Raw genomic sequence first — 115,343 nt, 5'->3', positions numbered from 1 at the left:
ATTCATCGGCCAGATCGACATAATACAAGTGCAGATGGACACCAATGGTGCGCGAGAAACCTTCATTCAATTGCACTGGGGCGTCAATCAATAACGTCCTTCCTTTAGCACCATATTCTGAAGGCCCATAGCGGAAGAACGGTGCTTCTAACATGCGCGGCGTTGCACTCGGCTGACGCCCTTCGGTATGACCATACAGAAGAAAATGTTCGAACGGGTCCATACCTGATGCAGCAACATCAGGATAGGTTTCCAGATACCACGGAATATCCAGATCCTGCGCGACCAGCCTGGCTAATGAAGAAAATCGTCCTTCCTGACGTCCATGCGTAATGTAATGGTACACCGCAGATATCTGCGCGCGGGCAACGTCGGTGTAGGTATCGAGATACCATTCTGCATCGAAATCTGGCACCTCAGCCTGCAGAAAGGCATTTTGGGTAGGATAGCGACCTTCGTGCTTACCGTAGTTCTGGTAATGTTCTTCTGGCTCGACACCCGACCCCAATACATCTGGATAGGTTTGCAGATACCATTCGCGATCGACCTGAACCTGTTGCTCAGGCATTCCTGAAGCAACAGATTGACGTCGCAGTAGCGTGTTTTTTGTCCGTCGTAATACACGACGCAGCGCGCGTTTCGTAGCACGCACAGGCGCAGTGATACGCCATGAGGAAGAGTTCAGAATGATTCTGATATCCTCATTTTTGAACGCAAGCTCCTGAGTGGCCAGTGCCAGCGATTCAGCCGCCTTTCTGGCTTCAGCGAGTAACATCTCATTTTCTTGTCTGCGCAGCACCAGCTGTTGTGTAGCCCGCGACAGAGAAGCCTCTAATTCCACAATTTGCGCAGCGGTTTTTGCATCTGTCCGTTCTCTGGCGTTGTCATTTTCCATAATCCGCATGCGGAACTGTTCCTTTTGCTGAGATATCGTTACTTCTGCTTCCGCAATTCGCTGGCGGAGTTGCTCCGCTTCCTTAACCGAGCGATCGCGCTCGCTTTGGGCAGCCCCAATCGTTGTTTTTAACGAACGTACACTATATTCATCAAGGCAAGCTTTCCCCAGACGGGCAAACACTTCCTGAACGTTGCGGAGTTGCGTTTCATCGTTATCGGCTGCAAACAAGCGTTGTAATGCTGCGGTTTGCTCAGCCCCCACCCCCACTATCGTTAAACCATGACCGTGGGCAAATTCGAAACAGGGATAGGTGTGTCTTAACTCCTCAACAAAGCGGAAGACGCCAAAGTCCCCCTTACGCTCGTTGCTGTCATGAATAATAACCACCCCACGACTGGAGAGTTTCGGCAGCCAGGTGTCAAAGTCGTGTTTCACGGCTTCGTAAGTATGGTATCCATCGATATGTAGCAGATCGATTTCACCCTCTTTGAAGAAGTTAGCCCCTTCATCAAAGGTGGTGCGCATGAGTGTAGAGAAGCGTGAGTAGAAACGAGTATTGTGAGCATGCACCGAGCCATAGACGTTTTCGCCATAAAAGCCGGCATGCTCATCACCTTTCCAGGCATCGATGGCGTAACTTCGAGTAGGTAAACGCAGCTGTTCAATTGCCTGGCAGAATGCAAAATACGATGAGCCATAATGTGTGCCCAGCTCAACCAGAACGCGCGGTTTGTGGGCATTGGTCAGCCAAAAAGCAAAGGGGATATGTTCAAGCCAGGCTGATTGGGTAAGCTCCGTTGGTTGCATGAACGCAATCGCATTCATGGTCAAATCCGGGTATGCGGAGTTCCCACCAATTCCAATCTTAATTTCTGCAGAGGTATTTGAAGCGTTTTTGAATTCCTTTACTGTATTGAATTCTTTTTCAGTCGAGTTCATTTTTTTTCCCAAAGACACTTACAACGGCTTCAGCATAATCCCATTTCGTATAAGAATCATCTTATATATCCAGCATTACCAAGACTGGGAGCAGACTGATTCTTCGCTAATGTTCCGTCCCGGAACATGGAGACTGACCGGGGACATCGCCAGCGTCGCCTGGCTGGCAGCGCCTGTGTTCACAGTGAATACATCGAGAATGATGATAATGCGGTAGTTAAATAGTATGTTTGCCCAGGTTCTCTAACGCAATAGTGTCATCGGAAATTTAGATTTTTCTCCGAAAAATTGCCGCACATTCGCAGACAAAATGCTGAACTATCAGGCATGGAATTCATCAAGATGAAAAAAAACCGCCTCTCTGAAACAGAGAGGCGGTTTTCTTATTTCCCCGGATATTATCAAATATCCCAGGAAGCAATATTGGTGGGTCGTGCAGGATTCGAACCTGCGACCAATTGATTAAAAGTCAACTGCTCTACCAACTGAGCTAACGACCCGCTCGATGAGGGCTTACAACCAGAGTGACCAGATGGTGGGTCGTGCAGGATTCGAACCTGCGACCAATTGATTAAAAGTCAACTGCTCTACCAACTGAGCTAACGACCCATCGTGGTTGTGAAGCAAACTGAAGAAAACACTGAACCGATTAGAGGTTGAGATGGTGGGTCGTGCAGGATTCGAACCTGCGACCAATTGATTAAAAGTCAACTGCTCTACCAACTGAGCTAACGACCCATCTTCAGCGCTGCCGATACTTGTTAAGATATGTCCCGGCAACGGCGGCATATATTACTGATTTAGCGGGGTAGCGCAACCCTTATTTTCCACCAAATCACTCAATTGCTTACCTTTCATGCGGCCAGACCAGAAATCACACGAAATCCGGTCTGTGCTGCACAAATTACAACCCGGCGAGACGTTTCTGCGCCAGCTTTGCCGATTCGCTGTTTGGGAATTGTTTGATCACTTGCTGGTAGACCGCCTTGGCTTTCGCCGTGTCGTTCTTCTCCTGCATGATCACCCCAACCTTAAACAACGCTTCTGCAGCTTTCGGCGATTTCGGGTAGTTTTTTACCACAGTGGCAAAATAATAGGCCGCATCGTCCTTTTTGCCCTTGTTGTAAAACAACTGCCCCAGCCAGTAATTGGCATTGGGCTGGTAAGTCGAATCAGGATAACGCTTCACCCATGCCTGCAACGCAGTAATGGCCTGATCGTACTGCTTCTTCTCCAGAATCAGCGCTACAGCGGCATTGTAGTCGCTGTTGGCATCACCGCTTTGTGTCGGCGCTGCGGTTGCTGCGCTGTCACTGCTGCCTGCGGCTGCGGTGGCAGCACCAGCATCAGCACCACCGGCGGCTGCCGCTGCATCACCACCACCGCTGGCCTGAGCACCATTATTACCGCTGCTCAAACTGTCAATCTGTTGGTAGATCTGCTTCTGGCGCTCAATCACCTGATTAAGCTGATAGGTGTTCTGCTGAATTTGCCCGCGCAGCGAATCGATATCGCTTTGGTTGTCACTCATCTGCTGCTGCAACTGCTGCAAAAGCTGAGCCTGGGCATTGGAGATTCGTTCAAGAGTGGTGACACGGTCTTCGACCGAGCCTGAGCCAACGCTACTGATTGACGCCTGGGCATTAGCGGCCCAGGGGGCCGCTACACCAACCAGTAACGACAGACTCAAGAGATGAAGTCTGAAGTTACTCATCATGTGATTATCTTAGTAAACCAGAACGGCACGACGGTTTTTAGCGTAAGCCGCTTCGTCGTGACCCAGAACTGCCGGCTTCTCTTTACCGTAAGATACGATAGACATCTGATCAGCTGACACGCCTTTACCCTGCAGGTACATTTTCACTGCGTTAGCACGACGCTCGCCCAGGGCGATGTTGTATTCCGGCGTACCGCGCTCATCCGCATGACCTTCGATGGTCACTTTGTAAGACGGGTTGCTACGCAGGAAAGCAGCGTGCTGATCCAGCATCTGAGCGTACTCAGACTGCACGTCATACTTGTCCAGACCGAAGTAAACGATGTTGTTCTGCTGCAGCTGCTGCATTTGCAGACGTGCCTGCTCGTCAGAAGACATGTTACCGTTCTGGCCAGAACCGTAAGCGCCATCAGCACCCATACCAGTCTGGTCGTTGTTGTTGTTTTTGTGAGAGCTACATGCAGCCACTGCGATAACCGGCAGAGCCAGCATCAAACCCTTCAGCACTTTGTTCAGTTGCATTTCTTTATCCTATTATTTTGTTTGCCATACATATGATCCCCCACCTCAGCAGGGGATTGATGCATCACAGATACGGCGACCAGGCAGGTGATTTTACCTGTCCATCAGTTGCCGGAAGACGCGCTTTGAAACGCCCATCGGTTGAAACCAACTGCAACACGGAACCCATCCCCTGAGTAGAGCTATAGATTACCATCGTGCCGTTAGGAGCCAGACTTGGCGTCTCATCCAGGAACGTGTCCGTTAACGTTTGAACGGCTCCCGTTTCCAGATCCTGTTTGGCGACATGCTGAGCACCACCGGCGCTGCTGATCATCACCATTGTTTTACCGTCGGCAGACACATCCGCATCCTGGTTCTGTGAACCTTCCCAGGTAATACGTTGTGGCGCACCGCCGTTAATGCCAATTTTGTAAATCTGTGGCGCACCGGCCTGATCCGAGGTGTAAGCCAGGGTCTGGCTATCCGGGAACCAGGTGGGTTCGGTGCTGTTGTAACGCCCATCGGTAATCTGACGAATCTGACCTGAACCCAGGTCCATCACGTACAGATTCAAGCTACCGGTTTTAGACAGGGCAAATGCCAGTTTAGAACCATCCGGCGAGAAGGCTGGCGCACCGTTGTGGCGCGGGAAAGAAGCCACCTGGCGAATCGCACCGTTTGCCAGCGTCTGCACTACCAGCGCAGATTTACCGCTTTCAAAGGTCACATAAGCCAGTTTGCTGCCGTCCGGCGACCAGGTCGGTGACATCAGCGGTTCCGGCGAACGATGCACCACAAACTGGTTGTAACCATCGTAATCAGAAACGCGAAGTTCATACGGGAACTGACCACCGTTGGTCTGTACCACGTACGCGATACGGGTACGGAAGGCACCTTTGATACCGGTCAGCTTCTCAAACACTTCGTCACTGGCAGTGTGTGCGGCATAACGCAGCCACTGCTTCGTCACTTTGTAAGAGTTCTGCGCCAGTACCGTGCCCGGTGCACCACCGGTATCCACCAGTTGGTAAGCGATCTGGTAGCTGCCATCGGCATTCGGGGTGACCTGACCTACCACGACAGCGTCGATACCCAGTGCGCTCCAGGCGGCAGGCTGAACCTGCTGTGCGCTGGTCGGCTGCTGCGGCAGACGTGAGCGATCCAGCGGATTGAATTTACCGCTGTTACGCAAGTCTGCTGCGACGATGCCACCAATATCTTCTGGTGCAGCGCCCGGACCGGCCCACTGGAAAGGAACCACACCAATAGGACGTGCTGTATTCACGCCCTGCGTAATTTCAATGCGTACTTCCGCGTGCAGCATGGCCGCCCACAGCAGTACAAAAAAACCTAAGGTTACACGAAGTGCCTGCTTCATCTTTTCTCCCTTATCTGAACCTGAGTTCATGATAATTCGCACTGTTCCTGAAAAAACACGGGTACTCATAGAATACGGCAAGCTAACCTTAGTTCAACCTGCCGTATGTTACTGCATTACTGAGGTTTGAAATCCATTGGTGCGTTTTTGAACACCTCATACACCGCCTGTGAAGGTGGCTTCGGTATGCGTGCCTGTTTCGCCGCCGAGACTGCCGCCTGACACAACGCAGGATCGCCACCCTCCGCCCTCACATCAATCAGCAAGCCATCCGGAGCCAGCTTGATGCGCAGGTTACACTCTTTACCTTTGTACGAATCGGCATCATAGAAACGGCTCTGAATCGCTGCCACAACCTGGCCCATATAGGAGTTAATTTCGGCTCCTGAAGCACCGGCTTTCTTCTGATTACCTTGTCCAGCCGCAGCCCCGCCACCGGAAGCGTTCCCACTTTTCGGTGCATTCTTACCGGATGAAAGACCACCCAGCAGATCATCAACAGCGTTTTCATTCTTCGCCGCTTCAGCAGCGGCTTTCTTCTTCGCGTCAGCTGCCGCTTTGGCTTTCGCCGCAGCATCCGCCTTCGCTTTCGCTGCTGCTTCGGCTTTTTCTTTCGCCTCAGCCGCAGCCTTAGCTTTCGCGTCTTCAGCCGCTTTCTCTTTGGCTTCCTGCGCGGCTTTTGCCTTGGCATCGGCCGCGGCTTGCGCTTTGGCTTCGGCATCCGCTTTGGCTTTCGCCTGAGCCGCTGCTTTCGCTTCCTGCGCCGCTTTCTCTTTCGCCGCTTCGGCTGCTGCCGCCTTCGCCTCTTGCTCAGCCTGTTTTTTCGCTTCAGCCGCTGCCTGCTTCGCTTCAGCAGCGGCTTTCGCCTGAGCTTCTGCCGCCGCTTTTGCCTGTGCATCGGCCTGCGCTTTGGCGTCGGCTTTGGCTTTCGCCGCTGCCGCTTCAGCCGCTTTCTGTTCTTCCTGCGCCTGTTTTGCCGCCGCTTCAGCCGCTTTCTGCTGCTCGGCCTGCTGTTTCGCCTGCTCTTTGGCTTCCTGTTGCGCCTGCAAACGCTCTTTCTCCAGCTCTTTCAGACGCTGTTGTTCGGCGGCCTGCTTCTGTTGCAACTCTTCAGCCTGCTGCTGCGCCTGTTTCTCGCGCTGCTGCTCGGCACGCTTGCTATCGCTTTGTTGATTCTGCTGACGATTGTATTGATCAACCACGGCACCCGGGTCGACCATTACCGCGTCGATATCGCTACCGCCGCCACCGCCGCTGGATTCGATTTTTTCGTTAAACGAGCTCCAAATCAGCAAGGCGATCAACACGATGTGCAGAATCACCGAAATGATTATCGCGCGTTTTAACTTCTCGTTTTGCTCGGTTGCCTTCGACACTCTCGGTTCCCAAAAACGGTTCGCTTTAAATCGGCTGCGTCATCAAACCGACAGATTTCACGCCAGCCTGATGCAGCAGGTTAAGCGCCTTGATGATTTCGTCGTAAGGCACATCTTTCGCACCACCGATCAGAAAAACAGTCTTCGGATTGGCTTCCAGTCGGCGCTGCGCTTCGCTCACCACTTGCTCAGGAGGCAGTTGGTTCATACGATCGTGATCCACCACCAGGCTGTACTGCCCTACCCCGGAAACTTCGACAATCACCGGCGGATTATCATCGCTGGAAACTGTTTTTGAATCAGTCGCATCCGGCAGATCCACTTCCACACTTTGGGTAATGATTGGCGCGGTTGCCATAAAAATCAGCAGCAGCACCAGCAGCACGTCCAGGAGTGGAACGATGTTGATTTCCGACTTAAGGTCGCGGCGTCCGCGACCACGGGTTCTGGCCATCGTTTACCTCGACTTACTTCGTATTGTCGGTGGAGAAAGCCTGACGATGCAGGATAGCCGTGAACTCTTCCATAAAGTTGTCGTAGCCCTGCTCCAGCTTATTCACACGCTGGTTCAGACGGTTGTACGCCATGACCGCCGGAATCGCGGCAAACAGACCGATTGCGGTGGCGATCAGCGCTTCAGCGATACCCGGCGCAACCATTTGCAAGGTAGCCTGCTTCACCGCGCCGAGGGCGATAAAGGCGTGCATAATCCCCCACACCGTACCAAACAGACCGATATAAGGACTGATGGAACCGACGGTGCCAAGGAAAGGAATGTGGTTTTCCAGCGCTTCCAGTTCACGGTTCATCGAGATACGCATGGCACGGCTGGCACCTTCCACCACCGCTTCTGGCGCGTGGCTATTGGCGCGATGCAGGCGCGCGAACTCTTTAAAACCGGAATAGAAAATCTGCTCTGAGCCGTTCAGTTCGTCACGACGTCCCTGGCTCTCCTGATACAGGCGAGACAGCTCGATACCTGACCAGAATTTATCTTCAAACGCTTCGGCTTCGCGCCCGGCAGCATTGAGAATGCGGGTGCGCTGAATAATGATTGCCCAGGAGGCAATGGAAAAGCCGATCAAAATCAACATGATAAGTTTGACCAGAAGGCTTGCCTTCAGGAACAAATCAAGAATATTCATGTCAGTCACTGCTTGAACTCCGCGACAATAGACTTGGGAAGCGCAATCGGCTTCATTAGATGTGGGTTGATGCAGGCAATCAGGACTTCTGCTTCATTGAGCACTTTGCCTTCATTATTCACGATACGCTGCGAGAACGTCATGGTGGCTCGCGTCATTGAGGTCACTTCACTCTGGATTTCCAGAAGATCGTCAAGACGTGCTGCCGCAAGATAGTCCACCGTCATACGCCGTACCACAAAACAGATTTGCTGTTCCAGCAACGTCTGTTGATTGAAATGGTGCTGGCGCAGCATTTCGGTACGTGCTCGTTCATAAAAAGCGATATAGCTGGCATGGTAAACCACACCACCGGCGTCGGTGTCTTCGTAATAGACCCGAACCGGCCAGCGAAACAGCGTTGTACTCACTCTACATCCCGGTATCATTTTAAACGTTGCTACTATACGCAAGTGAGATCAGCTTGGGAATGGCCCGCTGACGCCGCGAGAAAATAATTATCACACGGTAACAATCGGAAGGATTTTTGGCAGGTTTCTTGACCAGGCGCTGACATAACCTCACACCAGCGCCTGAAATTTCTACAAAAAAAGGACAACATTCGTCCTGATCGTTGACTTAACGGTAAAACCAGATGATTCCCGCCGCCAACACGACCATTGCCGGTAACGGTGTGAACAACGCTTGCCAACGCAAGCGCTGAGGACGGAACCCGGTACCATGAATCACGCCAGTACATACCGCCCAAATCAGCACCAGTCCATGCCAGACCGAGAGAGCGCTGGTCTTCGCCGCGAAGCGCGACGGTTCCCAGAACACACACCCCGCCAACCATAGGGCCAGCAATAGTGAAAGGGCCCGTAACGGGCCCTTATCCATCAGACGATACAGTGTCTGAAACAATCCGCGCATCAGGCTTTATCACCCTTTGCTGCGGCTTCTTCCGCACGCTCCAGCGCCAGTGCCGCGATCACACCGAACGAACAAGCCAGCAGGGTGCCAAGTATCCAGGCAAAATACCACATGCTCTTTCTCCTTAATCAGTACAGGGAGTGCGTATTGCTCTCAATGTGTTCTTTGGTGATGCGACCATACATTTTGTAGTAACACCAGGTGGTGTACAGCAGAATGATCGGCACAAACACGATGGCCGCAAAGGTCATAATTTTCAGCGTCAGCGCACTGGAGGTTGCATCCCACATGGTCAGGCTGGTGCCCGGCACGGTGCTGGATGGCATGATGAACGGGAACATCGCAATGCCTACCGTCATGATCACACCCGCCAGAGTCAGTGAAGAGAAGATAAATGCCCAGGCACCCTTCTCAGCACGCGAACACAGGATGGTCAGCAGCGGCATCAGCACACCCAGTAACGGGAAGATCCACAGGATCGGCGTCTGCTCAAAGTTCACCAGCCAGGCTCCGGCTTCACGTACCACATCTTTACCCAGTGGATTAGACGCCGCATGGTGATCGATAACGCTTTTCACCACATAACCATCAATACCGTATTTCACCCACACACCAGCGAGAATGAAGCACACCATCATCACTAAGGCGGAGATCTGCGCAACAGAACGTGAACGGACATGCAGTTCGCCAGTGGTACGCATTTGCAGATAAGTTGCGCCCTGCGCCAGGAACATCGCCACACTGATCACGCCAGCCAGCAGGCCAAACGGATTTAACAGCTGGAAGAAGTTGCCGGTATAGAACAGACGCAGGTATTCGTCAGCGTGGAAGGGTACGCCCTGCAACAGGTTACCGAATGCCACGCCAATCACCAACGGCGGTACGAAGCTACCGATAAAGATGCCCCAGTCCCAGGTGCCACGCCAGCGCACATCTTCAATCTTGGAGCGGTAATCAAAACCGACCGGACGGAAGAACAGTGACGACAGTACCAGGATCATCGCGACATAGAAGCCGGAAAATGCGGCGGCGTACACCATCGGCCAGGCAGCGAAAAGCGCGCCACCTGCGGTGATCAGCCACACCTGGTTCCCATCCCAGTGCGGGGCAATGGTGTTGATCATTACGCGACGTTCGGTATCGGTGCGGCCCATAATACGGACCAGCATCCCTACCCCCATGTCGAAACCTTCAGTGACGGCAAACCCAACCAGCAGAATGCCGATCAGCAGCCACCAGATAAATCGCAACACTTCATAATCAAACATGGTAGCTCTCCTTATCCACGCGCCGGTTGAGTCGATGAGCCAATCTGCTCATGGTGGTAGCGGCCCGTTTTCAGGCTGCTTGGACCAAGGCGGGCAAATTTGAACATCAAATACATCTCCGCCACCAGGAACAGGGTGTACAGACCGCATATCAGAATCATGGAGAACAGCACGTCACCAGTGGTCAGCGAAGAGTTCGCCACTGCCGTCGGCAACACCTCACCGACCGCCCAAGGTTGACGACCATATTCCGCGACAAACCAACCTGATTCGATGGCGATCCACGGCAGTGGGATGCCGTACAGCGCCGCTTTAAGCAGCCACGGCCACTTGCCGATGCGATTGCGGATCACACTCAGGAACGACAACGCAATGATTGCCAGCAGCAGCACGCCGCACAGCACCATGATACGGAAGGCAAAATAGAGCGGTGCGACGCGAGGGATCGAGTCCGCCGTCGCTTTCTGAATCTGCGCTTCGGTAGCGTTAGCCACGTCCGGGGTATAACGCTTCAGCAGCAAGCCATAACCGAGATCCTGTTTGCTTTGCTCAAAAGCGGTACGCACTGCCGGATCCTTGCTACCTGCACGCAATTCGTTGAGTAACGCATAGGCCTTCATACCATTACGGATACGCACTTCATGCTGCGCCAGCAACTCTTTCAGGCCGGTAACCGGCGTATCCACCGAACGAGTGGCTATCAAACCGAGCAGATAAGGAATCTGGATAGCGTATCTGTTTTGCTGCGCGTCCTGATCTGGAATACCGAACAAGGTAAAGGAGGCAGGCGCAGGTTGCGTTTCCCATTCCGCTTCGATGGCAGCCAGTTTGGTTTTCTGCACATCACCCATTTCATAGCCGGATTCATCACCCAGTACGATAACGGAGAGCACCGCAGCCATACCGAAGCTGGCGGCAATCGCGAAGGAGCGCTTAGCGAAAGCAATGTCACGCCCTTTCAACAGATACCATGAGCTGATACCGAGGATAAACATCGCCCCTGCGGTGTAACCGGCTGCAACCGTGTGCACGAATTTCACCTGCGCCACCGGGTTGAGCACCAGTTCGGAGAAGCTCACCATCTCCATACGCATGGTTTCGAAGTTGAACTCAGAGGCAATCGGGTTTTGCATCCAGCCGTTCGCCACGAGGATCCACAGCGCTGACATGTTCGAACCCAGCGCCACCAGCCAGGTTACCGTCAGGTGTTGTACCTTACCGAGGCGATCCCAGCCGAAGAAGAACAGGCCGACAAAGGTAGATTCAAGGAAGAACGCCATCAGGCCTTCGATGGCCAGCGGCGCACCAAAGATATCGCCGACGTAATGTGAGTAATAAGACCAGTTGGTACCGAACTGAAACTCCATGGTCAGACCGGTCGCCACACCCAGGGCAAAGTTGATACCAAACAACTTGCCCCAGAATTTGGTCATATCTTTATAAATTTGTTTCCCCGTCAGGACGTATACGGTTTCCATGATCGCCAACAGAAACGCCATACCCAGCGTTAATGGCACGAACAGGAAATGGTACATCGCCGTCAGAGCAAACTGTAAACGCGACAGCTCGACAATATCTAACATGATGACTCCTTGCTCCTCGCATGAACTCCTTCTGCGGGCGACAACGGTAAAAAGACAGACATTGACGTGCAGAATAAGAGTCAGGAACGACTGATTATTGATTCCAGTTTTGTTTTGTTACCGACAGAACAGAGTAATCTGCTGCCCGAAGTGAGCGAGTAACTGTGATGAAAAAGCCCTGAAAACTCATCGCAACAATCGGTTTTCGACAGTCGAGAGTGCGGTGGCGACAGAATTGATATAACAACGCCTGGCACAAACTCCTGAAAAAACATGGAAATGATTGAATTGATGTAGCGCAATTTATACCGTTTGCGCTGCGCTTTGCCAGCGGTAAAGTTTGTTATATCTCAGCATTTATTGATCTGAGATAACGTACAAAATTTCCAGATATGTATTGTTAGGCAGGTTGTTAATTAGTTGTCATGAGACGATGACGTAATTAAGAAAATAATTACCTTTGCCATAAAAATTTAACGAAGCGGCGGGTAAGACTTTCCTAACTTTCAAACAGAACGCCTTCGAATTTGCCCTTCTTTACCTTTCTGACAAAGTAAGCATAGACGGCAATTTTCACTGCGCAGGATTTTTCCCCACTTTTTCAGTGGCTACGGACATAAAAAAAGCCACCCGCAGGTGGCTTAGATCAAAAACGTAAACTTATTTAGCAGGCAGTACCGCTTTCACCGCATCACCGATGTCAGCCAGGCTGCGCACGGTTTTCACGCCAGCCGCTTCCAGTGCAGCGAATTTCTCATCCGCCGTACCTTTACCACCGGCAATGATTGCACCGGCGTGGCCCATACGTTTACCTTTCGGCGCAGTCACACCGGCGATGTAACCAACAACCGGCTTGGTGACGTGTTCTTTGATATAGGCAGCAGCTTCTTCTTCAGCACTACCGCCGATCTCACCAATCATCACGATCGCTTCGGTCTGCGGGTCTTCCTGGAACATTTTCAGGATGTCGATGAAGTTAGAACCCGGGATCGGGTCACCACCGATGCCGACACAAGTAGACTGACCATAACCAATATCGGTGGTCTGTTTAACCGCTTCATAGGTCAGGGTGCCAGAACGTGACACGATACCTACGCGGCCCGGCAGGTGAATGTGGCCCGGCATGATACCGATTTTACATTCGCCTGGGGTGATCACACCCGGACAGTTCGGGCCGATCATGCGTACACCAGCTTCATCCAGCTTCACTTTGACGGTCAGCATATCCAGTGTCGGGATACCTTCGGTGATGGTGATGATCAGTTTGATACCGGCATCGATCGCTTCCAGGATACCGTCTTTGCAGAACGGAGCCGGAACGTAGATCACGGTGGCGGTTGCGCCTGTTGCTTCTACCGCTTCGCGCACGGTGTTAAACACCGGCAGACCGAGATGAGTGGTGCCGCCTTTGCCCGGCGTCACACCGCCAACCAGCTGCGTACCATAGGCCAGCGCCTGCTCAGAGTGGAAAGTCCCCTGGCCACCGGTGAAACCCTGGCAAATGACTTTGGTGTTTTTGTCGATCAAAATGGACATTATTTACCCTCCGCAGCAGCAACAACACGCTGTGCCGCGTCTGTCAGGCTGGTTGCTGCAATGATGTTCAGACCGCTGTCCGCCAGTTTCTTAGCGCCCAGCTCGGCGTTGTTACCTTCCAGACGTACCACCACCGGTACGTTGACACCCACTTCTGCCACTGCACCGATGATGCCGTCTGCGATCAGGTCGCAACGCACGATGCCGCCGAAGATGTTAACGAATACGGCTTTAACCGCATCGTCAGACAGGATGATTTTGAAGGCTTCGGTTACGCGCTCTTTGGTTGCGCCGCCGCCGACATCAAGGAAGTTTGCAGGCTGACCACCGTGGTGCTTCACGATGTCCATGGTACCCATCGCCAGACCGGCACCGTTGACCATACAGCCAATGTTGCCTTCCAGTGCGACGTAGTTCAGTTCCCACTGCGTTGCATGAGCTTCACGCGGATCTTCCTGGCTCGGGTCACGCATTTCACGCAGTTCCGGCTGACGGAACAGGGCGTTGCCATCGGCACCCAGTTTGCCATCGAGGCACACCAGGTCACCCTGCTTGGTAACGACCAGCGGGTTGATCTCTACCAGCGCCAGATCGCGCTCGAGGAACATGGTCGCCAGACCCATAAAGATTTTGGTGAACTGGCTGACTTGCTTACCGGTCAGGCCCAGTTTGAACGCCAGCTCGCGGCCCTGATACGGCTGAGGACCGGCCAACGGATCGAGTGCCATTTTGTGGATCAGGTGCGGGGTCTCTTCCGCCACTTTCTCGATCTCAACACCACCTTCGGTCGAGGCCATAAAGACCACGCGACGGCTGGCACGGTCAACGACCGCACCCAGGTACAGCTCCTGATCGATGTCAGTCGCGGCTTCAACCAGAATCTGGTTTACCGGCTGGCCTTCGGCGTCAGTTTGATAGGTCACCAGACGTTTGCCCAGCCAGTGTTCTGCAAAGGCGCGGATCTCTTCTTTGCTCTTAACCACTTTCACACCGCCCGCTTTACCGCGGCCACCGGCATGAACCTGACATTTCACTACCCACGGGCCTGCGCCAATTTTAGAGGCGGCTTCTTCTGCTTCGCGTGGCGTAGTACAGGCGTAGCCAGTCGGTGCCGGCATACCATACCGTGCAAACAGCTGTTTCGCCTGGTATTCGTGTAAGTTCATGATGTTCTATCCATTCAGGTCTGAAAAGACTAATGAGTGTTGGGCGCGCCCATAAGAACGCGCCCGGTGAAAATTAGACGTCCAGCAGCAGACGCGCCGGATCTTCCAGCATCTCTTTCACAGCCACCAGATAGCCGACAGACTCGCGGCCATCGATCAGACGGTGATCATAGGAGAGCGCCAGATACATCATTGGCAGCACCACAACCTGACCATTCACTGCCATCGGACGATCTTTGATAGCGTGCATACCCAGGATCGCACTCTGCGGTGGGTTGATGATCGGCGTGGACATCAGCGAACCGAATACCCCACCGTTGGTGATGGTGAAGTTACCGCCGGTCAGTTCTTCAACGGTCAGCTTGCCGTCACGGCCTTTTACCGCCAGCTCTTTAATTTTCTTCTCGATGTCAGCCATGCTCAGCGCATCAACATCTTTCAGCACTGGCGTCACCAGACCACGCGGGGTTGATACCGCGATGCTGACGTCGAAATAGTTGTGATACACCACGTCTTCGCCATCGATAGACGCGTTCACTTCCGGGAAGCGCTTCAGCGCTTCAACCACGGCTTTGATGTAGAAAGACATAAAGCCCAGACGCACGCCGTGACGCTTCTCGAAGGCATCGCCGTACTGCTTACGCAGATCCATGATCGGCTTCATGTTCACTTCGTTGAAGGTCGTCAGCATCGCGGTGCTGTTCTTCGCTTCCAGCAGACGCTCAGCCACGCGCTTACGCAGACGCGTCATCGGTACACGCTTCTCGCTGCGGTTCGCAATCGCCGTCGGCGCAGCAGCGGCAGCAGGCTGCGCAGTCGGTGCGGCTTTAGCTTCCGGTTTCTTCGCCAGATGTTTTTCTACATCTTCACGGGTGATACGACCGCCCACGCCGCTGCCTTTGATCTGGCTGGCGTCAAGGTCGTGCTCCGCGATCAGACGGCGAATCGCCGGGCTGAGCGCGTCATTGCTTTCTTCTTCCAGAGAAGCAGTCTGACGCTGTGCTGGCGTTGACTCCTTGCTCTCCACTTTCGCGGTAGTCTCTTTCCCGCTGCTGTTGCCTTCCTTCAGACGGCCCAGGATCTGACGTGAGGTCACGGTTGCGCCTTCATCTTCAAGCACCGCATCCAGAACACCGTCGGCAGCAGCCGGTACTTCCAGTACCACTTTGTCGGTTTCGATTTCGACAATCACTTCATCGCGACTGACCGCGTCGCCGGGTTTTTTATGCCAGGTGGCTACCGTTGCATCCGCTACGGATTCAGGCAAATCGGGAACGAGAATATCTACACTACTCATTATCTTTCCTTTTTATTAACCAAGGTTCAGCGCGTCGTTAACCAGGTCTTGCTGCTGTTTTTGATGTACAGACATGTAGCCCACGGCCGGTGAAGCCGAAGCCGGACGGCCTGCATAACGCAGTGACGCACCAAACGGAATCACTTCGCGGAAATGATGCTGACTGCAATACCATGCACCCTGATTCAGGGGTTCTTCCTGACACCAGACAAAATCCTGCACATGGGCATAAGCTTTTAATGCTTCCTGTACCGCTTTATGCGGGAACGGGTATAACTGCTCGATACGAATAATCGCGACGTCGTTTTTCTCGTTCTTACGACGTTGCTCCAGCAGGTCGTAATAGACCTTACCAGAACACATCACTACGCGTTTTACCTGTTTCGCATCAAGGGCGTCGATTTCGCCGATAGCCGGCTGGAAGCTGCCGTTCGCCAGTTCGTCGAGTGTGGAAATCGCCAGCGGATGACGCAGCAACGACTTCGGCGACATCACGATCAACGGACGACGCATGCCGCGTAACGCCTGACGACGCAGCATATGGTAAACCTGCGCTGGCGTAGACGGTACACACACCTGCATGTTCTGCTCAGCACAGAGTTGCAGATAGCGTTCCAGACGGGCGGAGGAGTGCTCCGGGCCTTGTCCTTCGTAGCCATGCGGCAGCAGCATCACCAGGCCACACATACGGCCCCACTTCTGCTCGCCGGAACTGATGAACTGGTCGATTACCACCTGAGCACCGTTGGCAAAGTCACCGAACTGCGCTTCCCAGATGGTCAGCACGCGCGGCTCTGCGGTGGCATAACCGTATTCAAACGCCAGCACCGCTTCTTCGGACAGGACGGAGTCCCAAACTTTGAACTGGCCCTGACCATGATGGATATGGTGCAGCGGCGTGTAAGTTGAACCGTTCGCCTGGTTGTGCACTACCGCATGACGATGGAAGAAGGTGCCACGGCCGGAGTCTTCACCAGACAGACGGACCGGGATGCCTTCATCCACCAGCGTAGCGTAAGCGAGGTTCTCCGCGCCGCCCCAGTCAAAGGCTTTGTTGCCTTCGGCCATCTCTTTACGATCGTTGTAAATCTTGGCGACACGCCCCTGGACTTCAACCGCTTCCGGCACCTGGCTGATACGACGCGCCAGTTCCTGCAAACGTTTCATCTCCACAGTTGCCGGGTAGCTCTCATCCCAGTCGTGGTTGAGATACGGTGACCAGGTGAAAGAATGCAGACTCATCGGACGCCATTCCGGCACCACGCATTCACCGGCATCCAGTGCGTCGCGGTACAGGTTGACCATCTCGGTGGCATCTTCCAGTTTGGCAATACCATCCGCTTCCAGACGATCGGCATAGATTTTACGCGGTGTCGGATGCTTTTTGATTTTCTGGTACATCAGCGGCTGGGTTGCACTTGGCTCATCGGCTTCGTTATGGCCATGACGGCGGTAGCACACCAGATCGATAAACACATCACGTTTGAAGGTGTTGCGATAGTCGAGCGCCAGTCGGGTAACAAAGGCAACGGCTTCCGGATCATCCGCGTTAACGTGGAAAATCGGTGCCTGCACCATTTTACCGATATCGGTACAGTACGGCGTAGAACGCGCGTCCAGCGGGTTAGAGGTGGTGAAGCCCACCTGGTTGTTGATCACGATGCGAACGGTACCGCCCACTTCGTAACCACGCGCCTGCGACATGTTCAGGGTTTCCTGCACCACGCCCTGGCCGGTTACCGCAGCATCACCATGAATGGTGATTGGCAGCACTTTATTGCTGCTTGGTTCTGCCAGACGATCCAGACGCGCACGCACCGAACCCATCACCACCGGGCTAACGATTTCGAGGTGCGACGGGTTAAACGCCAGCGCCAGATGCACCAGGCCGCCTTCGGTTTCCACGTCTGACGAGAAGCCCATGTGGTACTTCACGTCACCGGTGCCGAGATGTTCTTTATGCTTACCGGAGAACTCGTCGAACAGATCCTGGGGCTTTTTACCCAGCACGTTGATCAAGACGTTAAGACGACCACGGTGTGCCATACCCAGCACCACTTCACGCGTGCCACTCTTACCGGCATGACGGATCATCTCACGCAGCATTGGAATCAGTGCGTCGCCGCCTTCCAGCGAGAAGCGTTTTGCGCCCGGGAATTTAGCGCCCAGATATTTTTCCAGGCCTTCTGCCGCTGTCAGTTCTTTCAGGAAACCTTTTTTCTCATCCGTGCTGAACGTCGCGTGCCCCACCACCGATTCGATACGCTGTTGAATCCAGCGTTTTTCGTCGGTGTTGGTGATATGCATATACTCGGCACCAATGGAGCCGCAGTAGGTTTGCTTCAGCGCCTCATAGAGATCGGCCAGCTTCATGGTCTCTTTGCCGATAGCAAATGAGCCTACGTTAAAGCTTTCCTGAAAATCGGCGTCGGTCAGGTCGTGATAAACCGGGTCGAGATCCGGTACAGCGTCCTGCTTCCACAAGCCGAGTGGATCAAGGTTAGCGTGCTGGTGTCCGCGAAAGCGGAAGGCGTTGATCAACTGCAACACCTTAACCTGTTTGGAGTTGGTGGCCGGATCAGTGACTGTGGAAGTGTAACGCGCAGCATCTTTCGCCAGGCGGCGGAAGTAATCACGCGTGGTGGAGTGAAACTGCTCAGGTTTCACGCCAGTGCCAGGCAGCTGTTGGAACATGTCGCGCCACACTGCATCAACAGAGTCAGGATCGGTCAGGAAATCCTCATAGAGTTGCTCTATGTAAGATTGGTTCGCGCCGGCCAGCCAGGAGGAGTCCAGCCAGGGCTTCATCGCGCTGTTCTGCATTGTGATCCCTTAAGCATTAGTATGCTTTTTTTGAGGTTTCATTGTTGCCGCTTTCGCGGCTTGCCGTAGTGAGTTCAGCGATACGAGCCCTTGCGCTATCGGCGCCCGACTCGTAAGGGAACCTTTATAAGCGTGGTGTTGACCGCGCTTATAGAGGCTTCCGTAAACTGCCGGGAACCTGAGGTTCCCGGACAGTGGTGGTGATTACGCCCCGCGTTGCAGCAGCATCGACTTAATATGGCCGATGGCGCGCGTCGGGTTTAGTCCTTTCGGGCACACGCTCACACAGTTCATGATGCTGTGACAGCGGAATACACTGAAAGCATCGTTCAGATTATCCAGACGCGCATCGGTTTCCGTATCGCGGCTGTCAATCAGGAAACGGTAAGCCGCCAGCAGACCGGCCGGACCGATGAATTTATCCGGGTTCCACCAGAACGACGGGCATGAGGTTGAGCAGCAGGCGCAGAGAATACACTCGTACAGGCCATCCAGATGCTCACGCTCAGCCGGGCTTTGTAAATGCTCGCGTGCCGGTGGATTTTCCCCGTTATTCAACAGGTAAGGCTTAATCTTCTCATATTGTGCGTAGAATTGCCCCATATCCACAACCAGATCGCGGATCACCGGCAAACCAGGCAATGGACGGATAACAATTTTCTTCGAACCATTACCCAGCGCAGAGACCGGGGTGATGCACGCCAGACCGTTTTTGCCGTTCATGTTCAGGCCATCGGACCCGCACACGCCTTCACGGCAGGAGCGACGAAACGCCAGCGTCGGATCTTTCTCTTTCAGCTTGATCAGCGCATCCAGCAGCATCATATCGCGACCGTCTTCCGCTTCCAGGCTGTACTCCTGCATACGCGGCGCGTCATCCACTTCCGGGTTGTAACGATAGATTGAAAATTCGAGTCTCATGATGATCTCCGCAATTAGTAAGTACGCGCTTTCGGCGGGAAGGCCGCACGCAGTTTCGGTTGCATGTTCACCTCACGGCGCGTCATGCTTTCCGTTTGCGGAACATAGAGGCTGTGGCACAGCCAGTTTTCATCATCGCGATCCGGGTAGTCGAAGCGGCTATGCGCACCACGGCTTTCGGTACGGAAGTTCGCCGCCACTGCCGTGGCATACGCGGTTTCCAGCAGGTTATCCAGTTCAAGACACTCGATACGCTGAGTATTGAAGTCCGGTGAACGGTCATCCAGACGCGCGGATTTCAGACGCTCACGGATCACTTTTAACTCTTCCAGCCCCTGCGCCATCGCTTCACCTTCACGGAACACCGAGAAGTTGTTCTGCATGCAGCGTTGCAGTGCTTTGCGAATCTCAACCGGGTCTTCGCCAGTGGTGTTGTTTTCCCAGCGGTTGAAACGCGCCATTGCCGCGTCGATCTCTTCCTGGCTGGCATCGCGCAGTTCACCCTGCTCTTCGATACATTCCGCCAGATGCAGACCCGCTGCACGGCCAAACACCACCAGGTCAAGCAGGGAGTTACCGCCAAGACGGTTAGCACCGTGTACCGATACGCAGGCGATTTCACCCACCGCGAACAGGCCTGGAATCACTTCATCTTCACCCTGCTCATTGACGCGCAGCGCCTGGCCGGTGACTTTGGTCGGCACGCCACCCATCATGTAGTGACAGGTTGGAATGACCGGAATCGGTTCTTTAATCGGATCGACGTGAGCAAAGGTACGCGACAGCTCGAGAATGCCCGGCAGACGTGATTCCAGTACTTCTGCACCCAGATGGTCGAGTTTCAGTTTGATATGTGGACCCCACGGGCCGTCACAGCCACGACCTTCACGGATCTCCACCATCATGGAACGAGCGACCACATCACGCCCCGCCAGGTCTTTGGCGTTTGGCGCATAGCGCTCCATAAAGCGTTCGCCGTGTTTGTTCAGCAGATAACCGCCTTCACCACGACAACCTTCGGTTACCAGAACACCGGCTCCGGCAATGCCGGTTGGGTGGAACTGCCACATCTCCATATCCTGCATCGGCACGCCAGCACGCAACGCCATGCCAACGCCGTCGCCGGTGTTGATGTGGGCGTTGGTGGTGGACTGATAAATACGTCCCGCACCGCCAGTTGCCAGGATGGTAGCTTTGGCTTTGAAGTAGACGGTTTCACCGGTTTCGATGCAGATAGCGGTACAACCGACAATCGCACCGTCTTCATTTTTCACCAGGTCCAGCGCATACCATTCAGAGAAGATGGTGGTTTTGTTTTTCAGGTTCTGCTGATACAGGGTATGCAGCAGGGCGTGGCCAGTACGGTCAGCGGCCGCAGCGGTACGCGCTGCCTGCTCACCACCGAAGTTTTTTGACTGACCACCAAACGGACGCTGATAGACGCGGCCGTCATCAAGACGGGAGAATGGCAGACCCATATGCTCCAGCTCCAGAATCGCTTCCGGGCCGGTTTTACACATATATTCAATCGCGTCCTGGTCACCGATATAGTCGGAACCTTTGACGGTGTCATACATATGCCATTCCCAGTTATCTTCATGGGAGTTACCCAGCGCTACGGTGATACCGCCTTGCGCCGATACGGTATGGGAACGGGTTGGGAACACTTTGGATAACAGGGCGCAACTCAGGCCCGATTGGGAGATTTGCAGAGCGGCGCGCATACCTGCGCCACCCGCGCCGATCACCACGGCATCAAATTCTCTGACTGGCAAACTCATTTACACACCCCACACTACAACGGTTCCATAAATTGCATAGGACAACAGCGCCACCACAACCACCAGCTGCAACACCAGACGGGTCGCCACCGGTTTCACGTAGTCAGTCAGCACCTGCCACATCCCAATCCAACCGTGGACCAGAATCGAGAACAGCGTCAGCAACGTGAACACTTTGGTAAAGGAGGAAGCGAAGAAGCCGCGCCAGACGTCATACGTCAGCGTGCCTGTCATCACCACAAAACCGAGAATGTAGAGAATGTAGAGCGTAATTAAGATTGCAGCAGCACGCAGCAACAGCCAGTCATGAACACCGTTGCGTCCTAATGCAGAAGCATTGCTTACCATACGAGGACTCCAGCCAAAATTGAAAGCACGACAGTGATACCAAAAGCCGCCTGAGCGGAACGGGTGCCCACCTGCAAGGTTTCTTCCATAAAGCCAAAATCAGCCAACATATGACGAATACCGCCCACGACATGGTAAGCCAGCGCAGTCAGAATGCCCCACATGATGAATTTGACGAAGAAGCTATCCATGATGGATGCGGCTTGCAGGAAACCTTCAGGAGAAGAGAGAGAGAGACCCAGTAACCAGAGCAGAATTCCGAGAGCGACAAAGGTGATCACGCCGGAGACGCGGTGGAGAATGGACGATATTGCAGTAACGGGAAACCGGATCGTCGAGAGATCCAAGTTAACAGGTCTTTGTTTTTTCACGGTTTTGCCCACACAGCTCTTTTTTATTTTGCTTCCTCCGGTCCTGGGTTGCACCAGAGACACAGGACGTGTTCAGAGTGCAACCGTCACCAAAGAAGCAACATCCAGTGTTCAGTGACGCGGGGAAAACGCTGGGTGGCTCCTGGTGTCAGGGTGTTCCGGAGACCTGGCGGCAGTATAGGAGGATCACATTCTGATTACAATTCCCCTACAATCTCTTTGGTCACATTTAAGCTGAACAGTGATCCCCCTCACGGATTTCACATTTCATACATTTTTAATTATCTGATTTGACAAAAGTTCAACAATTCGGTTACAAACAAACGCATTAAAGCCCTATGATGCACAAAAGTTATGGGGATACACTTTCCCCTAAGCTGAAGTTATGTAACATTGCCACTCAGAGCATTACAAAGCATCAGGTTATTGGTTACCAAGAAGTTATGTCGTGACAGGATCTTTAACATCCGCGATTTGCAGCATGTCATGCCCGGACGCCACTGCCCCAAACGTAACGTTCACTCTGTACTCTACCTTGCACGACAAACGTGACCGCAGAGTGATACTGTGAAGATTGTGGTTTTTATGAAACATGAAAGCTGTATTGGTGTCTAAGATCCTTACCTACCAAGGCGCTATGGAGACGAAAAATGACAGATAAAAAAGTGACGCTAACCCTACAAGACAATACGGCAGTTGAACTGGACGTGATGCATGGCACGCTGGGACAGGATGTCGTTGATGTCCGCGCTCTCGGCAATAAAGGCCTGTTTACCTTCGACCCCGGTTTCACCTCTACAGCGTCATGCGAATCTAAAATCACCTTTATTGATGGTGATGAAGGTATTTTGTTACATCGCGGTTTTCCGATTGATCAACTGGCAACGCACTCAAACTACCTGGAAGTCTGTTATATCCTGCTGAACGGCGAAGCGCCAACCCAGGAGCAGTTTGAAGAATTCCGCGTTACCGTTACCCGCCACACCATGATCCACGAGCAAATCACCCGTCTGTTCCACGGCTTCCGCCGTGACTCGCATCCGATGGCGGTCATGTGTGGTGTAACGGGTGCGCTGGCCGCGTTTTATCACGACTCGCTGGACGTCAATATTGAACGTCACCGTGAAATCGCCGCGTTCCGTCTGTTGTCCAAAATGCCAACCATGGCGGCGATGTGCTACAAATACTCCATTGGTCAGCCGTTCGTTTATCCGCGCAACGACCTCTCCTATGCGGGTAACTTCCTGCATATGATGTTTGCCACCCCGTGCGAAGAGTACAAGGTAAACCCGGTACTGGAACGCGCCATGGACCGTATTCTGATTCTGCACGCTGACCACGAACAAAACGCCTCCACCTCCACCGTACGTACTGCTGGTTCTTCCGGTGCTAACCCGTTTGCCTGTATCGCGGCGGGTATCGCGTCCCTGTGGGGACCGGCACACGGTGGTGCGAACGAAGCTACGCTGCGTATGCTGGAAGAGATCAGCACCGTGGATCACATCCCGGAATTCGTCCGTCGTGCTAAAGACAAGAACGATTCGTTCCGTCTGATGGGCTTTGGCCACCGTGTGTATAAAAACTACGACCCGCGCGCTACCGTCATGCGTGAAACCTGCCACGAAGTGCTGAATGAGCTGGGTATGAAAGATGACCTGCTGGAAGTGGCGATGGAGCTGGAACATATCGCGCTGAACGACCCGTACTTCATTGAGCGTAAACTCTATCCAAACGTCGATTTCTACTCTGGCATTATTCTGAAAGCGATGGGCATCCCGTCCTCCATGTTTACCGTGATCTTCGCGATGGCGCGTACCGTGGGCTGGATTGCACACTGGAAAGAGATGCACGACGAAGGCATGAAGATTGCCCGTCCACGTCAGCTGTATACCGGTTATACCGAGCGTCCTTTCACGTCGGCACTGAAGAAATAAGGTTAAGGGCGGGTTATCCCGCCCTCTGCTTTGAAACTGCGCGATAAATCGCGCCGCTACAACTCCAGCACCTGTCGTAGCGGCGTGATTTATCGCGCGTCAGGCCAATCATCATTAGTTCTGACACCCCGGACACCAATATAACGGGCGGGATGACAGCACGCCCTTCTCGATTACCGTCCCACAGCGTCGACACTTTTTCCCCTGCCGATGAAACACCTCAAAACGGAAAGCCGCCTCTTCATGGTATTTCTTCATGCTGCCACGCATCTGATAAGAGTGGCGCGGCACCGCCAGTAGCGCTTCACTCAGCGCCCTGATCTGCAACGCATTCAGATCCTGAGCACGATGCTGCGCCAGCAACTGCGCATGCCATAAAATCTCCACGCGCAGGTAGTTCCCCAGGCCAGCGAGAAACGCCTGATCGAGCAGCAAGCCACTGAATTGACGCCGCCGAAAGCGTGGCGACAACAAGCGCTCCTGCACCGCGTCCACCGTCAGGCTGGCATCCAGCACATCCGGTCCTACGCGTTGTAAAAAAGGATGAGCGGCCAGCGTCTCCGCGTTGAGCAGCTCAATATCGGACGCGCTATATAGCAGGATGGTTTGATCAGCATTAGCCAGCCGTACCCGCAACTGCCGGGCGGTCTGCGGTTGGGTACCGGTCGGCACCACACGCCAGACGCCATACAGCTGGTTATGACTGTAGAGGGTCAGACCATTGGAGAAATGAGTCAGTAGCGCCTTGCCCCGGGTTTCAATTGCCGTAACGGTTGCACCCAGTAGCGCCGGTTCGTAAGTTTTCAGCTGCGGAAAGGCAAACCACACATCAGTGAGCGGTTTACCCGTCATCGCCGCCGCCAGCTGATCCGCCGCGCGGCGGATCTCCGGTCCTTCAGGCATGACGACTCCCGTTAATGGGTCGCGCCCCCCGCGACATGCAAATCTTTATCCACCTTCAGCGTCACGCGGATCGCCATCTCCAGCGCCTGAATGACACTGGCCGCTGCCATGCTCGGCGCACCGGGATGCTTCACCGCTTGCTCCGGCAGATAAGGGATATGAATAAAACCACCGCGCGCGCTGCTCTGATGCGTCGCCAGCCAGTGCAGCAAGCGATACATCACATGATTACAGGTAAAGGTCCCGGCAGTTTGCGATACCGAAGCCGGTATCCCCGCCTCGCGCGTTGCCGCAACTATCGCCTTGATCGGCAGCGTCGAAAAATAAGCCGCCGGCCCGTCCACCACCACTGGCTGATCAATCGGCTGCTGCCCCTCATTATCAGGGATACGTGCATCATCAATGTTGATCGCCACCCGCTCCACGCTGATGTCGCTGCGTCCCCCCGCCTGACCGATACAGAGAATGCGATCGGGTTGCAACGCTTCCAGCGCCTGCGTCAGCACGGCACCGCAACGGCTGTACGCCACCGGTAACTGACGTGCCACCACGCGTGCGCCGTCAATCACCTTTCCATCAAAAGATCGTACCGCTTCCCATGAGGGATTGATGCTTTCGCCTTCAAAAGGCTCAAACGCGGTCATTAATACCGTTTTCATTCTTTCCTCACAAAAACATCATGAACCACAGCAGGAAAATATTGACCACCAACAACATTAAACCGGTCGGGACCTGAGCTTTGATTACCGCATTGCGATCCGGCAGCTCCAGCAGGCGAGCCGGAACAATATTGAAGTTCGCCGCCATCGGGGTCATCAAGGTGCCGCAATAGCCCGAGAACATGCCAATCGCCGCCATCACTGCCGGGTTACCGTGGTGTTGCAGCACCAGAATCGGGATGCCGATACCGGCGGTGACAATCGGGAACGCAGCGAAGGCATTACCCATCACCATGGTCAACAGCGCCATACCAATGGCATACACGGCTACCGCGATAAAACGGTTATCGACAGCCAGATACTGCTCGGTCAGGTGTGAAATCGCGTTACCCACCCCGGCGCTGGTGAACAGCAGGCCCAGCGTGGCAAGGATTTGCGGCAGGATAAACGCCCAGCCAACGGCATCCAGCAAACGTCGCGTTTCCTGCATCGACTGCATCGGCTTTTCACGGGTCATTTTCAGTGCCACCAGCCAGCCAATCAGACAACCCATCATCATTGAGAACAGCGTAATCAGGGTGGAATGGTTCCCTGCGCCAAACACCGCCTGTTGCAGACCAGGCAGATTGTTAAACGCCAGCACGCCAACCACCGTCACCACCGGGATCGCCAGCGCCGGGATAAACAGCTGGTTACCCAGACGTTTGGCGCTGGCCTGCTTCTCTTCATCGCTGCGTTGGTGATACCGGCCCAGGCGCACGCCGCCAAAACCGGCAATCAACGCCATCACCACCACGGCAACACCTACGGCGATATGCAGGGTTCGTGGCGTCATCCATTGATAAACCCCATCACTAATCAGGAAGATCATCCCGTATAGCGCCCAAAACAACCCGGTAGTCAGACGCCGAGGATTGGCAGGATCCCGCCAGGAAAATACGGCGACAATCAGCAGAATGATGCCTGCCAGCCACATCAGATATTGTTGCTGGAACATCATTCTGCTCCTTTGGCTTGTAACGCCTGTTGATTCAGTGCGCCCAGCTCACGCGCCAACTGGCGGTCAAGACGGATCAAACGGGCGGAGTGGATCAGGAAGGCGCAAATCGCGGTGGGAATGCCCCATACCGCGATATGCAGCGGTTCGGTCTGAATGCCAGCCGACTCCTGCATAAAGTTGTGCATAAAGATGATGGCACCGAAGGCAACGAAAATATCCTCACCAAAAAACAGTCCGACGTTATCCGTGGCGGCCGACATGGCGCGCAGACGATGACGGACCTCCGGCGACACTTCACCATAGCGGTTTTCTGTCGCCCCTTCCGCCATCGGCGCCAGCAGCGGGCGCACCATTTGCGGATGGCCGCCGAGGCTGGTCAGCCCCAGCGCTGCGGTAATTTCTCGCACAAATAAATAGACAATCAGCAGACGTCCCGCCGTAGCGGTTTTGATCTGGGCGATCCAGGTTTGCGCCCTTTCTTTCAGGCCATGTCGTTCCAGCAGACCGATCACCGCCAGCGGCAACAGCAGAATCAACGGCAGGTTACGGGTGTTCAGGAACCCGGATCCCAGTTTTTCCAGAATATCGGCCAGCGACATATGGGCCGCTAACCCGGTAACAAAACCCGCCACAATCACCACCAGCACCGGATTAAACCGCAGCACAAAACCGAGCACGATAGTACCAATACCCAGCAACGGCCAGAGATTCACCACGCTTTCCATGTTTTCTCCCCTTATCAGAAATAAAAAGCCCGGCTTGCTTGCACCAGATCGTCGCTGCACGGTTTATCGTGCGGGTTTTGGCAGGCCAGGAAATGCCTGAAAACAGCGCGATAAATCGCGCCGCGACGGAATGTGTAGCCGGGTAATTGTTCGAAACTTATACGCTGGTCACAGTAACGTGCTGGGCCGCAAACGCCGCGCGCAACGCGTGAGCAAATTGCAGCGCATGAGCCCCATCGCCATGCAGACACACGGTTTGCGCATTCACCGCCACCCAGTCGCCAGAGATGCTTTGTACTTTACGCTGTTGCACCATCGTCAGCGTGTGGGCAATTGACTGCGCAGTATCTTCAATCAACGCACCCGGCTGACCGCGCGGCACTAGCGCGCCACTGGACAGATAGCCGCGATCGGCAAACACTTCTTCGCGCGTTTTCAGCCCATGATGGGCCGCTGCCTGAATCGACTCACTGCCCGCCAGCCCCACCAGGATTAAACCGGCATCAACCGCCTTGACGGCACGAGCAATGGTATCCGCCAGTTGTGGATCGGCTGCCGCCTGGTTGTATAACATGCCATGCGGTTTGACGTGCACCAGTCGCGCGCCCTCGCTTTCCGCCAGACTTTTCAGTGCGCCAATCTGGTAAATCATCTGCGCATAGACGATATCCGGCGGCAGCTGCATGGCGGTGCGGCCAAAATTTTCCCGGTCGGGAAAGCTGGGGTGCGCACCAATCGCCACCCCAGCCGCCTGCGCCCAGCGCACCGATTGCAGCATGGTTGCCGCATCCCCTGCATGGAAACCGCAGGCGATGTTGGCGGAACTGACCAGTTGCAACAATTCCTGATCGCTGCCGCTCCCTTCACCGAGATCGGCGTTGAGATCAATTTTCATGTGATAGCCCCCAGTTCATCTGATCAAATACACGCTGTTGCTGCTGCTTCGCCTGCATCGCTTCTTCCAGCGTGCAATGGGTGAAATGAATCGGTTCCCCCAGGCGAATCTGGGCTAAATGATAGAGATCGGCTTCGATAATGCAGGCAATTCGCGGATATCCCCCGGTAGTCTGCGCATCGGCCATCAACACAATCGGCTGTCCGTTTGGCGGCACCTGCACCACGCCCGGTACCAGACCGTGTGACAACAAATCGCGCGTGGCTTTGCGATGCAGCGTGCGCCCCTGCAAGCGATAGCCCATGCGGTTACTTTGCGGACTCAGTTTCCACGCGCTGCGCCAGAATGCTTCCTGCGCTTCACGGGTGAATTCGTTGTATTCCGGTCCGGGCAGCGCGCGGATACGATTGCCCCACAGCAACTGCCGCACCCCGGCTTTCTTGCTGAAGTCACGAGTCGCCTTGCCGAGCGGCAACAGATCACCATCCTGCAACTTACGTCCGGCAAAACCACCAAATCCGGCTTTCAGATCGGTACTGGCGGAGTCCAGCATCTCTGGCACGGCAAAACCGCCGTTAATCGCCAGGTAACTGCGCATGCCGTGCACTGGCATCGACAAACTGAGGACCTGCCCTTTCTTCACCGGCAGACGCCAGCCGGTCCAGACAGCTTTACCGTCCAGGTTAGCATTGCAGCCTGCTCCCGTCAGAGCAAACCAACCGTCACGCTGGAACTGCGCTTTAAACTGCCCCAGCACAATCTCCAGTACCGCGCTGCCTTCATCGTTACCCACCAACATGTTGGCGGTGCGCATGGCCGGTTGATCAAGTGCGCCACTGACGCTGATGCCAAACTGCCGCCAGCCGTTACGGCCCTGATCCTGCAATGAGGTCATCAATCCGGCACGAAGAATCTTTAGCATACGCCCTCCTTTTGCGGCACGAAGCGCACGCTGTCGCCGGGACGCAACAGCGTTGGCGGTTGCTGTTGGGGATCAAACAGGCTGATGGCGGTTTGTCCCAGCAATTGCCAGCCACCTGGGGTTGCCAGCGGGTAAACGCCGGTTTGGCTGCCGCCGATGCCGACTGAACCGGCAGGCACGATCACGCGTGGCTCGGCGCGACGCGGCGTATGTAAGCGGCTATCGAGGCCGCCCAGATAGGGGAATCCTGGCTGAAAGCCAATAAAATAAACCACATAGTCGGTGCTGCTGTGTAGCTCCACCACCTGGCGTGGTGTCATTCCGGCATGCTCGGCGACCACCGATAAATCCGGCCCGGCCTCACCGCCATAAACCACCGGGATCTCCACCAGACGCGATTCCGGTCGCTGCGCTTCACTCTCTTCCCACCAGCGTTGCAGATTCTCGATAGCATCCAATGCATTGCGCTGTGGATCGCGCAGCAGCAGCGTCAGATTGTTCATGCCGGGAATCACTTCCGACACCTTTTCATTACCCTGTAGCCGCTGGCACAATCCCCAAATGCGTTGCTGGCTGGCTAAGGAAACCGGTGGTTCCAGTTCCAGCACTACCGCGCGTTCCCCCAGCAGATAACAACGTGCTCGTTGCAAAACCCACCTCCTGATTCACTTTCTTCCGGGCAGCCAACTGATGTTGCTCCCCGCTGTACGCGTGTCGCTTATGCTTTAAAGGCAACCAGTTATGCGAAAGTGTCAGAGGTGTGTCAACCGATTTGCGCCCCCAGCCGTAGCTTAGGGCGCAATAGCTGAAAAATCAGGCAGGATTGTCGATATCGATAAAGGTCACGTCGAGGCCATAGCTTTGTGCCAGCCATTCCCCCAGTGCCTTGATGCCGCCACGTTCGGTAGCATGGTGTCCGGCGGCAAAGAAGTGCAGTCCCTGCTCGCGGGCGCTGTGAATGGTTTGTTCCGACACTTCGCCAGTGATAAACGCATCGACGCCGAATGCCGCCGCGCTGTCAATAAAGCCCTGACCGCCGCCGCTACACCAGGCGATACGTTTGATTTTCTCCGGCGCATTATCACCGCAATGGAGCGGTGTGCGCCCCAGCGCCTGGGCAATGCGTTGTGCCAGCGCCTCACCGCTCAGCGGCTCCGCCAGCTCACCCCACGGCACCAGCGGCATCACCTCGCCCTTCACCTCAATATTGAACAACCGTGCCAACTGCGCGTTGTTGCCGAGATGAGGATGGGCGTCAAGTGGCAGATGCCAGCCATACAGGTTGATATCATTGGCCAGTAGCGTGCGCAGGCGCTGGCGTTTCATTCCTTTAATCACCGGCGCTTCGCTTTTCCAGAAATAACCGTGATGCACCATCACCGCATCGGCATTGCGTTTTACCGCTTCGTCGAGCAATGCCTGGCAGGCGGTGACACCGGTAATAATGGTTTTCACCTCCGGACGACCTTCGACCTGCAACCCATTGGGGGCGTAGTCACTAAAGGTGCTGCTGTTCAGCTGCTGGTTAACAATGTGTTCTAATTCAACGTGATTCATAATGGCTCCCTGACCTCTCAGGCCGCGCTGCGCGCGCGCTCGAAGGCGTCCAGTGTCTTTTTACGTGCGTCCTTATGTTCCACGATTGGCTCAGGATAATCGAGTGTCTTGTTATTTTTCTGCGCCCAGGCGTGCGGCTGATGGATATGCGCGTCCGGTACTGCCGCCAGTTCCGGTAACCACTGGCGGATAAACTCACCCTGTGGGTCGAAACGCTCGCCCTGAGTCGTCGGATTAAAAATGCGAAAATAGGGAGCCGCATCAGTGCCGGTAGAAGCCGCCCACTGCCAGCCTCCGTTATTGGCTGCCAGATCACCGTCGATCAGCTGCTGCATAAAGTAGCGTTCCCCGTCATGCCAGTCGATCAGCAAATCCTTCACCAGAAAACTGGCGACAATCATCCGTAGCCGGTTATGCATCCAACCCAGGGTATTTAGCTGGCGCATCGCCGCATCCACAATCGGATAACCGGTTTTCCCCTGCTGCCAGGCCACCAGATGGTTTTGATTTTTCTGCCAGCGCACGTTACGCGTCCAGGCGACAAACGGCTGATGTTTGCATAGTGCCGGAAATGCCACCATCAAATGGCGATAAAACTCACGCCAGATCAACTCGTTAAGCCAGACAAATGCGTGACCGCCATCCAGCGCGTCCGGGTGGTGTTTGAGGATACGATGCAGGCACTGGCGTGGCGACAACACGCCCGTCGCCAGATACACCGATAGTCTGCTGGTGCCATCCACTGCGGGTTTGTCGCGTTCAGCGGCATACGCCACCACCGGCTGCTGCGCGAAATGGCGCAACTGTTGCAGCGCCGCCTCTTCGCCGGCGGGAAACAGCGTGGCGTCGAAATCTTCCAGCGGATAGTCAAACGGCGGAATTTCGCGTTCGACCGCGATGGGGCCACCGGCACGGGCGCGAGGGGCCATATGACATTCGGGCAGCCCCTGATGCAGGCGACGGACAAAGGCTTTGCTGAACGGGGTAAACACCTTAAACATGGTGTGATTGCCAGTCTGCACGCTCCCCGGCGGCAACAACAGGCTGTCATCAAAGCCCTGGCAAATCACCCCCTCATCATCGAGACGTTTTTCCGCAGCGGCATCGCGCTGACGTTCATTGATTTCGTATTGATAGTTGTAAAATAGCTGATCGACCTGCTGCTGCTGGCAAAAGTCTGCCAGATACTCCAGCGAGGCAGCAAAATCGTCGCATTGCTGGTAATGCAATGGGATGCCCCGCTCCGCCAGCGCCCCCTGCAACAAACACAGGCTTTGATAAATAAACGCCGCCTGTTTCGGTGCCATATGATGTTGCTGCCACTGGCCGGGCGTGGCGATAAACAGCGCCAGCACGCGCGCGCCCGGATCGCGACAGGCAGCATACAGTGCGCTGTTGTCATTGATGCGTAAATCATTGCGCAGCCAGACAAGATGAGTGGTCATAAAGCTCCTGAGATTATTGGCCATAGCGCAGACGCAGCGCTTCCGGGTAAGGGTCGAAATAACGCTGCTGGGTTAGCCACGGATGCGGGAACTCCGCCATGTAGTGTTTCAGCATGGTGATCGGGGCCAGTAACGGCTGTAGCCCACAGCGATAACGGTCAATCAACAGGGCCAGCTCCTGGCGTTGCGGCGAGGTCAGCTGACGGCGGAAATAACCCTGCACATGCATCAACACATTGGTGTGGTTGCGTCGGGTCGATTTGTGCGCCAGCAAACGCATCAACCGGTTGCGATATTCAAAAGCATAATCATCCAGCGAATCCCACGACTCCATCTTCGCCACAAAACGTCCCAACTCACGGTATTCATCCTGAGAGTGAGACAGCAGCAGCAGTTTGTAGCGACTATGGAACGCCACCAGTTGATGACGTGTCAGGCCATTGCGCCACATCTGATTGAACTCATGCAGGGCGTAAACACGGCCAATGAAATTTTCCCGGATATCCGCATCGTTGAGACGACCATCCTCTTCCAGTGGCAACCACGGCAGTTCACGCTGGAGGAATTCGGTGAAAATGCCGGTCCCCGCTTTACGATTGTTGTTGGTTTGCGGTTCATACACCCGCACCCGCTCCAGACCGCAACTGGGTGATTTGGCGCACAGGATGTAGCCACACAGGTGATGCAACCCTTTCACCCGTTGTGCAGACCACTGCGCCATCTGATCCGTGACCTCATCGCCGCCCGCCTTACTGAAGCACAGATGTACGCGCGCATCGTCCTCTTTTACCAGACGCAGCGCCGGGCGCGGCGTCGGCAAACCAATCGCCATTTCCGGGCATACCGGCTCGAAATGGACAAAGGGGCTGAGTTCGTCTGTCGCAAAGGCAAAACGCTTATGGCCGCCATCAAAGCGAACGCTATCCCCGAGCAGGCAGGCACTGATACCGACAGGAATTTTTTCGCGCATACTTGTACAACCTCCGAAATCTTGTAGAGGTTTTAAGTGTAGCTGAAATGTATGCCGAACACAGCGTCAGCGGGGATGCGCAGTGAAAAATTGGCATAAAAAAACCCGGTGCTTCAGGGAAGACACCGGGCGGAACGACAGCGGAACAGCGTTACCAGAAAATGCCGCCAGCCGCTTCAGATTGCGCCAGCCAAACTGGCTTCGCGCTGGTTTTGCACCACATACGGTGCAGATAGCTGTAAAAGCGTGCGCGATCGGCACGGAACAGCATTACAGGGAGCGCCAGCACCCCCAGCAACACCACCAGCGCGCGGCGCAGCACAACTTTGTAGAACGGATATGCCTGATACATGGTTGCCTCCTGGTGAGTCTGAGAAAATGTGATCTGACACAAATATTACGCCTCGTTGTGTAATTTTACTACTCATCCGACCACTTTTTTGATCTTTTTTTGTCCATTTCATCGCCGCACTGAAATTAAGTTACATGAATGTAAATGTAAGGTTCCCAATGGGTAACAAACTTCAACACGGACGGCGGCGCGATTTATTGCTACAGTGAACCGTTATCCATTTCTGCCGCAGGAGTTCGCGTGACCACCATCTTGATCGTTGAAGATGAAAAGGAGATCCGCCGTTTCGTGCGCCTGGCGCTTGAAGGCGAAGGGCTAAAGATTGTGGAAGCCGAGCAGTTGCAGCGCGGCCTGATTGAAGCCGCCACGCGCAAACCCGATTTGGTGATCCTTGACCTCGGTTTGCCCGACGGCGATGGCAATGACTTTATCCGTGAAGTGCGCCAGTGGAGCAGCATGCCGGTGATTGTGTTATCCGCCCGCACGGACGAACAGGATAAAATCGATGCGCTGGATGCCGGTGCCGATGACTATCTCACCAAGCCTTTTGGCATTGGTGAACTGCTGGCACGGGTGCGTGTGGCGTTGCGACGTCATCAGGGCAGCCAGTCCGAACCGGTATTGCGTTTTGGTGACGTGACGGTCGATCTGGCGGCGCGTCGTGTGCTGCGCGCTGGCGAAGAGGTGCATCTGACGCCGACCGAATTTCGTCTGCTCAGTTTGCTGCTGAATAATGCCGGAAAAGTGCTGACACAACGTCAGTTGCTGAACCAGGTCTGGGGGCCAAATGCGGTGGAGCATAGCCATTATCTGCGCATTTATATGGGGCATCTGCGTCAGAAGCTGGAAACCAACCCCACCCAACCCAACCATCTGCTGACAGAAACCGGCATTGGTTATCGGTTTATGCCATAAAAAAAGGCGCATAACGCGCCTTTTTTCATTTCGCTTTGCTTAAGCGTTTTTCAACACTTCGCTCACGATTTCTACCGCTTCTTTCTCGATCAGCTGGCGATGCTCAGCGCCGAGGAAGCTTTCACAGTAGATTTTATAAGCATCTTCAGTGCCGGACGGACGCGCGGCGAACCAGCCGTTCTCCGTCATCACCTTCAGACCACCAATTGATGCGCCGTTACCCGGTGCCGCCGTCAGACGTGCGGTGATCGGATCACCGGCCAGCGTGTCAGCGCTCACCATTTCCGGTGAAAGCTTCGACAATGCCGCTTTCTGCGCGGAAGTCGCAGCTGCCTGCAAACGGTTGTAGCTTGGTGCGCCAAAACGCGCCGCCAGCTCATCATAATGTTGCTGCGGGTTTTTACCGGTGACAGCGGTGATTTCCGCCGCCAGCAGGCAAAGAATGATGCCATCTTTATCGGTGGACCAGGCCGTGCCGTCGAAACGCAGGAACGACGCCCCGGCGCTCTCTTCGCCACCAAAGCCGAAGCTGCCGTCGAACAGGCCATCAACGAACCATTTGAAGCCCACTGGCACTTCCACCAGCTTGCGGCCAATGTCGTTCACCACGCGGTCAATCATCGCGCTGGACACCAGGGTTTTACCCACGGCGACATCTTTGCCCCACTGTGGACGATGCTGGAACAGGTAGTTGATCGCCACCGCCAGATAGTGGTTCGGGTTCATCAGGCCAGCCGGCGTCACAATGCCGTGGCGGTCGTAATCCGGATCGTTACCGAAAGCCAGGTCGAATTTGTCACGGTACGCTAACAGGCCAGCCATCGCGCACTCTGACGAGCAGTCCATACGCACCACGCCATCTTTATCCAGATGCATAAAGCGGAAGGTCTGATCGATAGCATCGTTAACAATGGTGATATCCAGCTTGTAATGCTCTGCAATACGCTGCCAGTAGGCCATACCAGAGCCACCAAGCGGATCAACACCAATTTTCAGGCCCGCTTTCTGAATCGCCGGGAAGTCGATCACCTGCGCCAGACCCTCAACATAGGGTTGGATCAGATCCTGCTCAACGATATAACCGCTGGCCCACGCCTGATCCAGTGGCAGACGTTTTACATCCTTCAGACCCGCTTTCATCAGCTGGTTAGCACGATCTTCCACCACTTTGGTGACGTTCGTATCGGCCGGGCCACCATTTGGCGGGTTGTATTTGATACCACCATCTTCCGGCGGGTTGTGCGACGGGGTGATGACGATGCCATCAGCCAGTGCGCCACCGCGTTTGTTGTGCTCAAGGATCGCGTTGGAGATAGCAGGCGTCGGCGTGTAGCCGTTGTCCTGCTGCACAATCACATCGACGCCGTTAGCCGCCAGCACTTCCAGCACCGACAAAATCGCCGGTTCAGACAGCGCATGGGTGTCTTTACCGACATAGCACGGACCGGTGATGCCGTTCTTCTTACGATCTTCCGCGATGGCCTGCGCAATCGCCAGAATATGCATTTCGTTGAAGCTGTGACGACCTGCGCTACCACGGTGACCGGAAGTACCAAATTTCACCGCATGTTCAGGGTTATCCACATCCGGCTTCAGGACGTAGTACTGAGAGGTTAATTGTGCAACGTTAATCAAATCGCTCTGCTGGGCGGGCTGCCCGGCACGGGGGTGATTGGCCATTGGCGCTTCTCCCTGACGCTTCGGTTTAAATGGTGCCGCAAACTTTCTCTGTCAGTTCCTGCGGGAACTGCATGGCTAACATGATGTGTTCCACCATGCTGCATTTGCGACCGGTATTGGTATTGGTGATCACCCAGTACGGTGTGCCGGGCACATGCTTCGGCTTAGTATGGGTGCCATTTTGCAGCAGCGTATGCTCATCACCGGCAAAATAGACGCGGGTGCGTCCTTGCAGTGACGCCGTGGCATCCGCAAAGGCTGCGGGATCAAGACGATAGAGCGTTGACAACACCAGCATAAAGCGATTAACCGCCTTTTTCTGCTCTGCATACTCATCGGAAAGTAACAGTTCACGTACCGCACGAACGCGATCCTGCGGACGGGCTTGTGTTGCGACCGGCTGGGCTTCTTTGGCCGCAACGGCGACAACAGCAGAGGTTGCAGGGGCACTCTGACCGGCAGTGAACTTCAGCATGCGGCGCAAAATTTCGGAGGCGCTTTCACCAATGTGCTGGGTGTGGCTGGCAATATAACGGTAGAGTTCTTCGTCAACTTCAATCGTTTTCATCTTTTTCCGTACGATTCTGGCAAATGACAGAACCACGCATTTCTGCAAAGGCCTTAGCAAAATCCTGCCGTGCAAAATGTGAGCGGGCTCTAACATGAGGATTATAAAGTTAAATCCCAGGCGGCCGATAGCGCTGGCATCGTTTCAGGGCAAAAGTCGGAATATGCCCTAATGCCCACCAGGTTGGCTCCTGAGCAGGTGGATTCATGATAACCTAAGCGAAGCTCACAACCGTAAGAACTTTGCCATGATTTTGAATGCCCGTCTGGAAACTGAACAATCTGCCCCTGATGCTCCTCCGATTCTGTTAATTCATGGCCTGTTTGGCAGCCTGGATAACCTTGGCGTGCTGGCACGAGGCCTGCGCGATGCCCGTCCCACCTTGCAGGTGGATGTACGCAATCACGGTCTGTCCCCGCGTAGCGACGAGATGAACTATGCGGCAATGGCGCAAGATATCGTTGACACTCTTGACGCCCACGGCCTCGATCGTGTTGGCGTAATCGGCCATTCGATGGGTGGCAAAATTGCCATGACGTTAAGTGCCATTGCGCCGGACCGCATTGAAAAGCTGGTGATGATTGATATCGCGCCGGTGGATTATCAGACACGCCGCCATGATGAGATTTTTGCTGCTATCCGTGCCGTGAGCGCCGCGGGTGTGACGCGTCGCGGTGAAGCCGCCGAGGTGATGCGCACCCTGTTGACTGAAGAAGGGGTCATTCAGTTCATTCTGAAATCGTTCCAGGATGGCGAATGGCGCTTCAATGTGCCGGTGCTGTGGGATAATTACGCCACCATTTCCGGCTGGAATGAGGTTCCTGCATGGCCACATCCGGCGCTGTTTATTCGCGGGAGCGAATCGCCTTATCTGGACAATCAGCATCGTGATGCATTGCTGCGCCAGTTTCCACAGGCGCATGCGCATGTCATCAGTGGTGCCGGTCACTGGGTCCATGCTGAAAAACCTGAGGCGGTTTTGCGCGCAGTTCGCCGCTTTTTTGTACTGTAAAAGCAAAAGCTTGCCGCAAAACGTTTAAGGTTGGCGTCGCAAGGAGTGCTGGAGTATGATGTCGCGCTAAAAATTTGCCGCGGATGATTTTTTCACCGTGGCTGGGCCGATAATGTATAAATTGCGCAGCGCCTTTCCGCCGTTCGCGCCCACTCAGTTTTACAAAAAATGGCAAAAGAACAAACTGACCGCACCACGCTCGATCTCTTCGCTGATGAGCGACGTCCCGGTCGCCCCAAAACCAGTCCGCTAACGCGTGACGAACAGTTGCGCATTAACAAGCGCAACCAGCTAAAACGCGACAAAGTGCGTGGTTTGCGTCGCGTGGAGCTAAAAATGAGCAGTGAAGCGGTTGACGCGCTTAATACTCTGGCAGAGCAGCAGAACATCAGCCGTAGCGAATTGATTGAACAAATGCTGCTGGCGCAACTCAAACTGTCGTAACACACGCAGACCGCACGCAGGAACACAAAGTCTCGGCTTTACAAGTTCCGCCACTTTGCCCGGTCTGCTATCATTCGCTTAACTGTGCATTCAACCCATATATCAGGATTTAAGAGGTTACTTAACTCATGGCAATCGTAGGCATTTTCTTCGGCAGCGATACCGGCAATACTGAAAACATTGCAAAAATGATCCAGAAACAACTGGGTAAAGATGTGGCCGAAGTGCATGACATTGCCAAGAGCACCAAAGAAGATCTCGAAGCATTCGATATCCTGCTGCTGGGCATTCCGACCTGGTACTACGGCGAAGCGCAATGTGACTGGGATGATTTCTTCCCGACTCTGGAAGAAATTGATTTCAATGGCAAATTAGTCGCGCTCTTTGGCTGCGGTGACCAGGAAGATTACGCTGAATACTTCTGTGATGCGATGGGCACCATCCGCGATATCATCGAGCCAAACGGCGCGGTGATTGTGGGACACTGGCCGACCGAAGGCTACCATTTCGAAGCCTCGAAAGGTCTGGCAGATGACAAACACTTCCTCGGTCTGGCGATCGATGAAGATCGTCAGCCTGAACTGACCAACGAACGTGTTGATAAATGGGTGAAACAGATTTTCGATGAGCTGCAACTGAAAGAGATCATTGAAGCCTGATCCCCTGCCCTCCTCAATGTGGGCGCTGGCTCACATTGAGTTAAAGGAATTTCCTATAAAAATAATAGCTACTGTTTTTTAACTTTTTCCCGCAAATCTGTAGAATACCCGTAACGGTCATCCGCTTATTCCTCTGGCATCAGAATGAGGCTGAGTGAAATGGAAACAAAGACCTGCACGATCCCCGCCGGCGTTAGTGACATTTCTCCTTACAGCCACTGGTGATTTTCAGGACATTGCCTTGGTTTTCATTTCACTGCTTGAGTTCTATAATGAGACGCAAATGAGAATGCGCGTGATCGACATTCAAGGCCCTGCGCCGCAAGTGACTAGCTAAGTAACAGGACAATATCCGCATGACTGACAACAACTCCGCATTGAAGAAGGCTGGCCTGAAAGTCACGCTCCCCAGACTGAAAATTCTGGAAGTGCTTCAGGAACCCGAATGCCATCACGTCAGCGCGGAAGATTTGTACAAACGCCTGATCGACATGGGCGAAGAGATTGGTCTGGCAACGGTTTATCGCGTTCTTAACCAGTTTGATGACGCGGGAATCGTGACCCGCCATAACTTCGAGGGTGGTAAATCCGTCTTTGAACTGACGCAACAGCATCACCATGACCACCTGATCTGCCTGGATTGTGGCAAAGTGATCGAATTCAGCGATGAATCCATTGAAACGCGTCAGCGCGAAATCGCCACACGTCACGGTATCAAGCTGACTAACCACAGTCTGTACTTGTACGGCCACTGTGCGTTGGGAGACTGCCGCGAAGACGAGACGCTCCACGACAAGCAATAAAATGTGCTATGCAGTATAAAAAAACCGGTGCCTGGCACCGGTTTTTTTATGGCTGCATCACTGCACCAGCGTTTCCTGTAAATAACGCCAGCGCGGAATTGAGGTACTGCAATCCAGCACCGCCAGTGAGATGCGGCTCTGGTTGGTGCCGTTCATCATTTGCAATTCACGATACTGAATCGTCACTTCCTTGCTTTGTTGCGAGATGATGGCATGTTCGCTGGTGGCGATACGCATCCCTTCACGCTGACCACGCAGTTGACGGAACAGCACTTCCGTCGCATTGAAATCCAGTTGCTTGCCCTGCGGTGTCACCATTTTGAAATCCGGGTGAAAGTGCGAAAGGAACAATTCAATGCTGTCGTCGGTGCTATCCGACTGATTAAAAATACGTTCGATAAGTTGATGTAATACCACTACGCTGTGTTTGGCTTCCTGAGCGAGACTTGTCATTTTTTTTCCTTTATAACCCGCGGAGCAACGTCTGAGAGCGCATAGCCTACCTGAAAAAAAGTTTTTAACACTCGTAAATGGATTAATTCTGTTAAAGTCAGATTAGTTGCAAATCCCGGTAACAAGCACGTTTCGCAAGCCACAGAATAAAAGATGGCTAAACTCAAATTACAGCCAATAAAAAAGGGCGATTTCTCGCCCTTTTATCAGGATATGGGGAAAACGACAAAAAGGATTAATCGCCGATTTTCGCCCAGGTATCACGCAAACCGACAGTACGGTTGAATACCAGCTTAGAAGGCTGCGAATAAACACTATCCGCGCAAAAATAACCTTCACGTTCAAATTGATACGGCGCAAGCGCTACTGCATCACGCAGACCCGGCTCAACAAAACCTTGTTTGATTTCCAGCGAGTTCGGGTTGATGGTGGTGAGGAAATCCTCTGCCGCACCTGGGTTCGGTACACTGAACAGACGGTCGTACAGACGGAATTCCGCAGGCAGCGCATGGATCGCCGAAACCCAGTGGATCACGCCTTTCACTTTACGGCCATCAGCCGGATCTTTGCTCAGGGTATCGACGTCACAGGTACAATAGATGCAGGTGATATTGCCTTCATCATCTTTCGCTACGCGCTCGGCACGGATCACATAAGCATTACGCAGACGGACCTCTTTACCCAGCACCAGACGTTTGTACTGCTTGTTGGCTTCCTCACGGAAATCAGCGCGATCGATCCACACCTCACGACTGAACGGAACCTCACGCGTGCCCATTTCCGGTTTGTTCGGATGGTTCGGCATGGTGATGATCTCTTCATGACCCGCAGGCAGGTTCTCAATCACCACTTTCAGCGGATCCAGCACCGCCATAGCACGCGGCGCATTCTCGTTGAGATCGTCACGGATACATGACTCCAGCGAGGCCATCTCAACGATGTTGTCCTGTTTCGTCACACCAATACGCAGGCAGAATTCACGAATCGAGGCTGCGCTGTAACCACGACGGCGCAAACCGGACACGGTCAGCATACGCGGGTCATCCCAGCCTTCTACCACCTTTTCACTCACCAGCTGAGTCAGTTTACGCTTCGACATCACCGCGTATTCCAGATTCAGACGTGAGAATTCATACTGACGCGGGTGAACCGGAATGCTGATGTTGTCCAGCACCCAATCGTACAGGCGACGGTTATCCTGGAACTCCAGCGTACACAGCGAATGTGTAATGCCTTCCAGTGCGTCGGAGATGCAGTGGGTAAAATCGTACATCGGGTAGATGCACCATTTGTTACCAGTCTGGTGATGCTCAGCAAATTTGATGCGATACAGCACCGGATCGCGCATCACGATAAAGTTGGATGCCATATCGATTTTGGCACGCAGGCAAGCCTTGCCCTCTTCGAAGCCACCGGCGCGCATTTTTTCAAACAGCGCCAGGTTCTCTTCCGGCGTGCGATCGCGGAACGGGCTGTTTTTACCCGGGGCAGTCAGGGTGCCACGGTATTCGCGAATCTCTTCCGGCGAAAGCTCATCCACATAGGCCAGGCCTTTGTTGATCAGTTCGACCGCATAGTTGTACAGCTGGTCGAAATAGTTCGAGGAGTAACAAACGTCTCCGCTCCATTCAAAGCCCAGCCATTGCACGTCGCGCTTGATGGACTCGACGAACTCCATATCTTCTTTCACCGGGTTGGTGTCGTCGAAGCGCAGATTGCACTGTCCCTGGTAATCTTGTGCGATACCAAAATTCAGACAGATCGATTTCGCATGGCCAATATGCAGGTAACCATTGGGCTCAGGCGGGAAACGGGTATGCACGCTGTTGTGCTTACCGCTCGCCAAATCTTCGTCGATAATCTGACGAATAAAGTTCGTTGGGCGGGCTTCAGCCTCACTCATCTCAAAATCCTCAAATACAATACGGGTGATTTGTCCTGGAAAGTAACGGAGTATGATCCACAAAGCGCAGAAGGGAAACAACCGTTTGTTGGTCGTTTTAAAACAAAAAAGGCAGGAATCGCTTCCTGCCTTTGGGGTTTATCACAAGGGTTTAGCCTTTAACCTCGTACAAACGGGTTTCACCAGCGACCACTGACCCACTTGCCAGCAGATTGAGGCCAGCGAAATCATCGCTGTTGCTGACCACCACCGGGCTGATCATCGAACGGGCATGGGCGTTGAGGAAATCCAGATCCATTTCCAGCACTGGCTGGCCCGCCACCACCGTTGCGCCCTCTTCCACCAGACGCGAGAAGCCTTTGCCTTCCAGCGCGACGGTATCCAGACCCATATGCACCACGATCTCAACACCGTTCTCGCTCTCCAGACAGAAAGCATGGTTGGTATTGAAGATTTTCACGATGGTACCGGCAATCGGTGCCACCACGGTTTTACCTGTAGGCTTAATTGCCAGACCATCACCCACCGCCTTGCTGGCGAAGGCCTCATCCGGCACCGCGTCCAGGGCAACCACTTCACCGCTCACCGGAGCCACCAGCGTGGCGATCACGCCTTTGTCGCTGTTCAGCACGGCCTGCGGCTGTGGTGCGGCGGCCTGCGGAGCAGAGGGTGCGGCAGCCGCAGCGGCGACCGGACCTTTAGTCAGCACAGTTTTCATTGCGCTAGCGATGCTTTCCGCCTGGGTACCGACGATAATCTGCACGCTTTGTTTGTTGAGACGGATAATACCGGATGCACCCAAACGTTTCGCCACGCTGTCGTTCACCTGAGCGGCATCTTTCACGTTCAGACGCAGACGGGTGATACAGGCATCGATGTTGGTCAGGTTTTCTGAACCACCCACGGCACCAATGTAGCGACGCGCCAGCGATTCGGTCTGGCTTTCGCCACTGCCGCTGTGGTCAACATTGACGTCATAGCCGTCAGTTTCATCATCAGCAGCCAGTTCACGGCCCGGTGTCATCAGGTTGAATTTCTGGATAGTGAACCGGAACACCACATAGTAGATAGCGAAGAACACCAGACCTTGTGGGATCAGCATCCACCAATGGACCGCCAGCGGGTTGCGCGTTGACAGCGCCATATCCACCAGGCCGGCGCTGAAACCAAAGCCCGCAATCCAGTGCATGCTCGCCGCGATAAATACCGAAAGCCCGGTCAGCAGCGCATGGATGACATACAGCACCGGTGCCACGAACATAAAGGAGAATTCCAGTGGTTCGGTGATGCCGGTAAAGAAGGCAGCAAAGGCAGCAGCCAACATGATACCGCCCACTTTGGCACGGTTTTCCGGACGCGCGCAGTGGTAAATCGCCAGCGCCGCACCCGGCAGACCGAACATCATGATCGGGAAGAAGCCCGCCTGATAGCGACCGGTGATCCCCGGAATGCCGCTGCCATTAGCGATGGACTGTGCACCACCGAGGAATTTCGGAATATCGTTGATGCCAGCCACATCAAACCAGAACACGGAGTTCAATGCGTGATGCAGACCCACCGGAATCAGCAGACGGTTGAAGAAGGCATAGATACCTGCGCCAACAGAACCCAGTTTCTGAATGCTCTCGCCAAAGCTGACCAGACCATTAAACACCACCGGCCAGATATACATCAGAATGAACGCGACGAGGATCATCAGGAAGGAGACCAGGATGGGAACCAGACGGCGGCCACTGAAGAATGACAGCGCTTTTGGCAGCTCAACGTGGCTGAAGCGGTTATAGACTTCCGCCGAGATAATCCCCACCAGGATACCGACAAACTGGTTCTCGATTTTGCCGAACGCGGCAGGCACTTGATCCAACGGGATTTTCTGAATCATCGACACGGCGGCCGGTGAACACAGGGTAGTGACCACGAGGAAACCAACGAAGCCAGTCAGCGCCGCAGCACCGTCTTTATCTTTTGACATGCCATAGGCAACACCGATGGCAAACAGCACCGACATATGCTCGATGATCGCGGCACCGGATTTGATCAGCAACGCAGCCAGAGCGTTACCCGCCCCCCAGCTGTCAGGATCGATCCAGTACCCCACCCCCATTAAAATTGCCGCTGCCGGCAGGGTCGCCACCGGCACCATAAGCGCTCGGCCGACCTTTTGCAGATATCCTAAAATACTCACCTTATTCTCCCCCTTTGAGACTGGCGTATTGCCGTAGCGCGGGTTGATTTTATTATCCCGGCACCCGGTAGCTTAGATGACACTTTTCACCACGAGGCGAAGTGTAGAGATAAATTAATTCGCCTCGCAAATTAAAACCACAACAACTGTGACTTTTATCACCAAAAATGACGTTTACACCCCCTAACTGCTAGCCATCACCCCAAACTTATTTTATGATGAAAAATATCAGGACGCACTTTTCCCCGTATGGTTGAGCTTAAACGGATTACGCTTAAGAACGGTCTGTAGAGAAAACGGCGACCCCACTTTTCAATCTTTAACTGAGGTGAAGACATGAGACTGATCCCTTTAGCCACACCTACCCAGGTGGGTAAATGGGCCGCGCGCCATATTGTTAACCGCATTAATGCGTTTAATCCTGGCCCAGATCGTCCCTTCGTGCTAGGTCTGCCCACCGGTGGCACACCACTGGAAGCGTACAAGCACCTGATTGAGATGCATAAAGCGGGCCAGGTTAGTTTCAAACATGTGGTCACGTTTAACATGGATGAATACGTTGGCCTGCCAAAAGAGCATCCGGAAAGTTACCACAGCTTTATGTATCGTAATTTTTTCGATCACGTTGATATCCAACCAGAAAACATCAATCTTCTGAATGGCAATGCGGAGGATATTGACGCAGAATGTCGTCAGTACGAAGAGAAGATCCGCGCTCTGGGCAAAATCCATCTGTTTATGGGTGGCGTGGGCAATGATGGTCACATCGCCTTTAACGAACCAGCCTCCTCGCTTGCATCCCGTACCCGTATCAAAACGTTGACACACGAGACTCGCCTCGCCAATTCCCGTTTCTTTAACGGTGATGTGGATCAGGTGCCAAAATATGCCCTGACCGTGGGTGTAGGTACGTTGCTGGATGCCGAAGAGGTGATGATTCTGGTTACCGGTCATGTCAAAGCTCAGGCGTTGCAGGCGGCGGTAGAAGGTAATGTTAACCATATGTGGACCATCAGCTGCTTGCAGCTGCACGCCAAAGGCGTGGTGGTGTGTGATGAACCCGCCACCATGGAACTGAAAGTGAAAACCGTGAAATATTTCCGCGAAATGGAAGCGGAAAATATGAAAGGTGTGTAAGACCACGTTGTAAAAATCCTGCTGCCAGCATGGCGGTGGGCTTAGCCGGGAGAAAGAAACGATGTACGCATTAGTAAACGGCCGGATTTTTACCGGTCATGAAATTCTGGACAATCATGCGGTAGTGATTGCCGATGGCCTGATTGAGCGCGTCTGCCCACGCGATGCGCTCGACGCCACCCTGCCGCAACAGGATGTTGCGGGTGCGTTTATCGCTCCCGGTTTTATCGATTTACAACTTAATGGCTGCGGCGGCGTGCAGTTTAACGATGATATCGATGCACTGACCGTGGAAACGCTGGAAATTATGCAGCGCGCCAATGAGAAATCAGGCTGCACCAGCTACCTGCCAACGCTTATCACCAGCACCGATGCGTTAATGAAACGCGCAATCGAAACCATGCGCGCATATCTGGCTAAACATCAAAACCAGGCGTTGGGTTTACACCTCGAAGGTCCGTGGCTGAATAAAGTCAAAAAAGGCACCCACAACCCGGAACTGATTCGTCTGCCGGATGCACAACTGGTGGATTTTCTTTGCGCTAACGCCGATGTCATCACCAAAGTGACACTCGCCCCGGAGAATGCCGGTAGTGCGGTGATCCGCAAATTAAGCGATGCGGGCATTATTGTTTCAGCAGGCCACTCGAACGCCACTTATGAAGAAGCCAAAAGCGGTTTCGCCGCAGGCGTAAGTTTTGCCACCCACCTCTACAATGCGATGCCGACCTTTGCCGGACGTGAACCCGGTTTGATTGGCGCGCTGTTTGATTCGCCTGATGTATACTGCGGCATCATTGCAGACGGTTTACATGTCCACTACGCTAATGTGCGCAATGCGAAGCGTATCAAGGGCGACAAGTTGGTGCTGGTCACTGATGCCACAGCCCCGGCAGGCGCCTCGATTGATAAATTTATTTTTGCAGGTAAAACAATATACTATCGCGATGGCCTTTGCGTGGATGAGAACGGAACCTTAAGTGGTTCTGCTATCACCATGATTGAAACGGTTCAGAACTGTGTAGAACATTGCGGCATTGCGCTGGATGAGGCGCTGCGCATGGCTACGCTCTATCCGGCAAAGGCGATGGGAGTGGAAAAACAGTTGGGTACGGTCGAAGCTGGAAAAGTCGCCAACCTGACTGTCTTTACCCGCGATTTTCAAATCATTAAGACGTTCGTCAACGGAGAGAACGTCCTCAGCGAGTAAGCACTGAATGACCACTGGCGGCCAGACTCAAATAGGAAATGTCGATCTTGTCAAGCAACTCAATAGCGCAGCCGTTTATCGGTTGATTGATCAACAAGGGCCTATTTCGCGCATTCAGATAGCCGAAGTGAGCCAGCTTGCGCCCGCCAGCGTCACCAAAATTACCCGCCAGTTGATTGAGCGCGGCCTGATCAAAGAGGTGGAACAACAAGCCTCCACCGGTGGTCGCCGCGCCATCTCCATCATCACGGAAACCCGCCATTTTCACACCATTGGGGTGCGTCTCGGACGCAACGATGCCACGCTGACGCTGTTTGATCTCAGTGGCAAATCCCTGGCACAGGAAGATTACCCGCTGCCGGAACGTACCCAGGAAACGCTGGAAAATGCGTTATTCAACGCCATCACCGCGTTTATGGCCGCCCATCAGCGAAAAATTCATGAACTGATTGCCATTGCCGTGATTCTGCCTGGCCTGGTGGACCCGATTAACGGGGTGATTCGCTATATGCCGCATATTGCCGTCAGCCACTGGCCGCTGGTTTCCAGCCTGCAAAAACGCTTCAATGTCACCAGTTTCGTTGGTCACGATATCCGCAGCCTGGCCCTTGCTGAGCACTACTTCGGTGCAAGCCGTGACTGTGCAGACTCCATTCTGGTGCGCCTGCATCGCGGTACCGGGGCTGGCATTATCGCCAATGGTCACATTTTTCTTGGCAGCAATGGCAACGTGGGCGAAATTGGCCATATCCAGGTCGATCCGCTGGGCGAGCGCTGCCATTGTGGCAACTTCGGCTGTCTGGAAACCATCGCCGCCAATGGGGCGATTGAAAACCGGGTGCGCCATCTGTTGAATCAGGGCTATCCCAGCTCGCTGACTCTCAGCGATTGCCAGATGCCGCAAATCTGTCGCGCAGCCAATCAGGGCGATGCGCTGGCATGCGAAGTGATCGAATATGTCGGTCGCTATCTCGGAAAAGCCATCGCGATTGCCATTAACCTGTTTAATCCGCAGAAAGTGGTGCTGGCCGGTGAAATTACCGAGGCCGATAAAGTGCTGTTTCCGGCGATTGAAGGCTGCATTAATACCCAGGCACTGAATGCGTTTCGTAAAAATCTGCCTGTGGTACGCTCAGAACTGGATCATCGCTCCGCCATCGGCGCTTTTGCGTTGGCAAAACGCGCGATGCTGAATGGCATTCTGCTGCAACATCTGCTGGAAGAGTAATCGATGCCTGCCCCAGGCAGGCCATACCGGATGCAATCTATGACAATTAAAAGCGTAATCTGTGACATCGACGGTGTGTTGATGCACGACAACACCGCCGTTCCTGGTGCCCAGGAGTTCCTGCAACGCATCCTTGAAAAAAAGATGCCGCTGGTGGTGCTGACCAACTATCCCTCACAAACAGCGAAGGATTTGGCAAACCGTTTTGCCTCTTCTGGCATTGAAGTGCCGGATTCGGTGTTCTACACCTCGGCAATGGCTACGGCCGATTTTCTGCGCCGTCAGGAAGGGAAAAAAGCCTATGTGATTGGCGAAGGCGCGCTGATTCATGAGCTGTACAAGGCGGGATTCACCATCACCGATATCAATCCGGATTTCGTCATCGTCGGCGAAACGCGCTCCTTTAACTGGGAGATGATGCATAAGGCGGCGTTCTTTGTTGCCAACGGCGCGCGCTTTATCGCTACCAACCCGGATACTCATGCGCGCAATTTCGTCCCGGCCTGTGGCGCGTTGTGTGCCGGCATTGAGAAGATCTCCGGGCGCAAACCGTTTTATGTCGGTAAACCCAGCCCGTATATCATGCGTGCTGCGCTGAATAAGATGCAGGCGCACTCCGAAGAAACAGTGATTGTGGGTGATAATCTGCGCACCGATATTCTCGCCGGTTTCCAGGCCGGTCTGGAAACGGTGCTGGTGTTGTCGGGTGTTTCAACACTCAGCGATATTGATGCCATGCCGTTCCGCCCGGACTGGATTTATCCTTCGGTTGCCGATATCGATCTGTTCTGATTCTCTCCATCAACAAAACTTATGGCCCGGCGCACCAAAAAAGTTCGCCGGGTTTCTTTTTATCGCGCCCTGCCTTGTTCACAAAATAGCCCGAATTGAGATTTCATTAGATACCATCTAATGAAATGGTTATTTAATTGAATAAAATTCAATTTATTTGCGATGACAACATTCTTTTTATCAACCAATCGTGAATTTGCTTGCATTACCACCACCAAATAGCGCATTTTCTTATACATCACGCAGCCGATGCTGCCGGACAAACGTAGAAATAACATCCCCACAGGGTGAGATCAGGAGTCAGTTATGTGTTCGATTTTTGGTGTGCTGGATCTGAAAACCGATCCTGTTGAATTGCGCAAGAAAGCGCTGGAATGTTCCCGTCTGATGCGCCATCGCGGCCCGGACTGGTCAGGCGTCTATGCCGATGACAAAGCCATTCTGGCGCATGAGCGCCTGTCAATTGTTGACGTCAACAACGGCGCACAGCCGCTGTACAACGCCGATCACACCCACGTACTGGCGGTAAACGGTGAAATCTACAACCATCAGGCGCTGCGTGCTGAACTGAGCGATCGCTATCAGTTCCAGACCGGTTCTGACTGTGAAGTGATCCTCGCGCTGTATCAGGAAAAAGGCGTCGATTTCCTCGATGACCTGCAAGGCATGTTTGCCTTTATTCTGTGGGACAGCGTGAAACAACAATATCTGATTGGTCGTGACCATATCGGTATCATCCCGCTGTATATGGGTAACGATGAACACGGCAACTTCTATGTCGCTTCCGAAATGAAAGCGCTGGTGCCGGTGTGCCGCTCCATCAAAGAATTCCCGCCGGGAAGCTACCTCTCCAGCACCGATGGCGAAATCCGTCGTTACTGGCAGCGTGACTGGATGGATTACAAAGCCGTTGAGCACAACGTTACTGATGCCGCCGGTCTGAAAGCCGCGCTGGAAGAGTCAGTCAAAAGCCATCTGATGTCAGACGTCCCCTACGGCGTGCTGCTGTCTGGTGGTCTGGACTCGTCCATTATCTCCGCAGTGACCAAACGTTTTGCGGCAAAACGCGTAGAAGATCATGACAAGAGCGATGCCTGGTGGCCGCAACTGCACTCCTTCGCGGTAGGTCTGGAAGGTTCACCGGACCTGAAAGCGGCAAAATCGGTCGCGGAACATCTCGGCACCGTGCACCATGAAATCCACTTCACCGTGCAGGAAGGTCTGGATGCAATTCGTGATGTGATTTACCACATCGAAACCTACGATGTGACCACTATCCGTGCCTCAACGCCGATGTACCTGATGTCGCGTAAAATCAAAGCGATGGGTATCAAAATGGTGCTGTCTGGCGAAGGTGCTGATGAAGTGTTTGGTGGCTACCTCTACTTCCACAAAGCGCCGAACGCCAAAGAGTTCCACGAGGAGAACGTGCGTAAGCTGCTGGCACTGCATATGTATGACTGTGCCCGTGCTAACAAAGCGATGTCAGCCTGGGGTGTGGAAGCGCGTGTGCCGTTCCTCGACAAGAAATTCCTGGATGTCGCGATGCGCATCAACCCGGAAGATAAAATGTGTGGCAGCAACGGCAAGATGGAAAAACACATCCTGCGTGAATGCTTCTCCTCATATCTGCCGGAAAGCGTGGCATGGCGTCAGAAAGAGCAGTTCTCAGACGGTGTAGGTTACAGCTGGATCGACACACTGAAAGAAGTGGCCGCGAAGCAGGTTAGCGATCAACAACTGGCGACCGCCCACTTCCGCTTCCCGTACAACACGCCGAACTCCAAAGAAGCGTATCTGTACCGTGAGATCTTTGAAGAACTGTTCCCGATCCCGAGTGCCGCTGAATGTGTGCCGGGTGGTCCGTCGGTGGCCTGTTCTTCCGCAAAAGCGATTGAATGGGATGAAGCGTTCAAATCGATGGACGATCCATCAGGTCGTGCGGTAGGCGTGCATCAGTCTGCCTATAAATAAGATTTTTAATATCAAGCAACAGGGGCCAGAAATGGCCCCTTTTTTTATCCGTTGCGTTTGTATTGATCGAAAATTGCCGAATAAATCATCAGCCTGGTTATAAGCCAGACAAACAGGCGCATTAAGGCGAAAAACGGTAAAAAATTTGTTGACGCTACAAAGCTCAATACGCATAATGCGCCCCGCAACGCCGATGAAGGTAGCGCGAAAAAAAGATGGCTACGTAGCTCAGCTGGTTAGAGCACAGCACTCATAATGCTGGGGTCACAGGTTCGATTCCCGTCGTAGCCACCATCTTTTTTTGCGGGAGTGGCGAAATTGGTAGACGCACCAGATTTAGGTTCTGGCGCCGCAAGGTGTGCGAGTTCAAGTCTCGCCTCCCGCACCATTTCCAGTCTTCGGCAGCCGGATGGGGTATCGCCAAGCGGTAAGGCACCGGTTTTTGATACCGGCATTCCCTGGTTCGAATCCAGGTACCCCAGCCAATCCGATGAACTCTCGTGGATATGAGTCGACTATTGGGATATCGCCAAGCGGTAAGGCACCGGTTTTTGATACCGGCATTCCCTGGTTCGAATCCAGGTATCCCAGCCATCGTCGGATGTGATGTAAAGCAGTACAATTTGGCTACGTAGCTCAGCTGGTTAGAGCACAGCACTCATAATGCTGGGGTCACAGGTTCGATTCCCGTCGTAGCCACCATATAAAATTGGGGTGTCGCCAAGCGGTAAGGCAGTGGATTCTGATTCCACCATTCCGGGGTTCGAATCCCTGCACCCCAGCCATACAAAGACAATTTGACCAAACACCTATTGGGGTGTCGCCAAGCGGTAAGGCACCGGATTCTGATTCCGGCATTCCGGGGTTCGAATCCCTGCACCCCAGCCAAATTGCACAATAAAGCCCGCTTTTGCGGGCTTTATTGTTTTCTGGGTTTATGTAAAAACACATCCCCCGTAGCGGCGCGATTTATCGCGCTCTTTTGATTTTAAAACCTGCGCGATAAATCGCGCCGCTACGGAATGTGCAAAAATGCCAGATTAAAGCCCCAACGCGTAACGCAGCACCTGACGTTTTAACGCACCGGCGTGCTCAGCAGCGATCAATCCCAGATTACGGGCGAAACGCAGCGGCGGCAGTTTATTGCTGAAAGCGAAGTAAAACAGATCCATTCCGCCCTGCATCAACAAATTATCTCTGCGGCGCTGGCGCTGATAACGCTGCAACACCGCCGCCGATGACCACGACTCCGCCTGACTACGCGCCTGCACCAGCGTATCCAGCAACGCATCCACATCACGATAGCCAAGATTCACCCCCTGCCCGGCCAACGGATTGATGGTATGCGCCGCATCGCCAACCAATGCCAGCCCGGCGGTGACATAGCGCGTTGCATGGCGTCGCACCAGCGGAAAGGATGCCGCCGCCTGCACCTGAAAACGCCCCACGCGCGCCGGAAAATGCGCGTGGATCTCTTTTTCCAGCTGTGGCAACGGCAAACTCTGCAACTGACGAATACGTGCTGGCGCGTCATACCACACCAGCGAAGCATGCCTGCCGAACAGCGGCAAGAACGCGCGCGGCCCTTCCGGCGTAAACTGTTGCCAGGTGGCATCCCCGGCGTCATGTTCACACTCGACGCTAATCAACATGCAAGATTGCGCGTAGTTCCAGCCATGCACACCAATCCCGGCCAATTGGCGCACGCGAGAATTGGCACCATCAGCCCCCACCACCAGTCTGGCATCCAGCGTGGTGCCATTGTCCAGTTGCACATGCCAACCGCCGCTGTGCGGCAGCACATTATCCAGGCTGGCCGGGGCGCATAAGGTCACCCCATCTTCCTGCATCTTTTCCCACAACGCGCGTTGCAGCACGCTGTTCTCAACCATATAACCCAGTTCAGGCAGACCAAGTGATGCCGCATCAAAGGTGACATGGGCCGTTTGCCATTCCCAGGTTTCCAGCTTGCGGTAAGGTGCACAACGCATCGCCTGCACACGCGGCCAGACGTTAAGCTGTTGCAGCAACGCCACCGATGACGCACCAATGGCGGAAATACGAACATCCGGCGCGCGCGCCGCATCAAAAGGGGCCGGTTCAGCCCGCTCAACCACCGCCACACGGAATTGCTGCTGCGCCAGGCCGCAGGCCAGGGCTGCACCAACCATCCCGCCGCCAATCACCACCACATCAAAATGTGAATCCTGCATTACCGTTATCCCTCATATCTAACGCAGCGCTCATTGTGCGAAGTGTACCGGAAATTCACGTCACGATCAGAAAAGCCCTTACCCTTATACTGGTCACAACAGCAGCAAAGCATTACAATACGCGCCCAGCACTTACCTGCACTGAATTAATGGCTAGTCCAATGACCAAAAAACTGCATATCAAAACCTGGGGCTGTCAGATGAATGAGTATGATTCATCGAAGATGGCTGACCTGCTGAACAGCACCCACGGCTACACCCTGACTGAGGAAGCCGAAGAGGCAGACGTTCTGCTGCTCAACACCTGTTCCATTCGTGAGAAGGCACAGGAGAAGGTTTTCCATCAGTTAGGACGCTGGAAAACGCTGAAAGAGCGTAATCCCGACCTCATCATTGGCGTGGGTGGCTGCGTGGCTTCTCAGGAAGGCGACCATATTCGCCAGCGCGCGCCCTGCGTCGATATCGTGTTTGGTCCACAAACGCTGCATCGCCTGCCGGAGATGATCAACACCGTGCGCGGCAGCAAAAGTCCAATCGTCGATATCAGCTTCCCGGAAATTGAGAAATTTGACCGTCTGCCCGAACCGCGTGCAGAAGGCCCGACAGCGTTTGTTTCCATCATGGAAGGCTGCAACAAATACTGTACTTTCTGCGTGGTGCCTTACACCCGTGGCGAAGAAGTGAGCCGTCCAAGTGACGACATTCTGCTGGAAATCGCCCAGTTGGCGGCCCAGGGTGTGCGCGAAGTTAACCTGCTGGGCCAGAACGTCAACGCGTATCGCGGCGCGACCTTCGACGGTGACTTCTGCACCTTCGCTGAACTGCTGCGTCTGGTGGCGGCGATTGACGGTATCGACCGCATCCGTTTCACCACCAGCCATCCGATTGAGTTCACGGACGATATCATTGAGGTTTACCGTGATACGCCGGAGCTGGTCAGCTTCCTGCATCTGCCGGTACAGAGCGGCGCTGACCGCATTCTGACGCTGATGAAACGCGCGCACACGGCGCTGGAGTACAAAGCGATCATCCGTAAACTGCGCGTGGCGCGTCCGGATATTGAAATCAGCTCCGACTTTATCATCGGCTTCCCCGGTGAAACCCAGCAGGATTTCGAACAGACCATGAAGCTGATTGGCGATATCAATTTCGACATGAGCTTTAGCTTTATCTACTCCGCACGCCCTGGTACGCCAGCGGCCGACCTGCCGGACGATGTGCCGGAAGAGGAGAAGAAGCAACGCCTGTACATCCTGCAAGACCGCATCAACCAGCAGGCGATGGGCATCAGCCGCCGTATGTTGGGTACCGTGCAGCGCATCCTGGTGGAAGGTACCTCACGTAAAAACGTGATGGAGCTGTCAGGTCGTACCGCAAACAACCGCGTGGTGAATTTCGAAGGCTCGGTCGGCATGATTGGTAAGTTCGTTGACGTGGAAATCGTCGATGTTTATACCAACTCATTACGTGGCAAAGTGGTACGTACAGAAGACGAGATGGGCCTGCGTGTGGTAGAAAGCCCGGCGTCGGTGATTGCGCGTACGCGTAAAGAGAACGAAATCGGCGTAGGTCTGTTCCAGCCTTGAAACCCCGACCTTTGAGCGACAGCGCACAAAACGCTGTCGCCTGTTGCCTCAGGCAGCACTTGCATTCTGGCAGTGCTGCCCAAATATCTCCCCTGAAGCTTGCGCCCAGGCGTTGCCCCATAAATAATTCCGTAATGATGCGTCGGGCCTTGCTGCCACGCCTCGGATACACTTTTTCAACTGGCCCTGAGTGACCCAAAGGATTCATTTGAATATCGAAACTCGTGAAATCGCCCTTGAACCGGTAGATAACCGCCGACTGCTCAGCCTGTGCGGTCCATTTGATGACAATGTGAAACAGCTGGAACGGCGTCTGGGGATCGAAATCAACCGCCGTGACAACCAATTTAAACTGGTGGGCCGCACGCTGTGCGTCAACGCCGCAGCAGATATTCTGCGCACCCTGTATGTGGATACGGCACCCGTACGTGGTCAGTTCCAGGATATCGAACCCGAGCAAATCCATTTAGCGATTAAAGAGAGTCGCGTACTGGAACAAAGTGCGGAGAGCGTGCCGGAGTACGGTAAAGCGGTCAATATCAAGACCAAACGCGGCGTGATTAAACCGCGCACGCCCAACCAGGCGCAATACATCGCCAATATTCTCGACCATGACATTACCTTTGGTATCGGTCCTGCCGGTACGGGTAAAACCTATCTGGCGGTCGCTGCCGCAGTCGATGCGCTGGAACGCCAGGAAATTCGCCGTATTCTGCTGACGCGTCCGGCGGTGGAAGCCGGCGAGAAACTTGGTTTCCTGCCAGGCGATCTCAGCCAGAAAGTCGATCCTTATCTGCGCCCACTTTACGATGCGTTGTTCGAGATGCTCGGTTTTGAGCGGGTTGAAAAACTGATGGAACGCAACGTCATCGAAGTGGCACCGCTGGCGTATATGCGTGGCCGTACGCTGAATGATGCCTTTATCATCCTTGATGAGAGCCAGAACACCACCATCGAGCAGATGAAGATGTTCCTGACGCGTATTGGGTTTAACTCCAAAGCAGTGATTACCGGTGACGTGACGCAGATTGACCTGCCGCGCCATACGAAATCCGGCCTGCGCCATGCTATCGAAGTGTTGTCCGAAGTCGATGAACTCAGCTTTAACTTCTTCCACAGCGAAGATGTGGTACGTCACCCGGTGGTGGCGCGCATCGTTATCGCCTATGAAGCCTGGGAAGAAGCAGACCAGAAGCGCCGTGATAAACAGGCCGAAGAGCGTAAACGTGAAGCGCTCGCGGCCACCCAACCCAGCCCGCAGGAGCCTTCATGAGCGCGGTAATTCTTGATCTACAACTGGCTTGTGCTGACAGCCAGGGCTTACCTGACGAAGCGGCTTTCCAGCGTTGGCTGGAAGCTGCCGTCACCCCGTTCCAGCCCGAGAGCGAAGTGACGATACGTCTGGTTGATGAAGCGGAAAGCCATGAGCTAAATCTGACTTATCGTGGGAAAGACAAGCCGACCAACGTGCTCTCTTTCCCCTTTGAAGCCCCACCCGGCATTGAGTTGCCGCTGCTGGGTGACCTGATTATTTGCCGCCAGGTCGTGGAGCAAGAAGCCGTTGAACAAGGGAAAACCCTGGAAGCCCACTGGGCGCACATGGTGGTGCACGGTACACTGCACCTGCTGGGTTACGACCATATCGAAGACGATGAAGCCGAAGAAATGGAAGCGCTGGAGACCGAGATAATGCTTGCCCTTGGTTATCCGGACCCGTACATTTCGGAGAAAGAAGACGCCTGAGCCACTGGCTTCGGTCATTATGCTGCTGGCGTGGACGCCGGCAGTTTCCTTCCCTCACCAGAGAGAACTAAATAAAAACGCCATGAGCGACGACCATTCTCAAAACAGCGATGCACCCAGTAGTAAAAAGGGATTTTTTTCCCTGCTAATCAACCAATTGTTCCACGGCGAACCGAAAAACCGTGACGAACTGCTGGGGCTAATCCGCGATTCTGAGCAAAAAGAACTGATCGACCAGGACACCCGCGACATGCTGGAAGGGGTGCTGGATATTGCCGAACAACGCGTGCGCGACATCATGATCCCACGTTCCCAGATGATCACCCTGAAACGTAACCAGAGCCTCGAAGAGTGCCTGGCGGTGATCATCGAATCGGCCCATTCCCGCTTTCCGGTGATCAGCGAAGATAAAGACCACGTTGAAGGCATTCTGATGGCGAAGGATTTGCTGCCCTTTATGAGCAGCGCCTCAGAACCTTTCAGCATGGAGAAGGTACTGCGTCCGGCAGTCGTGGTGCCGGAAAGCAAGCGTGTGGACCGCATGCTGAAAGAGTTCCGTTCACAGCGCTATCATATGGCGATTGTGATTGATGAGTTTGGCGGCGTGTCCGGTCTGGTGACCATTGAAGACATCCTTGAACTGATCGTCGGAGAGATTGAAGACGAGTATGACGATGAAGAAGATCGTGATATCCGTCAGTTAAACCGCCACACCTACACCGTGCGTGCGTTGACGCCGATTGAAGACTTCAACGAGGTGTTTGGTACCGGCTTCAGTGATGACGAAGTGGATACCATTGGCGGTCTGGTGATGCAGGGATTCGGCCACCTTCCCGCGCGCGGTGAAAGCATTGAAATTGATGGTTACCAATTCAAGGTCGCCATGGCTGACAGCCGCCGTATCATCCAGGTGCATGTAAAAATTCCGGAAGACTCGCCGCTCCCTCAACTGGATGACGAATAACTTTATGGCTTTAGCCTCTCTCTACTCGCGGCAGCGGGTTCGCCTGCTGCTGGCGTTAATTACGGGTGCCATCGGCACCCTTTCCTTTTCCCCGTATGATTTCTGGCCCGCGGCGCTGATTTCGCTGTGTGGCCTGCAACTGTTATTGCTGGACCGTCGTACCGCTCAGGCGGCCGCGATTGGCTTCGCCTGGGCTTTTGGCCTGTTCGGCAGTGGTATCAACTGGGTATACGTCAGCATTGCGACTTTTGGCGGTATGCCGGGACCGGTTAACGTTTTCCTGGTGGTGTTGCTGGCTGCCTACCTGTCGCTCTACCCGATGCTGTTTGCCATCCTGCTTAATCGCCTGTGGCCTCGCGTCACGTTATGGCGTCTGGCAGTGGCGGCCCCGGCATTATGGCAAATCACCGAGTTCCTGCGCGGCTGGATCCTCACCGGTTTTCCGTGGCTCCAGTTTGGTTACAGCCAGATTGATGGCCCGCTGAAAGGCCTGGCTCCGCTGGCCGGAGTGGAAACCATTACCTTCCTGTTGATGGTCATTGCCGGTCTGCTGGCGTATGCGCTGCATCAACGCAACGTCAAAAGCCTGATCGCTGCCGCACTGCTGCTGTTGCTGCCGTGGCCGCTACGCATGTTGCAGTGGTATCAACCGCTGCCGGAGCGCAGTGTCAATGTCGCGATGGTACAGGGCAACATTCCGCAATCGATGAAGTGGGATCCCCAGCAACTGCTGAATACCCTGCGGGTCTACACCTCTTACAGCCAGCCGTGGATGGGCAAAGCGCCGATTATTATCTGGCCGGAATCGGCGATTACCGATCTGGAAAGCAATCAGCAACCGTTCCTGCGTGCGCTGGATGAAGAATTGCGCGCACGCGGTAGCTCACTCATCACTGGCATCGTCGATTCACGTCTGGAAGGCGATAACCGTTACCACGATTACAACTCGGTGATTGTGTTGGGTGGCGAACAACCTTACAGCTATCAAAGCCAAAACCGTTACCAGAAAAACCATCTGGTGCCGTTTGGTGAGTTTGTCCCGCTGGAAGAATTGCTACGACCGCTGGCACCGTTTTTCGATTTGCCAATGTCGTCCTTCAGCCGTGGCGCGTATATCCAGCCTGCGCTGAAAGTGGCGGGTTATAACCTGACCACCGCCATCTGCTATGAAATCGTATTGGGTGAACAGGTTCGCGCCAATTTCCATCAGGACACTAACTTCCTGCTTACCGTCTCGAATGATGCCTGGTTTGGTCACTCCATCGGCCCGTGGCAGCATTTCCAGATGGCGAGAATGCGGGCGCTGGAGCTGGGTCGTCCGTTACTGCGTGATACCAATAATGGCGTCACGGCGGTGGTTAACGCCAACGGAGAGGTTGAGAAGATGCTGCCGCAGTTCACCCGTGATGTGCTGACCGCCAAAGTGACTCCGACTACCGGTGAAACCCCCTATGCCAAAGCCGGTATTTGGCCGGTGTGGGTACTGACATTCCTGGGCGTAGTGCTGGCGCTGTTTCGACGTCGTCACTAACCTCCCACTTTTTACCAAGGCGAAGCTCATCCTTCGCCTTTTTTTATCGCATTTTTCCGCTCCCTTCCCGTGGCTTTACCACATTCTCTGCTGGCTTTTTACACTCATTAATCGCTTTGGCACGATCATTGCTATTTATTTCAGTGTTTTTCGCAAACATCAGCTTTTGTCAGCGTAATGTTCGCCATGAAGCACCGTAATAAGGCAATGATGCGCACCATTGTGGCGCACAGGTCAAATTTTGCTTTTTATTGGTGCGGAGCGGCTCGCAAAAAAGAAACTTTTCTGTTTCATTGCGTTAACAATTCGCTATGTTAAGCACTATCCTGCGCGCGGTTGCGCTACGGGATAATCAGAAAAGCAGCGAAAAATACACACAACATCACAATCTGCGCAGTTTATCTGCTGTGCACCAGCAATACGAAGGAGTTGGAGATGAAATTACGGAAACTGGGCCTTTGCCTGGCTCTGGCTGGCCTCGCCTCCGTGGCTCATGCGGAAGATGCTAAACCGGCAGCCGCAGCACCGGCCGATCAGCAAGTCAGCACGCTGGATAAAATCAGCAAAAATGGCGTGATTGTCGTTGGGCATCGCGAATCGTCTGTTCCCTTCTCTTACTACGACAATGAGCAAAAAGTCGTCGGCTATTCGCAGGATTACTCCAACGCGATTGTTGAAGCCATTAAGAAAAAGCTGAACAAACCGGATTTGCAGGTCAAAATGCTGCCAATCACCTCGCAGAACCGTATTCCGTTGCTGCAAAACGGCACCTTTGATTTCGAATGTGGTTCCACCACCAACAACCTGGAACGTCAGCAACAGGCAGCCTTCTCTGACACCATCTTCGTGGTAGGTACACGTCTGCTGGTGAAAAAAGGCGGCCCGATTAAAGATTTCGCTGATCTGAAAGGTAAAACCGTGGTTGTCACCTCCGGCACCACCTCAGAAATTCTGCTGAACAAGCTGAATGATTCACAAAAAATGGGCATGCGTATTATCAGCGCCAAAGATCACGGTGACTCCTTCCGTACGCTGGAAACCGGTCGTGCCGTGGCCTTTATGATGGATGACGCCCTGCTGGCCGGTGAACGCGCCAAAGCGAAGAAACCGGATAACTGGGAAATCCTCGGCACGCCGCAATCGCATGAAGCTTACGGCTGTATGCTGCGCAAAAACGATCCTGAGTTTAAAAAGCTGATGGATGACACCATTGCCCAGGCGCAGACCTCTGGCGAAGCGGCCAAATGGTTTGATAAGTGGTTCAAAAATCCGATCCCGCCAAAAGGCATGAACATCAATTTTGATCTCTCGGATGATATGAAAGCGCTGTTCAAAGCACCAAACGACAAGGCAATGAACTAACAATCACAATAAGGGCGGCCCTGCTGCCCTCTCGATTGCTGAAAACACGGTGCGGACAGACAGACTCTCACAGGTCGTTCCCCTGAGAAGAGTAAGCAAGACACCGTTCATCAATCTTCCGGGTAACTTGTACCCTACAGGTATAAGTTACCCTTTTTTTACCGGAGCTCGTTATGGGTATCGACTGGAACTGGGGCATCTTTTTACAACCGGCCCCGTTCGGCAACACGACCTACCTCGGCTGGCTGTGGTCCGGATTTCAGGTGACCATTGCCGTCTCCTGCTGCGCCTGGATTATCGCTTTCTTTGTAGGTTCCTTCTTTGGCATTCTGCGTACCGTGCCTAATCGCCTGTTATCAACGATTGGTACTTGTTACGTGGAGTTGTTCCGCAATATTCCACTGATTGTGCAGTTCTTCTTCTGGTATCTGGTCGCGCCGGAACTGGTGGGGGAGAACCTTGGCATGTGGTTTAAATCGGAACTGGACCCGAACATTCAATTCTTCTCTTCATCGGTGATTTGCCTTGGGCTATTCACCGGTGCGCGCGTCAGTGAGCAGGTGCGTGCCGCAATTCAGTCGTTGCCGCGCGGCCAGAAAAATGCGGGGCTGGCGATGGGTCTGACGCTGCCGCAAACTTATCGCTACGTGCTGCTGCCAAATGCGTATCGCGTGATTGTGCCGCCGATGACCTCGGAAATGCTTAACCTGGTGAAGAACTCCGCCATCGCCTCAACCATCGGTTTGGTAGATATGGCCGCGCAGGCGGGTAAGTTGCTGGATTACTCAGCACACGCCTACGAATCTTTCACCGCCATCACCCTGGCTTACATTGGTATTAACCTGGTGATTATGCTGCTGATGAGTCTGGTGGAGCGCAAAGTGCGACTGCCCGGCAATATGGGAGGGAAATAATGTACGATTTTGACTGGAGTTCAATTCCTCCCAGCCTGCCCTACCTGCTGAACGGTATGGTGATTACCCTCAAAATCACGCTGACTGCGGTGGTGTTCGGTATCATTTGGGGCACCATCCTCGCGGTGATGCGCCTGTCGCCCTTCACGCCGGTCCGCTGGTTTGCCAAGTTGTACGTCAACCTGTTCCGCTCCGTACCGCTGGTGATGGTGCTGCTGTGGTTTTATCTGGTGGTGCCGAGTTTCCTGCAACAGGTGCTGGGCTTGTCGCCGAAGACCGATATTCGCCTCATCTCCGCGATGGTAGCCTTTTCGCTGTTTGAAGCCGCTTACTACTCGGAGATTATCCGAGCCGGCATCATCAGTATCGCCCGTGGGCAATCCAGTGCCGCACTGGCGCTGGGCATGACCCACTGGCAATCGATGCAACTGGTGATCCTGCCGCAGGCGTTTCGTGCGATGGTGCCGCTGTTACTGACCCAGGGGATTGTGCTGTTTCAGGATACCTCGCTGGTGTACGTACTCAGCCTGGCAGACTTCTTCCGCACCGCGTCCACCATTGGTGAGCGTGACGGTACCCAGGTAGAAATGATTTTGTTTGCCGGACTGGTCTACTTTGTGATCAGCCTGAGCGCTTCGCTGTTGGTTAGTTATCTGAAAAGAAAAAGGACGGTTTAAATGATTAGCCTGAAAAATGTATCTAAGTGGTATGGGCACTTTCAGGTGCTGACCGACTGCTCCACCGAAGTGAAAACCGGTGAAGTGGTGGTGGTATGCGGTCCGTCCGGCTCTGGCAAATCAACGCTGATCAAAACGGTGAACGGTCTGGAACCTATCCAGCAGGGCAGCATTCAGGTCACCGGCATCGAAGTCAACGACAAGAAAACCAACCTTGCACAGCTACGCAGCAAAGTCGGTATGGTGTTCCAGCACTTCGAACTGTTCCCGCACCTCAGCATCGTCGACAACCTGACGCTGGCGCAGGTCAAAGTGCTGAAGCGCGATAAGAAGGCGGCGCGCGAAAAAGGGCTGAAGCTGTTGGCGCGTGTCGGCTTATCCGCGCATGCTGACAAGTTTCCCGGCCAGCTCTCCGGCGGCCAGCAGCAGCGTGTCGCGATCGCCCGTGCGCTGTGCATGGATCCGGTGGCCATGTTGTTCGATGAGCCAACTTCAGCGCTCGACCCGGAAATGATCAATGAAGTGCTGGACGTGATGGTGGAACTGGCGCAGGAAGGGATGACCATGATGGTGGTTACCCACGAAATGGGCTTTGCCCGCAAAGTCGCCAATCGCGTGATCTTTATGGACGAAGGCAAAATTGTTGAAGACACCAACAAGGATGATTTCTTTAACAATCCGCAATCAGATCGCGCCAAAGACTTCCTGGCGAAGATCCTGCACTAACGCATAACCCGTCGTGGCGCGATAAATCGCGCCGCGACGAAATAGGATCAGGGTTCAAATGGCTGGCGCTGGAACTGATCGTGGCCGCATTCCGGGCAACGGGTTAAGGTCTCCGGGGTATAAATGGCGCGGGTGAAATGACACTTCTCGCATACCAGATTCCCCAGCCCCACCACTTCGCCGCTTTGATAGACGCCATGATGACGCAGATCCTGAAACACTTCGCGCCACTCCAGTTGGCTCTTATCGGTGATATCAGCCAGCTCCTTCCAGATGCTCTCACGGATAACACGCATAAAGACCGAGTCACCCACTGCATCGGATGATTCCTCATAGCTGAGTGCGAACTCCTGGAGATCCCGCCGTACTGCACGCATCACTTCATCGACCTCTGCCGACGTCAAATTCTGCTGCGCCAGCAGGCGCAGACGTGCACTGGCAACCAGCGCCTCGATATCACGCTCGCCACGTTCCAGCCGTTGGGTTAATGCCGCTACCGTCGCACGATAGACCTGCGCCACGTTATTCATTTTGTTCTCCTTTCTGCTGCGAATGCCCTGATTAAGTTTAGTCACTGGCAAGTGCACGCGTTGAGGAAATCACAAAAGGGTGAATGTGGCGGCGCATTCAGTAGAAATCGCGCGGGCAAAGGCGCGAAGTGTTGTTGAGGGGCAGCCTTATGGGTATGCTATGCGGATCTAAAAGTACGCTTAGAGCGATATTCATTAAGGACCACAGGCAGCCATGCAAGAGCAATACCGCCCGGAAGAGATAGAATCCCGCGTCCAGCAGCACTGGGACGAAAATGAAACCTTTAAAGTGACCGAGCAGGAAGGCAAAGAGAAATACTACTGCCTCTCTATGCTGCCCTATCCTTCCGGCCGCCTGCACATGGGCCATGTGCGTAACTACACCATCGGTGATGTGATTGCCCGTTATCAGCGTCTGCTGGGCAAAAACGTGCTGCAACCCATTGGCTGGGATGCATTTGGTCTGCCCGCCGAAGGTGCGGCAGTCAAAAATAACACCGCCCCTGCCCCCTGGACGTACGACAACATCCAGTACATGAAAAACCAGCTCAAACTGCTGGGTTTTGGCTATGACTGGAGCCGTGAACTGGCAACCTGCCAGCCGGAATATTATCGCTGGGAACAATGGTTCTTCACCAAGCTGTACGAAAAAGGCCTGGTTTATAAAAAGACCTCGGCGGTTAACTGGTGCCCAAATGACCAGACCGTTCTGGCGAACGAGCAGGTCATTGACGGCTGCTGCTGGCGTTGTGACACCAAAGTGGAGCGTAAAGAGATTCCACAATGGTTTGTCAAAATCACTGACTATGCTGAAGAACTGCTGAACGACCTCGACAAGCTGGAAGATTGGCCGGAACAGGTCAAAACCATGCAGCGCAACTGGATTGGCCGCTCAGAAGGCGTGGAGATCACTTTCAACGTTGCAAACAGCGACGAAAAAGTGACGGTCTACACCACTCGCCCGGACACCTTTATGGGGGCGACTTACGTAGCCGTTGCCGCAGGCCATCCTTTGGCGCAGCAGGCTGCAACCAGCAACCCGGCACTGGTGGACTTCATTGACGAATGCCGCAACACCAAAGTGGCAGAAGCCGATATGGCGACGATGGAGAAAAAAGGTATGGCCACCGGCCTGCATGCCATCCATCCGCTGACCGGCGAAGAGATCCCGGTGTGGGTCGCCAACTTCGTCCTGATGGAGTATGGCACCGGTGCGGTGATGGCAGTTCCGGGCCATGACCAGCGCGACTGGGAATTCGCCACCAAATACGACCTGTCAATCAAGCCGGTTATTCTGAACCTCGATGGTACGGCACCCGACCTGAGTGCAGCCGCAATGACCGAAAAAGGCACGCTGTTTAACTCCGGCGAATATGACGGGCTCGACCATCAGGCAGGCTTCAACGCCATCGCCGATGCGCTGACCGCCAAAGGCGTTGGCGTGCGCAAAGTTAACTACCGTCTGCGCGACTGGGGTGTTTCCCGTCAGCGTTACTGGGGTGCGCCGATCCCGATGGTCACGCTGGAAGATGGCACCGTGATGCCAACCCCGGAAGATCAATTGCCGGTGATCCTGCCAGAAGACGTAGTGATGGACGGCATTACCAGCCCAATCAAAGCGGATCCTGAGTGGGCGAAAACCACCGTAAACGGCCAACCTGCGCTGCGTGAAACCGATACTTTTGACACCTTCATGGAGTCATCCTGGTACTACGCGCGTTACACCTGTGCCAACTACAACGAAGGTATGCTGGACCCGGCTGCTGCTAACTACTGGCTGCCGGTCGATCAGTATGTTGGCGGTATCGAACACGCCATCATGCACCTGATGTACTTCCGCTTCTATCACAAGCTGCTGCGTGATGCGGGCCTGGTGAACTCTGACGAGCCAGCCAAACGCCTGCTGTGTCAGGGCATGGTGCTGGCAGATGCCTTCTACTACGTGGGTGCCAACGGCGAGCGTAACTGGGTTTCTCCGGTTGACGTCAACGTCGAGCGCGATGAGAAAGGTCGCATCGTAAAAGCTATCGACAATCAGGGCCGCGAAGTGATTTACGCTGGCATGAGCAAAATGTCGAAGTCGAAAAACAACGGTATCGACCCGCAGTTGATGGTAGAACGTTACGGTGCAGATACCGTACGTCTGTTTATGATGTTTGCTTCCCCGGCAGAAATGACGCTGGAGTGGCAGGAATCAGGCGTGGAAGGCGCAAACCGCTTCCTGAAACGTGTCTGGAAACTGGCCTGGGATCACGTCGCAAAAGGTGCCACCGTTGCGCTGGATGTGAACAGCCTGAACGACGATCAGAAAGCGCTGCGTCGCGATCTGCACAAAACCATCGCCAAAGTGGCGGATGATATTGGCCGTCGTCAGACCTTCAACACCGCGATTGCAGCGATCATGGAGCTGATGAACAAACTGATCCGCGCACCGCAGGAGAGCGATCAGGATCGCGCCTTGTTGCAGGAAGCGTTGGTGGCTGTCACGCGTCTGCTGTACCCGTTCACACCGCACACCAGCTATGCCCTGTGGGAAGCGCTGGGCGGTGAAGGGACTATCGACGACGCCAGCTGGCCGGTCGCTGACGAAGCAGCTATGGTTGAAGACTCACTGCTGGTGGTGGTTCAGGTTAACGGCAAAGTGCGCGGCAAAATCACCGTTGCGCCCGATGCCACCCAGGAGCAGGTGCAGGCGCGTGCCGCGCAGGAGCATCTGGTGGCGAAATATCTGGAAGGCGTCACCATTCGTAAAGTGATTTATGTCCCCGGCAAACTGCTTAACCTGGTCGTGGGTTAAGTTCAGGAGGAACTGTGCGACAACTGATTATCAGGCTGTTTGTCCTGCTGGCGGTGATGATCACCGCTGGCTGTGGTTTTCATCCGCGTGGTACGACACAAATACCCGCGGAAATGAAAACGTTGATCGTCTCTACCGGCGATCCCTATGGTCCACTGGCTCGAACCGTTCGTCAGCAGTTGCGTCTGAATAATGTGCGCATTGTTGATGACACCAAAGATGCACGCGCCACTATTCCGACGCTACGTCTGGGTGCAGAACGCCAGGGCCGTGATACCGCATCGGTGTTCATTAGCGGGACCACCGCGGAATACTCGCTGGTGATGACCGTCACCGCGCAGGTATTGCTGCCAGGCAAAGGGATCTACCCGATCAGCACCACGGTGTATCGTTCGTTCTTCGACAACCCGAATGCCGCACTGGCGAAGGATGCCGAGCAGGACAAGATCGTGCAGGAGATGCGTCAACGTGCAGCCGAGCAACTGGTACGTAAGCTGCTGGTGGTGCATGCCGCACAGGAAAGCCAAAAAGACACGCTGCCAGAACCTGAGGTCATTGTCCCTGGAGAATCACCGGAAGTGCCCTCCTCGTCAGCTACCAGTCTGCAATGATCAGGATCTATCCTGAACAACTCAGCGCACAGCTCCGTGAGGGGCTGCGCGCCTGTTATTTTCTCACCGGCAATGAACCGCTACTGATTCAGGAGAGCGCCGACGCCATTCGAGCGGCGTCGACGACTCAGGGATTTGAAGAGCATTTCAGCGTGGCGCTGGATGCGCACACCAGTTGGGACGATTTGTTCGCCAGCTGTCAGTCACTCAGCCTGTTTACCCAACGCCAGACTTTAACTCTGCTGTTCCCGGATAATGGCCCGAATGCGGCGATGGCCGAACAGTTGGTCAAACTTGCCAGCCTGTTGCACAGCGATATTTTGCTGGTGCTGCGTATGGCAAAACTGACTAAAGCGCAGGAAAACAGCGCCTGGTTTAAAGCCCTGAGCGCTCAGGCAGTGCTGGTGCCCTGCCAGACGCCCGAGCAGGCCCAGTTGCCGCGTTGGGTGATGAATCGCGCTAAAGCGATGAAGCTTCAGGTGGACGACGCCGCCATCCAACTGCTTTGCTACTGTTATGAAGGCAATCTGCTGGCACTGGCGCAGGCACTGGAACGGCTGTCGTTATTATGGCCGGATGGCAAGCTGACGCTGCCTCGCGTGGAAGAAGCAGTGAACGATGCCGCACACTTTACCCCGTTTCACTGGGTAGATGCGCTGCTGGCTGGCAAAAGTAAACGCGCCCTGCACATCCTGCATCAGCTGGAGAAAGAAGACAGCGAAGTGGTGATCCTGCTGCGCAGTCTGCAACGAGATCTGCTGACGTTGCTGCATTTGCAACGCCATCAGGCGCAACAAGCGTTGCGTACCCTGATGGATCAACAGCGTATCTGGCAGAATCGGCGGGCGTTGTTTATGGAGGCGTTACAACGGCTGGATGCGCGCCGTCTGCAACGTGCTATTCATCTGCTGGCGGAGATTGAGCTGTCGATGAAACAGGATTACGGTCAAAATCTGTGGCCGCAGCTGGAAACCTTATCCCTGCTGCTGTGTCACCGCGATTTCCCGATGAGTTTTGCTGATGTCTGAACTTTATGCCCTGTTTGGCGGCACCTTTGATCCGATCCACTTTGGGCATCTGCATCCGGTTGAAGCGCTGGCGCAGCAGATCGGCCTGAAAAAAGTCACCCTGCTGCCGAACAATGTTCCCCCCCATCGCCCACAACCACAAGCCAGCGCCCGGCAACGTGTTGAAATGTTACGCTGTGCAATCGCTGACCGACCCTTGTTTGACATTGATACGCGCGAACTGGAACGCGACACACCGTCATGGACAGTGGCAACGCTGGAAGCATTACGTGCGGAACGTGGAGCGCAGCAGCCTCTCGGATTTATCATCGGTCAGGATTCTCTGCTAACGTTATCCAAATGGCACCGCTGGCAGGACTTGTTGTCGCTGTGTCATTTGCTGGTGTGCAAGCGTCCTGGCTATGCGACGCAGATGGACACCCCTGAGATGCAACAGTGGCTGGATCAGCATCTCGCCCGCGATGTGCAACAACTGCATCGTCTTCCGGCTGGCCATATCTGGCTGGCCGATACGCCGCTTTTCGACATTTCAGCCACAGAAATTCGGCAACGCCGTCATCTGGGCGTTTCCTGTACGGATTTATTGCCTGCATCGGTCATCAACTATATCGATCGTGCTGGCTTATACCTTGAATAATTCAGGTTGACGCCGGGCATTCCCGCCCTGTCTGGGCCGGGAGAATATTCGCCACGTATCTTCCGACAACCTGAAAGATGGGCGGAATATATCTATATTTCGCCGACCGATCGCGACATGCTATACTGCGCCGCTTCATATTTTGGCTGCGTTTCCAGGGCATTCAGCCTGCCCGTAATCACCTGTTTTGAGGGGAACCTTTTGCAAGGTAAAGCACTCCAAGAATTCGTTATTGATAAGATTGATGATCTCAAAGGCCAGGACATCGTCGCACTCGACGTTCAGGGCAAATCCAGCATCACCGATTGCATGATTATCTGCACAGGCACGTCAACCCGTCATGTGACCTCCATCGCTGACCATGTGATGCAGGAGTCACGCGCTGCCGGGCTGGCGCCGTTGGGCGTGGAAGGGAAAGCTGCCGCCGATTGGGTGGTTGTCGATCTCGGCGACGTGATTGTGCATGTTATGCAGGAAGAGAGCCGCCAGCTGTATGAGCTGGAAAAGCTCTGGAGCTAAGCGGTGAAACTGCAGCTTGTGGCCGTCGGGACCAAAATGCCCGACTGGGTTCAGACCGGATTTACCGAGTATCTGCGCCGTTTCCCGAAAGATATGCCGCTGGAACTGACAGAAGTGACAGCAGGCAAACGCGGCAAAAATGCCGACATCAAACGCATTCTGGAAAAAGAAGGTGAAGCGATGTTGGCTGCCGTAGGGAAAGGCAACCGAATTGTGACCCTGGATATACCCGGACAGCCGTGGGAAACCCCACAGCTGGCACAGCAGCTGGAACGCTGGAAACAGGATGGGCGCGATGTCAGCCTGTTGATTGGCGGGCCAGAAGGTTTGGCACCGGCCTGTAAGGCCGCGGCAGAGCAGAGCTGGTCGTTGTCGGCACTGACGCTGCCGCATCCGTTGGTGCGTGTGCTGGTGGCTGAAAGCCTGTACCGAGCCTGGAGCATTACCGCCAATCATCCTTATCATCGTGAATAAACACCAGGCCACACCGGATATTAAACACAGCGGATGAAATTACAAACCAACGCCTTTCGCGATTACACAGCCGAACAAAAACTGTTTGTCCGACGTGCTTTAGTCGCCTTTTTCGGCATCTTCCTGCTTTCAGGCATTTTGGTGGTCAATTTGTACCACCTGCAAATTTTGCGTTTTGCCGATTACAGTACCCGTTCCAATGACAACCGGATCAAGTTGGTACCGGTCGCACCGAGTCGCGGCATTATCTTCGATCGTAACGGTGTTCCCCTGGCACTGAACCGCACCATTTATCAGGCTGAACTGGTGCCGGAAAAAGTCGATAACCTGAAGCAAACGTTGCAGGATCTGCGACCGATACTCGACCTCACCGATGACGATCTCGATGCTTTTGAGAAAGAGCGGAAACGGTCACGTCGTTTTACCTCAATCCCGGTAAAAACTGCGCTCAGTGATGTGCAGGTGGCCCGCTTTGCCGTTAACCAATATCGTTTTCCTGGCGTAGAAGTAAAAGGCTATCAGCGCCGTTACTATCCCTATGGTCAGACGCTCACCCATGTCGTCGGTTATGTTTCAAAAATTAACGACCGCGATGTTGCCCGCCTCGATCAGGAAGGCAAATGGCCGAACTATGCCGCTACCCACGATATAGGCAAGTTAGGTATCGAGAACTATTACGAAGACGTATTGCACGGCACCACCGGCTATGAAGAAGTTGAAGTCAATAACCGTGGCCGTGTGATTCGCCAGTTGCATGAACAATCGCCGCAGGCCGGGCGAGATATCTACCTCACCATTGACCTGAAATTGCAGCAGTACATCGAAACGCTGCTGGCCGGGAGCCGAGCAGCAGTTGTGGTCAGCGATCCACGTACTGGTGAACTGCTGGCGCTGGTTTCAACGCCAAGCTATGACCCGAACCTGTTTGTTGAAGGCATCTCCAGCGCAGATTACAAGTCATTGCTTAATGACGAAAACCGCCCGCTGTACAACCGCGCGTTACAGGCCGCTTATCCGCCAGCCTCAACGGTGAAACCCTATGTCGCGGTTTCGGCGCTCAGTGCCGGGGTGATCAATCGCAATACCAGCCTGTTTGACCCGGGCTGGTGGCAGTTGCCGGGTTCGGAAAAGCGTTATCGTGACTGGAAAAAATGGGGACACGGGCGTCTTAACGTCACCAAAGCGCTGGAAGAGTCCGCCGATACCTTCTTCTATCAGGTCGCCTATGATATGGGCATCGATCGCCTGTCAGAGTGGATGACCAAATTTGGCTACGGCCATCGCACCGGTATTGACCTGCCGCAGGAAAGTCCCGGTAACATGCCGACACGAGATTGGAAGCTGAAGCGCTTTAAGAAACCCTGGTATCAGGGCGATACTATCCCGGTCGGCATTGGTCAGGGTTACTGGACCGCAACGCCGGTGCAGATGAATAAAGCGCTGATGATTCTGATTAACGATGGCGTGATCAAAGTGCCGCATCTGCTGCGTGCCACCCGTGAAGGTCACACTATGGTGCCGTATCGCCAGGCCCCGGATGAGCCGATTGGTGATATTCACTCCGGCTACTGGGAGATTGCTAAAGATGGGATGTTTGGCGTAGCCAATCGCCCGAACGGCACTGCGCATAAAAGTTTTGCCGACGCGCCGTATAAGATTGCGGCTAAATCCGGTACGGCACAGGTTTTCGGTCTGAAAGCGAACGAAACCTATAACGCACACAAAATTGCTGAGCATCTGCGCGACCACAAACTGATGGCCGCCTTTGCCCCTTACGATAAACCGCGCGTAGCCGTCACCATGATTCTGGAGAATGGCGGCGCAGGCCCGGCTGTCGGTTCGGTGATGCGCCAGATTCTCGACCACATTATGTTAGGCGATAACAATACGGTGCTGCCAGAAGCAGCGCCGACGCCACCTGGTTATGAAGGTGATTAACAATGTCCATGAATGATAGCCCGCAGAAAAGATCAATCTGGATGCGCATCCATATTGACCCACTTTTTATGCTGGTGATCCTCGGCTTGCTGACTTACAGCGCCATCGTTATCTGGAGTGCCAGTGGTCAGGACCCGGGCATGATGGAGCGTAAAATCGGCCAGATTGTCATGGGGCTGGTGATCATGATTGTGCTGGCCCAGGTCCCCCCCCGCGTTTACGAGAGTTGGGCACCCTATCTCTATATTGTTTGCGTCATCCTGCTGATTGCGGTAGATGCTTTTGGACAGATCAGTAAAGGGGCACAACGCTGGTTGGATCTGGGGGTGGTACGTTTTCAGCCCTCGGAGATCGCCAAAATCGCGGTGCCGTTGATGGTGGCACGCTTTATCAACCGCGATGTGTGTCCCCCAACCCTGAAGAATACCGGTATCGCGCTGATCCTGATTTTCGCCCCGACGCTGCTGGTCGCGGCGCAACCGGACCTCGGCACCTCAATTCTGGTCGCGGCTTCTGGTTTGTTCGTGTTGTTCCTGTCGGGCATGAGCTGGAAATTGATTGGCGTCGCCGTTGTACTGGTGGCAGCCTTCATCCCGGTGCTGTGGTTCTTCCTGATGCATGATTATCAGCGCGCACGCGTGATGATGTTGCTCAATCCGGAAAGCGATCCCCTGGGGGCCGGTTACCATATTATCCAGTCCAAAATTGCCATCGGCTCCGGTGGACTGCGCGGTAAAGGCTGGTTGCATGGCACCCAGTCACAGCTGGAGTTTTTACCGGAACGCCATACCGACTTTATTTTTGCCGTCCTGGCTGAAGAATTGGGGCTGGTTGGCGTATTGGTCCTGCTGGTGCTTTATTTGCTGCTGATTATGCGCGGATTAGTTATCGCTGCGCGGGCACAAACCACTTTTGGTCGCGTGATGGCTGGTGGTTTGATGTTGATTTTATTCGTTTATGTTTTCGTTAACATTGGTATGGTTAGTGGTATCTTACCGGTGGTTGGCGTACCGCTGCCCCTGGTCAGCTACGGCGGATCGGCATTGATTGTATTAATGGCCGGATTTGGCATTGTGATGTCGATCCATACTCATCGAAAAATGTTATCTAAAAGCGTTTAAGAGGCTGCACATGCGTAAGGACTGGCTTGGGATTGCTCTGGCATCATTGGTATTGGCTGCCTGTTCCTCCCAGGAGGAACCGCAGAATACCGCCCCACCACAACCGGCCTACAATGGCCCGGTGGTTGAAATTCCTGGGGTGGAACCACGCTATGAACCGATTAATCCATCGACCAGTCAGGATTACAGCGTCAATGGCAAAAGCTATCGTATCGTTAAAAACCCCGCTAACTTCAGCGAAGTTGGTTTAGCCACCTCCTACGGTGATGAAGCCAAAGGCAATCGGACTGCGATCGGTGAAACTTTTGATCCTGACGCCATGACCGCTGCGCATCCAACCCTGCCACTGCCAAGCTACGTGCGTGTGACTAACCTGGCGAATGGTCGTCAAATCGTCGTGCGCGTCAATGACCGCGGGCCATATACCCCAGGGCGCATTATCGACTTGTCACGCGCCGCCGCTGACCGTCTGAACATCTCGAACAATACCCGCGTTCGCGTTGACTATATCAATGTCGCACCGGATGGCACGCTGTCCGGTCCTGGCACCATCGGCACGACGGTAGCGAAGCAGAGCTACGCCTTGCCCGCTCGCCCAGAATTGGGTGGCGGTACGGTGATGATGGGCGGAAGCACCAGCGCAGTCAGCGCACCGCCCGCGCAGGATGTCCGTGCAGTCGATAACAACACCCTGCAAAGCAGTGACAACATGGGTGCGCCCGTTCACAGTAACGGTTTCCTTGGCGCACCTCAGCCACTAGCCAGTGGCGTGCTGGAAGGCAGCGAACCGCAACCGACGGTAGCAACACCGACCCCAGCCCCTGCTGCCGCGGCACCGGTAGCGGCCTCATCCGCACCGGCAAGCGCAGGCAGTTATGTGGTGCAGGTCGGCGCCCTCAATGATTCCGCCCGCGCGCACCAATTAGCCGCCAGCCTGGGCCACCGTTTTGGCGTACAGGGGTTCGTAGAAGCCAACGGTAACGTTTATCGCGTGCAACTGGGTGGCTTTAAAACCCGTACCGAAGCGGCAGCGCTGCAACAGCGTCTGAGCAACGAAGCACAAATGAGTTCTTTTATCACCACCTCCCGTAACGGAATGTGATAATAACCACCAGGCATAGTTATGCCTGGTTACAACAGTTTTGCAAAGCAAGATGCCGCCAGATCAGGTGTTTGCTATAGTAAGGCACTTTTTTCACTCTAAACCCACGGATGTTGTAGTCCTGAACATGAATACGCTGAAACCTTCTCGTTTTCTGAAACGCCTGACAGTGGGATCACTGGTCGCCCTCTCTCTCAGCCATGCCGCCTTCGCGGATGATGTAAACCTTAAAACCATGATTCCGGGCGTGCCGGACATTGATGCTGAAGCCTATGTGCTGATCGACTATAACTCGGGCAAAGTGCTGGCCGAGAAGAACGCCGATGCACGCCGCGACCCGGCCAGTCTGACCAAAATGATGACCAGCTATGTCATTGGTCAGGCGGTAAAAGCAGGCAAAATCCATCAGGATGACATCGTCACCGTGGGTAAAGATGCCTGGGCCACCGGCAACCCGGTGTTTAAAGGTTCTTCACTGATGTTCCTGAAACCGGGCGATCGCGTACCGGTTTCGCAACTGACGCGCGGTATTGTGTTGCAATCCGGTAACGATGCTTGCGTGGCGATGGCGGATTATGTCGCCGGTAGCCAGGATGCGTTTGTTAACCTGATGAACAACTACGTTCAGGCGTTGGGTCTGAAAAACACCCACTTCCAGACCGTGCACGGCCTGGATGCAGACGGCCAGTACAGCTCAGCCCGCGATATGGCGCTGATTGGTCAGGCGCTGATTCGTGACGTACCCGATGAATACGCGGTTTACCACGAAAAAGAGTTCACCTTTAACAACATCCGTCAGTTGAACCGTAACGGCTTGCTGTGGGATACCAGCCTGAACGTTGACGGCATCAAAACCGGCCATACCGATGCGGCGGGTTATAACCTGGTGGCATCTGCCACCGAAGGCCAGATGCGTCTGATCTCTGCGGTGATGGGAGGTCATACTTACAAAGGCCGTGAAACCGAAAGCAAAAAGCTGCTGACCTGGGGCTTCCGTTTCTTTGAAACCGTCGCACCGTTGAAGGCCGGTAAAGAGTTTGCCTCCGAGCCGGTATGGTTCGGCAACAGCGATCGCGTCCAGCTTGGCGTGGAAAAAGATGCTTATCTGACCATTCCGCGTGGCCGTATGAAAGATCTGAAAGCCAGCTACGTGCTGAACAACACCGAGCTGCACGCACCGTTGCAGAAAAACCAGGTGGTGGGCAGCATCAACTTCCAGCTGGATGGTAAAACCATTGAACAGCGCCCGCTGGTGGTGCTGAACGAAGTCCAGGAAGGCGGTTTCATCAGTCGCATCATCGATTACATCAAACTGATGTTCCACCACTGGTTCGGCTAAGGCGCGATTGAAAAAACGCCACTTTGCCCCTATATAAGTTAATATTATTGCTCCCGCCCCGGCGGGAGCCTGTTTTTATGCACCGGAGTCAATATGAAAACCAAACTGAATGAACTGCTCGAATTCCCTACCCCCTTTACCTATAAAGTGATGGGTTTGGCGCAACCGGAGCTGGTTGATCAAGTGGTTGAAGTGGTGCAGCGTCATGCGCCTGGCGACTACAAGCCGGATGTGAAGCCGAGCAGCAAAGGCAATTATCACTCCGTTTCCATCACCATCATCGCCACCCACATTGAACAGGTTGAAACCCTGTACGAAGAACTGGGCAATATCGATATCGTACGTATGGTGTTGTAATGCTGACGCTGGCAAAGGGTTCTTTGCCAGCGTTATACTTTGCCTCTCACTTCTCTACCGGACTTCGTTTTGTCAGCCAATACGCTTCTTGTTCGTCAACTGGGTCAGCGCGACTGGCAACCCATTTCTGACGCCATGCACCGCTTTACCGATCAACGCGACAGTGACACCCCGGATGAAGTCTGGCTGGTGGAGCACAACCCGGTGTTTACTCAGGGTCAGGCAGGCAAAGCCGAACATTTGCTGATGCCCGGCGATATTCCTGTGGTTCAGAGCGACCGTGGTGGTCAGGTGACGTATCACGGGCCAGGTCAGCAGGTGATGTATGTGCTGATTGATGTTAAACGTCGCAAACTGGGCGTTCGCCAGTTGGTGACGGCGCTGGAGGAGACGGTAGTGGCCACTCTCGGCGATTACGGCGTCACCGCGCACGCCCGCCCCGATGCGCCCGGCGTGTACGTTGGAGAAGAGAAGATTTGTTCGCTCGGTTTACGCATCCGTAAGGGGTGCTCTTTCCACGGTCTGGCCCTGAATGTGGCGATGGATTTGGCCCCCTTCCTGCGTATCAACCCTTGTGGTTATGCCGGGATGCGCATGGCGCAATTGGGACAGTTTCAGCCCGGCGTGACCACCGCTGATGTGCAACCCCGCCTGGTGCAACACTTTGCCCGTTTGACGGGTTTTGCACAAAGTGAGTGGTTAAATGCCGATGTGCCGGGTTGACCTTGTCCGTCAGTGCGGATTTACAATTTTGTAACCTAACGGCATACACAGCGGCTGATTCCCGCGCTGCGAGATGATATAATTTTTGCAATTTTTTCAAATAAAGTTGAAAGCCTGGTTCTCAGTTTGAGTGAGGAAGCTTTCAAATCGCAATCCCGACCGGAACCTGCAGATTTATGAGTAAACCAATTCAGATGGAACGTGGCGTCAAGTATCGCGATGCCGACAAAATGGCGCTGATTCCGGTGAAAACCGTGGTCACCGAACGCGAGGAGATTCTGCGTAAGCCGGAGTGGATGAAGATCAAACTTCCTGCGGATTCCAGCCGTATTCAGGGCATCAAGGCTGCGATGCGCAAGAATGGCCTGCATTCGGTCTGTGAAGAGGCGTCCTGCCCTAACCTGGCAGAATGTTTTAACCACGGTACCGCTACCTTTATGATCCTTGGGGCTATCTGTACCCGTCGCTGCCCGTTCTGCGACGTGGCACATGGTCGCCCGAATGCCCCTGATGCCAACGAGCCGGTAAAACTGGCACAAACCATCGCCGATATGGCGCTGCGTTATGTGGTTATCACCTCAGTGGACCGCGATGACCTGCGCGATGGCGGTGCCCAGCACTTCGCCGACTGCATCAGCGCCATTCGCGAAAAAAGCCCGTCAATTAAGATTGAAACTCTGGTACCCGATTTCCGTGGTCGCATGGATCGTGCGCTGGAAATCCTTACCGCCACCCCACCGGATGTGTTCAACCACAATCTGGAAAACGTGCCACGCGTCTACCGTCAGGTGCGTCCGGGTGCGAACTACGAGTGGTCACTCAAGCTGCTGGAACGGTTTAAAGAAGCGCATCCGAACGTGCCGACCAAATCCGGTCTGATGGTCGGTCTGGGCGAAACCAATGCGGAAATCATTGAAGTGATGCGCGATCTGCGTCGTCATGGCGTCACCATGCTGACGCTGGGTCAGTATCTGCAACCAAGCCGTCACCACCTGCCAGTGCAGCGCTACGTTAGCCCGGCAGAGTTTGATGAGATGAAAGAAGAAGCGATGGCAATGGGCTTCACCCACGCGGCCTGTGGCCCGTTTGTGCGCTCCTCTTACCATGCAGACATGCAGGCTAAAGGATTGGAAGTGAAGTAAATTCGTAGCGGCGCGACACAAAACAAAAAACCAGACTGGCGACAGTCTGGTTTTTTTATAACGTAATAAATTTTTACACTTATTGACGTTAGCCGTAAAGATTACTCTTTATGGGTGACACGTTCTGCTGGTGCTTCTTCAGCAGTGCTTTTGGTTGCGGTGGATTCATCATCTTTCATGGCTTTTTTGAAGCCTTTGATTGCGGAACCCAGATCGCCACCCAGTGAACGTAACTTGTTGGTGCCAAAGAGCAGTACGATGAGAGCACCGATGATCAGCAGTTTGGCAATACTGATACCTTCCATAATTAACCTTTCAACCTTAGCGAAAAACGGTGACTGTTATTTACGCGCAGAAAGCTTAGCGGCTCAACTGCAATCTGTAACAGATTAAGATCAGGACGGCACACATTTGTAGCGGCGCGATTTATCGCGCAATAAATCGTGCACCGGATATTGCGCGATAAATCGCACCGCTACAGGGTGTCCCCAATCCTTGATCAGATAAAACGGCTCAAAAACGCCTGGGTACGCGGGTGCTGCGGATTACCTATCACTTGCTCCGGGCTGCCCTGCTCCACCACCACGCCACCGTCCATAAATACTACCCGGTCAGCGGCTTCACGAGCAAAGCCAATTTCATGGGTGACGACAATCATCGTCAGCCCCTGATCCGCCAGCGTGCGCATGGTTGCCAGTACTTCACCCACCAGCTCAGGATCAAGCGCCGAGGTGGGTTCATCAAACAGCATCAGCGCGGGTTTGATTGCCAACGCACGGGCAATCGCCACACGCTGTTGCTGACCGCCCGACAGATGGCGCGGCCAGGCATCGGCTTTATCACTTAACCCCACGGTAGCCAGCAACTCGCGGGCATGCTGTAACGCTTGCTGACGCGGAAACTTGTGCACGCCAATCGGCGCTTCAATGATGTTCTGCAACACCGTCATATGCGGGTAAAGATTGAACTGCTGAAACACCATGCCAATCTTCTGGCGCTGGTGGGCAATCTTGCGTGGCGACAGGCGATGCAAAATGCCTTTCTTCAGCTCATAGCCAATTTGTTCCTCACCAACCATGATTGAACCGGCGTTCATATCTTCCAGATGATTAATGCAGCGCAGAAAGGTCGATTTACCCGAACCCGACGGCCCGAGGATCACCACCACTTCCCCCGGAAACACATCGAGGTCGATGCCCTTCAGCACCTCATTGTCACCATAACTTTTCTGCACATTGCGGGCGCGCACCAGCGGCTGAACGTGACTCATACATCCTCCTTCTGCACCAGGGCACCACGACCGATATCCTCGCCCTGTGTGCGGCGTTTGGGCGCGACCACCGTGCGTTTGGTTCCGCGAGCATAGTAACGTTCGATCGCCGACTGACCGACATTCAGAATCGAGGTGATGATCAGATACCAAATCACCGCCACCATCAGCATCGGAATGATTTCAAAGGTACGGTTGTACACCGCCTGCACCGAATAAAGCAGATCGCCCATCGCAATCACGCTCACCAGCGAGGTGGCTTTGATCATGCTGATTAGCTGGTTGCCGGTCGGTGGAATGATGGAACGCATCGCCTGCGGAATAATGATGCGACGCAGTGCCCGCGTCCGGCTCATACCAAAGGCCTGGGTGGTTTCCACCTGGCCGTTATCCACCGACAGCAAACCAGCACGAATGATCTCCGCCATATAGGCCGCTTCGTTCAATGCCAGCCCGGCAATCGCTGCGGTTAACGGGGTGATCAGATCATTGGTGTTCCAGCTGGCAAAGGTAATACCGGTCCAGGGAACGGTAATCGACAGCGTCGGGAACAACGTTGACAGGTTGTACCAAAAGATCAATTGCACCAGTAACGGCGTACCGCGGAAAAACCAGATGTAGAGCGATGAGATGCCGCTTAACAGTTTGTTCTCCGACAGACGCCACACCGCCAACAGCAGACCCAACAACGTGCCGAGGATCATCGACACCACCGTCAGTCCAAGCGTGACCTGCAACCCCTTCAATACCGAGGCTTCCGTGAACCATTTCAACACCACGGACCACTCAAAGTTTGGGTTGGTCGCCACCAGCCAGAGAAAGTTGGAGGCGATCACCAGCACCACAATCCATGAGACCCAGCGTCCATATGTGGGCGCGCTGCGGGCAAAAGCCACGTCGCGCTGCTGCACGTCGGCCTTATCCCTGGCTCGCGAATCGTTGGTGTTCAAACTCATTTTGCCGCCCCTTTCGCCAGGTTACGCCCTGGTGCCTGCAACATGTTTCCGTCCAGCTTCCACTTCTTCATGATGGCTGCATAAGTCCCGTTGCTGAACAGCTCCTTATAAGCATCCAGCACCACGTTACCCAACTCAGAACCTTTCGGCACAACGGTGCCCTGGAAGATATCGCCAAAGCCGTTTTTCTGGCCTTTGCCGGACAACTCCAACTGACCATTCGCCTGCTCAACGAAGTACGTCAGCGGTGCCTGTGATGAGAAGAACGCATCAGAACGTTTTGAACGCACGGCAAGGATCGAAGAAGGCTGATCGGTAAAGGATTGCACCACAACCGCCGGTTTACCCGCTGCCACACAGGCATCGGATTGCTTGCGGATCACCTGTTCAGCAGACCCCGCCGCCATCACCGCGATACGCTTGCCGCAGGTATCCTCCAGACCATTGATCTTCGCCGGGTTGCCTTTCTGCACGCCGAACACCACAAACTCCTGCACGAAATCGATAAAGTCGACTTTTTCCTGACGGTCCGGGTAATCACCAATCGGACCAATCGCCAGTTGGTAACGACCAGAGTTAATCCCGGTCAGCACGCCAGACAGACCGCTAACGGTCGCATGTTCGATTTTCACCCCGAGCAATTGACCCAGCGCGTTGGCAAGATCGGCAGATGCACCGTCCATTGAGTGCGGGCCATTGACGATCTCATACGGAGGAAAAGATCCGTTATTCACGGCGATCATTTTGCCCGCGCTTTTAATCTCAGCAGGCAGACGGTCATGCAGCGCCTGATCCACTTTTTGGCTTGGAATAGCGTCAGCAGCCTGGGCGAACGATGCCGTCAGCCCTAAAGCCAGCGCGATTGCAGTTGTGATTTTTTTCATGCTCGAGTTTCCCAGTGCTGTCAGTGTGTATTCAATTCAGGTCGGGCAAAACGGCGGTTCTCAAGAACCGGCAAAACGCTGCGTGCGTAAGCGATACGTTGTGGATCGAGGTCGGCGAACACCAATGCCGCTGATTCAGGCGCTTTCGCAATCGCCACGCCGAGTGGGTCAATCACCAGGCTGTTACCGATATTGCGCGGGCCACATTCGCCTACCGCTACCATGTAGCAGGTGTTCTCCAGCGCGCGGGCGGTGGTCAGCAGCTCCCAATGCATCTCCTTCAGCGGCCCTTTCACCCAGGCCGCGGGCAGCACCAGTACATCAGCGCCATCCAGCACCAGGCGGCGTGCCAGCTCCGGGAAGCGCACGTCATAACAGGTCATCAGGCCCACTTTCATACCGGCAACCTCAACCAGCGGCGGTATGACATGACCAGGATTGACGCGTTGTGACTCCTGCATGGCAAAAGCATCGTAAAGGTGGAGTTTTTCGTATTCGGCAATGATTTCGCCATTGCGGATAGCAATCAGCACGTTCAGCGCTTTCTGTCCTTCAGTCGGGACATGCACGCTCATCATGGTCGTCAGATTATTGCCTTTACTGGCGGCCAGCAGTTGTGTGACAAACGGACCATCCAGCGGTTGCGCCGCTTTCAGTACCAGATCCGGGTCGGCGATATCACGCGCCAGCACACCTTCCGGCAGCACCAGCAAATCCGCGCCACCCGCCAACGCTTTGTTCATCAAACCAATGCAAATATCGGTGTTTTCCTGCCATTCGCGGCTGACCGCAAATTGTCCCATCGCAACTTTCATCATCACTCCCCCTGAGCCGCCGCCGGGAAAATCGCTTCCGGCGTCAGCAATGTTTTGGTTAAGCCCTGTTCGAACAGCTCACTGGCGAAATCCGCAATCATCTTTTTGTTAGCGGTAAATCCGTTTTGATTCCAGTCGGCCGGTAATTCCTGCGCGGTACGTCGCAAATCATCCAGTAACCACGGCGTGGTGTCGGCATATTTCTCGCGTTTCTTCATCCACAGCTGGTACGAACGATCGATAATCTCACTCAATGCCTGCGGCAGCCACGGATGTTCCGCTGCCAGCGCCGGTTTCATTGCCAGAATATGGATCCCCGGGACATAGCCCACACGGTTGAAGTAATCACGCTCGGCGCTGGCGAAATCCGGCTGCAACTGGCGCAGGCCCGATCCCGGCAGGAAGAAACCTTCCGGCATAAAGGGGGTGAAGACGGCATCCAGCTCACCGGCCTTCAGCAGTTCAATCAGAGGACGTTCACCCGGAGCCACTTCAATGCGTCCCGGACGCCCAAAGCCTGCCAGACGATCAACAATCGGATGATCCGCCGTCAGACGGCCCGCAAACCAGTATGCGTCATCAATGCCGACCCCGGCTTCGCGCAGTACGGTGCGTGTCCAGGTATTGCCGGAGTCCTGCCAGCCGGTGACACCAATCTTCTTCCCTTTCAGCTGGGCTGGCGTCGTGATCGGGCTATCCGCCGTGGTGATGATGCAGCGCTGGCGGAAGCCACGCATCAGAAAATGGGGCAGACCAAGCAGCGAGGTATCGCCTTTGGCACGCGCCTGGGCATAACGGCTGAACGAGACTTCGCCCGCGTCATATTTTTCGCTGGTGCCAAGGTTATCAACCAGCGTACCGACGCGGTCAATTTCCAGCTGAAATCCTTCCGGCTTGATGTCGCCGAGTGCCAGCGGTGTGAAGTAATCCCAGTCACGAACCGCCAGTCTGATGGTTACCATATTCGTCGTTTCCCCGTGTGCAGCCACGCTGCGTTTAGTTATTCAGCAAATAGTGCTTGAATTTGATACTAAATCGGGAATACTAATCTGAACAATAAATACTTTGTTACTGAACAAAGGTTTTTCTTATGACGCAAACGGTAGATATCGACTGGTTCAGCGCGCAAATTACCGATGCGTCGGTAAAGGGCATCACGCTCACCGCTTCCACCTTAATTCGCGATGGTCAGATTGCCGTAGGCATGCAAATGCCCGCGGTGCGCGAGCTGGCGGAACTGCTGGGAGTGAGCCCGGCGACGGTCTCGGCAGCCTGGTCACAGTTAAAAAAACAAAAAGTGCTGGCGGGTAAAGGGCGTAGCGGCGTCTGGGTGTGCGGTAATACGGTGATGCCGCGACCGATTCGCTTTGAGAAAATCGGCAACTACGGCGATAACATTCAGGCAGATTTGGCGATGGCCTCCCCCGATCCGGCGCTGTTGCCGAATCTGCATGCGGCGATGCTGGCGGGCATTCAATCACCCCAGTTGAATAGTTACCATCGTGAAGCCATTTCACCGCAGTTGCTGGCAGCGATTAAGCCGCGCTGGCCCTACCCGGCGGAGTCATGGCTGGCGACGGATGGCGGTTTTGATGCCATGAATGTCATCGTGCAGACGCTGCTGTCGCCTGGCGACAGGGTGGTGCTCGAAGATCCCACCGCAACCCGTTTGCTGGATATGCTGGATAACATTGGCGCAGAAATTCTGCCGCTGCCATGCGATGAACAGGGCCCCATCCCTTCTGCCTTAGCCGCACACCTGCATAAATCCCCGGCGATGTTTATCTACCAACCCCGCACCCATTCGACCACTGGGCATACCGTGACGCAGCAACGCAGCGCTGAACTCGCGCGCGTGTTAGCCAATAGCAAAACGCTGATCGTTGAGGATGACGGGATTGGTGATCTGTCTCGCTGGCCGGTGTGGAGCCTGGGTTTCCACTTTCCTGAACGCGTGGTGCATGTGCATTCGTTTTCCAAAGCCTATGGCCCGGATTTGCGACTGGCCGTACTCTCCGCCCCCGCAGAACTGGTGAAGCGTATTCAGGCCTGGCGTAACTTCGGCGTCAGTTGGACCAGCCGAATTTTGCAGGATGCGGTGGCGTGGATGCTGACAGACACCACCACCCAGCAGCAAGTGGCGCAGGCGAAAACAATCTATCGTGAACGTCGTCAGCAGTTGTTGAACGCCCTGCTGGCACGCGGGCTGGCGCTGACCGATCGCGATGGCCTGAGTCTGTATATTCCGGTAGCGTCAGAACAATATGCCATGATTACGCTGGCGGCCCGAGGAATCGCCGCCGTGCCAGGTGAACGTTACAGTATCAATGCCGAACAATTTATCCGCGTCAGCACTGCTATGTTCCCTTTGCAACAACTTGACAGTATTGCTGACGCGCTGGTGATTGCATCCGGACGGGAAATTAACCTTAACCCAGATCTTTGATGTGATAGCGTGGGGATTCGACATAACCTTCACGCGCGTAAAACTGGTTAGCTTTCAGGCGTGATGCGTGGCAGTGCACCTCCATCCGGTCACAGCCGCGCTCACGCGCCAGTTGTTCGGCATAGTTAAGCAATTGCTGACCACTCCCCTTACTGCGCTCACCTTCCGCGATACAAAAGTAGCTGATACGGGCGAAATCGCCGGCCAGCGCCAGTTGCGGAATGAAATGAAGCGAGAGAAATCCGAGGACCTGCGTACCATGCTCCGCCACCAGCAAGACTTCATCCGGATGGCTGGAAAGCTGTGCTAAACGTGAATCAATAAACTCTTCCGTACCTGCGTAACCCAGTTCAGTGAGCAGGGCACTCAGAGCAAAACTGTCTTTCGCCTGTGCCTGACGTATGTTCATCCAGCCTCCTCATTAATCCATTTCCAGCTGTTATATAGCGTTGCCAGCAAAAAAGCTGCAAGTAAGGATTGTTATGGGGATGTTACGAGAATTATCTGTGAGTTACCCCGCAGATCGTGCCCTATCATGCGCCTGTCATCAGGGCTTAAGGATGCGTTAATATTGCTTTGCCATCCTGACCTGGAGCTTACAGGAGGCAGAAATCATGAAGAGTATGATACCCCGTACAATGGATGAAATGCTGGCAATCACCATCAGCAGTTTCGCCATCATTGCCTGGGCCATTATTTGGTGGCAGGCATAAAAAAACCCGCCAGAAGGCGGGTTTTTAGAATTCTGCGTGTTAACTTACAGGCTGATAACGTTAGCAGCAGATGGGCCTTTAGCGCCGTCGGTGATTTCAAACTCAACGCGCTGACCTTCAGCCAGAGTTTTGAAGCCGTTGCTCTGGATAGCAGAGAAGTGTACGAATACATCTTTGCTGCCATCTTCAGGAGTAATGAAACCGAATCCTTTAGATTCATTAAACCACTTAACGTTACCTTTGATCTTGGACATCTATATTACCTTTACATGAAAAATGGACACTAAACTGTGTCGGCGCCTAGTACAGCAATTGCGGTGACATTTGTCCAGTGCGAATTGATGAAAAAGTGATAAATATCGCCTTTTTCGTCAGCCTTTACACTTTTCATCCGTCTTCCCAGGTCAGAACTGAAATCTCAACCAGGCAAAATAGACATTTCCATTGTTGTAAGTGCCTGGAATATAAGTCATTTGAAAGGTAACAGGCCCATATCCCACTGAAGCCATCGGCAACAAAACCGGAATCGGGATATAGTTCCAGTTATCCCTGGCCGTTACACCGGCCGTGAAGCCTGCGCCAAAGTGAAAATTATCATCCCTCAGAGGACGCCATGTAGCTTCCCAACCGTAGCCGCCGATCGGTTCCCATTTGTTAAATGAGTCCTTAAACGCCATCAGGTAGAGGCCATGCCAGTTCCCTTTGTCATCCCAACGAGAGATACCACCGCCAGCGCCCCAGGGCCGCTCATTGTACCTGTCGATATGTTCCTGATCATAGGTCCAGCGGTTATGCCAGGTAATGGCAGGCAAGTAGAAGTCATAGTTTTGTGGCTGCGACCATGTCTGGGCCACATTGTCAGTGAAAGTATTCCAGCCAGACTTGATAGCCTGCGTGGTGGTGTCAGCCTGAGCAGAAGAAACGCCCGCAACGATCAAAAAACAGCCGGCAAAGGCTGTAGAAACGTACCGATTCACAACAATCATTCCTGTAACACAATTCTTATGATGGCAAGACATCAGACACTTATCTGAAATCTGCCTAAAATTAATGCTATTACCTGAAAAGCATAATAAAAATGGACCTGATACTCTCCAGGCATTATCTGGATTGATCCAGGGATCGTCTTCATGGTCAGACGCATGAAGGGTGCATGTTACCGATAATGCGATGAGATAACTGGAACAAGAGATAAACGAAACCGGCATTATCGCCATTGATAAAATGTGCACTCCTGCCCTGTTGGCAATTGCTTAAAATTGCTTAATTTTCAGCAAGCTGGATTTGATTGTTGATAACGTAAATAAATTAACGAAATTTATTGTTTGAACTGATGCGGGGAATGAGATAAATCTCAGGGTTCCAGGAAGGAGATGAGGAGGAATGCTGATGACTATCCGTTGTAGCCGTTGTGGATGCGCACGATTCTTTTATACATTGAACGGTACCAAGCTAACCCGAGAGCAGCATCACGGAGCCTGCTGTGCTGCCTGCCGCAAACCGCTAAATCTGCGGGATGTGGTTCTGCCGATACCTCGTACTTTTCCTGCGGCATTCACCAATGCAGATTGAGTCTGAAGCGGTACCCGCAGGTGCCAGATAGCGTCAGAAAATCAATTTAAACACGCCAGTAATCGTCAAGAGTCCAACAATGAAGATGATAGCGATGATCCACAGGATTATTTTCATTTTCAGCTCCTTGTTACGTCATAAATAGCGCCTGCTCACTCCAGTATAGACGAAAATTCTACCCTTGCTGCCAGGTGCGATGCCTGTCACGCCATCTTGCTGTCGTTTCGTTTACCTGAAGATTATTTCTGCGACCGGGATCGCAGCTGAAGATTTTTCTTAAGTTTGCCGCTTCGTTCTCCGCCTCAGCACTGTCTAAACTTACAGCGCCTGTAGCAGGCCTCAATTGTTATCACTGCCTAAGTAACAAGGAGATTCTATGAGCACGATAAATACCAGCATGGGACGTTATAGCCTTAAGGCAAAGGACTATGGCAATCATATCAGTGGCAGCATTGCCATAAACGATGAAGGTGGCACGCAGCTCACCATGCAGGAGTTTAAAGAGCATTATCTTGACGATGTCGTCAACAATGTCATTTATCCTGTCACCGGTGGTAACCGTGAGATTACTCGCGCGCTGCGAGATCAAATGGTAAAAGCGGGATTTGAACAACCGCACTGAGTTTTTGGGCCACGGTTTGTGGCCCTTTGCTTTGCATAATCCTCACTTGCCGTTATTACGCAATCGTCGCAGGATGGAGTCTCCATTTTTCAAGGAGATCAACCGCGTGAGTGCCCTTCATCGTATTCCGTCTTCCCCTCTTCATCAGTTTGTGCAGGCTATCTGGTTGCATGCTGGCAGCAGCGCCGACGAAGCACGACTGGTGGCCGATCATCTGGTCGCTGCAAATCTGGCCGGCCACGATTCGCATGGCGTAGGCATGATTCCCAGTTATATGGTTTCGCTCTCGCAGGGCTTTTTACAACTTAACCAGCACACCACTATCGAAAAGGATGTTGGCGCGGTCATTACCTTGAGCGGCCATAACGGCTTTGGTCAGGTTGCCGCATGGGAAGCGATGCAATTGGGGATTGAACGCGCCAGTAAATTTGGTATCGCTGCTGTGGGCCTGCATGACTCACACCATATCGGACGTATTGGTCACTGGGCGGAACAGTGTGCGGCTGCCGGGTTTGTCTCTTTTCACTTCGTCAACGTTGCGGGCGACCCGATGGTGGCGCCATTCAACGGCAGCGACCGCCGTTTCGGTACCAATCCGTTCTGCGCCGTGTTCCCACGAAGCAATGGCAAACCGTTGCTGTTGGATTTCGCCACCAGTGGCATTGCCTTCGGTAAAACCCGTGTCGCCTGGAACAAAGAGCAGCAGGTAGCCGCAGGCTATCTCATCGATCATCAGGGCAAAGCCACCACCGAACCGGGCGTGATGCATCAGGAGCCGTATGGTTCACTGCTGCCATTTGGCCTGCATAAAGGCTATGCGCTGGCGACCATGTGTGAAATCCTCGGCGGTGCGCTCTCTGGTGGCCGCACCACCCATGAAGAGACGCTGGTGACCTGTCATGACGCCATCTTCAACTGCATGACCACCATCATCGTCAACCCGGAAGCCTTCGATGCCCCGGCGATGCAGCAGGAAGCGGAGGCTTTCCTCAATTGGGTGAAACGCTCACCACAAAGTGGCGATGCACCGATTATGGTGCCGGGCGAATGGGAAGAGAGTAATCGTCTGGAACGCGAGCGCGACGGCATTCCGCTCGACAGCAACAGTTGGGAAAAAATTTGCCAGGCGGCATTGCAGGCAGGTATGCCTGAAGAAGAGTTGGCGGCGTTCCGCGCCCTGGCGCAGTAGGCCGCCCCACGCTGAGGCTTAACGCCTCAGCGTTTCCACATCAAATCACCATCGACAGCAGCAAACAACCCACCAGACCGCAGACCGAAATGATGGTCTCCAGCACTGACCAGGATCGGATGGTCTCACCGATAGTCAGGTTGAAATACTCTTTGAACAACCAGAATCCCGGATCGTTGACGTGGGAGAAAATCACGCTGCCCGAGCCAACGGCAATCACCATCAGTTCCGGGCTTGCACCGGAGGTGACAATCAGCGGAGCCACAATGCCGCCTGCCGTAATCGCCGCCACGGTGGCAGAACCCAGCGCAATACGCAGGACAGCCGCAATGGACCACGCCATAAAGATCGGAGAGACATTGGTTTCATGCATCATGCTGGCGATGTATTTATCCACGCCGCTGTCCACCAGCACCTGCTTAAATGCCCCGCCACCGCCAATAATCAGCAGCATCATCGCGATGATTTTGATCGAGTCACTCAGCGTGCCCATCACCTCATCCATGCTACGTCCGCGGTTCAGGCCAAAAGTGAAGATCGCAATCAACACCGCAATCAGCGTTGCCATGATCGGATCACCAAAGAACTCTGCGTAAGGCAGCACCACATGGCCTTTCGGCAGTACCATCTCCGCCACCGCACGCAGAGCCATCAGGATCACCGGTACCAGAGCCGTCGCAACGCTGACACCAAAACCCGGCATTTCTGCTTCGCTGAAGGTTTTCGGGTTCCACAGTCCTTCCGGAATGGGTTTATCAATGCCTTTGAGGAAACGTGCATACACCGGTCCCGCCAGAATGACGGTAGGAATGCCCAGCAGGGTACCGAACAACAACGTTTTACCCATGTCAGCATTGAACAGGGTGGCAATGGCGGTTGGCCCCGGATGCGGCGGCAGGAAACCGTGGGTGACAGACAGCGCAGCCGCCATCGGCACACCGACAAACAACAATGGAACGCGCGCTGAGGCCGCGATGCTGAACACCAGCGGCAGCATCAGCACAAAGCCCACTTCATAGAACAGGGCGAAACCGACGGTAAAACCGGTCAGTACCAGCGCCCACTGAATATGTTTTTGACCAAATTTAGCGATCAGCGTGGTCGCAATGCGCTGCGCCCCGCCACAGTCAGCCAACAGTTTGCCCAGCATGGCACCAAAACCCATGATCAGCGCCAGACTACCCAGCGTGCCGCCGACACCCGTTTTGATCGATCCAATCACTTTGTTGACCGGCATGCCCTGCATCATACCGACGGCCAACGCCACCAGAATCAGCGCAATAAACCCATTCAGTTTGAAACGAATCATCAGCAGCAGCAATAACGCCACCCCGATAGCCACGTAGAGTAATGGCATAATTTTTCTCCACTTTTTGCCAGATCTTTCACCGGCAGCGGTTTGTTGTGATAAGTCCTGAGGACGATGGATAAAGCAGCGTTTGATATGTTGTTACATAGCGTCGCATATTGTTACCGGTATCATGTTAAGGGTAACACGATGAAGAAATCACCTGCTGCGCCGGGTGAATTTCGGATTTGAGAAGGTGATCAACTTTTTACCCACTGGTTATCAGAATGTTTGCCCCGGCAGCAGGAAGGGTTTTGGTTACACTAAGGTCTTTCCGCCCATGAAAAAGGATGTGCAGGTGAGTGAGAATCTGATCGAGCTGTACAGTAATCAACAAACCCTGTTTGCCCGAGGCAGTATTGATCGGCTGGTGCCGTTGCTGGCCGCCAATCCGCAGCCGACGTTGTTGTTCTGTGGTCGCTCGTTTCTGAACGGCCCTACCTGGGCGCGCCTCGGGGCAGCGCTCAACGAGAACATCCTCGGCTATGAGATCGTCAGCCATGAGGCTTCGCCAGATGAAATTGATGGCTGGGTCAATCGCTGGCGCGGCCATGTTGATCGTGTGGTGGCGATCGGTGGCGGCAGCGTGCTGGACGCAGCCAAAGCCTTCAGCGCCATGATGCAACATCCGCTACCCACCGCGCGCTATCTGGAGAAAGTGGGTGATACGCCGGTACAGCCTGCCACATTGCCGCTGATTGCAGTTCCGACCACGGCTGGCACCGGCAGCGAAGCGACACAAAACGCGGTAGTGACTGACCAACAACATATCCAGGTGAAAGCCTCACTGCGCCACCCGGTGTTTGTGCCGCAGGTGGCAATTCTCGATCCCGATCTACTCAAAGGGACGCCAGACCCTGTCCTGGCCACCTGCGCCATTGACGCTTTTACCCATCTGTTTGAAGCCTATTTATCGCGCAAAGGTAATCTGTTCAGCCAGCAGATGGCATTAAGCGGCTTGCGCTTATTCTTTCAAGCCTGGCCCGCACTGAATCGCACCGATCAGACAGGTGATAATGCCCGCGAAGCGATGATGATGGCGTCATGGCTGGGCGGCGTCTGCCTGAGTAGCGCCGGATTGGGGGTGATTCACGGTATCGCCGGGGAGCTGGGGGCGATTAAGCCTTTCCATCATGGCGAAGTCTGTGGACGTCTGCTGTTTCCGTTCCTCGATGTGCTGGCCGAAAGCGAACATCCCGAGCAGCAGCAACTGATGGCGCAACTGGCGCAACAACTGCTGCCGGATGATCCGGCACCACCGGCACTGGCGTTAAAAGCCTGGCTGCAACAGCACGCCATCATGCCGTTCTGGCAGGGCGGCCCAACGTTGACAGCGACGGAAGTTGAGTGGATTGTGGCGCGAGCCAACAGTAAAAACGGCTGGGTCAGCTACACCAAAGAGACGTTGACTGACATGATCGCGGCAGCCTGGCAGATTGCATGATCCGTTACGGCGCGATTTATCGCGCCGTTTCGTCCCGGATATGCGTTCAGGCGTGGAATGGCCCCTGCCCTGCCAGCATCTGCTCAATGACCTGCAACACGCCCTCGTCATTATTGGACGGTGCCTGATAACGTGCCGCCAGCTTCACACGCTGCGGCGCATTCTGCATGGCAAAGCTGAAACCAGATTGCACCAACATTTCGAGGTCGTTGCCACCATCGCCAAACGCCATCACTTCCTCATCGGCAATGCCCCAACGCGTCTGCAACAGGCGTAATCCGTTGGCCTTATGCAGACCCGGCACAATCAAATCAACCGACCCATGCCCGCTGGACGTCGCCGCTGCGGCACCATGATGTAAGCGTTCAATATCAGCCATTAAAATCGACACATAGTCGTCGGAGAGATTGAGCGCAAATTTAAACAACTTATCGTCACCGGTATCACTCAGGCTATCGATAGCCTTCAGGCGATGACAATAGTGCCGCATTTTCGTCAGCCATGACTCATCGGCATCGGTGAAGTAGTAAGCACTGTTACGACCGGCAATCAAATACTTCAGATCGGGATAGTGACCACGCTGTAGCGTATCCATCACCGCATGAACGTCATCACGCGAAAACGCCCCACAGAACAACTCCTCATCCCGGTCAATAATCCACGCGCCATTCTCCGCCACAAAGGCGATCTCGCAGGCGATCTCAGGGAAGAAGGATTTGAGCTGATAATATTGGTTGCCGCTGGCGACCACGAATTTGATGCCACGTTGTTTCAGTTGGGTGTAACAGGCGTGAAAACGTGCGCGATTGTACTGTTTTTTGTCGTCGAGAAAGGTGCCGTCCATATCTACCGCCACCATTTTTACCACGGCCATCATGACTCCTTAGCGCATTGAAAGGAAAACAGATCGCTATAGAGGATAACCTGGCGGGGAGGAGAAAACAGCGAAAAGACGGATGGCAATGGCCATCCGTCGGCAGGATTAGTTGAAGGCGTTATTCAGCAGAATTGCGGTGATGATACCGGTGGCGGCGGCTACAAGGACGTAGTTACCGTCGATATACGACCAATATTCACCGCGTGGCGGTGCATACAGGCCGTGTCCACGCCAGTCATCGACACGATAATGCGGGCCACGGAATTCCGGCGGCGCCGGGTAACCACGACGGAAATCATGGCCGTTCCAGGCGAAGCGATCACCACCGTGATGGCCTTGCGGCATCGGACGTCCAGCATAATGATCATTGCCACGGCCAGGACCACGATCTGCGCCGCGATCAGGGCCACGGTTGTTGCCGTGGTCAGGGCCACGATTACCACCACGATCCGGACCATTACCGTGGTCCTGATGTTGGTTACCACCGTGTTGCTGCCAACGCTGGTCACCGGGGCCGTCAGCCCAGGAAACGCTGGAAATCAATGTGCTGCATGCAATAAGCGAAGCGACTAAAGTCAATGTTGTTTTTTTCATGGTGTTACCTCCAGGGATAACGGCAGTGATAGCGCCGTTAAGCGATACTATTAATGATATGGAGGCAAAAGCGCATTTCCAAAACTCCTAAAAAACTACCGACTTACAATATATTACCTCGAATTATCGCTTTCTTAACGTTTGTGTCAGGCGTGACATTAAATGGACCGAAAATGCAGCATTCTACGGAGAGAGTAATCCATGGAAAAAACCCGATCGCGAAGATCGGGAGGAATCAATTTCCATTTATTGCATAAAGAGGGGTAACCCTACAAAAGCGAGGGTAAAACTGAAGCACACAACGCCACATCACTAGCATTGCCGGTAAACAATACCATTTCAAAATGAAAAATTCTTTTAAAAATGACTTTTTTTCAGAAAAATACGTAAGGAGTTAGATGCTGAGGTAAATAATCCTCTGCACAGAATTAAATACTTTTAAATAAGGTCTGTGCTCTGACCAGAGTAGCCAACAAGATATTTCTTGCTATCACGACATTATCAGACATATCAGGTCACTCCGCATAAAAAAACAATCAAAATCAAACATGTAAATAAAAAACACTCTCTTGACTATCAGCATTTCTTAACGAAACACAGCTTTCATGGATAATTTTCATCTGGCGAAAGCCGTAAAATCCCACAAAAAACCAATTAATACCAAACCGTGATTAATACAGAATTCAATATTAGCGTTATTAGAAATAACTGATGCGATCAGATTATTCTGCCCGGGAAGTGCGAGCGGAGACTTCTTTTGTTTTTACTTCTGTATACCGGAACGGATAATTACCTGTTGAATACCTCATCACTGGTATTTACCTTGTTGCCAGATGGCGTGTCGTCGATGCCGGATAACGCAGTAACTTAGCTGCGGGTCGTATCGGACGGCGTACCAGCTCTCCGCCACAGTTCGGGCAATGTCCATCGAGTACCCCGGTGACGCAATCAATGCAGAAGGTGCACTCAAACGAGCAGATATGCGCTTCTCTTGACTCCGGCGGCAAATCTTTATCGCAGCATTCACAGTTAGGACGCAGTTCCAGCATGGTGTTCTCCTGTACGAAAAAATCCATCATCGCTGCTGCAATCGTTTATGACCAGATCGCAGGCAGACACTACAGGGACAAATCAGGACATCTACAGATTCCACATCGCGCGATAAATCACGCGGCTGTTCTGCCGAATATGTGACGCTCATCACCAGACCTTCTATAGTTCATGCGTTCCCCTTTTTAAAGAGACGTATTGATGCAAGTTAAAGGTTTGAATATCGGCTTTTTCATCGTCATCCTGGCGATTGTCACGGTGGCGTTTTTTGACGTGCTCACCCCTTACTTCTCCGCCATTTTATGGGCAGCGATTCTGGCGGTGATTTTCCATCCACTGAAATCCGTGTTACGGCAAAAAATGGGGGATCGTAATGGCCTGGCCTCGCTGGTGACATTGCTGATCATCTGCCTAATCGTCTTCACACCGCTGGCTATCGTCACTTCATCGCTGGTGGTGGAGCTCAATACCGTCTACACCAAACTGCAAAACAACTCATCGCAGTTTCCGACGGTCTTTGCCGACCTGTTCCAACATTTGCCAGCGTGGGCACGTAATTATCTGTCTGAACATCATCTGAACAATGCCACGCAAATCCAGGAAAAACTCTCCGGCTTTGCCCTGAAGGGCGGCCAGTATATGGCGGGCAGCGTGTTCATCATCGGTAAAGGCACCTTCACCTTTACTGTCGGTTTTGGTGTGATGTTGTATCTGCTGTTCTTCCTGCTGAAAGATGGTGCCTGGCTGGTAAGCCTGATTTTAGAGGCGCTGCCACTCTCCACCTATGTCAAACACCATCTGCTGTTGAAGTTTGCGGCGGTGTCTCGCGCGACGGTGAAAGGCACTGTGGTGGTCGCCGTGGTACAAGGGGTATTGGGTGGATTGGCATTCTGGATCACTGATATCGATGGCAGCCTGCTGTGGGGCGCGTTAATGGCATTTCTCTCGCTCATTCCGGCAATTGGTTCGGCGATCATTTGGGTGCCCGCCGCCATTTTCTTCTTCGCTACCGGCGCGCTGTGGAAAGGCTTGTTCCTTGTTGGCTTCTTTGTGGTGGTGGTCGGTCTGGTGGACAATATTCTGCGCCCGCTGCTGGTGGGTAAAGACACCAAAATGCCGGACTATCTGATTCTGATTGCCACGCTGGGTGGCATGGAAGTTTACGGTATCAACGGCTTTGTCATCGGTCCGTTAATTGCCGCGCTGTTTATCGCCTGCTGGAACCTGCTTTCCGGACGCGATAACCGTGACAACGTGGAAGAGATTGATGAAGAGTTTATTGAGGAAGGGAAGCAGCGCGACTGATAGCGGGTGCCGTCTGGCACCCGACTTAAACGTTAACTCGTCATGACCTTATCGCCTGATGTGCGCCAGCCGCGCGTCAGGCGTTTTTCAATTTCCACCAGCACAAAAATCCCGGCACTGACCGCCAACGCGATAAACCAGTATTTCAACGGTAACGGCTGGGTGCCAAACAGGGTATTCATCAGCGGAACATAGATGATCAGCGCCTGGAGCAGGATCAACACCAGCGTCACCAGCCAGATTCCCCGGTTCTTCAGCAAACCAGCATCCAGTGAGAAGCCCTCGCTGTTGCGGCAATTAAGCATATACACCCACTGCGCGGTCACCAGCATCTGCAACAATACGGTGCGAATAAACTCCGGGCTGTAACCACGCGGTTGCAACCAGGCTTCCAGCATAAAAGCACTGACTGAGATCAGCAGCCCCACAAACAGCACACGCCAGATGGCGAATCCATCCATCACATTGCTGCGCACATTGCGTGGCGGCCGCCGCATGATGTTCTGTTCCGCAGGCTCAAACGCCAGACCAAACGAAAGCGTGGCAGAGGTCGCCATATTCATCCACAGAATCTGAACCGGCGTCAGTGGCAACAGGTTACCCATTAAGATTGCGATGATGATCAGCAACCCCTGAGCAAAACAGGTTGGCATCACAAACAGGATGGTTTTCTTCAGATTGTCATACACCCGACGTCCCTCCTTCACCGCTGCCGCGATGGTAGCGAAGTTGTCATCGGCGAGGATCATATCAGCTGACTCTTTGGTCACTTCTGTCCCTTTGATCCCCATAGCAATACCGACATTGGCCTGCTTCAGCGCCGGGGCATCATTGACGCCATCGCCGGTCATACCGACAATTTCACCGCTCGCTGCCAGCGCTTTCACCAGCCGTAACTTATGCTCCGGGCTGGTGCGAGCAAAGATGTCGTATTCCTGTGCTGCCTGCGCCAACGCGGCATCATCCATATGTTCCAGTTGATAACCCGTCACCGCAGCAGTGCTGTTGCCAATACCCAGCATCTGCCCGATCGCCATCGCCGTTTCCTGATGATCGCCGGTGATCATCTTCACGCGGATACCCGCCTGCTGGCAGTCGCGGATGGCGGTAATCGCTTCCGGGCGTGGCGGATCCATCATGCATGCCAACCCCAACAACGTCATACCCTCGCGCAAATCCTCATGGTCGAGTCGATGCTTCACGGTCGGCAACCAGCGCCAGGCCGCCGCCACGGTACGCAACCCCTCGCTGGCGTACGTCGAGATGGCGTTCTCCCAATAATCCCGATCGATCGCCGCAACGCCCTGCTCTCCCTGCTGCTGCTGGCACAGCGCCAGCAACACATCCGGCGCACCGGTCAGCAGGATGCAAGGTTTCCCATCCATCACCGCACTCACCGCCTGATATTTGTAGAGAGAATCAAACGGCAGCTTGCTAACCACTTCAATCGCATCAGACTTCACGCCCGCTTTCGCGGCCAGCACCTTCAGCGCACCTTCGGTGGGGCCACCAATGACCCCCCAGTGACCCTGTTCGTCCTGGCGCAGTTGGCTTTCATTGCAGCGATCGACAGCACCGAGAAAGGCCTGCAACACGCTATCTTCTCCCGCAGCATGACCACTGGCGCTGATAACAGGATGAAACTCGCCTTGTGGTTCATAGCTGTTGCCGCTGATACGCCACTGGCTATCCGCCAGTACCACCGCTTTCACCGTCATCTCATTCATGGTCAGAGTGCCGGTTTTGTCTGAACAAATAACGGACATCGCACCCAGTGTTTCCACCGTCGGCAACTTGCGAATAATCGCCTGATTGCGCGCCATTGATTGCACACCCAGCGACAAAATGATGGAGATAATGGCCGGCAACCCTTCCGGCACCGCTGCCACCGCGAGGCTGATTACCGACAGCAGCAGTTCCCCCAGAGGAATGTCGCGCAGCAAAAAACCAAACACAAACAGCGCCACCATCATCAACAGGATGATGGCAAAAATCGCTTTACTCAGTTTATCGATTTGCACCAGCAGCGGTGTTTTGGCTTCCTCAATCGAGGAGATCATCGCATTGATATGGCCTAACTCGGTATCGCCACCAGTGGCGATCACGACACCCATCGCCGTTCCAGAACTTACCGTAGTGCCCGAATACGCCAGATTGAGCCGATCACCCAGGGATTTCTCACCTTCCAGCGCCGCGGTGCTTTTTGACACCACGGTGGATTCACCGGTCAGAATCGCCTCTTCAACCCGCAAATTATGGACTTCAAACAGGCGCAAATCGGCCGGGATTTTGTCGCCAGGCCGCAGCATGACCACGTCACCCGGCACGATATTCTGCGTGGCAACGGTAGCCTGTAATCCTTCACGCAGCACAATGGCATCGTTCGACAGCATATTTTGAATGCTTTTCAATGACTTCTCGGCGTTACTTTCCTGGATAAATCCAATCAGTGCGTTGATGACAGCAACGCCGAGAATGACAAAGGTATCGACCCAGTGGCCCATCATGGCCGTAACTAGCGCCGCCGCCAGCAGAATATAAATCAGCACATCTTTGAAATGGGCGATAAAACGCATCAACACCGATTTCTCGCGCTTCTGCGGCAGAATATTTGGACCCTGAGTATGCAGTCGCTGCTGCGCCTCTTCACCGCTTAATCCTTGTGGACAACTGTTAAATGCAGAGAACGCGGCTGCGCTGTCTTGTTGATACCAGGGACGCTCGGCGGAATCCGTTCGCCTCATGGTAAAAGGAATGACATTCATAATTACCCCGTGGGACTGAATCAATAAATTATGACCAAAATAAAAATCACACTTTAATAAAATCTCCAGCCATCGCGATGACCAATATCATGTTTTTCTCAGTTTTAAATCCGCAGGTAATTCACCCAAAGCTAGTCACAAAGGTAAATTATTATCACGATAAGAAAATTCTAATCCGACAATATTTAGAAATTTTCAGATTTTATAACTCTTTTAAACCCTCAACGCGAAAACAAAATAAAACTTTAAAATACAACAAGTTATAATTATTTTATTGTTTTATTATGATGAGGAGATCGCTTTTTATGTCACAGGATTGTTGATCTTTAATATTCCATCCAGCCTGGCTCCATCGCGCAGAAGACATTAAACGAAACCTTAACGAAAGTTGAAAAAGTTAACTCCCGCCATAAAAATTGCGGGCAATCAGTATTTAAACTGAATTCGTGATGCATATTTAACCCGGTAGTTAATTGATAAGGGCAAGGAAAATGAACAACTGGCCGGTGTTGGGTGCGTTGCTGTGCTGTTTGATTCTTATTGGTTGTAATAATAAAAAAATCACGGAGATGATAGTTCCTAACGTAATTAAGAGTTCTGTATTCAAGGATAATAATGTTGAAACCCTGCGCATCTTCGCGACACCGGGTAAAGATGGCCTGGCACTGAAAGGTGTCGGATCGTGGCGAGAACATGACGCTCAGAGCAGCCTGAAACTCAACGAGCACCCATACCCACTCGTCCCTTCCCCCCTTCACCGCGGCGATGCGCTGGAGGTGATTTTCAGCGTGCCGGAAAATCTGTTTATCAGCCTGGAGGGGAAAAACGCCAGCAGCTAGTCCCCCTTTACGTAACGGCGCGATAAATCGTGCCGTTACGGACTTATATTCTGTGAAGTAACTCCCAATTCTAATTCCTTGTCGAAATATTTATGTGATCTCACTGGCAATAAATTCGCCATCATCCATTAGTGTCTACCCGGCAATGCCCTGACATTATTATTCTGATTTAACTGTGTTCATCATTTTGAACATATTCCGTTCATGTTTTGGTATTTCTCCCCTCCTGATTTCTGGCTATAACAACCACAGAGCCAGCACCGACATAAATTCTGCGCAGAGGATAACAATGACAGTGCTCAACAAAAGACAAATAGAGTTAGTTAACTTACTGGCACTGGAGAATAGCTGGTTGCCGATGACCGAGGTGGCGCAACAGCTCAATATTTCTATCAGTACCATCCGTCGTGATGTGGAAGTGATTAACTTGTATTACCTGGGAAACAATAAAGTTATCAGCAAACCGGGACTGGGATTGAAATTAGATGTTAGTAGTACCCTTTCCGTACCACATGATACTAACGATGATGCCATGCTCGGCATTCTGAAAAGTAAGCGGCTGATCAGCATGACCACCGATTTACTCTCAGATTCGCCCGATCCTTTATCCATCAGTGCACTGGCGGAAAAATATTTTATCAGTCGTTCATCTATCGTTGAAGATTTGAAAAAGATTGAAATCTGGATTGAAAAGTTTTCCCTTGCGATCAGAAAAAACCATTCAGGAACTTTTATTTCCGGAACCGATTATAACATCAGAATGGCACTGAAAGAGATTATTACCCATAGCGTGCTGAGCAATTATCAGATGACCGACAGCCGCATCGACCGTTTTTCCAGGGTGCAACTTATTACTGAGTTTGGTCAGGAAAATGTTGCCAACTGTATGAACCTGATTGCCCTCATTGAGGAAGAATTGCAAGGTTCAATCAGTGAGCCTTATTACACGAACTTATTTTCTCATCTGCTGGTCACGCTGCGCCGCAACTTACATCCCGGCAGAAATGTGGCGGAACAAACGGTTTTTATTCGTTACGATAACCGGGAATGGCGCATTGCCGAAAATGCTATCCTCTGGTTGGAAAATGAATACCAAACCCGTTTTCCGGCTATCGAAGTCAATTATATTTACCAATATATTATTTCATCTGGCATGCACCCTGTCACCGTGACAGAAACTGAGAATAACCCTCATGATTGCACCGCGATGGAATATGCCGGTTTGCTGGTTAACCGACTCTCCGCCTCACTGGATATCGATTTTTCCCGTGATAGTGGATTAAAAAAAGCGCTGGCTTCCCATATAAAACCGATGTTGAACCGTCTGGTTTACGGGATTGTTATCCATAATCCGTTGCTGGAAGAGATCCGTAACGAATTTAATCAGGTATTTACGGCGGTGAAACAAACCGCATTCGCGATCCATCAGGAGCAGCATCTTGCTCTGCCTTCTGACGACGAAATTGCCTGGCTGACTATCTATATTCAGAACGCGCTGGAAAAAACCAAAGCAAAAAAACGGGTCATTCTGGTCTGCTCCAGTGGTATCGGCACTTCACAACTGTTATCCAGCCGTATTAATCGTGCCTTTCCCGAATGGGAGATTATCGACATTGTCCCTGGCGCCCGTCTCAAACAGACACTGCAAAGCCAGCACTGCGATCTGATTATTTCCACCATTCGCTTAGACGATATTGAATTGCCTGTCGCCTATGTTTCGGCGCTCTTTTCCAGAAATGATATTGCTCGCGTTGTTGAATGCCTGGGAACCGATATAACCCGTAAGGAGAAATGTGATGCTCGATAAAATTGTGGTCGCAGATTTGTTAAGCCGTTCCTGTGTGCTGACCGATTTGGTTGCTAAAGACAAACTCGAAGTTATTGAGAAAATGACAGATTGTCTTTACTCCGAGCAGGTAATCACCAATAAGGCCGGTTTTATCCATGATGTACTGGCGCGCGAGGAATTGGGTTCCACTGGATTTGAAAACCAGATTGCGATCCCGCATGGGAAATCATCCTGGGTGAAAGAAACCCGTATTGCGGTTGCCAAACTCAGCTCCCCTGTCGACTGGGAAACGATGGACAGTTCCGACGTCAAACTGGTTATTCTTTTTGCCGTCAAAGATGCTGACAGCGGTGCAGGTCATATCCGGGTACTGGCTAAAATATCGATCGCCCTCGGTGACGATGACACCGTGGATAAGCTTATCAATTCGCAAACTAAGGAGGAGCTTTATGATTTGATCGTCAATCATAGCGAAGAATAATAATTTTCATCAGGAGAGCATAATGAACATCATAGCCATTACCGCCTGCCCTACAGGCGTTGCTCACACCTATCTTGCCGAAGCAAATTTAAAAAAGAATGCCAAAAAGATGGGTGTCGATATCCTTGTCGAAACACAAGGTGCGGTTGAAAGCGAATATATCCTGACCTCGGACGACATTAAAAAGGCCGACACGGTATTAATTGCTGCCGATAAAGTGATTGACCTTTCGCGCTTTAGTGGCAAGAAAATTATTCGGGTGCCTGTTACCCGTGCAGCAAAAGATGCACAGGGATTATTAAATGATATTCTGTCAGGAAAAATAAAATCAGAGTTACTGGAACTCAAAAATAGCCGTAGCCATAGCGAATCTGAATCAACGGATCAAAGCCGGTCATGGTTATCACAAATCTATGTCCATCTGATTACTGGCGTAAACCTGATGATCCCGTTTGTGGTCGCCGGCGGTATTTTAATTGCCCTGAGTTTTTCATTCGGTATTACCGCGGCGACACCAGGCGATCCGCATTTCAGTCCACTGGCGAAGATGTTTTCTGATATTGGCGGCGGCGCGGCTTTTGCCCTGATGCTACCGATACTTTCTCTCGGGATCAGTAAATCGATCAGCGGCAATATGGGGATTGTGTCGGGTGCCGTCGGCGGGATGTTGGCCATTCACACCGGGTCGGGCTTTCTCGGCGCGCTGTTGGCCGGTTTCCTCGCCGGTTACGTTACTTTCGCCATCGTGAAATATGTCAACCTGCCCAAAGCGTTGGCGGGCCTGAAACCAATACTGATCGTGCCATTGCTCAGCGTGTTGATTACCGGCGCATTGATGATTTTTGTCGTCGGTGAACCGATCAAAGTGCTGCTTCAGGCTCTGACCACCTTTCTGGAAAATCTCGGCAATACCAACGCCGCGATTATGGGGCTGCTGATTGGCATGATGGTGGCGTTTGATATGGGCGGCCCGTTAAATAAAACCGTCTGCATGTTTGCCATTGGCTTAATGTCCTCCGGAATCTATGAACCGATTGCTGCCTGTATGGCTGCCGGGATGGTGCCGCCGCTGGGTATTGCGCTGGCCACCCTGCTGTTCAGACAGAAATTCACCCATCAGGAGAGAGAAACCGGGAAAGTCACCTGGGTGTTGGGCCTGTCATTTATCACTGAAGGGGCCATTCCCTACGCCGTGGCCGATCCGCTGCGCGTGATCCCCGCGATTGTGGCCGGTTCAGGTCTGGCAGGCGCGCTCTCTATGGCGCTGGGTTGCGGCTCCCGCGCCCCGCACGGCGGCATCTTCGTGATGTTTATCCCGAATGTCATCACCCATGTCGTTGCCTATGCCTGCGCCATCGCCGCCGGTGCCATTTTGACCGCGCTGATTCTCCGTTTTGTCAAAAAAGATTGTCAGGAACTTCCACAAGAGGGTTAAGTAATGTTGATGAATATGAAAGATCTACTCCAGGTTGCGCAGCAGAATAAGTTTGGCGTCGGCGCCTTCAATATTGCTTCCGCCGAATTTGCGCGCCTGGTGATTGAGGTCGCGGAAAAACTGCAATCTCCGGTGATTTTAGAGGTACACCCGGATGAGCATGAATTCGTCGGCGATGCATTTATTGTCTATTTGCGCGAACTGGCGAGCAATGCATCGGTGCCAGTGGTTATCCATCAGGATCACGGCCAGTCGCTGGAACAGGTGATGCGCGCCATTCGCACCGGCTACACCTCGGTGATGATCGATGCCTCTGCGTTCCCGCTGGAGGAGAACATCGCCATCACCCGCAAAGTGACCGAGGTGGCGCACACGGTGAATGTGTCTGTCGAAGCGGAACTCGGCACCATTGGTGTGGCGCAGGGCAGCGCAGAAGGTGGACACAACGAAATCCTCTACACCGATCCCGCGCAGGCTGAACGTTTTGTCCGAGAGACCGGCGTTGATACCCTGGCGGTGGCGATAGGCACGTCACATGGCCTCTATCCGCCAGGTATGCAACCCAAACTGGATATTGATCGCCTGAAAGCGATCCAGCAACGCCTGTCGATTCCGCTGGTGCTGCATGGGGGTTCCGGTAACAAAGACAGCGAAGTGGCGGAGTCGATTCAATATGGCGTCGGCAAAATCAATATCTCCAGCGATATGAAAAAAGCCTTCTTCGTGGCGCTGGAAGAATCCATGAAATCACCAAGCCATGAGCCAAGCAGCCTGTTTATTCAACCGATGGCTTCGGCACGCGCGGTAGTGGAACATAAAATGAAGCTGTTTTCTTCGGTGGGTAAAGCGGAGCTTTATCATTAATTAACAGCACATGCCGTAGCGGCGCGATCTATCGCGCGGGTTTTGGTTACGAAAAAACCGCGCGATAGATCGCGCCGCTACGGATCATGACTACTCCACGCGCCCAATCTCCGGTGCCAGAATCCATTCGGCGCTGTCGTTCCACACGTCCATTTTCACGATCAACCCCTCGCGCACTTCATAACGATCCAGATAACGATTACCGGCAAAGGGTCGACCATCCGGCCACTCGCCATACAGGGTGCCGTTGGAGTACACCACAACGTGATCGCCGCGATCCATCCAGTCAAATTGTCCGACGGACTTCTTCACCCATTTATAGCGTGCACCGTTGAAGTCCGTGATCCCTTTGGTGGTGGGAAACTCACGTTTCCCGGTAAAGGTGATGCTTACCTGCGGATGCATAAAGGTCGCTGCCAGCACCGCATCGGGAGCCATAGATGCTGCTAAAAACCCCTTAACCACCTCAACCGCTTGCTCAATCTCAGACATAAAACCTCCTGATGTGAATTTGCACAACGCTGGCGCATCAGCACCACAATGGCGCAACTTTGCCGCTAACTTGCGGGATAAACCGCCTGTTTTTAAGCAATAACAAACTGGCATCAAAATTGCTAGAAATAAAAATATTATTGCTAGCAATCCACATGAGGTGAGTGATGTCCGGAAAATCGTTACTGAAAAACTGGCGTTTATGCGCTGCCGCCACCCTGATGACCATGATGTCAGCGAGCGTGCTGGCAGCCGATCCGATCAAAGTCGGTCTGGTCACGGCACTGTCAGGTCAATCGGCTAAATCGGGCGAGGCGCTGACCCGTGGGCTGACCATCGCCATCAACGAGATCAATGCGGCTGGTGGTGTGAAAGGCCATCCGCTGGAGCTGGTGCGCCGTGATGATGAAAGCAACCCCGGCAAAGGGATGCTGGCTGCGCGCGAATTGATCCAGCGTGAAAAAGTTGCCGTGCTGTTCGGCGGCCTGGACACCCCCGTCTCGCTGGCGATCGTACCGCTGGCGAATCAATTGAAGACCCCTTTTGTCGGCTTGTGGGCCGCAGGCACCGGCATCACCCATAACGGTGCGAAGGAGAACTACGTGTTCCGCGTCTCCGCAGTGGATGAACTGGTGGATGAAGCACTGGTGGAATACGCCAGCGAAAAGAAAGGCATGAAAAAAGCCGGCATGATCCTGGTAAACAATCCGTGGGGTGAATCGAACGAGAAGGGTTTCCGCGCAGCATTGCAGAAAAACAACATCCCGGTAGCCGGGGTTGAACGTATCGAAGACAGTGATGTGGACCTGGTGCCGCAACTGACCCGCCTGAAAAATGACGGTGCCGATACTCTGCTGATGGTCGGCAACGTCGGACCTTCGGCGCAGGTAGTGAAATCGCTGCACAAGATGAACTGGCAGGTGCCGGTCGTTTCGCACTGGGGACCCGCTGGCGGTCGCTTCAGCGAGCTGGCTGGCCCGGGTGCCGATCAGGTGACCTTTATCCAGACCTTTGTCTTTACCGACCATAACTCGGCCAAAGGCAACCAGGTGATGGATGAACTGAAAAAACAGTATCCACAAATCAAAGGGTTGGCAGATGTCACACCGGCGGTGGGCATCGCCAATGCTTACGATGCCATGCACCTGACCGCCCTGGCGCTGAACAACGCCACCAGCCTCGATGGCACCGCCATTCGCAATGGTTTCTACGCCATCAAGGATTATGACGGCCTGATTAAACATTATCAGCAACCGTTCACCGTGCAGCAACACGATGCCCTGGGACCGAAAGACTACGTGTTTGCCCGGTTTGAAGGCGAGCAGATCCTGCCAGTTACCCAGTAAGGAGAAGGATAATGTGGAGTACCGCCCTGTCCACCGGACTTAGCCTCGGCAGCATGTATGCCCTGCTGGCGCTCGGCTTTCATATCACCTGGATTGTGTCCCGCACCCTGAACTTTGCTCAGGGCAGCGCCATGATGGTGGGCGCAACCCTCGGTTACAGCCTGTACGTGACTTTCGGCTGGCCGTTGTGGCTGGCTCTGCCCGCCACGTTGCTGTGCTGCGCCTTGTATGGCGTGGTGATTGAGCGCCTGCTGGTGCGACCGTTTGTGGCACGCAATTCGGAAGCCTGGCTGATGGCGACGGTGGCGGGCGGGATCCTCGTCGATAACCTGGCGATGTTTACTTTCGGCAAAGAGCCGCGCCAGTTCCCGGTGACCGACGTCACCTTTACGTTGTTTGGCAGCTCATGGTCGCTAATCAACCTGCTGATCCCGCTGACCGGCGTGGTAATCGTGGTGGCTCTGACCGTGATCCGCCGTTACAGCCGCATCGGCAAAGTGCTGGAAGCCACGGTACAGAACCCGCGCGCTGCGCAGTTAATGGGCATTCGGGTGAATACCGTGGTGGCAGTGGCGTTCGCCCTCTCCACCGTGTTTGCCGCGCTGGCTGGCCTGCTGATCGCGCCGTTGTTCAGCATCCAAAGCGATATGGGCACCTTATTCGGCCTGAAAGCCTTCGCGGTGGCAATCCTCGGCGGTCTTGCCAGCAGCAGCGGCATCTGGATCGCCGGGTTGCTGTTTGGCCTCAGTGAAGCGCTGGTTACGCTGTGGTTTGGCTCCGCCTTCACGCAAATCTTCACCTTCTCGCTGGTGATTCTGGCACTGGCGCTGCGCCCGAACGGGTTGTTCGGGCAAAAATTAAGGGTCAAAGTATGATCAAAACCCTCCCCCTTGCTGCGCTGGCCCTGATCAGCCTGCTGCTGCCCTTCGTGCTCGGCAGCTATGCGCTGCTGGTGTTCTCCCTGTTTGCCCTCGCCGTCACTACGGTGGTCGGGCTGAATATTCTGCTGGGGCTAAGCGGACAAATCTCCTTCGGCCACATCGCCTTCTACGCGCTCGGAGCCTACGTTTCGGCGGCGTTGACCATGAATGGCGTGCCGCTCGGCGTCGCCATGTTGGTGGCGATGGTGGTATGTGGCGTGATTGGCGGTTTACTGGCCATCCCGGCGCTGCGTGTCAGCGGTCCGTTTCTGGCAATGATTACCATCGCTTTTGCGCTGGTGGTGCGCCATGTATTGATTGAATGGCGTGAGGTGACCGGCGGCTCGAATGGATTGATGGGCATCCCGATGCCCGACTTTGGCCCGCTCGATCCCAATATCGGACTGGCCTTATGCTGCGCCGTGCTGATGCTGGCAGCGCTGGCGCTGTTTGCCCGCCTGCAAGGCAGCCAATGGGGACTGGCGATGCGTGCCGTCAAGGCCAGTGAGATTGCTGCCCGTTCGCTGGGCTTCAACCCGGTGGTCAGTAAAACGCTGGCGTTCGCGCTTTCTGCCATGCTCGCCAGCGCCGCCGGTACTTTCGTTGCGCCGTTGATGATGTTTATCAACCCGGATTCTTTCCCCTTCGCACAGTCGATCCTGTTTGTGTTGGCAGTGGTGGTTGGCGGTAGCGGTACGCTATTCGGCCCACTGCTGGGCGCGTTATTGATTGTGGTGCTGCCGGAGCTGCTGTCCTCGTTCGCGGAATATCGCCTGCTGATTTTTGCCGTGTTGCTACTCAGCGTGCTGTGGCTGGCACCGCGTGGCCTGCTCGGTACGCTGGCGCGCTGGCTGGCGAAACCCGCTGCACAATTCGCCCCTGCAACACCCGACGAAGCCCTGCTGCAACGGCACTTCCAGCGTGGCGGCAATGATGTGTTGAATGTCGAGGGGATCGGCATCCGCTTTGGTGGCGTCCAGGCGGCCAACGATGTCAGCTTCAAAGTGCGTGCCGGTGAGATCCTCGGCCTGATGGGGCCAAACGGCGCCGGAAAAACCACGGTGCTGAATATGATCAGCGGCTTTTATCGTGCCGACAGCGGCAGCATTCGCCTGCGACAGGAACTGCGTGGTCAGCCTGCCTGGCGCGTCGCACGCGCCGGGATCGCCCGCACCTACCAAACCACCCAACTGTTCGGCGGAATGAGCGTGCTGGAAAACCTGCTGGTGGCTCAGCAGCGTGGCCGCCAGGGACTGCCGTGGCGTCACCCGGCGCAGCAGCAACGGGAGGTCGCGCTGGCACTGCTGGCGTTGGTTGGTTATCGCGGTTCGGTGCATACCCCGGCAGAAGATCTGCCGCATGTTGATCGTCGGCTGGTGGAGATTGCCCGTGCGCTGGCGCTCGATCCTGCCCTGCTGCTGCTGGATGAACCCGCAGCCGGACTGAGTCGGGAAGAAACGGATGCCCTGATCCCGCTGTTGCGCCGACTGGCAAAATTTGGTCTGGCAGTGATCGTGGTTGAACACGATATGGCGCTGGTGATGGCGGTCAGCGATCGTCTGCAAGTGCTGGATGCCGGTAAACCCCTGGCACAAGGCAGTCCGGCAGAGGTGCAGCGCAATCCGGCAGTGATCGCTGCCTATCTCGGCGGCACCGAGTATCGCGGCAAACCGCGCGTGATGCCGTTGCGCAGCAGCGGCGAACCGGGGCTGGTGGTGGATAAACTGACGCTCGACTATGGCGCTGCGCCGGTGGTGCGTAATGTCAGCTTCACCGTCAATCCGGGCGAAACCGTGGCGATTCTCGGCGCCAACGGAGCCGGGAAGTCCACCATTCTGCAAACGCTGGCCGGGCTGCATCCGGCACGCAGCGGAGCCATTTATCTGCACGATCATTCGATCAAAGAACTCAACGCCGCCCAAATCGCCGCTCGCGGTCTGGCGCTGGTGCCGGAAGGACGCCAGTTGTTCCCGCAAATGACGGTGCTGGATAACCTGCTGATCGGCCAGTATGCCTGTAGCGAACGGCTCGATCCGCAGGCGGAAGTGGAGGCGATCCTGCGCCGCTTCCCACGCCTGCGCGATCGCCTGCACAGCCAGGCTGGGCTACTCTCCGGCGGCGAACAACAGATGGTCGCGATTGGCCGTGGCCTGATGTCGCGCCCCTCAATTTTGCTGCTGGATGAACCCAGCCTCGGCCTGTCACCTGCGATGATTGGCGAACTGTATGACGCGCTGGCCGGGTTACGTAATGAAGGCGTCACGCTGCTGCTGGTCGATCAGATGGCAAATCTCGCCCTGACCATTGCCGACCGTGCGCTGGTGCTGGAATCGGGTGAAGTGGTCAAAGCCGGACGCGCGCAGGATCTGCTGGCGCAGGCGGATCTGGCAGAAGCCTGGCTGGGAGCAGGGAACGCATGAAACGACTGAACATCATCAATGCCCGATTGCCGGGCGCAGAGGCGTTGCAAACGCTGTACATCGCCAACGAACATTTTGTCGCTGCACATAATGAACCAGCGGAGACGCTGGATCTGGCGGGTGCGCTGGTGCTGCCCGGCCTGCTGGAAACCCATATCCACCTCGATAAAGCCTGCATCATCGATCGCTGCCGCCAGCAGGAGGGTACGCTGGCGGAGGCGATACGTGAAACCGCGCGCGCCAAAGCCGATTTCAATGAGGAGGACGTTTATCAACGTGGTGCCCGCGTGCTGGAACAAGCCATTATTCAGGGCACCACGCGCATGCGTACCCATATCGAGATCGATCCGGTGATTGGTCTGACCGGTTTTCGCGCCATCCGCCGTTTGCAGGCAGATTACGCCTGGGCGCTGGATCTGCAACTTTGCGTATTTCCGCAGGAAGGGATGCTGAATAATCCAGGCACCGAGACGCTGCTGTGCGAAGCACTGGCATCGGGCGCGGATCTGCTGGGCGGCTGCCCGTATACCGACAACGATCCAATTGGTCAGATCCAGCGGCTGTTTGCCTTAGCCCAACGCTATGATGTCGATCTCGATTTTCATCTCGATTTCGATCTGTCGCCAGAAAACCGGCTGATCGATAGCGTGATTGAGGAGACAGAACGCGCAGGCTGGGGCGGCCGGGTTACCGTCGGGCACGTTACCAAGTTATCGATTCTGGATATCGAGCCACTGCGTACATTAGGCCGGAGGCTCGCTGATGCGGGGGTGCAGGTCACCGCCCTGCCCGCCACCGACCTGTTTCTCACCGCGCGCGATCGCTTTGCCCTGCAACCGCGTGGCGTCGCACCGCTGGATGAGCTGGATCGCTGTGGCGTGGTGTGTTCCCTCTCCACCAACAATATCGCCAATCCCTTTACCCCGTTTGGCGATGCCTCACTGGTACGCCAGGCCAACCTGTTCGCCAACGTGCGTCAATTGGGAACCCAGGGAGATTTGCTGCGATGCCTGAGCTGGATCTCCAGCCAGTCGGCAAAGCTGTTGCGCTTAACCGACTATGGCCTGACGCCAGGCTGCCTGGCCGATATGGTGATATTTGATGTGACACACGCCGGGCAGATTGTGGCGCAGATTGCCCCGCCAATCGCCGGTTTTAAACGTGGCAGACAAACCTTCAACCGCCCGCAGGCTGTGCTCAATAGACCTTAACGGGTATGTGCCCCCCCTCCTTCTCCCGCTTACGGGGGAAGGTCGGGATGAGGGCGACTGAGCGCTCGTACCCCGTTTACAGCAGTGCCTGGCTCAGCGACAGCTCCTCGGATACCACTTCGGTTAAATCCAGTTCCGCTTCCAGTTCATTCAGATGCGCCAGCATGATTTGCTGCGCTTCTTCGGTGTTGCCCGCTTTTAACGCCGTAAGGATCGCACCGTGCTCGGCGCACTGGCATGACGGCACATCATTACGCTGATACAGCGCGACAATCAGCGAACTGCGCACCATCAGGTTTGACAGAATTTCACTCAATACTTTGTTGCCGCTGACTTTTGCCAACAACAGGTGAAAGGCACTCAACTCACGCACGATATCACGACGATCCTGCTGCCCGGTGGCGGCATGTTCGGCCTTTTGCTGCGCATCGATATCATCGGCAAACTGCGCCATCTGCGTGGGGGTTATCGACGCCACAATCGCGCTCTCAATCGCCCGCCGGGCAATAAAGATCTCCCGTGCTTCCTGCGCTTCAGGATGCGCCACCATCGCACCGATATTGGGTTCGATAGTCACGATATGCTGCAACGCCAGACGTTGTAGCGCCGCCTGCACATGGTTGCGATTGGCTTTTAACGCCTCGACAATTTGCGCCTCGACTAACCGCCTGCCTGGCTTTAGACGATGCTGCGCGATAGCGAGCGAGAGCGCATCAACGATACGCTGCACTTCACGCTGCTTCGCGGTGGCGACCTGACTCATTCTGACCTCATCCGGGGGTGTTAATGCCTCGATATTAACATCTCAAGGGCTGCTTGCTGAACAGGTTGTAGGGGAAATTGCGTGAAGGAAATTGTTGTCGAATATCAATATTTAGCCAACAAGTTTGACATGGGTATTCATCCGCGTTTTGTTTTTTTGGTATAACAACTTTACAAACCTATCACACCTCTCCCAAATGATTGGGCGTTGTTATGCTAAGGGCACCGCATGGCTTTATCTGATTCAACCGGGGAAGACGTCTCCCGCTCGGGCCGCATCTCCGGCCTGGCGCTACTGGTTGCCAGCGCATTTTTCATGGAGTTTCTTGATGGCACGGTGATCGCCACCGCGTTGCCGGACATGGCCAAAGCGTTTGGCGTCTCCGCTATCGATCTGAACATCGGCATCAGCGCCTATCTGCTGACGCTGGCGGTGCTGATCCCGGCCAATGGCTGGGTGGCGGAACGTTTTGGTGCGCGTAATGTCTTCAGCCTCGCGTTAACCATTTTCACCCTGTCATCACTGTTTTGCGGCCTGACGCATAACGTCACTGAATTTGTGTTGATGCGTATCTTGCAGGGCATTGGCGGTGCCATGATGGTGCCGGTTGGCCGTCTGGTGGTTCTACGCACCACGCCCAAAGATCAGCTGATCAAAGCCATCGCCACCCTGACGTGGCCCGCGCTGGTCGCCCCGATCATTGGGCCGCCGCTCGGCGGGTTTATCACTACCTACGCCAGTTGGCACTGGATCTTTTTCCTCAACGTGCCGCTGGGGATTATCGCCATCATCCTGGCGCTGCGCATGATGCCAAATGACTCGGCTCACCAGCATCGTCCATTCGATGTCACCGGTTTTATCGCTACCGGTGTCACCATGCTGTGCCTGGTGGCTGGCCTGGAAATGTTGAGCCAGCAAAGCGCCAGCCTGACTGCCGCAGCCGTGACGATTGCACTTGGACTGGCAACGCTGGTGTGGAGCATCCGCCATTTGCGCCGCAGCAAAGCGCCGCTGATTAGCCTGTCATCGCTTTCCGTGCCCTCTTTCCGCATCACCATGCGTGGTGGCTTCCTGCTACGCGCCACTATCAGCTCCGCTCCTTTTATGCTGCCGCTGATGTTCCAGGTCGGTTTCGGCATGAATGCCTTTCAAGCCGGTTCGTTGGTGCTGGCGGTGTTTGCCGGTAACCTGGCGATGAAACCCGCCACCACGCCACTGATTCGCTATTTTGGCTTCCGTAAGCTGCTGATTGGAAACGGTGTGGTTTGTGTGCTGACGCTGCTGCTGTGTGCGTTTTTGACGCCGACCTCACCGCATGTGATTACGCTGGTACTGCTATTTATGGGCGGATTAAGTCGTTCGATGCAGTTTACCGGGATCAGCTCACTGGCTTTTGCTGAGGTGCCCGCGCAGGAGATGAGTTCGGCGAATACGCTATTTAGTACCTCCTTACAGTTGGCGAGCGGGCTGGGGGTAACACTGGGAGCGTTGTGTATCCGGCTGGGGACGGTGTTGGGGGATGAGTTTGGTTACACGGCGGTACCAGGGATAGGGTTTAAGGTGGGATTTGGGGTGATTGCCCTGATTACGCTGATTGGGGTATGGGATATGGTGCGGCTGGAGCCGACAGCGGGGGAGCGTGTTTCTCAGCGACAACGTTAATCCCGACCTGAGAACAGGTCGGGATAGTCTGGTTATCGCACCGCTGCTTTCGCCTGTTTGATCCAACCATCGAAAGTAGCCTGGTGTGCCTTGATCCAACCATCTACGTGTCGTTGAATATCGGCTGCTGAGGATTCACCTTCATGCATACGTTGGTTCTGTGCATTGACATCAGCAAGGGGTAATTTCACGATGGCAAACAATTTCGCTGCTGCCGGGTTTTTAGCCGCCCATTCTTTGTTAGCAACAACATGCTCATTATTAGGTTTGAAACCGTAATTTTTCCCATTAGGCAATGCAGTATCTTCATTTTTCTGAGAACCTGGCGTAACAGAAAAAGGTACGGTCAACCAGACAACATCTTTTCCTGGTTTTAATTCATCACTGACCCAATATGGCGTCCAGGTGAAATACAGAACTGGTTTCCCAGACTTATAGCGCGTCATGGTATCTGCGATGATGGCGGAATAATTTCCTTGATTCTGCTGCACTGTACTACTTAAACCATAAGCTTTAATTTGTGCATCAATCACCTGTCCACAAACCCAGCCAGGATTACAACCCGCCAGATCCGCTTTTCCATCGCCATTCGCATCAAACAATTTAGCTATTTTCGGATCTTTAAGCTGTGAAATATCTGTAATGTGATACTTATCTGCCGTTTTTTTATCAATCAGGTATCCCTGTGCTGCACCTGTTATATAGCTACCTTCGCGATAAAATTTATTATCACCACCGGCAGCATTGTACATGTCCTTCTGCAACGGCTCCCAGTTTACCGCCATGTAAGTTGCATCTCCGGCAGCGATAGCGGTATACGCAACGTTATAGTCCACTTCCTCAGTGGGTTTGACATCATAACCCAACTTTTCCAATGCCCGGTTGATTAACTCAGTCTGGAAAGATTCTTCAGGCAATGTACTCTGTACCGGGTGTACGTCTACACCTTTCCCTGGTAAATCTGCGGCAAAAACCACAGATGAAAAGAATAAAGCAGCGACGGGTAATAATATTAATTTTTTTCTGGTCATAATAATGGCCTTTTTTCTGACTATGATATGGCGGGAGAATCTTTCCATACAGAAAGAGAATTGAATGATGACAAACAACCTGATGGGATAGCGCGTAGTTGATAACGGCACATGAAATAAAGAAAGATAGCGGAAAACTTTAAAATCGGACCAAGGCAACCTGAAATCATCATTGTTATTTTCTTCCAGACGCTTTCGCTTTCAGTTATTTGCGAAGCCCTGAATCCACCCTCAAATAATTCAACATCCATTTACCATAACACATAAATCACATCATGCAACCTCTAACGGGGATAATGAGAAAAACAGCGGTATATTCTGGTGTGAGTATGACTGATTATCCATGCTATCAAAAACAGAGTCAGGGGCAGGATGACGACAATGTCAAACACAATGGATTATTAACCCACTAACCTGTAAATTGAGTCCCCTGCGGTTGGTATATCGAATCGTTAAATACTGTTGTGGCGCTTTCCAAGCCGTTCTGTTGGCGGTGATCGTCCCAGTCGGCCCTGTTTCTCATCTGCACTAATGAAATATAACCATTGACGGCCTAAGCGGCCTTATCAGCGAATATCTTGCCGCCGTTAGTTTTTGGTTTGTCGTTGTCATCAAGTTCGCCTGGCTCATACCAATCATTACCCAATACTTCAGCCGCCAGACGGGCGGCCTCCGTGGTGTCACAATAGCTTACTCTTTTGATGAGTTCTGAGCCGTCACCAGTGCCGCATTAGTACAGATAAAGTTCCCTCGCCCTTTGTCATCGAAGTGAAAGCGATTTTTACCACCACAAGCAGGACATGATGAATGTTAACAGGTTGATTGCGGCACGCTAATACCTAACTGGCTGAGAACCTGCGGCAAGCGATTTGTCACCACATTGGTGGTTTCACGAATGAGGTCGATGCTTCGCATTAATTGGGCTCTCCTTGTTGCTGAAGAATCACCGCAATATACGAGAGCATACAATCTCATATTTCATGCCTTCTGCTCGTGAGATTGCCACTTTCCAGACATTCATCCAGCACTGAAAAATCCCGGAGTTCCCAATCCTTGTGATAGCGTTTTAATACGAGCAATACATAACTATTAACCAGATCGCGAATGCCCTTAAAATCATCGGTAATATCAATCCTGATATCACCATTTGTTGTTGATACAATGAACCAGTCGCCACTGTTTTGCTGAACCAGTACATGATAAATCGCTGTCGCGTGCTGATTAGCCAGAGCGTTGAGTCGGAAGTTATTAGTAATCATGGATTCTTCCCCAATGAGTCTCTTGGCACTCAGTTTCACCGGATGCGATGAAACTGAGTTTATCAGCATGCATTAATTTGATGCCGCCATGAGTGGGAGTGATGTGATTATCAACTGTGATATTTCACGGTGATTTAGTGGATTTAAACGCCATACTCATGATTTTCTCCGAAGTATGGGGAGTTCGTAATCCAGTAATTCACCTTTTATTTTTCCATGCTCTCCGAGATGCCTTCAAGTAATGACATCACTGCTCCAATCATTTCTCCTTGTCTGTCATCTTTGCCAATACAGGACTCTAACCACATAGAAAGCACGGCCTGAGCCTGCGTCACACGGCATTGTGCATCATCTATCTCCATGACATTTTCTTGTCTCATTCTGTGGCCTCATCTGTGATTAGCGATTGGACCAAAAAGACATGTTTTAAAGTGATGGATTGCCACCCCATTTCGTTCGCGCCTGCTATGGCTGTCTGGATTGCTTGCTTTTTATTACCGCTCTGGCCACGCCATACGGGATTAATATGACCGCCAGCGCCATCAACAGCAGAAAACTCAACTGAATATCTGTTCATGATGCTTTTCTCCGAATGGCCTGATCCTCAATCAACCAGGCTACTACATTCCCAGACAGACGGTGTAATAAGCCAGCGATAGAAGATATCTCGAGGTCATCCATTTTTAGCGGAGTGTACTCCAACATCGAGCAGATGATCTCTACCTGATATGCTCGTTCAGCAGCCTGTTTTAACGTGATTTCCTGGCTCATACAGAATCCCCCAGAGTACGTCGGATTACGTTCTGAATGACATCAAGCAGTTCGCTACGAAGTTCGCGCTCCTCATCTGTCGATGATAGGAATTGAACTGCTTCAACCAGTGCGCTGATTTTATTCAGAGAATCAATAGCATCATTCCCACGAATCAAAATATCTTTGCTTGATGCTGAATTAAGCATGACGAATATCCTTATTCATTAACTTCATCCCCATAAGGCTCAGCTCTTGATCGGCTTCCCCCATTGTATTCGCGACGCCTCTCAACAAGGTCATCAAGGCACCTATCATCTCCATAGTCTTATCATCTGATATGTCAGCTTCCATCCAGACAGAAAGCACTGCCTGAGCCTGTTCTACCTGACACTTTGCATCTAAAAGACACATAGTCATGATTTGCCCCCCTTACCCTGCTCACGCATGCAGAAACTGGCATTAGCCGCCGTGTCACTGAGTGCGCGAATCACTTCACTAAGCGGCATAAACATTGCTCCAAGTTTGTACATGTCCTTTTTAGCTTGTTCGGAATCGTAGTCATCGTTAGCAGCCGCCCAAAACATAAGTGACCCAATGGCGGTAATACCAAGCATCAGGTCGTTTACTGCTTCATCAGACCTGCTTTGAATCCCTCTAAGCTCCTCGGCAGGGACATTAGTGAGGTTGGCGTAGTTAAGGTCGTTGTATAGGCTCATTTATCAGACACCATGTCGATTGCTATAGCATTAGCCAGACCGTCCAGAAGGGTAGATACAGCGTCTATCATGTCCGGCACGTTGTCATCGTCAGTGGTTAAGGTTTTTAGCCAGACTGACAGAACAGTTTGCGCCTGCGTGATTCGCATTATCACAATTTCGAGGGGAATTGATTGGTTCATAAATAACCTCCGTGTTTCACTTTGAGATATGACTTTCCTGCCATCCGAGGCGCTGCTTTGGTACTGGCAGGATGCGCAAAGTGAAGAAGATGAATCCATTTGAGGCAAGTTAATGCGGATTTTATTGTTTAAATTGTGACCGAGAATAACAAAGATACATGATGGTTATCTGAAGTGATTACAGGCAAGCGTACTGCTAAAGACAGGATGAAATTAGGTCCTACAGGATTGAAAAGTAAGGCGTAGCTTGATGATTTATGGGGGGGTAAATTCTGAGTTCAATTTTGTACATGCCCCCCGAGGATGCCCCCAATTTTTTGATGATAGCTGTTATTTTTCAAAAAAACACAGCAAACCACAACACAATCCATCTGTTATTGAAGATGTCGGTGCGATTTGACAAAAGAGGATAATAATCAATATATTCAAACACGTACTGCCTAAAAATTATAGAGCATAATATTGAGGCCGAAGATTTGAGGTATTAACAATAGCGACTTAAACTTGAGCTCATACTTTGGGTGTTCAAAGCGTTACCTAATTTACAGCCGGCTGTTTGCAAGAAGCAATCCCGTCTAAACAGTGTTCTTTCTCAACATAGCCCATACATATCCAGTGATATTTTTGTGAGCTATTATCTAAAGCTCAATTTGACCTTAAGGATCGCAAATGACTGGATATCTTGACACTGTGGCTCACCCTTGGACACGTCAACACATTCAGACGGCAATAATGTATGATTTCCGAACAGTACAAAGATCGATTGATCAGACGGAAGGTGGGCAACTATGGCGTGGTATCAAAGAACTTGAAGACGCCGTTTGGGTGTTCTCCAAAAGCACTGCGGAATTGTTAGATGAAATAAGCATCTTTGGAGAAAGAAGCAAGGATATAGATTTTTGGAGCAGGACAAATGAGAAAAATGCAGAAGAATATGTGCGTGAAGTTAAGCGTAAACTATATTATTGTACTTCATCTTTGATGACCGTTGTTGACATAGCTCGCGCG

At 53.5% G+C, this 115,343-nt stretch carries 112 protein-coding genes, 10 tRNA genes and 1 pseudogene (2 of these 123 cut by a window edge); 56 read left to right on the top strand and 67 right to left on the bottom strand.

Features of this window, described 5'->3' with window-relative positions:
* The 23 genes from L579_RS23120 to sdhC all read right to left on the bottom strand — a co-directional run.
* Positions 1–1,837: the beginning of a rhamnan synthesis F family protein gene (locus L579_RS23120; protein WP_081692756.1), read on the bottom strand. Its footprint begins 2,420 nt before the window's first position; only the first 1,837 of its 4,257 coding nucleotides appear in the window; the start codon lies at positions 1,835–1,837; the stop codon falls past the left edge of the window.
* Between the two features lie 424 nt (positions 1,838–2,261).
* A tRNA-Lys gene (locus tag L579_RS00970) sits at positions 2,262–2,337 on the bottom strand.
* Between the two features lie 33 nt (positions 2,338–2,370).
* Positions 2,371–2,446, bottom strand: a tRNA-Lys gene (locus tag L579_RS00965).
* Positions 2,447–2,499: 53 nt separating this feature from the next.
* Positions 2,500–2,575: transfer RNA gene (locus L579_RS00960), tRNA-Lys, on the bottom strand.
* A gap of 166 nt (positions 2,576–2,741) precedes the next feature.
* Complete coding sequence (gene cpoB / locus L579_RS00955) at positions 2,742–3,554, bottom strand: cell division protein CpoB (protein ID WP_036624451.1); 813 nt, start codon at positions 3,552–3,554, stop codon at positions 2,742–2,744.
* 9 nt (positions 3,555–3,563) lie between these two features.
* Complete coding sequence (pal, locus tag L579_RS00950) at positions 3,564–4,076, bottom strand: peptidoglycan-associated lipoprotein Pal (RefSeq protein ID WP_013508313.1); 513 nt, start codon at positions 4,074–4,076, stop codon at positions 3,564–3,566.
* Positions 4,077–4,140: 64 nt separating this feature from the next.
* Positions 4,141–5,436 carry a Tol-Pal system beta propeller repeat protein TolB gene (gene tolB, locus L579_RS00945; RefSeq protein WP_021182422.1) on the bottom strand — a complete coding sequence of 432 codons (1,296 nt, stop codon included), beginning with the start codon at positions 5,434–5,436 and terminating at the stop codon, positions 4,141–4,143.
* 116 nt (positions 5,437–5,552) lie between these two features.
* On the bottom strand, positions 5,553–6,812 hold the full coding sequence (tolA, locus tag L579_RS00940; protein ID WP_021182421.1) for a cell envelope integrity protein TolA: 1,260 nt from the start codon (positions 6,810–6,812) through the stop codon (positions 5,553–5,555).
* 25 nt (positions 6,813–6,837) lie between these two features.
* Positions 6,838–7,266 (bottom strand): colicin uptake protein TolR, encoded by a 429-nt coding sequence (gene tolR / locus L579_RS00935; protein WP_013508310.1) that lies wholly within the window; start codon positions 7,264–7,266, stop codon positions 6,838–6,840.
* A gap of 13 nt (positions 7,267–7,279) precedes the next feature.
* Positions 7,280–7,966 (bottom strand): Tol-Pal system protein TolQ, encoded by a 687-nt coding sequence (gene tolQ / locus L579_RS00930; RefSeq protein WP_013508309.1) that lies wholly within the window; start codon positions 7,964–7,966, stop codon positions 7,280–7,282.
* The gene (gene ybgC / locus L579_RS00925) at positions 7,963–8,385 is read right to left on the bottom strand and encodes a tol-pal system-associated acyl-CoA thioesterase (protein WP_369700778.1); all 423 of its coding nucleotides are present in this window, start codon (positions 8,383–8,385) and stop codon (positions 7,963–7,965) included. The genes tolQ and ybgC overlap by 4 nt, the downstream gene beginning before the upstream one ends.
* Before the next feature lie 190 nt (positions 8,386–8,575).
* Positions 8,576–8,869: a cyd operon protein YbgE gene (gene ybgE / locus L579_RS00920; protein WP_036624445.1), complete on the bottom strand. Its 294-nt coding sequence runs from the start codon at positions 8,867–8,869 to the stop codon at positions 8,576–8,578.
* A complete protein-coding gene (gene cydX / locus L579_RS23110; RefSeq protein ID WP_013508306.1) occupies positions 8,869–8,982 on the bottom strand; it encodes a cytochrome bd-I oxidase subunit CydX in 114 nt (37 codons plus the stop codon). The genes ybgE and cydX overlap by 1 nt, the downstream gene beginning before the upstream one ends.
* A 15-nt stretch (positions 8,983–8,997) precedes the next feature.
* A complete protein-coding gene (gene cydB, locus L579_RS00915) occupies positions 8,998–10,137 on the bottom strand; it encodes a cytochrome d ubiquinol oxidase subunit II (RefSeq protein WP_021182418.1) in 1,140 nt (379 codons plus the stop codon).
* Positions 10,138–10,148: 11 nt separating this feature from the next.
* Positions 10,149–11,720, bottom strand: a complete 1,572-nt coding sequence (gene cydA, locus L579_RS00910) for a cytochrome ubiquinol oxidase subunit I (protein WP_021182417.1) — start codon at positions 11,718–11,720, stop codon at positions 10,149–10,151.
* Positions 11,721–12,380: 660 nt separating this feature from the next.
* Positions 12,381–13,256: a succinate--CoA ligase subunit alpha gene (gene sucD, locus L579_RS00905; RefSeq protein ID WP_021182416.1), complete on the bottom strand. Its 876-nt coding sequence runs from the start codon at positions 13,254–13,256 to the stop codon at positions 12,381–12,383.
* Positions 13,256–14,422: an ADP-forming succinate--CoA ligase subunit beta gene (gene sucC / locus L579_RS00900; RefSeq protein WP_013508302.1), complete on the bottom strand. Its 1,167-nt coding sequence runs from the start codon at positions 14,420–14,422 to the stop codon at positions 13,256–13,258. Before sucC ends, sucD begins: the two co-directional genes overlap by 1 nt.
* Before the next feature lie 73 nt (positions 14,423–14,495).
* Entirely contained in the window at positions 14,496–15,719 is a 1,224-nt protein-coding gene (gene odhB / locus L579_RS00895; protein ID WP_021182414.1) for a 2-oxoglutarate dehydrogenase complex dihydrolipoyllysine-residue succinyltransferase, read from the bottom strand.
* Positions 15,720–15,734: 15 nt separating this feature from the next.
* A complete protein-coding gene (sucA, locus tag L579_RS00890; RefSeq protein ID WP_021182413.1) occupies positions 15,735–18,542 on the bottom strand; it encodes a 2-oxoglutarate dehydrogenase E1 component in 2,808 nt (935 codons plus the stop codon).
* A gap of 204 nt (positions 18,543–18,746) precedes the next feature.
* The gene (locus L579_RS00885) at positions 18,747–19,463 is read right to left on the bottom strand and encodes a succinate dehydrogenase iron-sulfur subunit (protein WP_021182412.1); all 717 of its coding nucleotides are present in this window, start codon (positions 19,461–19,463) and stop codon (positions 18,747–18,749) included.
* A 14-nt stretch (positions 19,464–19,477) separates the two neighbouring features.
* Positions 19,478–21,244, bottom strand: coding sequence for a succinate dehydrogenase flavoprotein subunit (gene sdhA, locus L579_RS00880; protein WP_021182411.1), 1,767 nt, complete (start codon positions 21,242–21,244; stop codon positions 19,478–19,480).
* A complete protein-coding gene (gene sdhD, locus L579_RS00875; protein ID WP_021182410.1) occupies positions 21,245–21,592 on the bottom strand; it encodes a succinate dehydrogenase membrane anchor subunit in 348 nt (115 codons plus the stop codon).
* Positions 21,586–21,975, bottom strand: a complete 390-nt coding sequence (gene sdhC, locus L579_RS00870) for a succinate dehydrogenase cytochrome b556 subunit (protein WP_036624441.1) — start codon at positions 21,973–21,975, stop codon at positions 21,586–21,588. Before sdhC ends, sdhD begins: the two co-directional genes overlap by 7 nt.
* 638 nt (positions 21,976–22,613) lie before the next feature.
* On the opposite strand from sdhC, the gene L579_RS00865 reads away from it, so the two are divergent.
* The gene (locus tag L579_RS00865) at positions 22,614–23,897 is read left to right on the top strand and encodes a citrate synthase (RefSeq protein WP_021182408.1); all 1,284 of its coding nucleotides are present in this window, start codon (positions 22,614–22,616) and stop codon (positions 23,895–23,897) included.
* A gap of 114 nt (positions 23,898–24,011) precedes the next feature.
* On the opposite strand, the gene nei is transcribed toward L579_RS00865, so the two are convergent.
* From nei to L579_RS00810, 11 genes are all read right to left on the bottom strand, one after another.
* On the bottom strand, positions 24,012–24,800 hold the full coding sequence (gene nei / locus L579_RS00860) for an endonuclease VIII (protein ID WP_021182406.1): 789 nt from the start codon (positions 24,798–24,800) through the stop codon (positions 24,012–24,014).
* Between the two features lie 11 nt (positions 24,801–24,811).
* Positions 24,812–25,459, bottom strand: coding sequence for a pyroglutamyl-peptidase I (gene pcp, locus L579_RS00855; protein ID WP_021182405.1), 648 nt, complete (start codon positions 25,457–25,459; stop codon positions 24,812–24,814).
* Positions 25,460–25,466: 7 nt separating this feature from the next.
* A complete protein-coding gene (locus L579_RS00850) occupies positions 25,467–26,459 on the bottom strand; it encodes a DUF979 domain-containing protein (protein ID WP_021182404.1) in 993 nt (330 codons plus the stop codon).
* A complete protein-coding gene (locus L579_RS00845; RefSeq protein WP_021182403.1) occupies positions 26,456–27,184 on the bottom strand; it encodes a DUF969 domain-containing protein in 729 nt (242 codons plus the stop codon). The genes L579_RS00850 and L579_RS00845 overlap by 4 nt, the downstream gene beginning before the upstream one ends.
* Before the next feature lie 157 nt (positions 27,185–27,341).
* Positions 27,342–28,079: a 5-oxoprolinase subunit PxpA gene (pxpA, locus tag L579_RS00840; RefSeq protein WP_021182402.1), complete on the bottom strand. Its 738-nt coding sequence runs from the start codon at positions 28,077–28,079 to the stop codon at positions 27,342–27,344.
* On the bottom strand, positions 28,069–29,001 hold the full coding sequence (gene pxpC, locus L579_RS00835) for a 5-oxoprolinase subunit PxpC (RefSeq protein WP_021182401.1): 933 nt from the start codon (positions 28,999–29,001) through the stop codon (positions 28,069–28,071). The genes pxpA and pxpC overlap by 11 nt, the downstream gene beginning before the upstream one ends.
* Positions 28,995–29,651, bottom strand: a complete 657-nt coding sequence (gene pxpB / locus L579_RS00830) for a 5-oxoprolinase subunit PxpB (RefSeq protein ID WP_021182400.1) — start codon at positions 29,649–29,651, stop codon at positions 28,995–28,997. The genes pxpC and pxpB overlap by 7 nt, the downstream gene beginning before the upstream one ends.
* 163 nt (positions 29,652–29,814) lie before the next feature.
* Positions 29,815–30,558 carry a type 2 GTP cyclohydrolase I gene (locus L579_RS00825; RefSeq protein ID WP_021182399.1) on the bottom strand — a complete coding sequence of 248 codons (744 nt, stop codon included), beginning with the start codon at positions 30,556–30,558 and terminating at the stop codon, positions 29,815–29,817.
* A 17-nt stretch (positions 30,559–30,575) separates the two neighbouring features.
* Positions 30,576–32,003 carry a deoxyribodipyrimidine photo-lyase gene (phrB, locus tag L579_RS00820; protein WP_021182398.1) on the bottom strand — a complete coding sequence of 476 codons (1,428 nt, stop codon included), beginning with the start codon at positions 32,001–32,003 and terminating at the stop codon, positions 30,576–30,578.
* A 13-nt stretch (positions 32,004–32,016) separates the two neighbouring features.
* Positions 32,017–32,973: a YbgA family protein gene (locus L579_RS00815; RefSeq protein ID WP_021182397.1), complete on the bottom strand. Its 957-nt coding sequence runs from the start codon at positions 32,971–32,973 to the stop codon at positions 32,017–32,019.
* Between the two features lie 151 nt (positions 32,974–33,124).
* Positions 33,125–33,325, bottom strand: a complete 201-nt coding sequence (locus L579_RS00810; RefSeq protein ID WP_021182396.1) for a DUF2517 family protein — start codon at positions 33,323–33,325, stop codon at positions 33,125–33,127.
* Between the two features lie 240 nt (positions 33,326–33,565).
* Between L579_RS00810 and kdpE the strand changes: the two genes are divergently transcribed.
* Complete coding sequence (gene kdpE, locus L579_RS00805; protein ID WP_021182395.1) at positions 33,566–34,240, top strand: two-component system response regulator KdpE; 675 nt, start codon at positions 33,566–33,568, stop codon at positions 34,238–34,240.
* A 39-nt stretch (positions 34,241–34,279) separates the two neighbouring features.
* On the opposite strand, the gene pgm is transcribed toward kdpE, so the two are convergent.
* Positions 34,280–35,920 (bottom strand): phosphoglucomutase (alpha-D-glucose-1,6-bisphosphate-dependent), encoded by a 1,641-nt coding sequence (pgm, locus tag L579_RS00800; RefSeq protein ID WP_021182394.1) that lies wholly within the window; start codon positions 35,918–35,920, stop codon positions 34,280–34,282.
* A 25-nt stretch (positions 35,921–35,945) separates the two neighbouring features.
* Positions 35,946–36,488, bottom strand: coding sequence for a replication initiation negative regulator SeqA (gene seqA, locus L579_RS00795; protein ID WP_021182393.1), 543 nt, complete (start codon positions 36,486–36,488; stop codon positions 35,946–35,948).
* Between the two features lie 247 nt (positions 36,489–36,735).
* On the opposite strand from seqA, the gene ybfF reads away from it, so the two are divergent.
* The 4 genes from ybfF to fur all read left to right on the top strand — a co-directional run bounded on the left by ybfF (position 36,736) and on the right by fur (position 39,406).
* Positions 36,736–37,500: an esterase gene (gene ybfF, locus L579_RS00790; protein ID WP_021182392.1), complete on the top strand. Its 765-nt coding sequence runs from the start codon at positions 36,736–36,738 to the stop codon at positions 37,498–37,500.
* A gap of 168 nt (positions 37,501–37,668) precedes the next feature.
* Positions 37,669–37,944, top strand: a complete 276-nt coding sequence (gene ybfE, locus L579_RS00785; protein WP_013508279.1) for a LexA regulated protein — start codon at positions 37,669–37,671, stop codon at positions 37,942–37,944.
* 128 nt (positions 37,945–38,072) lie between these two features.
* On the top strand, positions 38,073–38,603 hold the full coding sequence (fldA, locus tag L579_RS00780) for a flavodoxin FldA (RefSeq protein WP_013508278.1): 531 nt from the start codon (positions 38,073–38,075) through the stop codon (positions 38,601–38,603).
* Positions 38,604–38,959: 356 nt separating this feature from the next.
* A complete protein-coding gene (gene fur, locus L579_RS00775) occupies positions 38,960–39,406 on the top strand; it encodes a ferric iron uptake transcriptional regulator (RefSeq protein WP_013508277.1) in 447 nt (148 codons plus the stop codon).
* 57 nt (positions 39,407–39,463) lie between these two features.
* Here the strand turns inward: fur and L579_RS00770 are convergent, their stop codons facing one another.
* From L579_RS00770 to nagE, 3 genes are all read right to left on the bottom strand, one after another.
* A complete protein-coding gene (locus L579_RS00770) occupies positions 39,464–39,859 on the bottom strand; it encodes a hypothetical protein (RefSeq protein WP_021182391.1) in 396 nt (131 codons plus the stop codon).
* A gap of 235 nt (positions 39,860–40,094) precedes the next feature.
* Positions 40,095–41,762, bottom strand: coding sequence for a glutamine--tRNA ligase (gene glnS / locus L579_RS00765; protein ID WP_021182390.1), 1,668 nt, complete (start codon positions 41,760–41,762; stop codon positions 40,095–40,097).
* Positions 41,763–41,913: 151 nt separating this feature from the next.
* Positions 41,914–43,941, bottom strand: coding sequence for an N-acetylglucosamine-specific PTS transporter subunit IIBC (gene nagE, locus L579_RS00760; RefSeq protein WP_036624757.1), 2,028 nt, complete (start codon positions 43,939–43,941; stop codon positions 41,914–41,916).
* 342 nt (positions 43,942–44,283) lie between these two features.
* Between nagE and nagB the strand changes: the two genes are divergently transcribed.
* The 12 genes from nagB (at position 44,284) to L579_RS00700 (ending at position 51,176) form a co-directional block, all read left to right on the top strand.
* Entirely contained in the window at positions 44,284–45,084 is an 801-nt protein-coding gene (gene nagB / locus L579_RS00755) for a glucosamine-6-phosphate deaminase (protein ID WP_021182387.1), read from the top strand.
* Between the two features lie 61 nt (positions 45,085–45,145).
* Positions 45,146–46,294, top strand: a complete 1,149-nt coding sequence (gene nagA / locus L579_RS00750) for an N-acetylglucosamine-6-phosphate deacetylase (protein ID WP_021182386.1) — start codon at positions 45,146–45,148, stop codon at positions 46,292–46,294.
* Between the two features lie 7 nt (positions 46,295–46,301).
* The gene (locus L579_RS00745; protein WP_021182385.1) at positions 46,302–47,522 is read left to right on the top strand and encodes a DNA-binding transcriptional regulator NagC; all 1,221 of its coding nucleotides are present in this window, start codon (positions 46,302–46,304) and stop codon (positions 47,520–47,522) included.
* A 39-nt stretch (positions 47,523–47,561) separates the two neighbouring features.
* Positions 47,562–48,314, top strand: a complete 753-nt coding sequence (locus L579_RS00740) for an HAD-IIA family hydrolase (protein WP_013508270.1) — start codon at positions 47,562–47,564, stop codon at positions 48,312–48,314.
* Positions 48,315–48,620: 306 nt separating this feature from the next.
* Complete coding sequence (gene asnB, locus L579_RS00735) at positions 48,621–50,288, top strand: asparagine synthase B (RefSeq protein WP_021182384.1); 1,668 nt, start codon at positions 48,621–48,623, stop codon at positions 50,286–50,288.
* A 217-nt stretch (positions 50,289–50,505) separates the two neighbouring features.
* Positions 50,506–50,582, top strand: a tRNA-Met gene (locus L579_RS00730).
* A gap of 9 nt (positions 50,583–50,591) precedes the next feature.
* A tRNA-Leu gene (locus L579_RS00725) sits at positions 50,592–50,676 on the top strand.
* A 22-nt stretch (positions 50,677–50,698) separates the two neighbouring features.
* Positions 50,699–50,773 (top strand) — tRNA-Gln (locus L579_RS00720).
* Positions 50,774–50,807: 34 nt separating this feature from the next.
* Positions 50,808–50,882, top strand: a tRNA-Gln gene (locus L579_RS00715).
* A 31-nt stretch (positions 50,883–50,913) separates the two neighbouring features.
* A tRNA-Met gene (locus L579_RS00710) sits at positions 50,914–50,990 on the top strand.
* A gap of 8 nt (positions 50,991–50,998) precedes the next feature.
* Positions 50,999–51,073 (top strand) — tRNA-Gln (locus L579_RS00705).
* A gap of 28 nt (positions 51,074–51,101) precedes the next feature.
* Positions 51,102–51,176, top strand: a tRNA-Gln gene (locus L579_RS00700).
* A 152-nt stretch (positions 51,177–51,328) separates the two neighbouring features.
* On the opposite strand, the gene ubiF is transcribed toward L579_RS00700, so the two are convergent.
* Positions 51,329–52,501, bottom strand: coding sequence for a 3-demethoxyubiquinol 3-hydroxylase (ubiF, locus tag L579_RS00695; protein ID WP_021182383.1), 1,173 nt, complete (start codon positions 52,499–52,501; stop codon positions 51,329–51,331).
* 161 nt (positions 52,502–52,662) lie between these two features.
* Between ubiF and miaB the strand changes: the two genes are divergently transcribed.
* The 9 genes from miaB to L579_RS00650 all read left to right on the top strand — a co-directional run bounded on the left by miaB (position 52,663) and on the right by L579_RS00650 (position 62,004).
* On the top strand, positions 52,663–54,087 hold the full coding sequence (gene miaB / locus L579_RS00690; protein WP_021182382.1) for a tRNA (N6-isopentenyl adenosine(37)-C2)-methylthiotransferase MiaB: 1,425 nt from the start codon (positions 52,663–52,665) through the stop codon (positions 54,085–54,087).
* A 208-nt stretch (positions 54,088–54,295) separates the two neighbouring features.
* Positions 54,296–55,360, top strand: a complete 1,065-nt coding sequence (locus L579_RS00685) for a PhoH family protein (protein WP_021182381.1) — start codon at positions 54,296–54,298, stop codon at positions 55,358–55,360.
* Positions 55,357–55,830 (top strand): rRNA maturation RNase YbeY, encoded by a 474-nt coding sequence (gene ybeY, locus L579_RS00680; RefSeq protein ID WP_021182380.1) that lies wholly within the window; start codon positions 55,357–55,359, stop codon positions 55,828–55,830. The genes L579_RS00685 and ybeY overlap by 4 nt, the downstream gene beginning before the upstream one ends.
* Positions 55,831–55,912: 82 nt before the next feature.
* Positions 55,913–56,794 (top strand): CNNM family magnesium/cobalt transport protein CorC, encoded by an 882-nt coding sequence (gene corC / locus L579_RS00675; RefSeq protein WP_036624428.1) that lies wholly within the window; start codon positions 55,913–55,915, stop codon positions 56,792–56,794.
* Positions 56,795–56,798: 4 nt separating this feature from the next.
* Positions 56,799–58,325 (top strand): apolipoprotein N-acyltransferase, encoded by a 1,527-nt coding sequence (lnt, locus tag L579_RS00670; RefSeq protein ID WP_021182378.1) that lies wholly within the window; start codon positions 56,799–56,801, stop codon positions 58,323–58,325.
* 435 nt (positions 58,326–58,760) lie between these two features.
* The gene (locus L579_RS00665; protein WP_021182377.1) at positions 58,761–59,687 is read left to right on the top strand and encodes a glutamate/aspartate ABC transporter substrate-binding protein; all 927 of its coding nucleotides are present in this window, start codon (positions 58,761–58,763) and stop codon (positions 59,685–59,687) included.
* A 173-nt stretch (positions 59,688–59,860) separates the two neighbouring features.
* Positions 59,861–60,601 (top strand): amino acid ABC transporter permease, encoded by a 741-nt coding sequence (locus L579_RS00660; protein WP_021182376.1) that lies wholly within the window; start codon positions 59,861–59,863, stop codon positions 60,599–60,601.
* A complete protein-coding gene (gene gltK / locus L579_RS00655; protein WP_021182375.1) occupies positions 60,601–61,278 on the top strand; it encodes a glutamate/aspartate ABC transporter permease GltK in 678 nt (225 codons plus the stop codon). Before L579_RS00660 ends, gltK begins: the two co-directional genes overlap by 1 nt.
* Positions 61,279–62,004: an amino acid ABC transporter ATP-binding protein gene (locus L579_RS00650; RefSeq protein ID WP_013508259.1), complete on the top strand. Its 726-nt coding sequence runs from the start codon at positions 61,279–61,281 to the stop codon at positions 62,002–62,004. It abuts the gene before it with no gap.
* Positions 62,005–62,051: 47 nt separating this feature from the next.
* On the opposite strand, the gene L579_RS00645 is transcribed toward L579_RS00650, so the two are convergent.
* Positions 62,052–62,534 (bottom strand): zinc ribbon-containing protein, encoded by a 483-nt coding sequence (locus L579_RS00645; RefSeq protein ID WP_021182374.1) that lies wholly within the window; start codon positions 62,532–62,534, stop codon positions 62,052–62,054.
* A gap of 214 nt (positions 62,535–62,748) precedes the next feature.
* Here L579_RS00645 and leuS point away from each other — a divergent pair, with 214 nt between their 5' ends.
* The 13 genes from leuS (at position 62,749) to lipA (ending at position 76,322) form a co-directional block, all read left to right on the top strand.
* On the top strand, positions 62,749–65,331 hold the full coding sequence (gene leuS / locus L579_RS00640; RefSeq protein WP_021182373.1) for a leucine--tRNA ligase: 2,583 nt from the start codon (positions 62,749–62,751) through the stop codon (positions 65,329–65,331).
* Positions 65,332–65,345: 14 nt separating this feature from the next.
* Positions 65,346–65,942: an LPS assembly lipoprotein LptE gene (gene lptE / locus L579_RS00635; protein ID WP_021182372.1), complete on the top strand. Its 597-nt coding sequence runs from the start codon at positions 65,346–65,348 to the stop codon at positions 65,940–65,942.
* Complete coding sequence (holA, locus tag L579_RS00630) at positions 65,939–66,970, top strand: DNA polymerase III subunit delta (protein ID WP_021182371.1); 1,032 nt, start codon at positions 65,939–65,941, stop codon at positions 66,968–66,970. The genes lptE and holA overlap by 4 nt, the downstream gene beginning before the upstream one ends.
* Positions 66,963–67,607 carry a nicotinate-nucleotide adenylyltransferase gene (nadD, locus tag L579_RS00625; RefSeq protein WP_021182370.1) on the top strand — a complete coding sequence of 215 codons (645 nt, stop codon included), beginning with the start codon at positions 66,963–66,965 and terminating at the stop codon, positions 67,605–67,607. Before holA ends, nadD begins: the two co-directional genes overlap by 8 nt.
* A gap of 201 nt (positions 67,608–67,808) precedes the next feature.
* On the top strand, positions 67,809–68,126 hold the full coding sequence (rsfS, locus tag L579_RS00620; protein WP_036624423.1) for a ribosome silencing factor: 318 nt from the start codon (positions 67,809–67,811) through the stop codon (positions 68,124–68,126).
* 3 nt (positions 68,127–68,129) lie between these two features.
* Positions 68,130–68,600, top strand: a complete 471-nt coding sequence (rlmH, locus tag L579_RS00615; protein ID WP_013508252.1) for a 23S rRNA (pseudouridine(1915)-N(3))-methyltransferase RlmH — start codon at positions 68,130–68,132, stop codon at positions 68,598–68,600.
* 33 nt (positions 68,601–68,633) lie between these two features.
* On the top strand, positions 68,634–70,538 hold the full coding sequence (gene mrdA, locus L579_RS00610; RefSeq protein ID WP_021182367.1) for a peptidoglycan DD-transpeptidase MrdA: 1,905 nt from the start codon (positions 68,634–68,636) through the stop codon (positions 70,536–70,538).
* An 8-nt stretch (positions 70,539–70,546) separates the two neighbouring features.
* A complete protein-coding gene (gene mrdB / locus L579_RS00605) occupies positions 70,547–71,659 on the top strand; it encodes a peptidoglycan glycosyltransferase MrdB (RefSeq protein ID WP_036624753.1) in 1,113 nt (370 codons plus the stop codon).
* Between the two features lie 10 nt (positions 71,660–71,669).
* Positions 71,670–72,761 (top strand): endolytic peptidoglycan transglycosylase RlpA, encoded by a 1,092-nt coding sequence (gene rlpA / locus L579_RS00600; protein WP_021182365.1) that lies wholly within the window; start codon positions 71,670–71,672, stop codon positions 72,759–72,761.
* Positions 72,762–72,888: 127 nt separating this feature from the next.
* Entirely contained in the window at positions 72,889–74,100 is a 1,212-nt protein-coding gene (gene dacA, locus L579_RS00595; RefSeq protein ID WP_021182364.1) for a D-alanyl-D-alanine carboxypeptidase DacA, read from the top strand.
* Positions 74,101–74,193: 93 nt separating this feature from the next.
* Positions 74,194–74,457: a DUF493 family protein YbeD gene (ybeD, locus tag L579_RS00590; RefSeq protein WP_013508247.1), complete on the top strand. Its 264-nt coding sequence runs from the start codon at positions 74,194–74,196 to the stop codon at positions 74,455–74,457.
* A gap of 69 nt (positions 74,458–74,526) precedes the next feature.
* Complete coding sequence (gene lipB / locus L579_RS00585; RefSeq protein WP_021182363.1) at positions 74,527–75,180, top strand: lipoyl(octanoyl) transferase LipB; 654 nt, start codon at positions 74,527–74,529, stop codon at positions 75,178–75,180.
* A gap of 176 nt (positions 75,181–75,356) precedes the next feature.
* Positions 75,357–76,322, top strand: a complete 966-nt coding sequence (gene lipA, locus L579_RS00580) for a lipoyl synthase (RefSeq protein WP_021182362.1) — start codon at positions 75,357–75,359, stop codon at positions 76,320–76,322.
* 101 nt (positions 76,323–76,423) lie between these two features.
* Here lipA and tatE read toward each other — a convergent pair whose 3' ends face one another.
* The 6 genes from tatE to L579_RS00550 form a co-directional block, all read right to left on the bottom strand.
* Positions 76,424–76,627: a twin-arginine translocase subunit TatE gene (gene tatE, locus L579_RS00575; RefSeq protein WP_021182361.1), complete on the bottom strand. Its 204-nt coding sequence runs from the start codon at positions 76,625–76,627 to the stop codon at positions 76,424–76,426.
* Between the two features lie 194 nt (positions 76,628–76,821).
* Complete coding sequence (locus tag L579_RS00570) at positions 76,822–77,592, bottom strand: amino acid ABC transporter ATP-binding protein (RefSeq protein ID WP_021182360.1); 771 nt, start codon at positions 77,590–77,592, stop codon at positions 76,822–76,824.
* Positions 77,589–78,548, bottom strand: coding sequence for an amino acid ABC transporter permease (locus L579_RS00565; protein WP_036624417.1), 960 nt, complete (start codon positions 78,546–78,548; stop codon positions 77,589–77,591). Before L579_RS00565 ends, L579_RS00570 begins: the two co-directional genes overlap by 4 nt.
* The gene (locus tag L579_RS00560) at positions 78,545–79,432 is read right to left on the bottom strand and encodes an ABC transporter substrate-binding protein (RefSeq protein ID WP_021182358.1); all 888 of its coding nucleotides are present in this window, start codon (positions 79,430–79,432) and stop codon (positions 78,545–78,547) included. Before L579_RS00560 ends, L579_RS00565 begins: the two co-directional genes overlap by 4 nt.
* Positions 79,433–79,452: 20 nt before the next feature.
* On the bottom strand, positions 79,453–80,247 hold the full coding sequence (locus L579_RS00555) for a deaminated glutathione amidase (protein WP_013508240.1): 795 nt from the start codon (positions 80,245–80,247) through the stop codon (positions 79,453–79,455).
* Between the two features lie 2 nt (positions 80,248–80,249).
* On the bottom strand, positions 80,250–81,209 hold the full coding sequence (locus L579_RS00550) for an ABC transporter substrate-binding protein (RefSeq protein ID WP_021182357.1): 960 nt from the start codon (positions 81,207–81,209) through the stop codon (positions 80,250–80,252).
* A 128-nt stretch (positions 81,210–81,337) separates the two neighbouring features.
* Between L579_RS00550 and L579_RS00545 the strand changes: the two genes are divergently transcribed.
* Positions 81,338–82,693: an aminotransferase-like domain-containing protein gene (locus L579_RS00545; RefSeq protein ID WP_021182356.1), complete on the top strand. Its 1,356-nt coding sequence runs from the start codon at positions 81,338–81,340 to the stop codon at positions 82,691–82,693.
* On the opposite strand, the gene L579_RS00540 is transcribed toward L579_RS00545, so the two are convergent.
* The 3 genes from L579_RS00540 to pagP all read right to left on the bottom strand — a co-directional run bounded on the left by L579_RS00540 (position 82,677) and on the right by pagP (position 84,383).
* Complete coding sequence (locus L579_RS00540) at positions 82,677–83,102, bottom strand: GNAT family N-acetyltransferase (RefSeq protein WP_021182355.1); 426 nt, start codon at positions 83,100–83,102, stop codon at positions 82,677–82,679. The genes L579_RS00545 and L579_RS00540 overlap by 17 nt on opposite strands.
* A 348-nt stretch (positions 83,103–83,450) precedes the next feature.
* On the bottom strand, positions 83,451–83,660 hold the full coding sequence (gene cspE, locus L579_RS00535) for a transcription antiterminator/RNA stability regulator CspE (RefSeq protein WP_006118399.1): 210 nt from the start codon (positions 83,658–83,660) through the stop codon (positions 83,451–83,453).
* A 150-nt stretch (positions 83,661–83,810) separates the two neighbouring features.
* Complete coding sequence (gene pagP / locus L579_RS00530) at positions 83,811–84,383, bottom strand: lipid IV(A) palmitoyltransferase PagP (protein WP_369758259.1); 573 nt, start codon at positions 84,381–84,383, stop codon at positions 83,811–83,813.
* Between the two features lie 971 nt (positions 84,384–85,354).
* On the opposite strand from pagP, the gene L579_RS00525 reads away from it, so the two are divergent.
* Together L579_RS00525 and L579_RS00520 are read left to right on the top strand one after the other, a co-directional pair.
* Positions 85,355–85,600 (top strand): hypothetical protein, encoded by a 246-nt coding sequence (locus tag L579_RS00525; protein WP_021182353.1) that lies wholly within the window; start codon positions 85,355–85,357, stop codon positions 85,598–85,600.
* 106 nt (positions 85,601–85,706) lie between these two features.
* Positions 85,707–86,789 (top strand): malate/lactate/ureidoglycolate dehydrogenase, encoded by a 1,083-nt coding sequence (locus L579_RS00520; RefSeq protein ID WP_021182352.1) that lies wholly within the window; start codon positions 85,707–85,709, stop codon positions 86,787–86,789.
* A gap of 40 nt (positions 86,790–86,829) precedes the next feature.
* Here the strand turns inward: L579_RS00520 and gntT are convergent, their stop codons facing one another.
* Positions 86,830–88,146: a gluconate transporter gene (gene gntT / locus L579_RS00515; RefSeq protein WP_021182351.1), complete on the bottom strand. Its 1,317-nt coding sequence runs from the start codon at positions 88,144–88,146 to the stop codon at positions 86,830–86,832.
* 166 nt (positions 88,147–88,312) lie between these two features.
* On the opposite strand from gntT, the gene L579_RS00510 reads away from it, so the two are divergent.
* Positions 88,313–89,581 carry an iron-containing alcohol dehydrogenase gene (locus tag L579_RS00510; RefSeq protein ID WP_036624409.1) on the top strand — a complete coding sequence of 423 codons (1,269 nt, stop codon included), beginning with the start codon at positions 88,313–88,315 and terminating at the stop codon, positions 89,579–89,581.
* Between the two features lie 46 nt (positions 89,582–89,627).
* Here L579_RS00510 and L579_RS00505 read toward each other — a convergent pair whose 3' ends face one another.
* The 3 genes from L579_RS00505 to L579_RS23100 form a co-directional block, all read right to left on the bottom strand.
* A complete protein-coding gene (locus tag L579_RS00505; protein WP_021182349.1) occupies positions 89,628–90,455 on the bottom strand; it encodes a Cof-type HAD-IIB family hydrolase in 828 nt (275 codons plus the stop codon).
* A 108-nt stretch (positions 90,456–90,563) separates the two neighbouring features.
* A complete protein-coding gene (locus tag L579_RS00500) occupies positions 90,564–91,052 on the bottom strand; it encodes an RcnB family protein (protein ID WP_021182348.1) in 489 nt (162 codons plus the stop codon).
* Between the two features lie 818 nt (positions 91,053–91,870).
* Positions 91,871–92,101 carry a DUF1272 domain-containing protein gene (locus tag L579_RS23100; RefSeq protein WP_071783553.1) on the bottom strand — a complete coding sequence of 77 codons (231 nt, stop codon included), beginning with the start codon at positions 92,099–92,101 and terminating at the stop codon, positions 91,871–91,873.
* Between the two features lie 202 nt (positions 92,102–92,303).
* On the opposite strand from L579_RS23100, the gene L579_RS00495 reads away from it, so the two are divergent.
* A complete protein-coding gene (locus tag L579_RS00495; RefSeq protein ID WP_021182346.1) occupies positions 92,304–93,407 on the top strand; it encodes an AI-2E family transporter in 1,104 nt (367 codons plus the stop codon).
* Positions 93,408–93,439: 32 nt separating this feature from the next.
* On the opposite strand, the gene L579_RS00490 is transcribed toward L579_RS00495, so the two are convergent.
* Positions 93,440–96,172 (bottom strand): cation-transporting P-type ATPase, encoded by a 2,733-nt coding sequence (locus L579_RS00490; RefSeq protein WP_021182345.1) that lies wholly within the window; start codon positions 96,170–96,172, stop codon positions 93,440–93,442.
* A gap of 491 nt (positions 96,173–96,663) precedes the next feature.
* Between L579_RS00490 and L579_RS00485 the strand changes: the two genes are divergently transcribed.
* The 5 genes from L579_RS00485 to L579_RS00465 all read left to right on the top strand — a co-directional run bounded on the left by L579_RS00485 (position 96,664) and on the right by L579_RS00465 (position 101,580).
* On the top strand, positions 96,664–97,011 hold the full coding sequence (locus L579_RS00485; protein ID WP_021182343.1) for a hypothetical protein: 348 nt from the start codon (positions 96,664–96,666) through the stop codon (positions 97,009–97,011).
* Between the two features lie 289 nt (positions 97,012–97,300).
* Positions 97,301–98,818 carry a BglG family transcription antiterminator gene (locus L579_RS00480; protein ID WP_021182342.1) on the top strand — a complete coding sequence of 506 codons (1,518 nt, stop codon included), beginning with the start codon at positions 97,301–97,303 and terminating at the stop codon, positions 98,816–98,818.
* A complete protein-coding gene (locus L579_RS00475; RefSeq protein ID WP_021182341.1) occupies positions 98,808–99,281 on the top strand; it encodes a PTS sugar transporter subunit IIA in 474 nt (157 codons plus the stop codon). The genes L579_RS00480 and L579_RS00475 overlap by 11 nt, the downstream gene beginning before the upstream one ends.
* 22 nt (positions 99,282–99,303) lie before the next feature.
* A complete protein-coding gene (locus tag L579_RS00470; protein WP_021182340.1) occupies positions 99,304–100,716 on the top strand; it encodes a PTS fructose transporter subunit IIC in 1,413 nt (470 codons plus the stop codon).
* Positions 100,717–100,719: 3 nt separating this feature from the next.
* Complete coding sequence (locus L579_RS00465) at positions 100,720–101,580, top strand: ketose-bisphosphate aldolase (RefSeq protein ID WP_021182339.1); 861 nt, start codon at positions 100,720–100,722, stop codon at positions 101,578–101,580.
* 90 nt (positions 101,581–101,670) lie between these two features.
* Here L579_RS00465 and L579_RS00460 read toward each other — a convergent pair whose 3' ends face one another.
* Positions 101,671–102,072, bottom strand: a complete 402-nt coding sequence (locus L579_RS00460) for a nuclear transport factor 2 family protein (RefSeq protein WP_021182338.1) — start codon at positions 102,070–102,072, stop codon at positions 101,671–101,673.
* A gap of 167 nt (positions 102,073–102,239) precedes the next feature.
* Here L579_RS00460 and L579_RS00455 point away from each other — a divergent pair, with 167 nt between their 5' ends.
* The 4 genes from L579_RS00455 to L579_RS00440 are packed head-to-tail and all read left to right on the top strand — an operon-like array spanning position 102,240 to position 107,969.
* Positions 102,240–103,418, top strand: a complete 1,179-nt coding sequence (locus L579_RS00455; RefSeq protein WP_021182337.1) for an ABC transporter substrate-binding protein — start codon at positions 102,240–102,242, stop codon at positions 103,416–103,418.
* 11 nt (positions 103,419–103,429) lie between these two features.
* On the top strand, positions 103,430–104,293 hold the full coding sequence (locus tag L579_RS00450) for a branched-chain amino acid ABC transporter permease (protein ID WP_021182336.1): 864 nt from the start codon (positions 103,430–103,432) through the stop codon (positions 104,291–104,293).
* Positions 104,290–106,758, top strand: a complete 2,469-nt coding sequence (locus tag L579_RS00445; RefSeq protein WP_021182335.1) for a branched-chain amino acid ABC transporter ATP-binding protein/permease — start codon at positions 104,290–104,292, stop codon at positions 106,756–106,758. Before L579_RS00450 ends, L579_RS00445 begins: the two co-directional genes overlap by 4 nt.
* Positions 106,755–107,969, top strand: a complete 1,215-nt coding sequence (locus L579_RS00440) for an amidohydrolase family protein (protein WP_021182334.1) — start codon at positions 106,755–106,757, stop codon at positions 107,967–107,969. Before L579_RS00445 ends, L579_RS00440 begins: the two co-directional genes overlap by 4 nt.
* 76 nt (positions 107,970–108,045) lie before the next feature.
* Here the strand turns inward: L579_RS00440 and L579_RS00435 are convergent, their stop codons facing one another.
* Entirely contained in the window at positions 108,046–108,732 is a 687-nt protein-coding gene (locus tag L579_RS00435; RefSeq protein ID WP_021182333.1) for a GntR family transcriptional regulator, read from the bottom strand.
* 228 nt (positions 108,733–108,960) lie between these two features.
* On the opposite strand from L579_RS00435, the gene L579_RS00430 reads away from it, so the two are divergent.
* Positions 108,961–110,394 carry an MFS transporter gene (locus L579_RS00430; protein ID WP_021182332.1) on the top strand — a complete coding sequence of 478 codons (1,434 nt, stop codon included), beginning with the start codon at positions 108,961–108,963 and terminating at the stop codon, positions 110,392–110,394.
* Positions 110,395–110,426: 32 nt separating this feature from the next.
* On the opposite strand, the gene proX is transcribed toward L579_RS00430, so the two are convergent.
* From proX to L579_RS00385, 10 genes and pseudogenes are all read right to left on the bottom strand, one after another.
* Positions 110,427–111,425: a glycine betaine/L-proline ABC transporter substrate-binding protein ProX gene (gene proX / locus L579_RS00425; protein ID WP_021182331.1), complete on the bottom strand. Its 999-nt coding sequence runs from the start codon at positions 111,423–111,425 to the stop codon at positions 110,427–110,429.
* 631 nt (positions 111,426–112,056) lie between these two features.
* Positions 112,057–112,340 (bottom strand): annotated as a pseudogene (locus L579_RS23550) (primase-helicase zinc-binding domain-containing protein); the annotation flags it as partial.
* Positions 112,341–112,396: 56 nt separating this feature from the next.
* A complete protein-coding gene (locus L579_RS00420; protein ID WP_021182330.1) occupies positions 112,397–112,684 on the bottom strand; it encodes a hypothetical protein in 288 nt (95 codons plus the stop codon).
* A 206-nt stretch (positions 112,685–112,890) separates the two neighbouring features.
* Complete coding sequence (locus L579_RS23995) at positions 112,891–113,064, bottom strand: hypothetical protein (protein WP_200864648.1); 174 nt, start codon at positions 113,062–113,064, stop codon at positions 112,891–112,893.
* A complete protein-coding gene (locus L579_RS00410; RefSeq protein ID WP_036624405.1) occupies positions 113,061–113,261 on the bottom strand; it encodes a hypothetical protein in 201 nt (66 codons plus the stop codon). The genes L579_RS23995 and L579_RS00410 overlap by 4 nt, the downstream gene beginning before the upstream one ends.
* Entirely contained in the window at positions 113,258–113,455 is a 198-nt protein-coding gene (locus tag L579_RS00405) for a hypothetical protein (protein ID WP_036624403.1), read from the bottom strand. Before L579_RS00405 ends, L579_RS00410 begins: the two co-directional genes overlap by 4 nt.
* Complete coding sequence (locus tag L579_RS00400) at positions 113,452–113,643, bottom strand: hypothetical protein (RefSeq protein WP_036624391.1); 192 nt, start codon at positions 113,641–113,643, stop codon at positions 113,452–113,454. Before L579_RS00400 ends, L579_RS00405 begins: the two co-directional genes overlap by 4 nt.
* Positions 113,636–113,854, bottom strand: a complete 219-nt coding sequence (locus L579_RS00395; protein ID WP_235056547.1) for a hypothetical protein — start codon at positions 113,852–113,854, stop codon at positions 113,636–113,638. The genes L579_RS00400 and L579_RS00395 overlap by 8 nt, the downstream gene beginning before the upstream one ends.
* On the bottom strand, positions 113,851–114,153 hold the full coding sequence (locus L579_RS00390; RefSeq protein WP_036624386.1) for a hypothetical protein: 303 nt from the start codon (positions 114,151–114,153) through the stop codon (positions 113,851–113,853). The genes L579_RS00395 and L579_RS00390 overlap by 4 nt, the downstream gene beginning before the upstream one ends.
* Positions 114,150–114,335, bottom strand: coding sequence for a hypothetical protein (locus L579_RS00385; RefSeq protein ID WP_036624384.1), 186 nt, complete (start codon positions 114,333–114,335; stop codon positions 114,150–114,152). Before L579_RS00385 ends, L579_RS00390 begins: the two co-directional genes overlap by 4 nt.
* Positions 114,336–115,004: 669 nt before the next feature.
* Here L579_RS00385 and L579_RS00380 point away from each other — a divergent pair.
* On the top strand, positions 115,005–115,343 hold the start of the coding sequence (locus L579_RS00380; protein WP_021182327.1) for a hypothetical protein. 633 nt of this gene lie beyond the right edge of the window; only the first 339 of its 972 coding nucleotides appear in the window; the start codon lies at positions 115,005–115,007; the stop codon falls past the right edge of the window.

It is taken from the genome of Pantoea sp. AS-PWVM4 (genome assembly GCF_000468095.1).
Taxonomy (GTDB): Bacteria; Pseudomonadota; Gammaproteobacteria; order Enterobacterales; family Enterobacteriaceae; genus Pantoea; species Pantoea phytobeneficialis.
Note: the sequence above shows the minus strand (reverse complement) of the source record. Positions and strands in the feature narration are given on the sequence as shown.

Excerpts from the sequence above, each read along its gene's own strand:
- cpoB (WP_036624451.1), bottom strand. The coding sequence starts at position 3,554 with ATGATGAGTAACTTCAGACTTCATCTCTTGAGTCTGTCGTTACTGGTT.
- pal (WP_013508313.1), bottom strand. The coding sequence starts at position 4,076 with ATGCAACTGAACAAAGTGCTGAAGGGTTTGATGCTGGCTCTGCCGGTT.
- tolB (WP_021182422.1), bottom strand. The coding sequence starts at position 5,436 with ATGAAGCAGGCACTTCGTGTAACCTTAGGTTTTTTTGTACTGCTGTGG.
- tolR (WP_013508310.1), bottom strand. The coding sequence starts at position 7,266 with ATGGCCAGAACCCGTGGTCGCGGACGCCGCGACCTTAAGTCGGAAATC.
- ybgC (WP_369700778.1), bottom strand. The coding sequence starts at position 8,385 with ATGATACCGGGATGTAGAGTGAGTACAACGCTGTTTCGCTGGCCGGTT.
- ybgE (WP_036624445.1), bottom strand. The coding sequence starts at position 8,869 with ATGCGCGGATTGTTTCAGACACTGTATCGTCTGATGGATAAGGGCCCG.
- cydX (WP_013508306.1), bottom strand. The coding sequence starts at position 8,982 with ATGTGGTATTTTGCCTGGATACTTGGCACCCTGCTGGCTTGTTCGTTC.
- cydB (WP_021182418.1), bottom strand. The coding sequence starts at position 10,137 with ATGTTTGATTATGAAGTGTTGCGATTTATCTGGTGGCTGCTGATCGGC.
- cydA (WP_021182417.1), bottom strand. The coding sequence starts at position 11,720 with ATGTTAGATATTGTCGAGCTGTCGCGTTTACAGTTTGCTCTGACGGCG.
- sucD (WP_021182416.1), bottom strand. The coding sequence starts at position 13,256 with ATGTCCATTTTGATCGACAAAAACACCAAAGTCATTTGCCAGGGTTTC.
- sucC (WP_013508302.1), bottom strand. The coding sequence starts at position 14,422 with ATGAACTTACACGAATACCAGGCGAAACAGCTGTTTGCACGGTATGGT.
- odhB (WP_021182414.1), bottom strand. The coding sequence starts at position 15,719 with ATGAGTAGTGTAGATATTCTCGTTCCCGATTTGCCTGAATCCGTAGCG.
- sucA (WP_021182413.1), bottom strand. The coding sequence starts at position 18,542 with ATGCAGAACAGCGCGATGAAGCCCTGGCTGGACTCCTCCTGGCTGGCC.
- L579_RS00885 (WP_021182412.1), bottom strand. The coding sequence starts at position 19,463 with ATGAGACTCGAATTTTCAATCTATCGTTACAACCCGGAAGTGGATGAC.
- sdhA (WP_021182411.1), bottom strand. The coding sequence starts at position 21,244 with ATGAGTTTGCCAGTCAGAGAATTTGATGCCGTGGTGATCGGCGCGGGT.
- sdhD (WP_021182410.1), bottom strand. The coding sequence starts at position 21,592 with ATGGTAAGCAATGCTTCTGCATTAGGACGCAACGGTGTTCATGACTGG.
- L579_RS00865 (WP_021182408.1), top strand. The coding sequence starts at position 22,614 with ATGACAGATAAAAAAGTGACGCTAACCCTACAAGACAATACGGCAGTT.
- nei (WP_021182406.1), bottom strand. The coding sequence starts at position 24,800 with ATGCCTGAAGGACCGGAGATCCGCCGCGCGGCGGATCAGCTGGCGGCG.
- pcp (WP_021182405.1), bottom strand. The coding sequence starts at position 25,459 with ATGAAAACGGTATTAATGACCGCGTTTGAGCCTTTTGAAGGCGAAAGC.
- L579_RS00850 (WP_021182404.1), bottom strand. The coding sequence starts at position 26,459 with ATGATGTTCCAGCAACAATATCTGATGTGGCTGGCAGGCATCATTCTG.
- L579_RS00845 (WP_021182403.1), bottom strand. The coding sequence starts at position 27,184 with ATGGAAAGCGTGGTGAATCTCTGGCCGTTGCTGGGTATTGGTACTATC.
- pxpA (WP_021182402.1), bottom strand. The coding sequence starts at position 28,079 with ATGAAAATTGATCTCAACGCCGATCTCGGTGAAGGGAGCGGCAGCGAT.
- pxpC (WP_021182401.1), bottom strand. The coding sequence starts at position 29,001 with ATGCTAAAGATTCTTCGTGCCGGATTGATGACCTCATTGCAGGATCAG.
- L579_RS00825 (WP_021182399.1), bottom strand. The coding sequence starts at position 30,558 with ATGAATCACGTTGAATTAGAACACATTGTTAACCAGCAGCTGAACAGC.
- phrB (WP_021182398.1), bottom strand. The coding sequence starts at position 32,003 with ATGACCACTCATCTTGTCTGGCTGCGCAATGATTTACGCATCAATGAC.
- L579_RS00815 (WP_021182397.1), bottom strand. The coding sequence starts at position 32,973 with ATGCGCGAAAAAATTCCTGTCGGTATCAGTGCCTGCCTGCTCGGGGAT.
- L579_RS00810 (WP_021182396.1), bottom strand. The coding sequence starts at position 33,325 with ATGTATCAGGCATATCCGTTCTACAAAGTTGTGCTGCGCCGCGCGCTG.
- pgm (WP_021182394.1), bottom strand. The coding sequence starts at position 35,920 with ATGGCCAATCACCCCCGTGCCGGGCAGCCCGCCCAGCAGAGCGATTTG.
- seqA (WP_021182393.1), bottom strand. The coding sequence starts at position 36,488 with ATGAAAACGATTGAAGTTGACGAAGAACTCTACCGTTATATTGCCAGC.
- ybfF (WP_021182392.1), top strand. The coding sequence starts at position 36,736 with ATGATTTTGAATGCCCGTCTGGAAACTGAACAATCTGCCCCTGATGCT.
- ybfE (WP_013508279.1), top strand. The coding sequence starts at position 37,669 with ATGGCAAAAGAACAAACTGACCGCACCACGCTCGATCTCTTCGCTGAT.
- fldA (WP_013508278.1), top strand. The coding sequence starts at position 38,073 with ATGGCAATCGTAGGCATTTTCTTCGGCAGCGATACCGGCAATACTGAA.
- fur (WP_013508277.1), top strand. The coding sequence starts at position 38,960 with ATGACTGACAACAACTCCGCATTGAAGAAGGCTGGCCTGAAAGTCACG.
- L579_RS00770 (WP_021182391.1), bottom strand. The coding sequence starts at position 39,859 with ATGACAAGTCTCGCTCAGGAAGCCAAACACAGCGTAGTGGTATTACAT.
- glnS (WP_021182390.1), bottom strand. The coding sequence starts at position 41,762 with ATGAGTGAGGCTGAAGCCCGCCCAACGAACTTTATTCGTCAGATTATC.
- nagB (WP_021182387.1), top strand. The coding sequence starts at position 44,284 with ATGAGACTGATCCCTTTAGCCACACCTACCCAGGTGGGTAAATGGGCC.
- nagA (WP_021182386.1), top strand. The coding sequence starts at position 45,146 with ATGTACGCATTAGTAAACGGCCGGATTTTTACCGGTCATGAAATTCTG.
- L579_RS00745 (WP_021182385.1), top strand. The coding sequence starts at position 46,302 with ATGACCACTGGCGGCCAGACTCAAATAGGAAATGTCGATCTTGTCAAG.
- L579_RS00740 (WP_013508270.1), top strand. The coding sequence starts at position 47,562 with ATGACAATTAAAAGCGTAATCTGTGACATCGACGGTGTGTTGATGCAC.
- asnB (WP_021182384.1), top strand. The coding sequence starts at position 48,621 with ATGTGTTCGATTTTTGGTGTGCTGGATCTGAAAACCGATCCTGTTGAA.
- ubiF (WP_021182383.1), bottom strand. The coding sequence starts at position 52,501 with ATGCAGGATTCACATTTTGATGTGGTGGTGATTGGCGGCGGGATGGTT.
- miaB (WP_021182382.1), top strand. The coding sequence starts at position 52,663 with ATGACCAAAAAACTGCATATCAAAACCTGGGGCTGTCAGATGAATGAG.
- ybeY (WP_021182380.1), top strand. The coding sequence starts at position 55,357 with ATGAGCGCGGTAATTCTTGATCTACAACTGGCTTGTGCTGACAGCCAG.
- corC (WP_036624428.1), top strand. The coding sequence starts at position 55,913 with ATGAGCGACGACCATTCTCAAAACAGCGATGCACCCAGTAGTAAAAAG.
- lnt (WP_021182378.1), top strand. The coding sequence starts at position 56,799 with ATGGCTTTAGCCTCTCTCTACTCGCGGCAGCGGGTTCGCCTGCTGCTG.
- L579_RS00665 (WP_021182377.1), top strand. The coding sequence starts at position 58,761 with ATGAAATTACGGAAACTGGGCCTTTGCCTGGCTCTGGCTGGCCTCGCC.
- L579_RS00660 (WP_021182376.1), top strand. The coding sequence starts at position 59,861 with ATGGGTATCGACTGGAACTGGGGCATCTTTTTACAACCGGCCCCGTTC.
- gltK (WP_021182375.1), top strand. The coding sequence starts at position 60,601 with ATGTACGATTTTGACTGGAGTTCAATTCCTCCCAGCCTGCCCTACCTG.
- L579_RS00650 (WP_013508259.1), top strand. The coding sequence starts at position 61,279 with ATGATTAGCCTGAAAAATGTATCTAAGTGGTATGGGCACTTTCAGGTG.
- L579_RS00645 (WP_021182374.1), bottom strand. The coding sequence starts at position 62,534 with ATGAATAACGTGGCGCAGGTCTATCGTGCGACGGTAGCGGCATTAACC.
- leuS (WP_021182373.1), top strand. The coding sequence starts at position 62,749 with ATGCAAGAGCAATACCGCCCGGAAGAGATAGAATCCCGCGTCCAGCAG.
- holA (WP_021182371.1), top strand. The coding sequence starts at position 65,939 with ATGATCAGGATCTATCCTGAACAACTCAGCGCACAGCTCCGTGAGGGG.
- nadD (WP_021182370.1), top strand. The coding sequence starts at position 66,963 with ATGTCTGAACTTTATGCCCTGTTTGGCGGCACCTTTGATCCGATCCAC.
- mrdA (WP_021182367.1), top strand. The coding sequence starts at position 68,634 with ATGAAATTACAAACCAACGCCTTTCGCGATTACACAGCCGAACAAAAA.
- mrdB (WP_036624753.1), top strand. The coding sequence starts at position 70,547 with ATGAATGATAGCCCGCAGAAAAGATCAATCTGGATGCGCATCCATATT.
- rlpA (WP_021182365.1), top strand. The coding sequence starts at position 71,670 with ATGCGTAAGGACTGGCTTGGGATTGCTCTGGCATCATTGGTATTGGCT.
- dacA (WP_021182364.1), top strand. The coding sequence starts at position 72,889 with ATGAATACGCTGAAACCTTCTCGTTTTCTGAAACGCCTGACAGTGGGA.
- ybeD (WP_013508247.1), top strand. The coding sequence starts at position 74,194 with ATGAAAACCAAACTGAATGAACTGCTCGAATTCCCTACCCCCTTTACC.
- lipA (WP_021182362.1), top strand. The coding sequence starts at position 75,357 with ATGAGTAAACCAATTCAGATGGAACGTGGCGTCAAGTATCGCGATGCC.
- tatE (WP_021182361.1), bottom strand. The coding sequence starts at position 76,627 with ATGGAAGGTATCAGTATTGCCAAACTGCTGATCATCGGTGCTCTCATC.
- L579_RS00570 (WP_021182360.1), bottom strand. The coding sequence starts at position 77,592 with ATGAGTCACGTTCAGCCGCTGGTGCGCGCCCGCAATGTGCAGAAAAGT.
- L579_RS00565 (WP_036624417.1), bottom strand. The coding sequence starts at position 78,548 with ATGAGTTTGAACACCAACGATTCGCGAGCCAGGGATAAGGCCGACGTG.
- L579_RS00560 (WP_021182358.1), bottom strand. The coding sequence starts at position 79,432 with ATGAAAAAAATCACAACTGCAATCGCGCTGGCTTTAGGGCTGACGGCA.
- L579_RS00555 (WP_013508240.1), bottom strand. The coding sequence starts at position 80,247 with ATGAAAGTTGCGATGGGACAATTTGCGGTCAGCCGCGAATGGCAGGAA.
- L579_RS00550 (WP_021182357.1), bottom strand. The coding sequence starts at position 81,209 with ATGGTAACCATCAGACTGGCGGTTCGTGACTGGGATTACTTCACACCG.
- L579_RS00545 (WP_021182356.1), top strand. The coding sequence starts at position 81,338 with ATGACGCAAACGGTAGATATCGACTGGTTCAGCGCGCAAATTACCGAT.
- L579_RS00540 (WP_021182355.1), bottom strand. The coding sequence starts at position 83,102 with ATGAACATACGTCAGGCACAGGCGAAAGACAGTTTTGCTCTGAGTGCC.
- cspE (WP_006118399.1), bottom strand. The coding sequence starts at position 83,660 with ATGTCCAAGATCAAAGGTAACGTTAAGTGGTTTAATGAATCTAAAGGA.
- L579_RS00525 (WP_021182353.1), top strand. The coding sequence starts at position 85,355 with ATGAGCACGATAAATACCAGCATGGGACGTTATAGCCTTAAGGCAAAG.
- gntT (WP_021182351.1), bottom strand. The coding sequence starts at position 88,146 with ATGCCATTACTCTACGTGGCTATCGGGGTGGCGTTATTGCTGCTGCTG.
- L579_RS00505 (WP_021182349.1), bottom strand. The coding sequence starts at position 90,455 with ATGGCCGTGGTAAAAATGGTGGCGGTAGATATGGACGGCACCTTTCTC.
- L579_RS00500 (WP_021182348.1), bottom strand. The coding sequence starts at position 91,052 with ATGAAAAAAACAACATTGACTTTAGTCGCTTCGCTTATTGCATGCAGC.
- L579_RS23100 (WP_071783553.1), bottom strand. The coding sequence starts at position 92,101 with ATGCTGGAACTGCGTCCTAACTGTGAATGCTGCGATAAAGATTTGCCG.
- L579_RS00495 (WP_021182346.1), top strand. The coding sequence starts at position 92,304 with ATGCAAGTTAAAGGTTTGAATATCGGCTTTTTCATCGTCATCCTGGCG.
- L579_RS00490 (WP_021182345.1), bottom strand. The coding sequence starts at position 96,172 with ATGAATGTCATTCCTTTTACCATGAGGCGAACGGATTCCGCCGAGCGT.
- L579_RS00485 (WP_021182343.1), top strand. The coding sequence starts at position 96,664 with ATGAACAACTGGCCGGTGTTGGGTGCGTTGCTGTGCTGTTTGATTCTT.
- L579_RS00480 (WP_021182342.1), top strand. The coding sequence starts at position 97,301 with ATGACAGTGCTCAACAAAAGACAAATAGAGTTAGTTAACTTACTGGCA.
- L579_RS00475 (WP_021182341.1), top strand. The coding sequence starts at position 98,808 with ATGCTCGATAAAATTGTGGTCGCAGATTTGTTAAGCCGTTCCTGTGTG.
- L579_RS00470 (WP_021182340.1), top strand. The coding sequence starts at position 99,304 with ATGAACATCATAGCCATTACCGCCTGCCCTACAGGCGTTGCTCACACC.
- L579_RS00465 (WP_021182339.1), top strand. The coding sequence starts at position 100,720 with ATGTTGATGAATATGAAAGATCTACTCCAGGTTGCGCAGCAGAATAAG.
- L579_RS00460 (WP_021182338.1), bottom strand. The coding sequence starts at position 102,072 with ATGTCTGAGATTGAGCAAGCGGTTGAGGTGGTTAAGGGGTTTTTAGCA.
- L579_RS00455 (WP_021182337.1), top strand. The coding sequence starts at position 102,240 with ATGTCCGGAAAATCGTTACTGAAAAACTGGCGTTTATGCGCTGCCGCC.
- L579_RS00450 (WP_021182336.1), top strand. The coding sequence starts at position 103,430 with ATGTGGAGTACCGCCCTGTCCACCGGACTTAGCCTCGGCAGCATGTAT.
- L579_RS00445 (WP_021182335.1), top strand. The coding sequence starts at position 104,290 with ATGATCAAAACCCTCCCCCTTGCTGCGCTGGCCCTGATCAGCCTGCTG.
- L579_RS00440 (WP_021182334.1), top strand. The coding sequence starts at position 106,755 with ATGAAACGACTGAACATCATCAATGCCCGATTGCCGGGCGCAGAGGCG.
- L579_RS00435 (WP_021182333.1), bottom strand. The coding sequence starts at position 108,732 with ATGAGTCAGGTCGCCACCGCGAAGCAGCGTGAAGTGCAGCGTATCGTT.
- L579_RS00430 (WP_021182332.1), top strand. The coding sequence starts at position 108,961 with ATGGCTTTATCTGATTCAACCGGGGAAGACGTCTCCCGCTCGGGCCGC.
- proX (WP_021182331.1), bottom strand. The coding sequence starts at position 111,425 with ATGACCAGAAAAAAATTAATATTATTACCCGTCGCTGCTTTATTCTTT.
- L579_RS00420 (WP_021182330.1), bottom strand. The coding sequence starts at position 112,684 with ATGATTACTAATAACTTCCGACTCAACGCTCTGGCTAATCAGCACGCG.
- L579_RS23995 (WP_200864648.1), bottom strand. The coding sequence starts at position 113,064 with ATGAGACAAGAAAATGTCATGGAGATAGATGATGCACAATGCCGTGTG.
- L579_RS00410 (WP_036624405.1), bottom strand. The coding sequence starts at position 113,261 with ATGAACAGATATTCAGTTGAGTTTTCTGCTGTTGATGGCGCTGGCGGT.
- L579_RS00405 (WP_036624403.1), bottom strand. The coding sequence starts at position 113,455 with ATGAGCCAGGAAATCACGTTAAAACAGGCTGCTGAACGAGCATATCAG.
- L579_RS00400 (WP_036624391.1), bottom strand. The coding sequence starts at position 113,643 with ATGCTTAATTCAGCATCAAGCAAAGATATTTTGATTCGTGGGAATGAT.
- L579_RS00395 (WP_235056547.1), bottom strand. The coding sequence starts at position 113,854 with ATGACTATGTGTCTTTTAGATGCAAAGTGTCAGGTAGAACAGGCTCAG.
- L579_RS00390 (WP_036624386.1), bottom strand. The coding sequence starts at position 114,153 with ATGAGCCTATACAACGACCTTAACTACGCCAACCTCACTAATGTCCCT.
- L579_RS00385 (WP_036624384.1), bottom strand. The coding sequence starts at position 114,335 with ATGAACCAATCAATTCCCCTCGAAATTGTGATAATGCGAATCACGCAG.